The organism is Desulfuromonas sp. TF, assembly GCF_000472285.1.
In the GTDB taxonomy this organism is placed as follows: domain Bacteria; phylum Desulfobacterota; class Desulfuromonadia; order Desulfuromonadales; family ATBO01; genus ATBO01.
Genome location: NZ_KI421413.1, coordinates 382,435 through 497,777 on the forward strand (window position 1 = coordinate 382,435; position 115,343 = coordinate 497,777).

Sequence of the window (115,343 nt, forward strand, 5' to 3'; positions counted from 1 at the left end):
GGACGAAGAGGATGACATCGGCTTCCTCCACTGCCAGTTGGGACTGCTCCCGCATCTGGGTCAGCAGCCTCTCCTCGCTCACGGGCTCGAAGCCGCCGGTGTCGATCAGGGTGAAGGGAACGGCATAACGAGTCACCTCGGCGTAGTTGCGGTCGCGGGTGACGCCGGGAAAATCCTCGACGATAGCCTTGCGCTGCCCGAGAATACGGTTGAAAAGAGTCGATTTGCCGACATTGGGCCGGCCGACGATGGCGACGACTGGAATCATGATTATTTTCGCTATCTTTACGCTTAAAGGTTTTTATAATTTATAGTTTGTCGCTTACAGCTTACAGCTTATAGCTTGCAGCTTACAGCTTCAATCGTACCCGAACTCCTTGAGCAGACGTCCCGATTCGGTCCAGTTCTTTTCCACCTTGACGAAGATTTCCAGGAAAACCCGGCTGCCGAGAAAGCGCTCGATCTCCAGGCGGGCCGACTTGCCGATAGCGCGGATCATTGCCCCTCCTTTACCCAGGATGATGCTCTTGTGGGTGTCCCGCTCGACATGGATCACAGCGCTGATGACGACCAGATTCTTTTCCTCCTTCTCGACAAAACTCTCCACTGTAACCGCCACCCCATAGGGGACCTCCTCTCGGGTCTGCTTCAGGACCTGCTCGCGGATCATTTCGGCGGCGATGAAGCGCTCCGGCAGATCGGTGACCATCTCCTCGGGATAGTAGCGCGGGCCCTCCGGGAGAGAGTTGCGTATGGAGGCGAGCAGATCGTCGACCCCCTCGCCCGTCTGGGCGGAGAGGGGAAAGATCTCGCGGAAAGGGAATTTGCCGGCATAGGTTCCGATGAGGGGCAGGAGCTTCTCCCGGGGCACCATGTCGACCTTGTTGATGACCAGAAAGACCGGCGTTTCACTGCGGGAGAGGAGTTCCATAATAAATTCGTCTCCGCCTCCGGGGGGCGCCGTGGCCTCCACCAGCAGCAGAATGAGATCGACATCGGAACAGGCGGACAGCGCCTGGTCGACCATGTATTTGTTGAGCCGCCCCCGGGCCTTGTGAATCCCCGGAGTGTCGAGAAAAAGGATCTGCCCGTCCGGGAGGCTGTGGATGCCGAGAATCCGGTTGCGGGTCGTCTGGGGCTTGCCGGAGGTGATGGCGATCTTCTGCCCCAGAACCGTGTTGAGCAGGGTCGATTTCCCCACGTTCGGTCTCCCGACGATGGAGACGAAACCCGAACGGAAAGTGCTGTCGGTCTTATTCAATGGTTCTGTCCTTCATAACCGGATAAGTCGGTCAAGGTAAAGCACTGTCCCCCGAAAGCCATATGCTCCCTGGGGACAAGGCGGTTGGAAGAGATAATAAATTCTCCGAAGCGCTGTCGCAGATATTCGAGGTTGAACCGCCCATGGCCCCGTGCGTCGGAGAAGTCGGCCGGATGGACCTCTGCCCGCCTGGATCCGGTCGCCTCGCCTCCCCGCTCGAGCCCCCGCCGCCAAAGACGGGAGCGGATCAGTTGACCGAAGGCCGGATGCCAGGGGCCGGCCACCCAGGCCTGTCCTGTCTCCAGCTCAGGCGTCCCCTGCAATCCCAGGCGGATCACCGGTACGGTATTGTGACGGCAACGCCACAGCATCTCGGCGCACAAATCGACCGCCTCCTCCAGGCCAAGGGGTCGATAGTGGCCGGCATGAAAATCTTCCTCCAGCGCCGTTCCACGCAGGACCACCGTCGGATAGATGCGGAGAAAATCCGGCCGCAGGGCCAGAGCCTGCTCCAGCGAATCGAGGGCCTCCTCCCGGCTGCTGCCGGGAAGCCCCGGCATCAACTGCAACCCCACCGCCAATCCGGCGTTTCTGAGCCGGTCGACCGCCTCGCCGATCTCTCGAGCCCCGTGCCCGCGACCCGAACGACGCAGAACATCGGGCGAGAAGGACTGGCAGCCGATTTCCACGGTGCGCACACCCGACAGGCGGAGATGCTCCACGGCAGGCTGTGACAGGGCGTCGGGGCGTGTTGATATCCGGATACCGTCGACGCGCCCATTCCGGATGAAGGGGGCCGCGGCTCCAAGATAGGCCTGCTGGGCCTCTTCAGGCAGAAGCGTAAACGTCCCGCCGTAGAAAGCCACCTCTCCCCCTCCCGATTCCGGCAGAATATCTTCGAGGGTCCGGGCCACTTCCTCTGGGGCCGGCGCTTTCCCTTGGCCCGAGGTGCGCTGCTGCTGGCAGAAGCGGCAGCGATGAGGACAGCCGGCATGGGGTATGAAGAAGGGATAGAGACGCACGGATCAGTTTTCCAGCCTAGCCAGAGCCTCTTGGGCGGCCTCCTGCTCGGCAGCCTTTTTGGTCCTTCCCCTGCCGCATCCGATGGTTTCGCCCTCGGAGCAGACCTCGACGGTATAGACCCGCTGGTGGTCGGGACCCTCGGTCAGGGTCAGAGCATATGTGGGGGGTCGCCCCTGGCGGGCCTGCAGCAGTTCCTGCAGCCTGGTCTTGTAATCGATGCCGGCTTTGCGCCGTGCTGAACGTTCGATCTCGGCGATGCAGAGAGCTTCAATGATCCGGCGGGCGCTTTCGAAGCCTCCATCGCAGAAGACGGCGCCCAAAATCGCCTCCAGCGCATCGGCAACCAAGCTGTCTTTTTCCCGTCCACCGCTGCGGTCTTCGCCGCGGCCGAGTCTCAAGGAAGCACCCAGGCCGAGCTGTCGGCCGATTGCCGCAAGCCCCTTCTCGCTGACCACCTCGGCCCTGATCCGGGTCAGTTCACCCTCTGCAAGGTCGGGAAAGGCTCGAAAAAGGGCGTGGCTGACCACCAGGTCGAGAACGGCGTCCCCGAGGAACTCCAGACGTTCGTTGTGGGGAACATCCCGGCCTGGCTGCTCGTTGCTGAATGATTTATGCGTGAGGGATTCCCGAAGCAGGGCGGTATCGCTGAAGCGGTACCCGATTTTCTCTTCGAGAGCTTCCTCGCAGGTTCGTCGCGGCAAAAGGTTCTCCGTGCACGGACCCGCACCAGATGCGGGTCCGTTGAAAATTGTGGCTGATTATACAGTAATGGTCTGCTGTTATCAACGATTGCCGTGCCTGTTTCCAGCTTTTCCCTTGATTCTTCCCCTGTGCATTCCTATAATACGATGATTTACCTTAAAAGATTGGTGTATATGTCTCTTTTCATTACCTTCGAGGGGATCGAGGGGTGCGGCAAGACCACTCAGATTCGCCTGCTCGCCGAAAGTCTTCGGGCGCGGGGTCTACAGGTTCTCGCCACCAGGGAGCCGGGAGGCTGTCCCATCGCCGACGCCATAAGAAGCATTCTCCTGGATTCCGCAAACAGCCGCATGGCGCCCAGGACGGAGTTGCTCCTCTATGCCGCGGCCCGTGCTCAACATGTGTTCGAGGTCATTTCTCCGGCCCTGACGGAGGGCAAGGCGGTACTCTGCGACCGCTTTACCGACGCCACCGTCGCCTATCAGGGATACGGGCGCCGTCTCGACCGCGAGCTGATCGCACAGCTCAACCGACTGGCGGCAGAAGATGTCGTTCCGGATCTCACCCTTCTCCTCGATTTTCCCCCTGAAGAAGGGCTGCGCCGGGCATGTCTCCGAAATGAATCCCTGCCGGAGTTCAATGAAGACCGCTTCGAGCAGGAGTCCCTCGATTTTCACCGCCGAGTCCGCGCCGGATACCTTGAGGCGGCCGCCCGCGAAGAGCGCTTTCGTATCATCGATGCGCGGGGGACGGTGGCCGAAGTGGCTGCACGGGTCGAGATGACCGTGGCTGAATTTCTCCTTCAAAAGGAGCGGGCGTGACTTTCGCTCAGATCCTCGGACACGAACGGCAGAAGGACATTCTCAGAAGAGCCGTCGCCGCCAACCGCCTGGCCCATGCCTATCTCTTCGAAGGAGCCGAAGGAATCGGCAAGCGCCTCATGGCCCTCGCCCTGGTCCGTGCCGTGTTCTGCCTCGAGGGCAGCGGGTGCGGAAACTGCAGCGCCTGCCGGAAGGTGGATCACCACAATCATCCCGATCTTCACCTTCTGGAGGCCGAGGGCGCCTCGATCAAGATTGAACAGATCCGCGGGATTCAGAAAGAGCTCTCCTACCGTCCCCTGGAGGCGCCCAAAAAGGTCTGCCTCATCGACGGAGCGGAAAAAATGAACCCGGCGGCCGGCAACGCCCTGCTCAAGACGCTGGAAGAGCCGACGGGAGCCGCCCTTCTGATCCTCCTCACGCCGCGCCCCGAAGGAGTGCTCGGCACCATCCGCTCCCGCTGTCAGCGGCTTCCCTTCGCCCGCCTGCCGCGGGAGCAGCTCAAGAACGTTCTCCTCGCTCGTCTGGGTGTGGATGAAACCCAGGGGCATATCCTGGCCGCCCTCTCCGAGGGAAGCTTTAAAAAGGCTCTCGGAAAAGACCGGGAACTTTACCTGGATCGCCGGCGGGAGGTTTTGAAATCGCTCACCGCCCTGTCTTCCGGCAGCATCGTCCCCCTCTTCGAGCTGGCCCAGGAACTGGCGGAGGACAAAGAACGACTGCCGGAGATCCTGGAGATTTTCCAGGCATTCTACCGTGATCTGCTCCTGTTCCGGCACGGCCGTCCGGAATCGGAACTGGTGAATGTCGATCTCTTGGAAAAAATACACCGCATCGGAGCCAGGGAGACCGTCCCTTCCCTGCTGCGCAAACTCGATGCCGTCGCCGCCGGCCGTCGCCAGCTCGACCGGAACGTCAACCGCCAGTTGGCCATGGAAGTTCTCCTGATGCGGCTCGCCGCTTAGAAAACGGTTTATAAGGATAAGTTGAATGATTCGCATAGTTTCGATAAAATTCCGGGATGCCGGAAAGCAATACGATTTCAACGCCCAGAACCTGGAACTCAACCGCGGTACGGAAGTGATCGTGGAGACCGACAGGGGACGGGCTCTCGGAAAGGTGGTCGTGCCCCCCCGGGAGATCCCCCGCACGGATGCTCCGGAAGGTATTAAGAACATCATTCGAATCGCCTCAGACGAGGATAGGGCCTTGGCACGCACCAACGCCGCAAGGGAAAGCGAGGCCTTCCGCTTCTGTCAGCTACGCGTTCAGGAGCGGAAAATGGACATGAAGCTGGTCCGGGCCGAATACCTCTTCGACGGCTCAAAGATCATTTTCTATTTCACCGCCGACGGACGGGTCGATTTTCGCGAATTGGTCAAAGATCTGGCTCACCACTTCCATACCCGCATCGAGATGCGCCAGATCGGCGTACGGGACGAGGCCAAACTTACCGGAGGAATCGGCATCTGCGGCCGTGAATTGTGCTGCTGCACCTTTCTCACCGAGTTCACCCCCGTCTCGGTCAAGATGGCCAAGGAGCAGGGGCTGGCTCTGAACCCCAATAAGATCTCCGGCCAGTGCGGCCGGCTGCTGTGCTGCCTGAGTTACGAATTCGAGACCTATTGCTCCATGAAGAAATGCCTTCCCAAGTGCGGCCGCAAGGTCCAGGTGGAAGGGGGCGAAGGGGAAATCGTCGATCAGAACGTCCTCGCTCAGACCGTGACCGTCCGCCTCGGAGACGGGAAAAAGATGGAGGTCCCGGCCGACCAACTGGAAAACCGGCCTGCTCAGCCTGCCGAAGCTCCTTCACGGCAAAGATCTAAAAGCGACGAAGTCCCACCGCAAAGAGAGCGGCCGAAGCGCCGCCCCGCCCCCCCGGCGCCCGGACCCGTCTCCGAAAAACCCGTGGATCCCGCTCCGCCGGAACAGGGCGTGCCTGAGGGGGAATCGGCCGAACAGACGGAAGGCCGGAAGAGAAGCCGCCGTCGGCGTCGCCCGCGGCGGAAATGACATCAGGAGAGAACCGATGGACAAGCGTTTCTACATTACCACTCCCATTTACTACGTGAACGATGTCCCTCACATCGGCCATGCCTACACGACACTGGCCTGCGATGCGCTGGCCAGGTACAAGCGATCCCGCGGGTTCGACGTCTTCTTCCTGACCGGTACAGACGAGCACGGACAGAAGGTCGAGAAGGCAGCCCAATCCAAGGGGGAGACTCCTCTGGAGCTTGCCGATCGGGTGATGAAGCGCTTCCAGGCCCTGTGGGAGAAGCTCGACATCTCCCATACAGATTTTATCCGCACCTCCCAGGAGAGGCACATCAAGGGCGTCCAGCAGCTCTTCCGGATAATCCAGGCCAAGGGGGACATCTATCTCGGCGAATACGAGGACTGGTACTGCACGCCCTGCGAAACTTTCTGGACCGAGACACAGCTGATGGACGGCTGCTGCCCCGACTGCGGACGGCCGACGGACAAGCTCAAGGAAGAGTCCTACTTCTTCCGCATGAGCAAGTATCAGGAAGAGCTGATCCGCCATATCGAGGAGAACCCCGAATTCATCCAGCCGCGCAGCCGGCGCAACGAGATCCTCAATTTCGTCCGTGAAGGGCTGCGCGATCTCTCCATCTCCCGCACGTCCTTCTCCTGGGGGATTCCGGTGCCGGGGGACGAGAAACATGTCATCTACGTCTGGTTCGATGCTCTTACCAACTACATCACCGCCCTCGGATACCCCGAAGATCCGGAGGGGCAGTTCAAGACCTACTGGCCCGCCGACGCCCACGTCATCGGCAAGGACATCCTGCGCTTCCATACGGTTTACTGGCCGACGTTCCTGCTCGCGGCCGGCATCCCCCTGCCGAAAAAGGTCTTCGCCCATGGATGGTGGACCGTGGAGGGGCAGAAAATGAGCAAAAGCCTGCAGAACGTCGTCGAACCGAACATGCTCATCGACAAATACGGCGCCGATGCGATCCGCTACTTCCTCCTGCGGGAAGTCCCCTTCGGCCTCGACGGCGACTTCTCCCACTCAGCCCTGATCCATCGCATCAACTCGGATCTGGCCAACGATCTGGGCAACCTGGTGAGCCGTTCCACGGCCATGGTCCACAAGTATTTCGATGGAAATCTCCCCGCCCCCGGCGAAGACGAGGATATCGACCGCAGATTCATCGACCGATTCCCCGCCGCCGTCCGGACTGTCGACGTCCAGATGAACGAGCTGGCCTTCAACAAAGCCCTGCAGACGATCTGGGAACTGATCAGCGCCGCCAACAAGTACATCGACGAGACGGCTCCCTGGGCTCTGGCCAAAGACGAAGAGCGGCGGGAGAGACTGGGAACGGTCATGTACAACCTGATCGAGGCGGTGCGCCTGATCGCCCTGCTGATAGCCCCCTTCATGCCTGAAACAGCGGCCAGAACCATGGCCACCCTGGGCGGCGACCCCGAAGCTCTCGCCTTGGAGGGGAACGACGGATGGGGCGATCTGCATCCCGGAACGGCCATCGCCAAGGCCGCCCCCCTCTTCCCCCGGATCGAAGCGGAGTAAAATCAAGGAGAAAGGATCAAGGTTAAAGGTTAAAGAGAAACCTGAAGCTTCTGACCTTTAACCTTTTACCTTTAACCTTTTACCTATAAAGACTCATGCCATACCTTCCAAAACTCATCGACACCCACGCCCATCTCGACAACGGCCAGTTTGCCGCCGACATCGAGGAGGTCGTCACCCGCGCCCGCGAAAACGGCGTCAGCCACATGGTGACCGTCGGCTGCGACCTGGAGAGCTCAAGGCGCAGCATCGAGATCGCGAAAATCCATCCCGGGATCTACGCCTCTGTCGGCATCCATCCCCACGACGCCGGCCAGGCCACGGACGAAGGGCTGGACACCCTCAGAAGGCTTATAAAGGAAGAGGGAAAGATCGTCGCCGTCGGTGAGATCGGCCTCGACTTCTACCGCGACCGCTCGCCGCGAGACATCCAGCGCCTGGCTTTTCGCCGGCAGATCCGTCTGGCCCGGGAAGTCGGCCTGCCCGTCATCGTCCATGACCGGGAGGCGCACGACGAAGTCCTGCAGATCCTGCGCGAGGAGGAGGCCGCGGCGGTCGGCGGGGTTCTGCATTGTTTCAGCGGCGATACGGCCATGGCCCGCTCCTGCATCGAACTCGGTTTTCACATCTCCTTTCCCGGCACCATCACCTATCCGAAGAACGAAGCGGTCCGCGAGGTGGTTCGAAACATTCCCGTCGATCACATGCTGGTGGAGACCGACTGCCCCTACTTGGCGCCTCAGGGCCGCCGGGGCAAGCGCAACGAGCCCGCATTCGTGCGCCATACGGCCGAAATGATCGCCGAGGTCAAAGGGCTCACCGTCGAGGACGTGGCCCGCATCACCACCTTGAATGCCTACAACCTCTTCGGCATCGGCGAAGCAGACCAGACGACCAAAATCGCCTACCGGATCCGCAACTCCCTCTACCTCAACATTACCAACCGCTGCACCAACGCCTGCATCTTCTGCGCGAAATTCAAGGACTTCACCGTCAAGGGGCATCATTTGCGCCTAGAGCACGAGCCCACCATCGACGAGGTAAAAAAAGCGGTCGGTGACCCTACGAGGTACGAAGAAGTTGTTTTTTGCGGCTACGGCGAACCGCTGATCCGCCTCGATCTGGTGCGGGAGATCGCCGCCTGGCTCAAAGGGAAAGGGATAAAGGTGCGCATCAACACCGACGGCCAGGCCAACCTGGTCCATGGCCGCAACATCCTGCCGGAGCTCGAAGGGCTGGTGGACGCCGTCTCCGTCTCGCTGAACGCCCCGGACGCGGAGAACTACCAGCGGCTCTGCCGGTCGAAATTCGGCGAGAAGGGGTACGAGGAGGTCAAGGCGTTCCTTTCCGAGGCGAAAAAGCACATCCCCTCGGTCACCGCCACCGCGGTTGCGATCCCGGGGATCGATGTGGAAGCATGCCGCAGGGTTGCGCAGCAGTTGGGCGTGGAGTTTCGGGAGAGGGAGTACAATGAGGTGGGGTGATTTTTTAAAACCGATGACGGATGACGGATTAGGGCCTTTGCTGTCCTCTGTCCTCCGTCCTCTGTCGTCGCAGTTTATCGCCGACGATCCGGCTCACCGACGAATAGTGCAATCCTAGCCGGTCGGCAACTTCCTTCTGGCTGTATCCCCACCGCTCCACCGCCTCGATGATCCCGGCGTCCCGCTCTTTTCGGCTCCGCACGCCAGCGAATAGATCCTCGAGCGCCGGCCGTCCCGCCATCCGCTGTTGCCGCGGAATCTCGACGATCGCCTCCTTGCCTTCGAGAAGCGGCGCGAGCTCTTGGAGAAACCCTTCCCCGCCCAGGGCGATCTGCCCCTTCACTCTTTCGAAAGGATTCCCGGCCTCCATCCCGTCGCGGACGAAATTCCGAAATCGGCGAACCGCCTCTTTCCTCTCCTGCCCGAATTGTCCGAGGACCCAGTCGACGCTGAGACAGGAATGCGCCTCCTCAATTCCGCAGATACCCCGATAGCTGCTCCAAGGCCAGGCCTCCGGCATTTTAGTCGCCCCGGCCCGTACCGGATTCAGGAGGACATAGCGGATCACCTCCAGCAGATGGCTCTCCCTCTCGACCAGGACGGCCTTGTAACGCCCCTGGAAGAGGTGCCCGCTCTTGCCGTGTCGCCGGTTGTAGGCTTGGGTGTAGACTGCCCCCACCTGCCGCATCCCTCTTGAGAGATTGCCGTCGGGAGTTTCGATAACGAGGTGATAGTGGTTGTCCAACAGGCAGTAGGCGTGGCAGAACCAGTTGTGGCGGCGGACGGTGTGGGCGAGGATTCCGAGAAACCGGTCCCGGTCTTCTTCATTGGCGAAGATGTCCTGGCGGTGGTTGCCGCGGGAGGTGACGTGGTAGAGGGCGCCGGGGTATTCGATGCGCAGCGGTCGGGCCATTTTCGCCTCCCCTATCCCCAGTAGATGCCGGTGGGATCCCGGTCGATCTCCTGAAGGAGACGGTCGAAGTCCTTCACCGGGTCGATTTCCATGTCGGGATGCCATCGGGAATTGCGGTCGGAACAGTAGAGGGTCCATAGATTGTCGGCGGGGTCGTAGCGGAACTGTGCCACGGGAATCTCCACCCCTTTCTCTGGCATGCCGAAGGCGGGGCGGCTTTCAGAGAGGCTGACGGTGTTGCCTCGGAACTTAAAGGTGAGGCGGATTTCGTTGTGCAGGTGCGCGGGGATTTTTCTCTGGCAGTAGGCGGAGAGCTTCTTTTCGACGAGTTGTTTGACGAGAGGTGGGAGGGGCATGGGTTGGGTCCTTTCGGAAGGAATATCGTGAAAGGATAGAGAGAATAGGCAAAAAGTCAAGAATAAAGACTTGACCCCCTAGACGTCCGACCCCCTAGACGTCCTGACCCCCTAGACGTCCATCTCTTGCTTCCTCCCTTGAAATTTTGAGTTTCTGGTAGACTTGTCATTGCCTCATTCCGCCCTTCTGATCCCTCTCAATCCCTTCCCCTCCCGAGCCAACCGCACATGCCCCCCGTCATCCCTCCGATGAAACACAAACAGATTCCGGCTCGGCGCCCCACGACAACTCCACATAGATCTGGGTCTCCCGGTCTTGAAACTAGCAACCTATTGCTCGTGCTGGAAGTATGCTTAAGTCAGTTCATGGCGGACTATTTTTGCTCAAATCCACACCAAGAATCCCAGCAATTTTCCTTCTGAAAAAAATAGCAACCAAGGCCAACGCACTTGCAACCAATCCTCCCCAGAAATCTAGAATTGCCTTCCAGGTAGCCTCCCATATCTGAACCGAATAGAATTTGACGAGGGTCCACGAGTCGGCAACCTCGACCGAAACCTCAAGGTCAGTGGCCGATTTTGGGACGGGTGTCCCCTTGCAATCGTTACTAGAAAATAGCAACACGTCTGCCCCCACCCGCAGCGTACCGGTCTTTTGAGGATAAAAATTAAACCGAACCGTCACTCCAGTGGGATCAATCAGAACACATTTGCTCTCAGGAGGATCGAACTTAATATGTCGTGGGAAGGGCGTTACCATAGCGCTCTTGCCGGTCGCCGCAATCACTTTTTGGGTCTTGGCCATCTGGCTGGGCAAATCCGGTATTCGATCGGCGCTACCTATCCAAATTCTAAGTTCACCTGGGGAGCCAGGCAAGGTCAGTCGCGAGTCAGCCCCGAGGGCCAATCGGTAGCCTTCAAAAGGTCCCGGCTCTCGAGTTCCCAAAGAGGGAAAAGACGAACCCGCTGTTGATTCGGAGACGGATTGGCCTCCGGACCCACCTGACAAGATTAAAGCTGGCCCAGAGCCCGATTCAGCGAGACTGGCCGTCGGCATTGCCTCTTCCGCTCCACCAAAGGTGTAGGAGGAGGAATCAGTGGCTCCCGAACCAGCCACAAGTTCATCGGGTAGTGGGGCCGCAAAGACAGGAGCGGGCGAATTGACAGGCATCTCAATCGAAGCACTTCCACTTTCCGTTGGTTCAGCAACAGGAATCTCGCCAGAAAGCACCCCTGCCCAGGAGGCCTGACCTGCCCTAGTGAAAGCACCGTTTGCGGCGTAGCTTTTTGTACACCCCTGCAGATGAGGAAGCCCCAAAAGAGCAACCAGCAGGAATAGCCCCTTTTCCAAGTTCATGGCTAATTTCTTGACGTACATATCATGCCCTTGGCGATGGGGAGGAGCCCACCCTATTGCATGCCTGACTCACTTCTTGAGAAGAACCGTTCCTCTATCATTTATCGTCTCTCCAGCCGGCTTCACCTTCTTGAATCTCCGCCGCGACTGATCAGCACGATCAAACCTAAAGACATTCATGTCCACCTAACGCTTCAGGGTAATATCAACGTAAGTAGTCTGATTGGGCAGGATGATGTCCTCATAAGGAAGGACGAGGGGTCTTGCAGCGCCACATCACCAAAACACAAAAGCCACTCCCATCAGCACCCTGCTGACAAAAGCGGCTTCTTCCCTTCTTCCACTCCTCCAACCACACCCAACCCTCCCAGCAAATCCCGCCGGCCAACGGCAGACCAAACTTCGACGGGGGGAGTTAATGAAAAGAAAATACAATGAGTTTGGTTTTACGCTATTTCCCGTAGGGGTGTCAACATTTTTTGCCCAATAAACGAGAGACCGTATGACGGGAGGCAAAAAATGCGATGACGGAGGACAGACGACGGATGACAGAACATTCAAAAACGATGACAGAGGACCGATGACAGAGGACAGCAAAAACCCTTCAAGCTCTTTTCCTGAGGTTTCGCTGTCCTCAGTCCTCCGTCTTCCGTCCTCAGGAATTTGCCGTCCTCTGGCCTTTGGAGTATCGCCGGCAGAAAGGTTCGGGATTCTCCATCATACTCCCGAGCATGCGGCCGATATCCTTGCAAATTTCAAGGAGATGGGTGCATTGGTCCGCAGAGAGGTAAGAGCACTCGAAGGCGGTCTGGATCCAATGCTGGGTTTCTGCTTGTTCGCCGTCCGAATCGGAGAGCTTGCTGACGAAGTGAAGGGGGTAGCGGCGCTTCTGCCAGGCTTCGGCGATGTTGGCCCCGATCGACCGGGCCGAGCGGCGAACCTGGTCCGTCAGAGAATAGGTCTCCGCCTTGGGGAAGGTCTTGCTTATCTCGAAGATTTGTCTCTGCAACTCCAGGGCCCGCGCATAAACGCGCAGATCCCGAAAGCTCGCGATTTTCTCAGCCATGTCCCCCTCCGTCTTTTAAAAACGAGGACGGATGACCGGCGCTGTCCTCTGTCCTCTGTCCTCCGTCCTCTGTCCTCCGTCCTCTGTCCTCCGTCCTCGCTTTTGAACCTAAGGCTCCTTCCTCTCGATCCCCTCGATGCGCCCCAGGTGCTTCCTGTCGAAGGAGTATAGCCCCGTCAGTCCACGCCGCTCCATCACGGCGACGATGTAGCCGTCGATGAAGTCCACCCCCTTGGTTTCGTAGTGCGCCAGCGCCCGCTCGACCAGGGCTCCGCCGATGACCTCCAGTCCGGGGGTGGCGAGGATGGCGCGGACCAGGGGAGCGATATCAGCCGCCTTCAGCCCGTAGGCGGACTCCAGCACCCAGACCATCTCGGCCACCACCATCTCCGCCGTTACCAGACGCACCTTGCCGGCGGCGGCATCGGCAAGCAGCCGCTCCACCCTTTCGGCCTTTTCCGGATCGTCATTGGTCAGATAGCGAATGAAGAGGTTGGTGTCGATGAAACAGGCCGTCATTCCAGCTCCTCGCCCACCCGCCGGGCGACGGATGCCTTGGCTTTTTCCCGCTCCCCGGCAAAATCCCCCTTCCCTTTCGCCTTCACCGCCCCACGCAGGTCGCGCAGGGTTTTCACCGGCACCAGAATCACCCGATCCCCTTCCAGAACGAAGTCGACCTTGTCCTCGGTGCGGATGCCGAGTTTTTTCCGAATCTCCTGCGGAATGGTAACCTGACCCTTTGAAGTTACTTTGGCAAGCATATTCTTACTCCTCAACAAATTTCTTACTTTTGATTCTAGTTGGAAAGAGCCGAGAGTGCAAGCTTGATTTCTGGTTTACGTCGCGTTCGTTGCGTCGTCGCGTGAGACTGCTTTTTCTAGGTTGAACCGGCCTCCTTCCTCAGAATTCCTCTCACCTCTCACTGCTTCCTCCTCAAACGCACCAACCCGACCTTCCCCTCCTCCCCCTCGATCTCAATCTTCACAGGTAGGAACTTCCCGATCACCCAGGCGTTGGTAAGCAGGTGCCTGGTCACGCGAGCCGTGCGTAGCTCGGACGTTCCGGGCACCAGTGCAAGGGGAATGAGCATCTGGTCGGCGAGGTACTCGTCGACGGCGGCTCCGGAGGCCGAAAATCGCAGGAAGGCATCGACCGCCTCGTCGGCGACCCGCTCGGCCGGTTTCCCTCGTTCCCCCAGGGCGGCGTAGCCGCAGCGGGAAGCCTCGAAGTCGCCCTGGATCATGAGCATCGACCCCGGACTTGCCGCGCTCATTCTGAACTGCTCTACCTCGGTGGGCGCGCCGCAACCCTCCAGCCGCATCCGTGCCTGCCGGCTCTGCCGCCCGGCGATCGACTCGTCGAGATTGGCCACCGTCGAGAGAATCTTGATTCTCAACAGGCGACCGGAGTCTACCAGGCGCAATGGTTGGGCGGGAAGTCCGGGACGGATGACGGCACTCACCATGCCTCCACCCCGGGGATAAAAACCGGCCCGGGACATGCGGATCTCCGCCTTCACTCCCAGCCGCTGCAGGCAGGGAATCCAGACCCTCTCAAGGTAGTGATAGGACGGGCTCCAGGGAACGTGGGTGCCGCCGGTGACGGCGGCGTGCGATTCGCCGCCCGCGGCCGCTAGGGGAAGGATCACCGTCTGCAGCACGAGGGTGGCGGCCCCGGCGGTTCCGATGTCGAACCGGTATTCCCCCGGTTTCACGGGCCCCGGTTCGAAATCCAGGACCTGCGACCCCTGCCGGTCCCCCTCCACCCGCGCCCCGCTCACCGCAGCCGCGGCGCGCACCGCCTGCAGGTGCTGGGCCATCAACCCCGGCTTTTTCCGCCCCGCCCGGATGTTCCCGATCCGCACGGCCCTGCCGGTGAGCACGGCAAGGGTCAGCGCGCTGCGAAGCACCTGCCCACCCCCCTCCCCCCGCGATCCGTCGATCTCGATCATCCCTGCTTCCCCCTTCAGCCTCTTTCCTGTGCGACCACGAGTAGTCGCCCTATAGACAAATTTATCAACCACACTTAAGTATTTTGAATTTCGTTGCGTCGTTGCGTCGTCGCGTGAGTATGGTTTATTCGACGAAGCAACAGAGAAATTATTCCACACCTCTGGAGGGATGGAAAGAAGCTGCTAAACTGTCGATGATTCCGTGCCAGCACGGCAGATGCCGTCCTTCATTACCAGAAAAGGAGAATCCCATGAGATCATTTTCCTGGCTCGCCATCCTGCTGTCGACCCTGTTCGTCCTTGCCGCCTGTGAGAGAGAAAAACCGCAGGAAGTCCCGGCGCCCCCGACCGAAACCGCCCCCCCGCCGGCGACCGAAGAGATGAAAACGCCCGCCGAAAGCCCGCCGCCGGCGCCGGGAGAACCCGCACAGCCTCAGGCCGGGCAGCAGGAGGGTTACGTGACTCCACAGGAGGGGGAGCGCAGGGACATGCAGAACCTGGAAGTCGTCGACAAAAACATTTCCGAGGCGACCGGCCAGCCTTCGGCCATGGAAACACCCGTGCCGGATACGGGACCTGAAACGGCTGTCCTGGAGGCCAGTATGGGAAACATCACGTTTCCTCACAGGGCTCACGCCGAACGGGAGGGCTGCGCCGCCTGTCACGAACAGACTCCGCCACAAAAGATCGAACTCGATCAGGAAACGGGGCACAAGCTCTGCCGGGGGTGTCACCAGGAGCGTGGGGCGGGACCGACGAAATGTACGGATTGCCACAAGAAAGAATAGGTAGAGGAGAAAGTCGGATGATTAAGGGCGGGGCGAGGACTGCTGTCGCCTCGCTCTGTTCATCGATGGCGGCAAGGAGACGGAAGAGCTGGCCGAAAAAATAGACCGAGGGAAATATCCTCCGGTCTATTTTTTCTCATTTGTGCTTACCGTTTGCTACTGATCCACATCCCGTCCGAAATTGCGGAACTCATCAAGATTGCTGAACTCGCGCCAGGCGAGATACTGATTTGGGGCATTCACAAAGTCGTAGATATTCTCCAGAACCTCAAAATGCTTGTGCTCTTCCTCGGCAATTCGCAGCAGAAGAGCTTTCACATCCTTGTTCTCCTCCTTCGCAGCCGCATCCTCATAAAGGCGGAAGCTGTCCGCCTCGAGTTTCATGGCATGACGGTAACCGTCGATATCTCCGGAGACGGGGCCCAGAGCATTCTTTTTGCCGAGGAGTTCTTCGAAGACGTTTTTCGAATCATCAAGCACCGTCGTGTCCTCCATGGCCATGGTCGACGTCTGGCCTTTCATCGCCTGGAAAATCTCGTAGTGTTTCTGCTCGTCTTTGGCGAGCCGCCTGAAGATATTCTTGAGCCCTTCCATATTGCTTTCAGCGGCCATTTTCTCGTAAAGGGATTTTCCGTCCATTTCCATTTTCATGGCATAGTCGAATACGTTCATCGTTTCTCTCCTGTGGTCTGAGGGTTGGGTATTTTCGACGCGATGCGGATGAGGTTGTTTTGTAATACAGAATCCCAGACATTCAGGGATTTTCGGATGCCTTTCTACCGGTGCAACCCGTAGAAGAGGCAGCAGCTCATCACAATAAAAAGTGTCCGGAAGTGACGCTGATCCGGAACTTCGTACAACTTTACCTCGAAGAGGGAATCTGTCAAGATTGAATGAAAAAGGCGTCCGGGGAAGGACGCCTTAGGTTCGTGCGGGTGTGGGGCTGGAGTTACCCGGCCAGAATCTTCGCCTTGCGATCCTTGAGAGCGGCGGCGTGGCGGTCTTCTTCGCCTGCCAACCAGGTGAAGGCTTCCTTCCCTTCTTCGGTGCGGGCGTTGCGGGCGGCGGCATGGAAGTACTCGGCAAACCTCTCCTCGGCCTCAATGGCCAGATCAAGCGCCTGCAGGTCTGAATTCTCGGACTGAAGCACTTGAATGAGCCGCTCGGGAGAGGGGAAGATCTCGCGGTCGGAGAAACGGCGCAGATAAGGGAGAAACTCCTCTTCGTTGGCCCAGAAGGCTCCCTCCTCGTACTTGGGGACCAGCCTTTCCAGAGTTTTCAGGTGCTGAACTTCGTCCTGCGCGAGCCAGGTGAAAATCTCCTTGGCCAGGGGGCTTTTGGCCTTCTCCACCATGGCTGCATAGAACCGGTGGCCGTTCTTTTCCACTTCCATGGCCGCCCGGATGACTTCGAATCCACTGTAATCCTCAATACCTGTCATGAAACGCTCCTGATTGTAAGATAGGTCTATCTTCGTGGAAAACGGTCGAGCTTCGTCCGGAGTCCCGCTCAATCGACCCTCCGCCGTAAACTACTCAATTTCCCCTCACCTGTCAATCACCTGCCGAACAGACCCCTGATGGTATCTTCCAGCTGTTTCCCAGCCGGTTCAGGACTTTTCCCCCCTTCTTCTCCGGAAGGCGGAGCCAGCTTGTCGAAAATTTCCTTCTGCAGCTTCTTCTGGATTTCCTCCCGTGCCTTCTCCTGGACCTTCCCCTTGACCGCAGAGGTGTCCAGGACGAAGCGAGGCGCCCCGATGGTTCCGGTCACCTTCAGAGGGACCTGCCCCCATCCCTCGGCATCGGTCAGGAATCGGGAGACCTTTCCGCCGCTGTCGAGCCTGCCGGTAAGCTCGGGAGAGAGCGCCATGTCCAGCGCCACATTAAGTGAGCCGTCGAGCCCGACAGACCCGGTCGGCTCCATTCGCACATTGCTCCCTTTCAGATCGCTGTTCAGGCGCAGCCGTCCATCGTCGACCGTGAAGCTTCCGTCTGCCCGGCTGAACTGCAGCACCCTGAGTTCTTCCAGATTAAGGAAGTCGGCCAACCCCTGAACCAGTCCGGCGCCGGTGATTTTGCCGTCGGTGAGCAGCAGGGCGCCTTTTCCGGAGAGGTTTTTCTTGATGGCTTCGGGCAATGTTCCCCGGCCATTCACCTCGGTGGTGAGATTGAGGGTCCCGAATACCGTACCGCCGGCCTTTGGAAAGAGGGCGCTGATGAGAGGGTCGGTCTGGATCCCAGAGACTTCCACCCGCCCCGCATAGGCGAGCCCTTTTTTTGCCAGGTCGATTTTGCCGGTCTGATTGAACCCACCGCCGGCGGTCCGCCCCGTGAGCTTCTGGATGTCCAATACATTGTTCTCGAGACGGTAGCGCAACTCGAAATTTTCAATGGTCAATCCCTGATAGACGCCCCGGCCGACCAGCACTGAACCTTCGGCGGTGACCGGGATGTCGAAAGGACCGAGTTCGACGGGAGGGGTTGGCGGCGGCTCCTTGGCTTTTTCGTCTGCCTGCGCCGGAGGGGCGGTCGCTGCCGGGGCAGCGGCGGCCTGCAGCAGGGGATCGAGTAGAAACTCCTCTGAGGTGATATCGGTGCGAACGACAATCGGCTTACCGAACAGGTTTTTCGCCCGCAGGTTGATAGCGGCTACGTTTTGTCCGAGTTGCAGAAGGAGCTTTTCGGCCGTGAGGGAATCCCCGGCAAGGTTCAACACACCGGTGAGGGAGGGGCGCAGCCCGCCGGAACTGACCTCGATGGCGTTAAGATGCACTTCGCCGTCGCGCAGCAGCTTCATCGGCTCAGCAACAGGTCCAGCCAGATGGAGTTGTGCCTGGATCGTGCCTGCGGGATTCATATCGGCAAAGGGACGGACCAGGTCTTCGGGAGCGGCGCTGACGGCGGCATTGAGATCGAGATCTTCCAGGCGGGCAGTGATATCGATGGCGGGTTCGCCTGCGAAGTGTTCCACCCTCCCCGAGATGTGAAGGGGAATTCCATTCAGGGCAGCCTTCGTCTCCCTTATCTCGAGGCTGGACGCTTGCAGGTCAGCCGTGACCATGTAGTCAAGGGACAGATCGGCGTTGCGCAGGGGAGTGTCCTGCATGGCATCGAGAACCAGTTCTATCCCGTTGAGAGCAATGTGCCCCTTCGATTCAACCATCTCGCGCCCCCCTTCGGCGGTAAGATCGAGATTGAGCCGGAGGGAGCCGAGTTTTCCCGGGAGGTATTCCTGGAAGTAGGGGGTGAAGGCTGTCACGTCCAGATCCTGGAGCAGGACTTTGGCCCGCCCCTGCAGATCGTCGAGATCGGCTTCTCCTTCCACCTCCAGGGAGGCCTGGTTTAAACGGGCCTGCATCCGGAACGGGAAGGGTTTATCGAGGGAGATGTCCCTGGCATTGGCAAAGACCCCGGAGAGCCTGAAGCGATAAGGAGTATCAGCCTCCAGGGCATGGTCGTGAAAAATGACTTCACCTTCGGAGAGGACCACCTCGGATACCAACAGATCAACGGGCTCCTCCTCCGGCTCAGCCGCAGCCCCGCGGGGCTCCTTTTCCCCCTCCGGTCCCGAAAGATCGCTGAAATTGAAGGTTCCGTCAGCGAAGCGGACCACCCGGATCCGCGGAGTCTCCAGCAGAATCTCGTCGATGACCACCCGCATGAACAGCAGGGGCCAGAACTGATAGCTCAAAACCACCCGGTCGGCGGCGACGAAGGGCTCGTCCTCGCCCCCTTCCTTCCCGCCCCGTTCGTGCACGACCAGATTGTGGAGAACCACGCCGGAGAAGAGGCTTACTTCGATCTTGCCCAGCTCCACCTCTCGCTGCAGCTTTTCCTGCGCCAGGGGGAGGACCGTGTCACGAATCCGCTCAGGGGTGACCAGCAATTTGGCCAGAACCAGAACAGCGACGACCAGCACCACCAGAATGGCGGCCACTACCGCGACAATTTTTAAAGGCCTGTTCATGTTTACCCTCTTTCAAATCAGAGTTGTGTCTGCAGTCCGGGCATTCAAGGGATCCTTCACTCCGCCGAGATCGAGCACCGTCCGCCACTCCTGAGTGCTCACCGGCTGGACCGAAAGACGATTTCCCCTTTTAAGCACCCCCATCCCGGCCAGGAGAGGGTGAGCGCGCAACTCCTCGCGGGTCAAGGGATGCGGAAGGGGAAGGACGTACTGCACGTCCACCATGTACCAGATGGGATTGTCGTCGCTGGCTCGGGGATCGAAATGATCGGAGCGGGGATCGAGGGCGGTATGGTCGGGATACCCCTGGCGCACCACTCGGGCCACTCCTACGATGGCCGGCTCCCGGACGTTGCTGTGATAGAAAAGAACCCCGTCGCCGACCCTGATCTCGTCCCGCAACAGGTTTCGAGCTTGGAAGTTGCGCACCCCGTCCCAGTGCTCGATGCCGTCGGGACAACCGCCGAGATCATCGAATGAAAAACAGGTCGGTTCCGATTTCATCAGCCAGTAGCGTCGTTTTTCGCCGGTCAACGCCGATCCTCCAGAAAAAAATGCATCTTTGAAGAAATATTGACCTCAGTCAAGGCCGATGGGTGTACTCCGTCGTATCGTAGGCTCACTTTTGGAAGCAGATATTGATCATTATAGCTCATCTCACAGGAATTCGCCGCACATTGGAAGCGGCGGACCAAAAACCAAGGAGAAGTAAATGAAGAGATTATGGAAAATGTTGGGTCTTTCGTCAGCGAACACTCATTCCATCAACCCGACGCAAAAGGAGGAAAACATGTTCTGTTATCAATGTGAGCAGGTCGCAAACGGCGGCTGCACCAAAATCGGGGTCTGCGGCAAACAGCCGGATGTCGCCGCCCTGCAGGATCAGCTGATTTACGCGATGAAGGGAATCGCCTTCTGGGCCGACAAGGCTCGGGAGAAAGGCGCCACGGACCAGGCGATCGATCGCTTCATGCTCGACGGCCTTTTCGCCACCGTGACAAACGTCGACTTCGACGCCGAGGACGTGGCCAAGCTGGTCCGTCATGCCGCCGCCGCCCTCAATGATGCCAAGGCTCTCTTCGAGAAGGCCAACGGAGGCCCCTTCAACGGCGCCGTTCCCGAAGCGGCCAAACCTTTCAAAGCCGGCAGCACCGCCGAACTGGTCGCTCTCGGGCAGTTGCACGGGGTCAAGGACGACAGCATCGACCCGGACGTCAAGAGCGTTCAGGAGATCCTCATCTACGGTATCAAGGGGTACGCCGCCTACGCTCACCACGCCCTGGTGATCGGTCTGGAGAACGACGAGATCTATGCCCATACCCACAAGTTCCTCGCCGCCACCCTCGACAAGAACCTCGGCCTGATGGACTTCGTCGGTCTCGCCATGGAATGCGGCCGCATCAACCTGGTCACCATGGAGCTGCTCAACAAGGCGAACACCGACAGCTACGGCCATCCGGTTCCGACCCCCGTTCAGCTCGGCACCAAGGCCGGCAAGGCGATCCTCGTCTCCGGTCACGATCTGCGCATGCTGGAGGAACTCCTCAAGCAGACCGAGGGGACCGGAGTCAACGTCTACACCCACGGTGAGATGCTCCCCGCCCACGGCTACCCGGGACTGAAGAAATATGCCCACCTGGCCGGCAACTTCGGCGGCGCCTGGCAGGATCAGGCCAAGGAATTCGCCGACTTCCCCGGGGCCATCATCTTCAATACCAACTGCATCCAGCGCCCGGCCGATGTCTATAAGGACCGCCTCTTCACCTGGGGACTGGTTCAGTGGCCCGATGTCGCCCACGTCGAAGGGTGGGATTTCTCCGCCGTGATCAAGAAAGCCCAGGAACACGCCGGCTTCGCTGAAAACCCCGGCCAGGAGATTCTTACCGGCTTCGGCCACAACGCCGTCCTCGGCGTAGCCGACAAGGTCATCGATGCGGTCAAGGCCGGCCAGATCCGCCACTTCTTCCTCGTCGGCGGCTGCGACGGCGCCAAAAGCGGCCGCAACTATTACACCGAGTTTGCCGAAAAGGCTCCCAAGGACACCGTCATCCTCACCCTGGCCTGCGGCAAGTACCGCTTCAACAAGCTCGACTTCGGCGACATCGGCGGCATACCGCGCCTGCTCGACGTCGGCCAGTGCAACGACGCCTACAGCGCCATCCAGATCGCCGTGGCCCTGGCGGGCGCCTTCGAATGCGACGTCAACGATCTGCCCCTGTCCCTGGTTCTTTCCTGGTACGAGCAGAAAGCGGTGGCGATCCTGCTGACCCTGCTGCACCTGGGGATCAAGAACATCAAGATCGGCCCCTCGCTGCCGGCGTTCGTTACGCCCAACGTTCTCAACTTCCTGGTGGAGAACTTTAACATCGGACCCATCACCACTGCCGAAGAGGACCTCAAGCAGATCCTCGGCTAAAAACCAGATAACATAGCACACAACAAAGAGCGCGGGGAATTCCCCGCGCTCTTTCTTGTGGCATCGTATGCCTCACCAGTCACCAGTCACTCCGACCCGTTTAATCAATTGTTGACAGTATCCCTCTGTAAACGCTTATAATGGACCAATTTCCTCCCCTGGAGTTTCGAGCCATGTCTCTAAAGGTCGCCACCCATTTCGCTTCCGCCGAGCGAGCCGCTGCCGCCGACATTTCGCGCCAGGTCGACTACTTCTCCGAGCGAGGCCTGACCCGGTACCTCCTCGAGGCGGTACCGACCCATCTTGCCATCCTCAACGGGCAACGGCAGATCGTCTATGCCAACCGTTCGCTCATCGATCTGGTCGGGGAAGAAGAAATATTCCTCCACGGAAGGCGTCCCGGCGAGGTCCTGCGCTGCACCCATTCCGACGAAGGGCCTGGAGGCTGCGGAACGTCGAAGGCCTGTTCCACGTGCGGAGCCATCCTGGCCATCCTATCCAGTCTGACCGGCAAGCGGGAAGAGCGCGAATGCTGCCTGGTGCGCACGACCGACGGGCGGACCGAGGTGCTGAACCTCATGGTCTTCGCCACCCCCTTCGAATACCAGGGAGAAAGATTCACCGTCTTCGCCGTCAACGACATCAGCCATGAGAAGCGTCGCCGCACCCTGGAGCGCCTTTTCTTCCATGATGTCCTCAATATGGCGGGGGGGGTGCGGGGGTTTGCGGACCTGCTGCGCAGCGGAGAGCTGGTGGGGAGGGAAGAAGTCTTTCAGCGGATACACGATGCGGCGCAGCGCATCATCGAAGAGATCGAAGCCCAGAGGACCCTTGCCGCCGCCGAAAACGGAGAACTGCGCATTGAATCGGGCTCCGTCAGCTCCCGCATGCTTCTCGAGGAGACGGTGGCGTTTTATCGCCATCACAATGCGGCCGGGGGACGCACCATCCATATCGATGACGACTCCGAGGAGGTCTTCTTCGAAAGCGATCGCACCCTTCTAGGCAGGGTCCTGGGGAACATGATCAAGAACGCCCTCGAAGGCTCTCAAAAAGGGGAGACGGTTAGCGTCGGCTGCCGGCGGTCGCCGATAGGGGTTGAATTCCTGGTGCACAATGGCGCCGTCATTCCGAAAGAATCACAACACCAGATTTTCCGCCGGTCCTTCTCCACCAAAGGAAAGGATCGGGGGCTGGGAACCTACAGCATGAAGCTGCTCACCGAATATCTTCAGGGAGAAATATCCTTCACCAGCCAGGAAGAGAAAGGAACCCTCTTCGTCGCCCGTTATCCCCTGAAGCTGGCCTGAAGCCCCACCCCAGGCTCACCCTTCCTCCAACCGCCCCTCAAGACCGGTCGATGATGCGCCGGTCACTCCGACCTTTGCCATGGTTCCTTCCAGACCTTCCGGTCCTGTAAAAAAGACGGACAGGTAATTGCGGGAAAGCCCCTTGTACCTCCCTTCGACCTTCGTCCCCTCGACGACCACCTCCAGGCTGTGGCCGATGAAACCGGCGGCGAAGGCCCGGTTTTTCTCCTCCCCCACCCCACGGATGGTTGCGGCCCTCTCCTTGGCCACATCTCCCGGCACCTGGCCGGCCATTTTCGCGGCCGGCGTTCCCGGCCTGCGGCTGAAGGGGAAGACGTGCAGGTGGGTGGCGGGCAGATCCTCAATCAGGCGACAGGTTTCGGCGAACTCCTCTTCGGTTTCCCCGGGGAAACCGACAATCACGTCCAGACCGATGGCGGCGGCGGGGATGCGGCGGCGGATGCCTTCGGTGAGGGTGCGAAAAAAATCGGTGGTGTAGTGGCGATTCATGCGCCCGAGCACGGCGTCGCTGCCGGCCTGCAGGGGGATGTGAAAGTGCGGACAGAGCACGTCGGAAGCCGCGACCGCTTCCACCAGTTCTTCCGGAATCTCCGTCGGTTCAATGGAGCCGAGACGCAGTCGGGGGACGGTCGTTTCGTTTTCCAGCAGACGCGCCAGTTCCAGCAGGGAGGTGGGGGGGTGCAGGTCATGTCCGTAGCCGCCGATGTGGATGCCGGTGAGGACCACCTCGTGGTATCCGTTGACGCTCAGCCTCCGGACCTGCTCCAGAACCCGCCCGGGGGTGACGGAGCGGCTGGCCCCGCGGGCGTAGGGAATGATGCAGTAGGAGCAGAAGGCGTCGCAGCCGTTCTGGATCTGAACAAAAGCCCGGCTGCGCTCAGCGAAGGAGGTCAGTTCGAGTGGAACCGCTTCGGTGGAGAGGCGGATGTCGGAAACCCGAACGGAGTTCGCGGATTCCCCGTCCTCCTCGAGCAGGCGCAGGAAATCCTTCTTCTCCTCATTTCCCAGTACCAGGGAAACGCCGGGGATGGCGGCCAGGGAGGCGGGATCGACCTGGGCGTAGCAGCCGGTCACGGTGATGCGGCAGGCGGGGTTGACGCGCCGGGCGCGGCGTATGAGATTGCGCGACTGGGCGTCGGTGGCGGCGGTGACGGTGCAGGTATTGACGATCACCAGCTCGGCCCCCTCCTCAAAGGGGATCAGACGATAGCCGGCCTCGCGGAGGCGCTCCTCCATGGCGGCGGACTCGAACTGGTTGGTCTTGCAGCCTAAAGTGGCGATTGAAACGGTGCGATTATTTGAAGGGGAAGGCGTCATTGGTCCTTAGTCACTTGTCACTTGTCATTTGTTTACGCCTCACGCCTCACGCCTCACCGGTTTCATTCAATCCACCCGCCGCCCAGAACCCGGTCGCCGTCATAGAACACCGCCGCCTGGCCTGGAGTCACCCCCCGCTGCGGATCGTCGAAAAGAACCGTGCCCCGGCCGTCCGGCAGAGGAGTGATGAGAGCGGGAACCTCGCCGTGCCGGTAGCGGATGCGGCAGCGGGCGCGAAAAGGCTCAACAGGCTCTGCGACGATCCAGTTGGCGCCGTGCACGGTCAGCTCCCTCTTCGACAGATGCTCCTTTTCCCCGACCACCACCTGCCGCTTTTCGGCGTCGATGGCTACCACGAAGAGTGGGTGAGGCCAGGAGATGCCGAGGCCCCGCCGCTGGCCGACCGTGTAGCGATAGGTCCCCCGGTGTCTGCCCAGGATCTTTCCGGATACGTGGACGATATCGCCGTCCATCAGCCCGCGCCCTCTCTCCTCTTCCAGAAAACGCACATAGTCGCCGTCAGGGACGAAGCAGATGTCCTGACTTTCGGCTTTTTCCGCCACCCGCAGGTCCAGGCGGGCGGCATGGGAGCGGACCTCTTCCTTGGTCATTCCGCCCAGGGGAAAGCGCACCCGGGCCATCTGCTCCGGGGTCAGGGTGAATAGAAAGTAGCTCTGGTCCTTGGCCGGGTCGAGCCCCTTGCGCAGAGAGAGCCCATCGGGGCCCTCCTCGATGCGGGCGTAGTGACCGGTAACCAGGTAGTCGGCCTCGATCTCCCGGGCCTTGCGCAGGAGCAGCTCGAACTTGAGGACCTGATTGCACAGCACACAGGGGTTTGGGGTACGCCCGGTGAAATAGTCTTCGCAGAAGCGGTCGATGACTTCGCGCTGAAAATCCTTTTCGAAGTTGACCACGTAAAAGGGAATCTGGAGACTCTCCGCCACCCGGCGGGCATCGTAGACATCGTCGAGGGAACAGCAGGTCCCGAACGTCTCGCCGTGCTCGGCGGCAAAGCCGGAGTAATCCCAGATCTGCATGGTCATGCCGATGACCTCATGCCCCTGTTCCTTGAGCAGGGCCGCCGCCACCGACGAGTCCACCCCGCCGCTCATGGCGACGACGATGCGTTTTTTTGAATCAGTCATGAGTTATCGGTGATTGGTGATTGGTGATTGGCAACTGATGATTAGGGACAGGGAGCAGTGACGGAAAAAGGGAGGGCTCTGCGCAAAAGCCCTCCCTCGCAGGTACTCGAATCGTTTTGCTTTTACCGCTCACTGATCACCGTTCACGCCTTTTACTTGTTCTTTTCCTGGTAATTCTTGATCGCCTCGTGCAGAGCGTCGGCGGCCAGGTTTGAGCAGTGGAGCTTTGCCGGGGGAAGGCCGTCCAGGGCGTCGGCGACGGCGGCGTTGGTCAGCTCCATCGCCTCCTCAAGGGTTTTGCCGATGGCCATCTCGGTGACCATGGAGGAGGTGGCGATGGCCGCTCCGCAACCGAAGGTCTTGAACTTGATGTCCTTGATGACATTGTCCTCGACCTTGAGAAAAATCTTCATGATGTCACCGCAGGAGGCGTTGCCCACCTCGCCGACGCCGTCGGCGTTGTCGATTTCCCCGACGTTGCGGGGGTTACTGAAATGGTCCATCACCTTATCGGAATACATGGTCTTCTCCTGTTTAGAAAATAAGGCCGGGCTGTCCGCCCATGGCCGGCGTCATACCTTGCGAATGACCTGGCATTCCTCGCAGGTCATCGGCTCCTTGCGGTTATACAGCGGGCTCATCTCCCGAAGGCGCTGGACGATGGGCGGAAGGATCTCCAGAACATAGTCGACATCTTCCTCGGTATTGCCGGGGCCGAGGCTGAACCGGGTGCTGGAGTGGGCCAGAATCACATCGACGCACATCGCCCCCATGACATGGGAGGGTTCCAGGGAGCCGGAGGTGCAGGCCGATCCCGAGGAGGCGGCGATCCCCTTCATGTCGAAGTTGAGAAGCAGGGACTCCCCTTCGATGTAGGCAAAACTGATGTTGAGGGTATTGGGAAGACGTCTGTCCGGGTCGGGATGGCCGTTGAGCTTGACCTCGGGGATGCTGCTCATGATCCCCTTCTCGAGGCGGTTCCGAAGCTGCCGCAGCCGAGCCGACGTCTCGGCCATTTCGACTCCGGCCAGCTCGCAGGCGATCCCGAGGCCGGCGATTCCGGCCACGTTATGCGTGCCGGCGCGCCGGTTGCGCTCCTGGTGCCCGCCGTGAATCAGGGCGTTCATCTTCGTTCCCCGGCGGATATAAATTGCGCCGACCCCTTTGGGGGCGCCGATCTTGTGCCCCGACAGGACCAGCAGGTCGACCCCGGCCTTCTGCACGTCCACCGGAACCTTCCCGATCGCCTGAACGGCATCGGTATGGAAACGGATCTTGTACTTGCGGGCGATGGCGCCGATCTCCTCGATGGGGAAGAGGTTTCCGGTCTCGTTGTTTCCCCACATGACAGAGATGAGGATGGTCTGATCCGTGATGGCCTCTTCAAGATCCGCAAGATCGAGCATCCCGTCCCGGTCCACCGGCAGATAGGTGACCCGGAACCCCTGCTTCTCCAGATACTGACAGGTGTTGAGAACGGCCGGGTGCTCGACGCTGGTGGTGATGATGTGGTTCCCCTTGTCCCGAAGCGCTTCCGCCGTCCCCTTGATCGCCATGTTGTCCCCCTCGCTGCCGCAGGAGACAAAGACGATTTCGGCCGGTGAACAGTTTATCGACTTCGCCACCTGCTCCCGGGCCTTTTCCACGGCGCCGCTCACCGCCCGCCCCGCCCAGTGCACACTGGAGGGGTTGCCGAACTGCTCGCGAAAGAACGGGAGCATGGCCTCCAGCACCTCGGGGCGAACCGGTGTAGTGGCATTGTAATCCATGTAAATACGCTTCACAAAAACACCTCCATATATAATTCGAGCGAAGGGCTCGGATTTCCCGTCTCGTCCTAAACTCCTGAACCTGCTTTGGCTTTCGCCTCTTTCGTCAAATCCTCCAGGTTGATGGAGGAGAGAAACTGACGGATGCGCCCGCCGAGCCCCTGCCAGACGCTGTGCGTGACGCATTGATCGACACAGGAGCAGCGGCCGTCCTGATCCATGCAGGAGACCGGAACAAGGGTTTCCTCCACGCTGTCGATAATCTCGTCGACGCGGATCCGGTCGGCCGGTCGGGCCAGCACATACCCCCCTCCGGGACCGCGAACGCTGTCCACTATTTTCCCCCGCCGGAGCTTGACAAAAAGCTGCTCAAGATACGTGAGGGAGATGTCCTCCCGGGCGGCTATAGCCTTCAGGCTCATCGGCGCCCCATCGGCATAAAGATTGAGGCTCACCATGGCCCGCACCGCATACTGGGCTTTGGTTGAAAGTCGCATGGGTCAGGCATGCTCCGCTGAAGGCACCGGGGAAGTTTCGGAACGTATGGACGCCTGACGATCCTGCGCCTCGGCAAGTTCCTGAACTTTCCTCTCCAAGGCCCTGATCTGGTCGAAAAGACAGGAGATGGCCTTGGCCTCGGGGTCCGGGAGGCGCCCGTGTTCCAGGTCAGCCCTCTCCTCCGGCTTCTGTCCCTCAGTCATGACCACCCGCCCGGGCACCCCGACCACGGTAGAGTTGGGAGGGACCTCCTTGACGACCACGGAGTTGGACCCGATCTTGCTGTTGTCCCCCACCTTGAAAGGTCCGAGGATCTTGGCCCCGGACCCGATGACGACGTTATTACCGAGGGTGGGGTGTCGTTTCTCCTTGGCCCAGGAGGTGCCGCCCAGGGTGACCCCGTGGTAAAGGGTGCAGTTGTCGCCGATTTCAGCGGTTTCGCCAATGACGACTCCCATGCCGTGGTCGATGAAGAAACCGCGGCCGATCTTCGCCCCAGGGTGGATTTCAATCCCGGTAAAGAAGCGGCCCAGGTGTGAAACGAACCGGCCGAGAAAGTAAAAACCCCGCTGCCACAGGGAATGAGCCACCCGGTGGAACAGCATGGCGTGAAAACCAGGGTAGCAGAAGACGATCTCCAGAACATTGCGAACGGCCGGATCCCGTTCGAAAACCGCCTTAAAATCTTCCTTCAGGTGTTTAAACACGCCGACTCTCCTTTGATAAATTACATGCATCCCGATACGATTGTTGCGGATATGGATAACATACCTGAGCAAAACTGTCAATTATTTTGTCCGTAAAAAAGCCCATTTATCGTCGACGGGGATAGGCTTAATTTCAGGAATGGATGACTCATGGGAGGGAGAAACGATTTTCGGGATTAGACAATGACAGATGGAATCCCGTTCCCCTGCAGGAATCTCACGGCCCCCAAAGGCAGTCCCGGGGGCATTCTCCTGTATCGAACTTCAGGCAAAAACGGTCCTTTTTTCTTAAAATCACAAGGCCGTTTTTCAATGCAGGGTTGCCCTGAGCAGGAGTTCTTCCGCCCTGGGGATATCTTCTTCGGCCACATGGATCTGCGACGGACCGATCCCCTGCACCGGTTCATATCTGAGGAAATACTCTATCCCGTTTTCACTCAGGATAGCTTCCACGCGGTAAAGATCGGCTTCATCAACCGGATCGTAAAACAGCGCCATGACTCCACCTCCTATTCGGGTACACTCCAATTTTACCACAGCATTTTCAGACTTTTGCTGCACTGCACATATTTTAATGAGCGAGGCGGTCAGAGGAAAAGGCGGTAGACGGGGTTTCCGGATTCCTCCACGAAACGGTAGCCGAGCCGGTCCAGAAACTCCCGGAAGCCATCCTCCTCTTTGGGCGGTATTTCAAGGCCGATCAGGACACGCCCGTAATCCCCTCCCTGGCTGCGGTAATGGAAGAGAGAAATATTCCAGTTCTCTCCCATTGAGCCGAGGAACCGAACCAGGGCGCCGGATCGCTCGGGGAACCAGAAGCGGTAGAGCACCTCATGGCCGGCTTCGGGGGATCGGCCCCCGACCATATATCGGACGTGGGTCTTGGCCAGTTCGTTGTCGGTCAGATCGATATTGTCGAATCCGTGTTCACCGAGCAGTTGTCCGAAGGCATGGCGTTCTCCGGTGTTCCTGATCGAGATGCCAACGAAAATGTGGGCCCTCTCCCGGCCGGCCAGGCGGTAATTGAATTCGGTGATATTTCGATCCCCGAGGACGTCGGAGCAGAACCGGCGCAGCGAGCCCGGATTTTCGGGGATGGTGACGGCAAAGAGCGCCTCCTGCTTTTCGCCGATAAGCGTCCGCTCCGCAACGTAGCGCAGCCGCTCAAAATTCATGTTGGCCCCGGAGTTGACGGCCACCAGGGTCCGCCCCGAAACCTTGCGCTCCCGGACGTATTTTTTGAGCCCGGCGACCCCGAGGGCTCCGGCCGGTTCGACGATGGAGCGCGTATCCTGATAAATGCTGCGGATGGCGCTGCACAGCTCATCCGTATCGACCCGGATGATTTCATCGAGGTACCGTCGGCACAGATCGAAGGTCAGGTGCCCCACCTCCCGCACCGCGACTCCGTCGGCAAAAATGCCCACCGAATCGAGCCGGATACGGCGGCCGGCGGCCAGCGAACGGGCCATGGCATCGCTGTCGGCGGGTTCAACGCCGACGACCCGGATCTCCGGGCAGAGAGCCTTGAGATATCCGGCCACGCCGGCGGCGAGCCCGCCGCCGCCGACCGGAACGAAAACGGCATCCATCTGTCCGGCGCTCTGGCGCAGAAGCTCGTCGGCAACCGTCCCCTGCCCGGCGATCACCAGATCGTCGTCAAAGGGATGGATAAAGGTCATGCCGGTCGTCTCCACCATCTGCTGGCAGTGATCGGCGGCTTCCGAATAGTTGTCGCCGTGCAGTATGACCTCGGCCCCATATCCCTCGACCGCCCCGACCTTGATCTGGGGGGTGGTCAACGGCATGACGATGACCGACCGGATGCCGAGCTTGCGGGCGGAAAAGGCCACCCCCTGCGCGTGATTCCCGGCGGAGGCGGCGATGACGCCGCGGGCTCGCTCTTCTTCGGTGAGGTGGGCGATCTTGTTGTAGGCCCCCCGCAGCTTAAAGGAGAAGATCGGCTGCAGATCCTCACGCTTCAGCAGCACCCGGTTGTCGAGGGTCCGCGACAGGCCGGCCGCCTCTTCCAGCGGCGTCTCCGCCGCGGCCTCGTAGACGCGGGAGGTGAGGATGAGCTTGAGGAGTTTTTGCATGATTTCAGATCGTAAGAGGGTATTAAACCGGAATGCAGGTACTAAAAAGAGAGGATAAAGGAAAAAAGATCAGGGAAAAAGGAAAATCTGCTTTATGCCTTCGACTTTACCTTGATCCTTGCACCTATTGCCTTTCTCCTACGACCTTTCCAGAATCATCGCACAGGCCATCGCACCGGCGGCGCAGACGGAGATGAGCCCATAGCGGGCATCGCTGCGGGCCATCTCGTTCGCCAGAGTCGTCATGATCCGGGCGCCGGTGGCGGCGAAAGGATGACCGATGGCGACGGAGCTTCCCAGAGGGTTGAGCTTTTCGGAGTCGACGGTCCCGATCGCCTCCTCCTTCCACCCCTGCTCCCACGCCTTGAGGTTGAAGGCCACCTGGGCGCCGAAGGCTTCGTGCACCTCGACGATGTCCATGTCGGCGAGCGTCAGCCCCGTCTTCCGCAGCAGGCGCGGCACCGCCACCGCCGGCGCCATGAGCAGGCCGTCCCGGGGGTGGATGGCGGCAAACTCCGCCGCCCGGATGAAGGCCAGGGGTTCGTATCCCTCGGCCCTGGCCCGCTCTTCACTCATCAGGAGCACCGCGGCCGCGCCGTCCGTCAGGGGGCTGGCGTTGGCGGCGGTGATCGTCCCCTGCGCGGGATCGAAGACCGGCTTGAGTTTGGCCATCTTCTCCAGGGTTGTATCGCCGCGGACGATGGTGTCGTGGTCTACGCCGAGCACGGGATAGATCTCCGCCGTCAACCGTCCGTCGGCGGTGGCCGAGGCGGCCCGATGATGGCTGCGCAGCGCTATTTCGTCCTGTTCTGCCCGGCCGATCCTCCATTCCTTGGCGGTCAACTCGGCGTGCTCCCCCATGGTCAGACCGGTGGAGGGCTCCTTGAAGGAGAGGGGAACGGGTTTAAAATGACGGGGGCGCAGCCTCAGCAGGGTTCTGATCCTGTCGCCGGCAGTCTTTGCCGTACCCGCTTCCAGAAAGATCCGCGAAGCCTCGCGGCCGAAGAGGACCGGCACCGCCGACATCGACTCCACGCCGCCGGCCATTCCTATCTCGGCCCGTCCGGCGCGGATGAAGTCGGCGACGTCCACGGCGGCGTGCAGGCTGGTGATGCAGTTGTTGGAGACGAGGTACGCCTCGATGGAGGCGGGAAGATCGAGATCGAAGACGATCTCCCGGGCCAGATTGGAGGTGAAGGGATCGTGCAGCACCCGCCCCCACACCAGCAGGTCGATCATCTTGGGATCGAGCTCGAAACGCTCCAGCACCCCTTTGATGGCCTGGGAAGACAGCTTGAGCTGAGAAATGTCACGGAAGAAGGTTCCGGCCTTGACGAAAGGGGTGCGCATGCCGCCGACGACGGCGACTCTGTGGTTGTCGTTCATAAATCGGCTCCCGTTCGAATCTGCGGCAATGCGTCGCATGTCCCGTGTAACAGGTTAGAACTAATTATAAATATCGACAAATGTATACACCTTTTATATAATACCACGGCGCGGCGGTCCTTCCGCCGCGGCTATCCATATCATGACAAGGAGAGAAGACATGGCTACTCCGGAATTCACGTACCAGGACCCTTTTCCACTGGCAAAGGACACCACCAAGTACCGCAAGATCGACGGTTCCGAGAAATTCGTCAGCGTGGCGAATTTCGACGGAAAGGACGTCGTCAAGGTCGATCCCGAGGCCCTGACCGTGCTCGCCAATGCCGCCATGAAGGACGTCTCCTTCCTGTTGCGCCCCGAGCATAACGATCAGGTCGGCAAGATCCTGCGCGACCCCGAGGCATCGATGAACGACAAGGGCGTGGCCATGGCCTTTCTGCGCAACGCCGAGATCTCCGCCAACTTCGAGCTGCCGATCTGCCAGGACACCGGCACCGCCACCATCCTCGGCAAGAAGGGGCAGCAGGTCTGGACAGGCTCCAGGGACGAGGAATTCCTCTCCAAAGGGGTCTACAAGACCTATACCGAGGAAAACCTGCGCTACAGCCAGACCGTCGCGCTGGACATGTACAAGGAAAAGAACACCGGGACCAACCTGCCGGCTCAGATCGATCTCATGGCCACCGAGGGGGACGCCTACAAGTTCCTCTTCATCGCCAAGGGAGGCGGCTCGGCGAACAAGACCATGCTCTATCAGGAGACCAAGGCCCTTCTCACCCCTGAGAGGCTGGAAAAGTACCTGATCGAGAAGATGAAGTATCTCGGCACCGCCGCCTGCCCCCCGTATCACATCGCCTTTGTCATCGGCGGCACCAGCGCCGACGCCTGCATGAAGGCCGTCAAGCTCGCCACCGCCAAGGAGCTCGACGGGCTCCCCACCGAGGGGAACGAGCACGGCCGCGCCTTCCGCGACGTCGAGCTGGAAGGGAAGCTCCTCGAGGCGGCCCAGAAGCTCGGCATCGGCGCCCAGTTCGGCGGCAAGTACTTCGCCCACGACGTCCGCGTCATCCGCCTCCCCCGCCACGGCGCCTCCTGCCCCGTCGGTATGGCCGTCTCCTGCTCCGCCGACCGCAACATCAAGGCGAAGATCACCCGCGACGGACTCTTCGTCGAGGAGATGGACCGCAACCCCGGCCGCCTGATCCCCGAGCAGTACCGCGGCAAGCACAGCCACGGCACCAAGATCGATCTCAACCGCCCGATGAAGGAAGTGCTGGCCGACCTGACCAGGCTCGAAGTCGGCGCTCCGCTGCTTCTCAACGGCACCATCGTCGTCGGCCGCGACATCGCCCACGCCAAGTTCAAGGAGATCCTCGACAGCGGCAAACCGCTCCCCGACTACCTCAAGAACCATCCCATCTACTACGCCGGTCCCGCCAAGACCCCGCCCGGCAAAGCGTCCGGCTCCTTCGGCCCCACCACCGCCGGCCGCATGGACAGCTACGTCGACCTTCTGCAGGAAAACGGCGGCTCGCTGGTGATGATCGCCAAAGGGAACCGCTCCCAGCAGGTGACCGACGCCTGCAAGAAGCACGGCGGCTTCTATCTCGGCTCCATCGGCGGCCCGGCCGCGGTGCTGGCCGAGGAGAACATCAAGAAGGTCGAGTGCATCGACTTCCCCGAACTGGGGATGGAAGCGGTCTGGAAGATCGAGGTGGAGGACTTTCCGGCGTTCATCCTGGTGGATGACAAGGGGAACGATTTCTTCAAGAAGCTTGGGCTTTAAACAGATCGGATGATAGATGAAGCCCCCGGTTGCGGATGCGGCCGGGGGCTTTGCTTTAAGGAGGGGGTTTGTTTATGCCGACAATCAGTGTATTCTACGGAATCATTATCTATCTCTACTTCTTCGACAACCAGAAACATCGAATCCCCATTTCCACGCCCGCTATCAGGGGCAACAAGCTGCGGTTTCAATCCTTGACGGAGAGGTGTTAGAAGGGGAACTCCCTTCGGCAAAGATGAAACTGGTGCAAGCCTGGCAGGAAATCCATCGGGAAGACCTTATGGCGGATTGGGAATTGGCGGTCAACGGACAGACGCCGTTTCCGATCGAGCCGTTATGTTAGGAGGAAGCATGGAATCGGTTGTCCGTGTGGTGCCACGAGAAAACTACCAGTTGGAAATCGAATTCCGTACGGGTGAGGTGCGACTCTTCGACGTGCGTCCATATCTGGACAAGGGTGTTTTCAGCCAACTGAAGGATCAAGCACTTTTCGCTCGGGCATTTGTTGCATTCGACACGGTCTGCTGGCCAAACAATCTCGACATTGCGCCGGAAACTCTTTATGTAAAATCGGTGCCAATTTCAAGTGAGGTGCATGAAAAACCAGAAGAATATGGGGAGTGTCCCTAATTTATTATTCCGCCATCAGGGTCCGCAGGGGACTTTTACCCCTAAGTCATCCAGTCGCTACCACAACGACTGGAACAGCGCCAGGCATGGCGCTACGCTCACCGCGTCCACCACATTACAAAAGAAATCTAACCTTCCACCCCCTCAAAGCCTGCATCTTTCCTCCATCAAGCCCTCCATACTGAAAAATCTTTCATCGGACATCAGCGTGGCCTGATGAGTCCGGCGGAAAACCGCAGAGGATTGCCCGGCGCAGACCGGGGTGCATTACACCGCAGGGCATCAGCTCGGTGGTGGCGCGGCTGCGGCGCTGGTCACCCATCTGCTTCATCCCAGCCCCGCCGTGCACCAGCAGAACCGGCGGCCCGCTCTTTTCTCCACGTCGAGAACGCACCGCCACCTCCGAGAAGAAGGATTACTGCCTCAGCATATCGGCAACCTTGGTCAAAAATTATTTGATTGTCATTGAATTTTTCATCGCCAAACGGAAGCTAACCAGTAGTGCTAAAATAGGATCAGGAGGAGAAAGGAAGGACGAGATGAGGAAGCAGGAAGTCTATCAGGAAATCGAGCAGACGTTCGGGCTGGTGCCAAGCATGTTCAAGGAAGTGCCGGAGCCGATGCTCGAACACGAATGGAAGCTGTTCAGGCAGATCCAGCTGGATAAAGGACCAATCCCTCAAAAGTACCGCGAGCTGATCGGCCTGGCGATCTCCGGCGTGACGAAGTGCCGTTACTGCACCTTCTATCACACCGAGGTGGCCCGTCTCTTCGGCGCAACGGACGAGGAAATCGAGGCGGCCGCCCATTATGCCAAGTCGAGCGCCGGGTGGAGCGCCTACATCAACGGTCTGCAGGTCGACTATGAAACCTTCTGCAGCGAGGTGAAGCAGGCATGTGAGCATGTCCGCAGCAGCCAGAGGAGGGCCGGAAAGCAGGCAAGTGCTGAGACCCGCACGGGCCTTCACTGAGACTCTTTCAGGGAGTGGAGGAAATGAAAAGGGCGGCCGGATGGCTGCCCTTTTAGCTGGGAGATTGGTGAAGGCCGCGCACCGCGGTTGAAAGGCTCGCCTGCTGGCTTTATTCGTTTCAACCTTTTGCGGGCGATATCAGATGCACATCCCTTTGCGGAAATGGAATACTGATTCCGGCATCGGCCAGGGCTTTGTGAATACCCAGGTTCACTTGGTACAGAAGGGTGTAATACTGCTTGGTGGGGACCCAGTAGCGCAGCCCGATGTTGATGGCCGAATCGGCAAAAGCTTCAATCCCCACCTGGGGCGCCGGATCCTTGCAAATCTCCGCATATCCCTCCAGAACCCCCCGCAGGACCGAAATCGCACGTTCCGGATCGTCCTGGTAGGAAATGCCGACGCATGTTTCGATCACTTTGTTTTCAAAAGAATTCCGGAGAATTTCTCCTACGATGTGCTTATTGGGGATGGTCAGCACTTCGCCATCCTCGGTGGTCAGAATCGTGGCCGCCAGTCGTATTTCCTCGACGACACCGCTGACCTCCTGGACGGTGATGGTATTGCCCACGACAAAGGGTCGCGTGAGTATCAGCGTAAGTCCGGCCCCGTAATTTGACAGAGGTCCCTGAATCGCAAAACTGGCGCCAAACACCAGGGCGCCTAACGCGGCTATGAACGGAGCGATCGAGATACCAAACTTTCCGATGACCACGATAACGACGAACACCATGATAATCAGCTTGGTGCTGCTGGCGAAAAACCTGGACAGGGTTATGTCGATGCTGCGTTTTTCACAGAGACGCAAGACCAATCGAGCGAGCCAACCGGACAGCCTCACTCCGATGACCAGGATAATCAGCGCCCCGATGATCTGAAAGCTGTAATTGATGACAAACTCCGTCACTACGTCAATGATCTTCTGCAGGGTTTCTATTTCCTGGCCAAACAGATTCCCATCCTCAGGGTTCATGTATAACCTCCATTGCAGAAAACAACGCTTCCGTTCGCAGATTTTTATACCACCCCGCCCGGCGCAATACAAAACAATTACAGCCGCAGCCGTCTCTGCTGTACATTTTGCGGCAGCAGGGCTCGTAATTTAACGGAGGAATTACTCACCCCGGCCCGGGCAGAGCCCGGACAGCACCTTTGAAAGGATTTTCCGACCGGCATCCATCCTGCATCCTTCTCGAAGATTCACGTCCAACCACTCTCTTCGACAGGGTCGTGCCATGAGCGAAGTCGCTCCCCATCCCACCACTGCAAGCTCAGCCGCACCCCGCATCCTCGCCATCGCCGGCGGCAAGGGCGGCGTGGGCAAGTCGGTGATCGTTGCGAACCTGGCCCTCGCCCTGGCCCGCCGCGGCCGTCGCTGCACACTGATCGACCTCGATCTGGGCGGCGCCAACCTGCACACCCTGCTCGGAATGAACAACCCCGAACGCAGCCTGTCAGACTTGTTCCGGCGCAAAGTGGCCACCCTTCCGGAGGTGGTGGTCGACACCCCGTTCCCCAACCTCGGGTTGATCAGCGGCTCGCGGGCGCTGCTGGAGATGGCGAACCCCAAGCACGCCCTGAAACTGAAGGTGCTGCGCCAGATGTTCAGGCTCGAGGTCGATTATGTCCTGCTCGATCTCGGCGCCGGCTCCCACTTCAACGTTCTCGATTTTTTCCTGGCCGCCCATGAGCCCCTGCTGGTCGTGGCGCCGACCCCGCTTTCGGTGGAGAACGCCTATCATTTTCTCAAGGCGGTCTACCTCCGGAAGTTCAGGCAGGCGCTGCGGCAATTCTCCCGCAGCGAACGGATGGAGGCTGAATTGCGCGCCCGGGTTGCGCGAGGGCTCCGTTCGCCGCGGCATCTTATGGAGATCCTGGAGGAGATCGCGCCCGAGGCCCGTCAGGGGGTGACGGAGCGGATGCGGACCCTGAAGCCCGGGCTGGTGCTGAACCAGGTGAAGGAACGGGGGGAGTTGGAGGTCGGCCCCAAGATGAGTACCGTATGCCGCCACTATTTTGACCTCGACCTGGCCTACCGGGGAGCGATCCTCAATGACGACCTGGTCTACCGTGCGATGCAGAACAGGCAGCCCGTCTGCAATCTTTACCCGGAGAGCCCCTTCGCCTTGAGCATCAACGGAATAGCGGAGCAACTGCTCGATCGAAAGGAGGTGGAATATGTCTGACGGCGGGTTGATGGACGCTTATCACTGCCTGGGGTTGAAGCCGACCTCGGACCTATCGACGGTGGAAAAGGCCTATCGCCATATGAAGGCGCTCTACAGCGAAGAGACCCTGGCCACCTACGAGCTCTTTGAGGAGGACGAGCGCACCCGCCTGCTCGAAGAGGTGGAAAACGCCTTCAACCGGCTCAGCGCCGCCGCCGGGGAACTGCTTCGACTGCCGCAGGCCCCCCGCATCGTCTCCGAACCAATGCTGCCGCTGGACGATTCCACTCCTCCGGCGGCCTATCTGCGCCTGGCCCGAGAAAACCGTGGGATGACCCTGAAGGAGATCGCTCAACAGACCAAGATCGGCACCCGGTACCTGGCCATGATCGAGGAAGAAAGCTATGAATTGTTGCCTGCGCCGGTCTATCTGCGCGGCTTCGTCTTCGACTACGCCCGTACCGTGGGCGTACCCGCTCCCGAGGAGGTGGCCAGGCGCTATCTCGATCGTTGCCGGGAGACGCTCGCTGAGCAGGACTAAATGGACCCTCCCCTCCTCGCCAGCGCCTGCCGGATCTCCTCGACGCAGCTATAGGGGATCTTCAGGTTCCCCCTCGACCCGCCGATGACGATCTGCCCCCCCTCGTCCCCGTGGTAGTCGGAGCCGCCGGTGACGATAAGGCCGCGGCGGCGGGCCTGGGTGATGTACCAGTCGATGTCGTTGTTGTCGGCGCCGTTGTTGTACGCCTCCACGCCGTCGAGGCCCAGGGGGACGAAGGCGTCCAGAAGAGATTCGAAGACCTTGCGGTCGGAAGTGATGAAGGGAGGATGCGCCAGGACCGCCACGCCGCCGGCGCGATGAACCATGGCGATGGCCTCGTCGATGGGGAAGAAGCGTTTCTGGAGGTTGCAGGGGACCAGGTAGTTGCGGAAGGCCTCGTCCTTGTCGGACGCGTGTCCCTTTTCGATCAGGGCCTGGGCGATGTGCGGCCGCCCCACCGTTCCGCCCGCCCTGGCCAGAACCTCGGCGAAGTCGATGGGCTCCCGCCCTTCCTGCTCCAGCTTCTCGTTCACCCTGGCGACGATATGCTCGTTGCGGTTCTCGCGAAAATCCCGGAACTCCCTGAACGCTTTCTCCATCTCGCGGTCATGGTGGTCGAAGCCGTAGCCGAGCAGGTGGATGTCCTCGTACTCTCCCCACAGGACGGAGAGTTCTACCGCCGACAGGACCTCGACTCCCAGCTCCCTCCCCGCGGCCATCGCCTCGTCGATGCCGTCGAGGTTGTCGTGGTCGGCAAGAGCAACGGCGGAAAGCCCCGCCCGCGCAGCCATGCGCACCACTTCGGCCGGAGCGTGGGTCCCATCGGAGCAGGTGCTGTGCAGATGTAAATCGACGTATTTATTCATAAATCATCTTTCTCTTTATTTTTTCACCCGAAACCCCGCCCGCTCCCACGCTCCGGCATCCCCTGCCGGGCGCTGTGGGGTTTTTTCCCGGGGGGGCTTTTTCGTCCCCGCATTGGGATCGGCCTCCTTGATGGAGAGGGCGATGCGTTTGCGGGGCAGGTCGACCGAGAGGATCTTGACCTTGACGGTCTGTCCGGCCTGGACGACCTCGTTGGGGTCCTTGACGAAGCGGTCGGCCAGGTGGCTGATGTGGACCAGGCCGTCCTGATGGACGCCGATGTCGACGAAGGCGCCGAAGGCGGTGACGTTGGTCACCTTTCCCGGAAGGATCATCCCCTCCTGCAGATCGCTCATCTCCTGCACGTCCTCGCGGAAGGCGAAAGCCTCGAAGCGATCACGGGGGTCGCGGCCGGGCTTCTTCAGTTCCTCCATGATATCACGAAGGGTGGGCATGCCGACACGTTCGTCGACATAGCGTTTGAGGTCGAGACGCGCCGCCAGGGCCGGATCGCTCGCCAGCTGAGTCACGGCGACCCCGAGGTCCTTCGCCATCGTTTCGACCAGGGGATAATTCTCCGGATGGACGGCGGTGCTGTCGAGGGGGTTATCGCCGCCGCGGATGCGCAGGAAGCCCGCCGCCTGCTCGAAGGCCTTCGCCCCGAAGCGGGGGACCTTGAGCAGCCCCTTGCGCCCGGTGAAGGAGCCGTGCTCGTCTCGGTGACGGACGATGGACCGGGCCAGGGAGTCGCCGATCCCCGAAACGTAGGCGAGCAGGGCCCAGGAGGCGGTGTTGAGATCGACGCCGACGAAGTTGACGCACGACTCAACGGTGGCGTCGAGGGCCTTCTTGAGGGCGCTCTGGCTGACGTCGTGCTGATACTGACCGACCCCGATGCTCTTGGGATCGATCTTGACCAGCTCGGCCAAGGGATCCTGAAGGCGGCGGGCGATGGAGATGGCGCCGCGCACGGTCAGGTCGAGATCGGGAAACTCGTCGCGGGCGATCTCCGAGGCCGAATAGACGCTCGCTCCGGCCTCGTTGACCATCACCACCGGCAGGGAAAGTCCGGCTTCGCGCAAGGTATCGCGAGCGAACTGCTCCATCTCCCGGCCGGCGGTGCCGTTGCCGATAGCGACCATCTCCAGGCCCAGCGACCGGACCAGACGCAGCAGCTCCTGTTTCGCCGGGGCGACTTTGGACGCGCCGGTGTGGGGATAGATGGTGGCGTGTTCGAGGAACTTGCCGGTTTCGTCCACCGCCGCCAGCTTGGAGCCTGTGCGCAGGCCGGGATCGATCCCCAGCACCCTTCTGTTCCCCGCCGGCGGCGCCAGAAGAAGGTTCTTGAGGTTCTCGGCGAAGACGGCGATGGCCGCCTCGTCGGCCCGCTGCTTGGCCTCCAGGCGCAGCTCCACCTCGATGGAGGGGGCGATCAGGCGGCGGTAGGCATCCTCCGCCACCCCCTCCAGCAGGGAGCGGAAGATGCTCTCGCCGCGGATCAGGCGCCCCTTGAGCCCGAGGAGAATCTCCTCCACCGGCGCCTCGATGGCCAACCGCAGGACATCCTCCTTCTCGCCGCGGCGCATGGCCAGCATGCGGTGGGAGGGAATGTCGCGCAGCGGTTCGCTGAAGTCGTAGTACATCTCGAACTTGCTGACGCTTCCTTCCTTGTCGGGGGCGACCTTCGAGACGAAGAGCCCTTTCTCGCCGGTCAGCCGGCGCACCGCGGCCCGGGCGTCGGCGTCCTCGCTCAGCCGCTCGGCCAGGATGTACCCGGCCCCTTCCAGAGCGGCGGCCGCGTCGGGCACGTCCTTCTCCGCATCGACGAAGGGAGCGGCGGCCCCTTCGGGGGTTCCGGCCCTCAGCTCCTGGGATGCGACGAGGTCGGCCAGCGGCTCCAGCCCACGTTCCCTGGCGATGGTCGCCTTGGTCCTCCGCTTCGGCTTGTAGGGGAGATAGAGATCCTCCAGCTCGGTTTTCTGCCGGGTCGTCTCGATGCGGGCGCGCAGCTCGGCGGTGAGCTTCCCCTGCTCTTCGATCGACTTGAGGACGGTGACCTTGCGCTCCTCCAGTTCGGTGAAATAGGCCAGGCGCTCCTCGATAAGGCGCACCTGGACCTCGTCGAGCTCGCCGGTGCGCTCCTTGCGGTATCGGGCGATGAAGGGAACGGTCGCCCCCTCGTTGAACAGGTCTACGGTATTTTCGACTCCGGCGGGGGGCAGGCCGGTCTCTTCAACAAGGCAGGCCAGAATCCGGGCCGTTTGCTGATGGGTAAGCGTCATCCGATATTCCTCTTTGGCTTAAATTCTAAAAGGGATCGGATTCTAGCATGGGGGGAAGGTAAAAAAAAGATCCTTCGGGAGAGAAGACAAAAACTATTTACCCGAAAACTCCGGATGGACACTGATTGGTTTTCGGATTGGAAACGAGGAGTTTTTCGTCGTGGCAAGGAAATCAAGGGATTGCGCGGACGCGTACATGGTACGCCGCACAAGCAATCACGCAGATTGACGCCGCCACGGCGGAAAAGAACCGTTTCCGAACGAAAACTACTTGAGTGGCACGACCATGACCGCCCTATAAGATTTGCGCAGCAGCTTCTCCGCGACGCTGCCGAGGAAAGCGTATTTGAGCCGGCCCTTGCCGTGGCTGCCGATGACAATCAGGTCGGCGTCGATGCGGTCGGCGGCCTCGAGGATTCGCCCCACGGGACTGCCGTGGTGAATTTCGATTTCGCTGATCCGCTCGACATCCTCGGGGTGATCCGAAAGCTGTTCCTTGGCAAACGCATGGATGCGCTGGCGGATCTTGTCCTTGATCTCCTCCTTGTGTTCCAGTTCCAGGTCGGCAAGCCGATCTTCGCCCATGACGGTGGAGATGTAATTCAGCATGGCAGGCTCCACCTCGGGAAGAACGTGCAGAATGTACACCTCCGCCCGATAACTGCGCGCCAGACCGATGACATGGCTGAACGCATGGGCCGCGTTGGCGGAAAGGTCGGTGGCATAAAGGATCTTTTTGTACTTGGGAATCATGGATATTCTCCTCAGGCTTGCGCCACGGCGCTGGAGTTCTTCGCAATTCGCATCTTCTGCAGACCGAAGATGGCTCCATAAAGGGCCAGGCCGATCAGGTAACTCAGATAGTGATTCTCGATTCCGATAAACCCGGCGAAGAAACCGGGACGGAACATGATCAGCGCGACCACCAGCAGGAGAACCAATTCGTACCAACGGGTTCTGACGAGGAACCATCCCTGAGTAGCCGATCCGAAGGCGAACATGCCGATGCAGGTCATGATGAAGATATAGATGGCCAGAGGGAAGCTGTCGATGCCGATCAGGAGCATGTCTGTATTGAAGATGAACATGAAAGGGAGAACGGCCGTGCGGATGTCGTAGGCAAACCCCTGCAGGCCGGTTTTGATCGGATCGCTCTTGGCGATGGCCGCCGCGGCGTAGGCCGCCAGCCCGACGGGCGGTGTATCGTCGGCCAGGATGCCGAAATAGAAGACGAAGAGATGGGCGGCAATCAGGGGTACCTCGAAACCCTGCCATCCGGCGATGGTCACCAGAGCCGGGGCGGTCAGCGAAGCCATGACGATGTAGTTGGCGGTGGTCGGCAGGCCCATGCCGAGGATCAGGCAGGACACCGCCGTGATCAGAAGCATCAGGAAAAGGTTGCCCATGCTCAGGGTGTCGATGATGCTGGTGATCAGACCGCCCAGTCCCATGGTCACCACACCGACCACGATGCCGGCCGAGGCGGTGGCCACCGCTACGCTGACCATGTTGCGGGCGCCACCGACCATGCCGCCGATAATATCTAGGAATCCGCGCCTTATCCCTTCACCGGCAGTGATTCCCTTGCTCTTGCGGGTCGCCGCATGCTGAAAAAGCATAAGGACCGAAAGGACGCCGATCGAGCGGAAGGCCGCCAGATCCGGTGAATGGCGAGGAATGATCAGTTCGTAGAGGAGAATGAAGATCGGCAGCAGGTAATGCCATCCGCGCCTGAGAGTATAGAAGAAGGCTGGAAGATCGGCCTTGGGAATGCCCTTCATTCCCAGCTTGCCGGCTTCCAGGTGGGTCAGCCAGAACAGGGCCATATAGGAGGCAAAGGCCGGGATGGCCGCCGACTTGCAGACCTCGAGATAGGGGATATTGACGTATTCGGCGATGATGAAGGCCGCCGCACCCATGACCGGAGGCATGAGCTGACCGTTGGTCGATACCGCCACCTCGATGGCACCGGCCTTGTAGTCCGGGTACCCGACCTTTTTCATCATCGGAATGGTAAACGTCCCGGTGGTGACGACGTTGGCGATGCTGGAACCGGATACCAGTCCGGTCAGGCCGCTGGAAAGGACCGCCGCCTTGGCCGGACCACCCTTGTAACGTCCCAGCAGGCTCATGGCCATATCGATGAAAAACCGGCCCGCGCCGGCCCGATCGAGCATGGAGCCGAAAAGGACGAAGAGAAAGACGATCCTTGCCGAAACGTCGAGGGGGATTCCGTAGATCCCTTCGGTGGTCAGCGAGATCTGGCCGACGTAGCGGGACAGACTGACCCCCTTGAAGGCCAGGAAGTCCGGCATGTAGGGACCGAAGAAAGCATAAAGAGTGAATACTCCGGCAATCACCGGAAGCGCCGGACCGATTACCCGGCGAGCGGCGTCGAGGAGCAGCACCACCAGCATGACCCCGATCAGCAGGTCCAGCGTATTGGGCTGCCCCACCCGCGAGGCCAGCCCCTCGTATTCGATGGCGATATAGAGGGCCACCAGGGCGGCCACGATGGCCACCAGGTAGTCGGCAAAGGGAATCTTGCGTTTTTCCCCCAGCCAGCGAAGTCCCGGAAGATTCACATCGCGACGCAGTGTGGGATAGGAAAGAAAGACGATGAGCAGGGCAAACGCCAGGTGAATTGCCCGGATGATGGTTGAATCGAGAAGGAGCCAACTGGACAGGGAAAGCTGGAAGACTGACCAGCACAAGGCAATGGTGGGCACAATGAACCGGCTCGGTCCCGTGACCCGGCGCAGACCGAGTTCTTCCTCTTCCTTCATCCTCCTGGCCGTTTCGAGCCCCTCATCCCTGATAGCCTTCTCCTGTTCCGCCATTGCTTCACCCTGTCCTTTCCCCTGTCTTGAACGTCAACTGAGGGGGAATGTTTAATGCATCACTAAATCCTTCGAAACCCGGCGAGGGCATAAACAGATGCCCTCGCCTTTCTGCATCGATCGATTACTTCTTGATCAGCCCGGCTTCCCTGAAATACTTCTCCGCGCCGGGATGAAGGGGAGCCGAAAGGCCCTGCAGCATGTTTTCCCTGGTAAGAACATCCAGGGCGGGATGCAGCTTGCGCAGTTCGTCAATGTTTTCAAAGACTGTCTTGGTGATTTTGTAGATCACATCCTCAGAGACATCGGAAGAGGAGCAGATGGTTGCCTTGACGCCGAAGGTGGGGACGTTTTCGGTGTTGACCACGCCCGGATACTGATTCACGGGAATCTCCGCCGGAGCATAATAGGGCTGCTCGGCAGTGAGCTTCTGCACGAGATTTTCGGAAACCGGTACGAAGTTCACCTTTCGTGCGCCGGCTACCGCCTCCTTGACCGAGCCGTTGGGATGGCCGACTGTGTAGAAGAAGGCATCGATCCGGCCGTCCTGCAGCATCCCGGCGGCTTCGGCGGGCTTGATCCCCTCGATGCGGAGATCTTTTTCAGGGTCAATTCCGGCAGCCTGAAACAGATCGAGGGCGTTGACACGCTGGCCCGTGCCGGGGGCACCGATATTGACGACCTTCCCCTTCATGTCGGCCACATTTTTGATGTTGCTGTCGGCTGCCGCCAGGATGGTGACGGCTTCGGGATGGATGGCGAATACGGCGCGCAGCTTCTTCTGCGGTTTGCCTTCCCAGTCTCCCTGACCGTTATAGGCCTGGTACTGCAGGTCGGACTGAACGATCCCCAGCTCCAGGTCGCTGTTCATGAGGGAATTGACGTTAAACACCGAGCCGCCGGTCGACTCGACGGTCATGCGCAGGTTGTACTCCTTGCGTTTCTGGTTGACCAGCTTGCTGATGGCGCCGCCGGTGGGATAGTAAACGCCCGTGACACCGCCGGTTCCCATGGTCACGAAATCGACGGCAAAGGCATCTACGCCGCAGAAAGTAAAGAACACAAGGGCCAGGATCGGGATCGACAGTCTCTTCATAAAATATTCTCCTCGTTGGAATTGTCGGCACCAATGCCGCTTCATGGAAGGACGCGCTTTGAATTTCTGACAGTTGCAACTTGAGCAAGTGAAATGCCAAAAGTCCTGCAGACACATAAATCCTTGTAATTATACTCGAAAATCAACGTTTTTCGATTCACTGAAAAAGCCCGGAAAGGTATGACCAAGGTTATCGACCGAAAAGTGAAAGATAGAGGAAAGGCACCGTAAACGGGCACCTCGGGAGGCACATGACAAAGGTTATGAGCATAACCGTGGTTATGCCCTTTTTGAGGGGAGAAGCTTTGATATTGCGAATTATTCGCGGGAGTGCTTGAGCCGTTTGCTCAGGGCGGGTTGGGAAATCCCAAGGAGACGGGAGGCGGCGGTCTGGTTTCCGTCGGTCCTGCGCATGGCCTCGGCAATAAGCAGGTCGAGAGCCTCGGTCATGTACGGCAGCCGGGTAAGACCGGCGAAAGGATTTTCCCCTTCCTCCGTCGCAGCATTCTCTTGCGCCCCTTCGGTCCGTCCCATGGCCTTCAGAAAGGAGTTCATGGAGAGGATGCCGCCGGGATGGGTGCTGACGGCGTCGTAAACCATGGACCGCAACTCGCGGATGTTGCCGGGGAAATCGTAGGTCGCCAGCACCACCGGAAGCTGCCGGGGCGGGGTCGGTTTCTTCCTGCCCAGAGAGGCGGCGGCTTCCTCGAGAAAATGGTCGAACAGCAGGGGAATATCTTCCTTGCGTTGACGCAGAGGCGGAAGATGGACATGATGGCCCCGCAGGCGATAGTAAAGATCCCGACGAAAATGACCACCGGCTTCCCGATCCGCCAGGTCCTGGTGGGTAGCGACGACAATGCGCGCCCGCGACGTTTTGGGAATGTCGGAGCCGAGAGGGTAATACTCCCCCTCCTGCAGCAGGCGCAGCAGCTTGACCTGGGAGGCCGGGGACAGGTCGCCGATCTCATCAAGAAACAGGGTGCCGTCGGCAGCCCGCTCGACCATCCCGCCCCTTGCCGTCTCGGCCCCGGTGAAGGCCCCCCGGCTGTGTCCGAAGAGAGTGTCGGCAAAAACGCTGTCGTCGAGTCCGGCTGCGTTCATGGCCACCAGGGGCCCGGAGCGGCCGCTGAGCTCATGTGCCGCGCGGGCGATGAGCTCCTTGCCGGTTCCGCTTTCGCCGGTGATGAGTATAGGTTGACTGCTGCCGGCCACCGATTCGATGTACTTGAAAATGGCCTGCATGCCCCGGTCGTCCGTGACGATTCCGGCAAAGACCTCGGGGTGCTCCAGGGCATCGCTCAGAACCCTTCGGCGCAGGCTGCGGTTCTCGCGCTCAAGTTCCTGCAGCCGGATCGCCCTGCGCACGCCGTCGAGGATCCGGTCTTCCTCGGCGGTCTTGACGAAGTAGTCGAAGGCCCCCAGGCGCATGCAGCGCACGGCTGTTTCCACCTGATTCATTCCGCTGACGATGATCACCGCCACTTCGGGGTGCTTTTCCAGTATCTTCGGCAGCAGTTCCTCGCCGGAGAGGTGCGGCATGGTCAGATCGAGGAGCACCAGACCGATATCTCGGGCGGCGAGGATGTCGAGAACTTCCCGGCTGTCCCGGCAGAGCTGAAGGTTGCTGATGCCGCCCGGGCCTTCGAGGGTCATGCTCAAGCTGCGCAGCCAGGCCTGTTCGTCATCCACCAGCAGGACACCGAGGGAAGGATAAGGGTGCTGGTTCATGTGCTCCGCTCCTCAGTAAAAGCGGGCAGCCGCAGAATCGCGGTCATGCCGGCGCCGGGGGGCGAATCGAAGAGTAAGCTCCCCCCATGGTCCTTGACGATGCCGGCGGACACAGAGAGCCCAAGTCCGGTCCCCCCGGTGTCCCGTTTGGTGGTGAAGAAGGGATCGGTCAGATGCGGCAGGTGCTCGGCGGCGATCCCCTCCCCTTCATCTTTCACTTCGAGGACCACCTGTCCGCTCCCGGCATCGTGCCAGGTCCTTACGAAAATCCCCCGCTCCGTATCGGGCAGAGCCTGGCAGGCATTCAGAACCAGGTTGACAATCACCTGTTCGATCCGCTGCTGGCTCCCCTTGAACCGGGGCAGATTTTCCCCGAAAGCGACTTCGAAACGACTGGTGGCCTTGCGGATGGAATTATCCACCAGGCGCAGAGCGGCGGCCAATGACGTGTTTAGATGGACGGGAGTCATCAGATCCGCATCGTCGCGCCGGGCGAAATCCTTGAGATCGTCGACGATGTGCTTGATGCGCCTGGCGCCGTCCTGCATTTCGTCGAACATCTGGGGGATCTCCCGGCGCATGCGCGAGTATTTGAGCCATCCGAGGCGGAAATCGCCCTTCTTGCGGGAATGTTCCTCAAGAATCGGCTCGGCGGCCTCCCAGGCCTTTTGCAGGTGCGGCAGGTTTAGCAGAATGAGCCCGGTGGGATTGTTGATCTCGTGGGCCACCCCCGAAACCAGAATTCCGAGAGAAGTCATTTTATCGGCCTGGATCAGCTGCCGTTGGCGGACCTTGAGTTCATCCATGGCCCGCTTGCGTTCGGCGATCTCCGACTCCAGGGCGGCCGTGCGCGCGGCGACCTCCTTTTTCAAGGTCCGATTCCAGGTTACGGTCCCGCCCAGGACCAGCAGCAGAGGGACCACCACCATCGCGCCGTATCGCACCAGACGCACCCATGGCATCCGCTGCGGTTCGAGTACCCCCAGCCATTCACGGTAGATGGCCTGATATTCGCCGCTTTCCTTGAGGATCGACAGCCCCTCGTTGAAACGGGCCAACATCTCCCGGTTCCCCTTTTTCACCGCATAGCCGTATTCCTGAGCGAGCAGGGGACGAGGCACGGGTTGGATATTCGTCAGCCCCAGCTTCCTGATCAGGTACTGACCGGGAAGCTTGGCGACCAGAGCGCAGTCATGTCTTCCCGCGGCCAGCAGGCGCAGGGCGTCGGCCAGGGAATCGACCGTAACCAGCCGGGCATCGATGTTCTGCCGCAGCATGAAATCATGCATGATGCTGCCGCGCATGACGATCACCTGGCGGCCGGTCATCTGCTCGACCGCGGTAATCGGCGTCTCATCCTTGCGGTTCCAGATCGACTGGTGGACCACGGCGTGCGGAAGGGTGAAGTCGACCTGGGCAGTCCGCTCTTCCGAAGGAACCATCCCTTGGAGAATATCCACATTTCCGTCCATCAGCGCCCGACGCATCTCATTCCAGGAGCCAAGCCGGATATCCACCTCCATTCCCATGATCCTGGCGATGGCGCGGGTCAGCTCCACGTTGAAGCCGCTCGGCCGTCCTTCCTCATCGAGGAATTCATAGGGAGGGTAACTGTGGTCGCCCCCCACGATGACAGGCAATGATTCCGCCGGAGAATATGACTCGGCGCCGGCACGAGGTGCGGTGCATAGAATCAGAGCGGCAAGGGAAATCATCAGGACGCGAAAGGCGGTCACATCGAATACCTTAACAAAAGGAGGGAACCTGCATGTCAAACAGAGGAGAACCATAGAGATTTCCAGGCCCTACTGTAGGATACGATCCTTCGAATTGTCAACCGTGACGCCGTTGCACGCCTTGACCATCGACCCTAAAACGGTTAGATTAATAAAGTTGTCCCTGACCCGTAAATCCGGCTACGCGGCGATAGTGTCGTTTGCGAACTGATCCTGATGCGGAAAGAAAAACATCCATGACGCCCCTCCTCGAAGTCCGCAATCTGATGACCTATTTCTTTACGCCCGGCGGCCTGGTCAAAGCCATCCGGGGTCTGGAATTCACCATCGACCGGGGGGAGACGCTGGCACTGGTGGGAGAGTCGGGATGCGGCAAATCGATGACCGCCCTCTCCCTGCTGCGCCTGGTCCCCGATCCGGGCCGCATCGTGGAGGGGGAGATCGTCTTCAACGGCGAAGAACTGCGGCGCATGCCCGAGGAGGAGATGCGCCGCATCCGCGGCAACCAGATCTCGATGATCTTCCAGGAACCGATGACCTCCCTCAACCCGGTGCTTCGGATCGGGGAGCAGATCGCCGAAGTCGTGCGGCTGCACAAGGGTCTCGATCCGAAGGAGGCCATGGAGGCCGCCGTCGACCTGCTGCGGCAGGTGGGGATTCCCGCGGCGGAGCAGCGGGTCAGGGAATACCCGCACCAGCTCTCGGGAGGGATGCGACAGCGGGTGGTTATCGCGATGGCCCTGGCCTGCGACCCGAAACTGCTCATTGCCGATGAGCCGACGACGGCCCTGGACGTGACCATTCAGGCCCAGATCATGGACCTGCTCAGGGCGCTCAAGGACGAGCGGCGAATGGCGATGCTGCTGATCACGCACGATCTGGGGGTAGTTGCCGAATCCGCGGACCGGGTGGCGATCATGAACGCCGGACTGATCATGGAGTACGCCCCGGTCAAGACCATCTTCTCCGATCCGCGGCATCCCTATACCCGCGGCCTCCTCGGATGCATCCCCCGGCTGGGGGAAAAACGGAAGAGGCTGGCTCCCATCGGTGGCGGGGCGGCGGCCGGAGCGGAGCTTCCTCCGGGCAGCACCTATCTGGATACCTGCCCCGAACCTTTCGCCCCCCGGCAGAACCAGGTGCCGCCGCTGCTGGAGACGGAGCCAGGCCATTTCGTCCGCCGCTGGAACGTTTAAAAGAAGCTGCAAGCTTTAAGCTTTAAGCTGTAAGCTGAAAACTGAAAACTGCAAGCCGCCAATCACCAGTAACCACTGGAATAGATAATGGAAAACCTGCTGGAAGTACGCGATCTGCGCAAATCCTTTACCGTGGCTCCCGGATTCCGGGGGGGGGCCCGCCGCGAATTGAAGGCGGTGGACGGAGTCTCTTTTGCTCTGAGGCGGGGGGAAACCCTTGGGCTGGTGGGTGAGTCGGGCTGCGGCAAGTCGACCACCGGCAAACTCATCCTGCGCCTTCTGGAAGCGGACAGCGGCCAGATTATCTTCCAGGGGCAGGACATCCTGCAACTGTCGCAACGCCGCATGCGTCCCTTGCGGCGTCAGATGCAGATGGTCTTCCAGGATCCCTACTCCTCCCTCAATCCCCGCATGCGGGTGGGGGAGATCGTCGGAGAACCTCTTAAGATTCACGGCCTTGCCCGGGGCGCGGCCATCCGCGAGGAAGTCCTGAGGCTGCTCAAGACCGTCGGTCTTACCGAGGCTCACTACGACCGCTATCCCCACGAGTTCTCCGGCGGCCAGCGCCAGCGCGTCGGCATTGCCCGCGCCCTGGCTCTGAAGCCGAGCCTCATTATCGCCGACGAACCGGTCTCCGCCCTCGATCTCTCGATCCAGGCCCAGGTGGTGAACCTTCTGCAGGACATCCAGCAGGAATTCGGACTCACCTATCTCTTCATCGCCCACGACCTTTCGGTCATCGAACACATCAGCGACAGGGTGGCGGTCATGTATCTCGGACGGATCGTCGAGCTGGCCGACGCGACGGAGCTCTACCGGGAGCCGCGCCATCCCTATACCGAAGCCCTGCTCAATGCCGTTCCCGTCCCGGACCCCAGCCTTCCCCGGGTCTCCGAACCCCTCAAGGGAGAAGTCCCCTCCCCCCTCAATCCCCCTCCGGGCTGCCATTTCCACCCACGCTGCCCCTATGCCCGGGAGATCTGCAACAGCGTCGATCCGCCGCTCGAAGACAAGGGGGGCGAACATTTCGCCGCCTGCCACTTCAGCGAGGAAGTCGGCCGCTTCCGCAGGTTCTGACCGCCATCGCCCTCAAAGAAACGTATACCAGCGTTCTCCACATTTCCGTTGACAAGGGCGTGCCACGAGTGACACAATCACGCCGTTTCTAAATCCTATTCATCCGCAGATTGCGCAGATTACCGCCGATCTATAAACATGAAGCTTTTTCTGCGTTAATCTGCGTCATCTGCGGATATATTTCCCCCCAGGAGCGATCATGGGTCCTATCAAGACCGTCAAAGAGCGCTGCCGCAAATGTTATTCCTGCGTCCGAAACTGCCCGGTCAAGGCGATAAAGGTCAAGGAAAACTGGGCGGAGATCATCGATGAGCGCTGCATCGGCTGCGGCAAGTGCGTCAGGGTCTGCTCCCAGCAGGCGAAGGTGATCACCGACTGCATCGAAAACACCCGGCGCCTGCTGGCGGGCCGGGAAGAAGTCGTTGCCGTGCTGGGCTGCTCCTTTCCCGCTTTCTTCAACGATATACGCCCCGGACAGCTGGTAACCGGACTCAAGCGCCTCGGCTTCTGCGAAGTCCATGAGGGTGCCAGCGGGGTCGAACTCATCGCCGGGGAATATTCCCGCAGGATCGATCAAACCTCCGCAGCGCCCCTGATCGCCACCCACTGTCCGACGGTCGTCGATCTGATCGAACGGCACTATCCGCAACTGCTCAAAAACCTCATGGACGTGGTCTCGCCGATGGTGGCCATCGGTCGGCTGATCAAGAGTCGTCGTGGGAAAAAGACCCGTGTAATCTATATCAGCTCCTGCATCGCCGGGAAATTCGAAATCGAGGCCGAACCGGTGGAAGGTGCCATTGACGTGGTTCTGACCTACCGTGAGCTGAGCCAGATGCTCAGGGAGAATACACTCGACCTGACGCGCCTGCCTGATTCTCCCTTTGACGGGGTGCCGCCGCTTGGAGGGCGGCTCTTTCCCATTTCCGGCGGTCCTTTTCAGGCGTTCGGAGTGCGCAACGACTTTGTCGAACCCGAATCGATCACCACCGAGGGAGAGGAGAATGCCCTGGAGATCATCCGGGACCTGGCGGCGGGACGGATTACTCCCCGCATCGTCGACATCCGTTTCTGCAACGGCGGCTGCATCGGCGGCCCCGGGAAAAACAACCGTCTCACCTCCTTTTCCAAACGCAACCTTATCCTGGATTATTACAAGAATCAGCAGATCCCCTATGCCACCGCCCCGCATTACCGGGATGCGATCCCCGTTCCGAACCTGAAACGTCGCTTCGCCAACAAGCATCAGCGGCTGGAGCCGCCCAGCGGAGAGAGCATCCGCCAGATTCTCCAGGCGACCAACAAGTTCGTGGAGCGGGATGAGCTCAATTGCGACGCCTGCGGCTATCCGACCTGCAGGGAATACGCCGTAGCCATTTACCAGGGTCTGGCCGAGGCGGAAATGTGCCTCCCCTATTCCCTCAAACGTCTTGAAGAAGATCGTTTCAATCTGGCTCAGAAGTATGAGCTGGCCCAGCGCGCTCTCGACCAGGAGTTCGGCAACTCCGCCATCATAGGCCGGGACGGCCGGACCCTGGAGGTGCTCAATCTGATCCGGCAGGTCGGTCCCACCCCCACGACGGTCCTCATCCGGGGTGAAAGCGGCACCGGGAAGGAACTCACTGCGCGCGCCATTCACCTGCAGAGCCACCGCGCCGACAAGCCCCTGGTGACCGTCAACTGCACGACCCTGAGCGACAGCCTGCTGGAGAGCGAACTCTTCGGGCACAAGAAAGGCGCCTTTACCGGCGCAATCGCCGACAAGAAGGGGCTCTTCGAAGCGGCTGGCGGCGGCACGATCTTTCTCGACGAGATCGGCGACATCACTCCCAAGGTTCAGGCGGAATTGCTGCGGGTGCTCGACAGCGGAGAAATCCGCCCGGTAGGCGGAAACTCCTCCATCCGGGTGGATGTCCGCCTCATCGCCGCCACCAACAAGAACCTTGAAGCCGGGGTGAAGGACGGCTGGTTCCGGGAAGACCTTTTCTATCGACTCAACGTCTTCACCATCACCCTCCCCCCCCTGCGCAACCGGATGGAATCGCTCAAGGACCTTGTCGAGCTCTTTGTCGACCGGGCCAGCAAGAGGGTTAACAAATCGATCATGGGAATCGAAGACCGCGCCATCCATGCGATGCAGCAGTACCAGTGGCCAGGCAACATCCGCGAGCTTCAGAATATTATCGAGCGGGCGGCGGTCCTGACACAGGACCGGATCATCCGCCTGGAGAACCTTCCGGTCATCTTTGCCGAACTGGCGTTGCAGGAGTCCGCCGGGACTGCCGGGGCAAGCGGAAACGATTTCCAGAGCCAGCGGGATAAACATCTGAGTCAGGTAGAGAAGTCCCTGCTGAAGCGCTTTCTCAGGGAATCCGGTGGCAATGTTTCCGAAGCGGCGAGACAGGCCAAGGTGCCCCGGCGCACCTTTTATCGGCTGCTGACCCGCTACGGCATCAAGGGGGGTGATTTCCAGAACGAAATCCTCTCGATCGAAAAGTGAGCCATCTGAGGCACACTGAGTTCCTTTCGATGTGTCTCTACTGGCACAGCACCAAAAGACCGGCATGGCTGGCCTGACCGGTTTTTCCCTCGGACAAGAACCAGCCCCCATGCCATTTCTGGCACACTTCTGTCGATGCGCTCCCTCCTTCTGTTTTCGCGTGAGCGATACCTGTCTCCAACTTTTGCTGCCGCCTCCGCTGTTTTTCTAATGTTTCCCACTCAGTGACCACGAACTGAAATTTTGGCACGCTCGTTGCTTCATTAAAATCCCATGTTGGGGAAAACAGCCGTTCCAACTCAAAGCGGAATCCTGCCCCCTTTGCGCCGTTCCGGGATCTCTCTCCCCCGGGCGGCGTTTTTTTAACCGCATCGACCTTCGTTAATCAACGAACTTCTTATTGCTTGATCAGATTGCTGGCTGTACAAGTATTGTTACTGTTCCGTGATATATTCTATCGGTCTGTTTTTACATTGCGCTTATAGCGTCGTTGCGTGAGATTGTAATTTTATTTTATGGCCAAACCGGAGCCGTTTCGCTATTATGAGGTGATTTTTAGCCCCCCACGCGAGCCGGAAATCCGTCATGACCCCAAGATCCAGAGAACAGCTCGGCATCACCACCCTCGAGGATATCAGCGCCCTCATCCTTCAGTCGCACGATCTGGATGAGACTCTGGACAATATCGTGGATCTGGTCGCCAGACGGATGCGCACCGAAGTGTGCTCCATCTATCTTCTGGAGGAGGACCAGGAGACGCTGCGGCTGCGCGCCACAAAAGGCCTCTCCCGCAAGGCTGTCGGTAAGGTTACACTGCGCATCGGCGAAGGCCTCACCGGCCTGGCGGTGGAAGAGCGGCGCGTCGTGTCCATCCAGGAACCGCAGAGCCATCCACGCTACCGCTACTTCAAAGAAACCCGAGAAGAGCGTTTTCACTCCTTCCTCGGCATCCCCCTGCTCGACCGCAAAAAACCCCTTGGAGTCATCGTCATTCAGACCAAGGAAACCCGGCAGTTCGGGGCCGAGGAGATCAGCGCCCTTTCGACAATCGCCTTCCAGATTGCATCCATCGTCATAAATGCCCGCCTCCTCGATTCCATCCGGCAAAAAGAGGAAGAGAGCAACCGATTCGCCCGGGAGTTGGAGAAAACCAGACAGAGCCTGATCGACCGTCGGCAACCATCGACCGGCACCCGGGAGATGGTCCTGCGCGGCACCGTCGCCTATCCCGGTCTGGTCTCCGGTCCGGCGCACGTCCTGGATGAGCGCCTCGGGTTCGCCGATATCCTCCAGGAGGGGATGGTTCACATAGAGGAGGAACTGGAGCGCCTGGAACAGGCCTTGGAGAAAACCCGGATTCAGACTCTCTTTCTGGAAAAAAGGGTGGCCGAGCGATTGACTCAGGAAGATGCCGCCATCTTCCACACGCACCTTATGATCCTGGAAGACCGCAGTTTTCTGGACAAGCTGCGGCGAGAAATCGAGGACGGCCACAGTGCTCCGTATGCTCTGGAGAAGATCGTCGGCGGGTACATCGAGGCCTTCCAGAAGATGGAAGATCCTTATCTTCGGGAACGGGCTGCGGATATGGAAGACATCGGGCGGCGTCTGTTTGCGAACCTGACGGGTCGTGAGAACCAGGTGCTGCTTCTCAAGTCCCCCGGCATTCTGGTGGCCCGCACGATTCTGCCGTCAGATATGGCGGCCCTCGACCATGAACAGCTCCGCGGCATCGTCACAGAGGCCGGGGAGAAGAACTCCCATGCTGTCATCATGGCCAAATCGCTGGGCATCCCTGCCCTGGTCGGAGTCCGCGGAGCCCTCAAGGGCATCACTCCCGAAGAAAAGATCATTCTGGACGCCAATTCAGGCTACCTGTACGTCAACCCTCCACCGCATGTCGTCGAAGAATACCGCCGCCTGGAGGAGGACTGCAGCCGGGAGCTGCACCGCCTCGAGGAGTTCCGCGACCTCCCCGCCGAGACCAGCGACGGTAAACGGATCACGCTGCGGGCCAACGTCGGACTGGTGAGCGATGTCAATGTGGCTCTGCGCAACGGCGCCGAAGGGGTGGGACTCTATCGCACCGAGTTCCCCTACATGGCCCGAGGCGACTTTCCCGACCGCGACGATCAGTACCAGCTCTACCGCAAGGTGATCGAAGGCTTCGGCGGACAACCGGTGGCTATCCGCACCCTGGACATCGGCGGCGACAAGGCCCTTCCCTACTTCAGCCCGCCCCCGGAGGAAAACCCCTTCATGGGTTGGCGTTCCGTCAGGGTGTCCCTGGATAACCGGGACATCTTCCGCACCCAGATCGAGGCCATCCTCATGGCCGGCCTGCACGGCAAGGTCAAGCTCCTCTTTCCGATGATCTCCGGACTCGATGAGCTTCGCTCGTGCCTGGAAGTCGTCGGCGAGGCCCGGGAGACTCTCCGCAGCGAGGGGATCCCCTTCACCGACGAGATCCCCATCGGGGTCATGATCGAGGTCCCCGCCGCCGTGCGCCTTGCGCCGAAGCTGGCCCTCATGGTCGACTTCTTCGCCCTGGGGACCAACGACCTGATCCAGTACATGCTCGCCGCGGATCGCAACAATCCGCTGGTGAACAAATATTACGACCCGCTGCACCCGGCCGTCCTCCAGGCGCTGGCTGAGGTCATTGAAGTGGCCCGGAAACAGGGGAAGGGGCTCAGCCTGTGCGGCGAGATGGCTTCGGACCCGCTGAATTTCCTGCTTCTGGTAGGAATGGGAATCACCGAGTTTTCCATGCCCGCCCCATTCATCCCCCGCACCAAGGCCATGCTGCGTGACATCCCCTCCGCTGTCGCGCGCCGGGCCGCCCGCGAGGTGCTGACCATGGGCGACAGCGCCCAGATCCGGACCTACCTTGTAAAGGTTCTCGGCGGGATTGAATCCTCCCGCTGAACCATCTTTTCACCCCTTAACCAACCATGTCCATAACATTCCCGTTCCCGATGATCATACCTCGCATCCCCTCATGACTTCCTGCCTTTGACTCCAGGCAAGTCAGATCCTCAGCCCAAAGAAACGACCCTGGGTCATTTGTCCATACGCGGCACCACTACAATTCCGGAGTCGGTCACCGTGTACCCGTTGTCTCGGTCCGCCTTCAGGTCGTAGCCAATCTCCGCGTCGTCCGGAATGACCACATTCTTGTCGATGATCGCTTTGCGGATCTTGACATGCCGGCCGACGGTGACGTTTTCGAAGAGGATGGAGTCTTCGACCAGGCTGTAGCTGTTGATCTTGCAGCGCGGTCCGAGGATAGAGCGTCGGACCGTGCTTCCGCTGGTGATGCAGCCTGCGCAGACGTAGGAGTCGATGTTCTGCCCGCGGCGGGTGTCCTCGTCAAAAACTGTCTTGGCGGGCGGGAGGTTTCCCTGGTTGGTCAGGATGGGCCACTTGTAGTTGTAGAGATTCAACTGCGGCGAGATATTGACGAGGTCCATATTCGCTTCATAATAAGAGTCGAGAGTCCCTACATCCCGCCAGTAGCCTCGCTCCTCTGTTTTCATCCCGGGGATCGTATTATCGTTGAAATTGTAGGCAAAGACCCGGTCCCCCTTATCCAGCATCATCGGGATCACATGCTTGCCGAAATCCAGATCCGCATGATGTTTTTTCCCCTCCTGCAGCACTTCAATCAGTTTCCGGGTGGGAAAGATATAGTTGCCCATGGAGGCGAAGCACGTGTCGCGCCCCGGAATCCGTTCCGGGACCGCAGGTTTTTCATCAAATCCGATGATTCGGGAATCTTCGTCCACCGAAAAAACCCCGAATCGGATCGCTTCCTCCACCGGCACCTCCAGGGCGGCAATGGTGATGTCAGCCCGGTTCATCCTGTGGTAATTGATCATCTGGGTCACGTCCATTTTGTAGATGTGGTCGCCGCCGAAGACAGCCACGTAATCCGCATCGGTCGATTCGACAAAGCGCAGATATTGCAGGATTGCATCGGCCGTCCCTTTGAACCACTCCTCGCTTTCGCTGCTGGTTTCAGGAGAAATGTCCACGTAGAACTCGCCCAGCCCCGTCCACTTGCCCCAGGATTCCCGGATGTGCTTGTTCAGCGAGTAGGCCCGGTACTGGGTGAGAATATAAACCTTTTTGATGCCGGAGTTAAAAAGGTTGGAGAGGACGAAGTCGATGATCTTGTATTTCCCTCCAAAAGCAAGGCCGGGCTTGGCCCTGCGCCGGGTCAATGGACCGAGTCGTTCCCCCTTGCCTCCTGCCAGAACCATAGCGATGGTATTTCTACCCACGTTGTCAACCGGATACATAGGCGTTTCTCCCTGTTAATTTGCTTATAATTGACCCTTGTCGACCTAATTTGGAAGCCGAATTTTTCAGAAATTCGTAAAGCTGACAGTCTCTAGATTTTGACAAAACCTGAATTAAAAGCAAGCAGGGGTCAAATGCGGTACAAAATAAAACAGGAATCTGTGATTAGAGTTCTTATAAGCACGGCAAAGTTAAGAAAGAAAATAAAATGGCCGCCCGAAATAAATCGAGTGGCCATTTTTCAAACGAAACAGGAGTTCACGGAGAGGGATCACGGGATTCCAGCCACCTGCGAAGTGAGCGTTTCCAGGTTTCAGTTTCATTCGGCATGGGGCTGGTGTTCCCTCAGCAGCCTCAAGTAGTCCTCTTCGGTGTCGATATCCAGGTGAATTGCGGGATCTGCAACGGGCACCTTGAGGATGCGTTCGGCATACTCCAGGAACAGGGGACGGGCACCGCAGTCTTCGCTGAGCTCCGCAATGCGGGCAAAAGTCTCTCGGGCGAACAGGACCGGGTTGCCCCGACGGCCTTCAAAGACGGGGAGAACGATGGGGCTGCGTGAGGTTTCGTAGGCAGCGATGATCCGGTCGATGATCTCCGGGGTAATGAGGGGCTGGTCGCCAAGGAGGAAAAGGGCGGCCGCACTCTCTTTCCGGAGCATTCGCAGGCCGGCCTTGAGCGATGTGCTCTGACCCCGGTTGTAACGGGGGTTGCGCACGACGGTCACCGCCCGGTTTTTCAGCAGGGGTTCGAGCACCTCGGCCTCATGGCCGAGAACCACGATGACCCGTTGCAGTCGGGAGGCGAGGGCATTGTCGACCACGCATTCAAGGATGGTCTGGCCCCGGAATAGAAGAAGCTGCTTGGTCCTTCCCATACGGGAGCTTGCGCCTGCCGCCAGGACGATCCCGGCCACCTGCGGGGCGCGGCTCACGATCCCACCGCCAGGGGGTGCACGGCGTGAACGCGGATGCCGCCCAGGGCCTGACCGACGATCAGGGCCTCGGCGATGGGACTTGGGCTTCGGCGAAGCAGTTCGGCGATCCGTGCGCCTCCTTCTATCCGTCCGGGGGTGTCGGCCTTGTTGAGAAAGATGAAACGTCGGGCCCGGGACGGGGACCCTTTGAAGGCCCCCCTGGAATGGGCGAAGAGGGCGGCCAGGGCGGCCGCGGTTACGGTTTCCCCCTCGGCGAGCTCCATCAACTCTGCGGCGAGTGCGGAGCGGAAGACCAGATCCTCGTTCAAAGGGCTGCCGAGGACTTCGAGACCCGCTACGGCAACCAGAACTGTGGTGCAAGCTGGGATGACAGGTTCATGCTCGGCGGGAGCCTTGAGAGGGCGCCGGGCTGATCCGTCCGCCTCCACCAGGATCCAGTCGAAAAGATCCGATTCCTCGAAACGGCTGATCGCCTCGGGGTCGAAACCCTTGAGCTTGCCGCCATCAGACAGGAGCGCCGCCGCGGCGGTCACGTGCCGGACGGCGGAATCGCACAATTCGAGCTGGCGCAGGACTTCCCGGGGCTCGGCACTGACGAGGACCGTTGGAGACTGGTCGGGCGTGGGGACGAAAATCTTGGTCGTGGTCGTGGTCAGGACCCGTCGTCCCGATCGGGCGAGCTGCCGGGCCAGATGGAACATCAGACTCGTCTTGCCCCCTCCGCCGACAAAGCTCACCACCCCCCGCGCTCTAAGATCCAGTATCTCTTCAAAAAGTATCATGGGTGCCTCTGCTCGGATTTTCTAAACTCCAGACACTTACCGCAGAGAACGCGGAGTGCGCGGAGAAAAACTATCGAATCAAAAGGTTTCCTCCGCGATCTCTGCGACCTCGGCGGTGATAAAAGATTTTTTACGATTTCGTCAATATTGACACGCAGGCAAAGTCGCCTATAAATATAGGATATTTTATGGTGATTTTCATCATCTCTTTACATGAGAGGAGAGTTTATGAAAGATCTTCACGAGGTGTTCACCAGCTTCAAGGCAGATTTTCCGGAGGTCTACGCCGGACACGAGAATCTGGGCATCGAAATCCATGAAAAAACCGGACCGCTTCCGGAAAAGGTTCGCTGGTTGTTGAAGGTGGCCATTTCGGGGGCGAGCCGCCACCTGTCGGCCCTTGAGACGCATATCACCAAGGCGAGAGAGGCAGGGGCGACAGACGATGAAATCAAACAGACGCTGCTCCTGCTTATGCAGACCACCGGGTTCCCGAACTTCATGGAATCCTATCGAATTTTCAAGAAAATGGAGGGGGAGGCAAAGTGAGGCGGGGTGGTTAAGATAACGGTAGTGATAGGGCTTACGCGTTGTAAACGGATAGCATCGCCTCGAGCACGGCCCCGCCCAGCGCCCGGGCTTTCTCTGAGACGGTGTCGCAGTACCCCGCTTCCCCCCGCGGGTCGATATCCCCGATCTTGAGCCCAGTGGCGACACTGGAGCCGGGCCTGATGAGACCGCGCAGGATACCGTCGATAGTTGCGGTCACCTCGGCCGTACCGACCATTCCGATGACATCCCCCTTGCGGATCGGGTCGCCGATCTCTTTGCCGGTGGTGAAGATGCCGCTGCGGGCGCGCACCACCCCTCTCCCCCTGTAGCCGCCGATATTGCCGGGGATGCCGGTATCCGCCTCGGCCGTGCCGGCGGTGATCAACCGGCCGAGATCGTGCCCCCGGTTGGTCTCGACCACTACGTGACAGTCTCTGCCCGCCGTGAAGCCGGGGCCGAGCGCAACCACCATCGGCGCGTCGGTTATGGAGATCCCCAGGTTGCGTTTGGCCAGGGTGGCATCCACGAGCAGATCCGGACGGTAGAGGCCGATGCTCTCTCCTTCAGGGTCCACCGCCACGGCGATTTTCCCCCCGGCCCAGGCCTGCTTCACCTCCGACTCTCCGGAAACCCGCACCGCTTCGATCCCCTCCACGGTCACGCTCTTCTCATGAATCGTCTCGCAGAAGGAGACCCTCCGCCTGATGGCCAGAGGGGAAGGGATTTCAAGCATGAGTATCCGCCGGAAGTTGGCGCGGTAAAGGCTGCAGGCCACGCCCGTGGCCATCTCGCCGCCTCCCCTGATGAGAATCAGGCGCTCCTTCAGCGCTTTATCCATGTCATTCGCGCCCGTGGTAGGTGGCCAGAAGCTGGCTGGCGATGCTGATGGCGATCTCCTGCGGGGAGTCGCCGCCGTTGTCGTGGCCGATGGGGCAGCGCACCCTGGAGAGGTCGAAGCCGTTCTCCGTCAGATTTTTCTGGATTCTGCCCCATTTGCCCTTGCTCCCGATCATTCCGACGTAGCGGGTGGGATGTGGGAGAACCTCCTCGAGAATCTGCTGGTCGACCGCGCCGTTGAAGGTGACGATTGTGACGAACGACTGTTTGTCGCACCAGTTGGCTTTCTGGATGAAGTCGCTGTAGTGGCACTGGTGGCGGATCGTGCTGCGGGGAATCTCCGGGGCGTTGATCCACTCGTCGCGCTCGTCGATCAGATGGGTGCGGAAGGGGGTCCCTTCGAGCACCCGGCACAGGGCCTGCCCGATGTGGCCGGCGCCGAACAGGTAGAGGGTGGGATTGTAGTTGACGACTTCCATATACATCTCCATCGTTCCGCCGCAGGCGGGGAATTCACCCATCTGCTTCAGGGGGACCTCCATGGTGGTGGAGTGCGCCTCCTCCAGACAGGTCCTGGCCTCTTCGAGGGCGTACTGCTCCACCGATCCCCCGCCGATCGTCCCGTAAAATTTTCCGTCGGGCAGGACGATCATCTTGGCGCCCTGCTTGCGTGGGGTCGACCCGGCGCTCCTGGTGACCGTCACAAGGACGGCCAGCTGCCCCTGGCGGCGCAATTCGTCAAGTTTCCCGATCCAGTCCCACATGCCTTACCCCCTTGATCCGTTGCCGGTCGGCTGTTACGCCCCTCCGGAAGCGTCCTTCTTTTCCTCGGCCTCTTCCCGCTCGCGCTTCTCTTTCAGCGCCCGCCAGACCTTCTCGTAGGTGAGCGGCAGGCTGTTCACCCGGACCCCCATGGCATCGAAGATGGCGTTGGAGAACATCCCCAGAGTCGGGTTGGTGGACCCCTCCCCGATCTCCTTGACCCCCCAGGGAGCGCCCGGTTCACGACTGTCCACCACTTCCGAGTGAACGGGCGGCATGTCCATGGCGGTGAGCACGCGGTAATTCGCAAGCTCGGCGTTCTTGATCCTCCCCTTGTCGTCGAAGAGGACCTCTTCCCAGACCGACTCTCCCATCCCCATATAGAGCGCGCCGTGCACCTGGCCGTGCAGCAGGCGGGGATTGATCACCTTGCCACAGTCGTGCACATCCCAGATGCCGACCACCGAGATTTCGCCGGTCTCCTCGTCGATCGCCACCTCACCCACCTGGGCGCCGAAGCTGTAAGCCGGCGAGGTCCCCACGGCGGCCCCCTTGAACTTGCCCCCCAGCCTGGGCGGGGTATAGGACCCCTTGCCGAGGAGCGGGCCCTTGAGGACGAAATGTCTGCGCGCCACCTCTTCAAAGGTGAGGGTCTTGTCGCTCCGGGATTTGGAGAAGACCACTCCGTCCTCACAATCCAGATCATCGATCGGCAGGGAGAACATGGTTGAAGCCATCTCAAGGAGCTGCTTCTTGATCTCTTCGCCGGCCTGCTTGACGGCGGCGCCCGACATATAGGTCTGGCGGCTGGCGTAGGCCCCGAGGTCAAGGGGGGTGATCTCGGTGTCGGCGGCAACGATCTTCATCTGCTCGTAGCGGTACCCCATCGCCTCGGCCGCCATCTGGCAGAGGATCGTGTCCGAACCCTGGCCAAGGTCCACCGAGCCGGAATAGAGGGTGGCCGCCGTCCCGTCTTCGTGGACCTTGATGAAGGCCGCGGCGTGCGGGAGATCGGTACGGTAAATGGGATAGCCCGCGCCGGTGACGAAACTGCCGGTGGCGACTCCTATCCCCCGTCCGTGAGGAAGATTTTTCTTCTTCTCGTCCCACCCGGAGATTTCCCGTGCCCGCTCCAGACACTCACGCATCTTGCAGGAATTGACCCGGAAATCGTTGGGCGTAACCGTATCGGGACGGCGGGCGTTGACGAGGCGGATGTCCATGGGGTCGATCCCAAGATCCGCGGCGACGTTATCCAGGTGGCTCTCGAAGGCGTACTTGGGCTGGGGCGCTCCGTGGCCTCGCTGGGCGCCGCAGGCCGGCAGGTTGGTGTAGACCCGATACATGTCGAACTTGAAGTTGTCGAACTCGTAGGTCATCGGCAGAAGCGCCCCGGCATAGTAGGCCGTGGCGATCCCCAGGCTGGTGTAGGCTCCGCCGTCCATCATGAAGTTGGCGTGGGCGGCGAGGATCTTGCCGTTCTTGTCGACCCCGGTGGTGATTTCCATGTACTGGGCGTGTCGCCCCCGGTTGTGGGCGAACATCTCGGCCCGATCATAGAACATGCGCACAGGCCGGCTGGTGATCCGGGCCAGCACCGCCCCGGCGAACTCCAGTCCCGTCGGCTCGAGCTTGCCCCCGAAGCCGCCGCCCAGATAGGGCTTGATGATGCGCACGTCGCCCATGGGCAGATCGAACTGGCGGGAGATGTAGTACTGGAAGTAGTGGGGGGACTGGGTGCTCGAGTAGATGGTGAGCTTGCTCCCATCCCACATGGAAATGGCCGAGTGGGGCTCGATGGGTGACTGGTAGGTTCGCTGGCCGATAAAGACATCGGTGCGCACGTGATGGGCCTCGGCGAAAGCCTTCTCCACGTCGCCGAATTCCTGATGGATCTCGGTGTTGATGTTGCGCTCGTACTCCTCATGAACCAGAGGCTGCCCCTCGTCCATGGCAGTGCGGAAGTCGAGGACCGCCGGCAGCTCTTCGTACTCCACCTTGATGAGCTTGAGAGCCTTGTAGCAGGTCTCCTCGTCGAGACAGGCCACCGCGGCGACCTTGTCGCCGACGAACCGCACCTTGTCGATGCAGAAGATATTCTCGTCCCAGCGGGCCGGGCTCAGGCCGTACTTCTTATCCGGTACGTCCTTGTGCGTGATCACGGCCTTGACCCCCGGGAGCTTCTCCGCCTCGGAGGTGTCGATGGAGAGAATCCGGGCGTGGGCGTGGGGGCTGGTCAAAATCTTGCCGAAGAGCATGTTGGGGAACTTCAGGTCCCCTGTATACTTCGCTGCCCCGGTGACCTTCTCCGGCCCGTCGATGCGCGGAACGCTGCGGCCGATAACTTTGTGATTGTCGCTCATCGTGGATTCTCCTTAGTGCTCGGCAGGAGCCAGGCGCCCCTGAGAGGCGGCCAGGACGGCCTCGACAATGTGGACGTACCCGGTGCAGCGGCAGAGGTTGCCGGCGATGGCCTCGCGCACCTCCGGTTCGGTGGGATGAGGATTGTTGGTCAGAAGGGCCTTGGCCGAAAGGACCATCCCCGGGGTGCAGTACCCGCACTGTACGGCGGCGTGGTTGATCATCGACTGCTGAATGGCGTCGAGTTCGTTATTGGCGGCCACCCCCTCGATGGTGGTGATTTCCCTGCCGTCGGCCTCTACCGCCAGCACCAGGCAGGAGTCGACGGGCTTGCCGTCAAGGAGCACGGTGCAGGAGCCGCAATCGCCGAGCTCGCACCCCTTCTTGGTCCCGGTGAGATCGAGCTGATCGCGTAAAACGTTGGTCAGGATGGCGTTGCCCTTGACCAGCACGGTGTGCGCATCGCCGTTGACGTTGAGGGTGATCAGGTACCGCTTCACCCCGTCCTTGCCAGTTATCACTTGAGACATCATTTACCTCCTCACACGTGTCCTTCGTCGACGGCCTTGCGCAGGGTGCGCCTGGTGAGCACCTCCACCAGATTTCTCCGGTACTCGGCCGAACCGCGGATGCTGTCCCGGGGGCGGCTCGCCGCGGCGGCGAGCTCACCGGCTTTGGCCAGGGCCTCGTCGCTGATCTTGCGGCCCCGCAGGTAGTCCTCGGCCTCCCGGGCCCGCATCACCGTCGGCGCGGCGGAGGCCAGCACGATCCGGGCGTCCAGCAGCGTGTCGTTCTCAACGGTGACCGCGGCGGCGACTCCGACCACCGCCAGCGCTCCGCTGCGGCGCAGGCCGAACTTGATGTAGGTGCTGCCGGTGGTGTCCTGATCGGGAATGGTTATCTCCGTGAGGATCTCCCCCCGCTCAAGCACGGTCTGGGCCGATCCGCAGAAAAATTCTTCCAGAGGCATGCTCCGTTCGCCGCTCGCGGAGACCAGTTTTATGGTGGCCTGAAGCGCGATCAGGATGGGAGGCAGGTCCGCCGAAGGGACCCCGTTGACGATGTTGCCTCCCACGGTGCCGAGATTGCAGATCTGGTTCGACGCCATTGTATGAGCCGCCATCGGGATCGAAAGATAGCGCTCCTGCAGCAGTGCGGAGGTGTAGAGGCTGCCATGGGTGGCCAGTCCGCCGATGACGACGCCGCGGCCCGTCTCATAGCGGATCTCCCGCAGCTCATCCAGATGTTTCAACGAGACCAGGTGATCCGGGGCCAGCTTGCCCACCTTCATCTTGTGGAGGACATCCGTTCCCCCGGCCAGCACCGCGGCCTTTTCCCCGAACTCGGCGAGAAGGGTGCAGGCCTCGGCCACAGACCCCGGGGCATGATACTCAAAATCCGGCAGATACATCGGTCATCTCCCTTGGCTGAAGTAAGAGATCTTTATCTAGCATACGATATATTTTCCCACAAAAAGAAAAATCAATCATAATTGTGAATGTCACGCAGAAAACGCTTGAAGAGCACCTTCTCCTCCAGGGAGAACTTGTTGAGCAGTTCGTTATTCGTGGAACCGATGGTCGTTGCCAGTTCGGCTGTCGCCTCCCGGGCTTTTTCGGTCAGGAACACCCGAGCCACCCGGGCGTCCTCCGAATCGACCTCCCGCCGGACCCAGCCTGCGTTGACCATCCGATCCAGAACACCTGCCAGCGTGGCCGTATCCAGAACGAGCCGCCGGCCGATCTCCCCCACCGAAAGCCCCTCCTCTTCCCAAAGGGATTCCACCAGAAGGCACTGTACGGGAGTCAGGCCAAAAGTCTTGAGCTGCCCCTTCAGAAACCCCTGGGCCTGCTGATGGGCCTTGGCGATCAAAAAAACAATATTGTCTCGAAAACTGATCATATGTCGTTACCTCGCATACAAGGTAATATAGCGGACAACGTGTGTCAAGCTATATAATTTTTTACCCATCACCACTCTTCACCCCGCGACACTCTGATCCAGCCGGACGGTCTGCTCCTGCAGCAGAATCATGGCAGCCAGCAGTGGGCGGGGGTCGAGGATGCAAGAACGGCCCAGAGCGGCTTTTCATCCGCATCGGATATCCGGTACCAGCTGTCTTCCCCCTTGAGGAGGGAATTGCCTTCGACCTTGTATTTGAGGAAGCGGTAGAAGTTCATGAATGCGAAGTCTAGACTGCCTGAAGATCCTTAGGATATCTGGGACTGGGTTGTAGGACAAATTATCGGACGGGTTGTAAAGCAATCTCTTAGGGATCCGATAATTTGTGATTTATTGAACAAACTTATCCTGCAGGCTTTAGAACTTCGGTTGTAAACGACAAATGCAAGAATCTTGTTACCGGGCATTCGTCATTGGTGGAAGGCAGTAGTCATTTGAGTCAAAGTTGATAACCGTACAATTTTATTCTGGCAGGGTATATCTTTTGTCGATAGCTTCGCAAATGAGGCGCCGGCTGTCCCAAGATGAAAGGTCTTTTCTCATCTCAGTTATTCGGGCCTCCCCCGCAAGACTTTCATCCTTGATCACCTCCCGGAACCATCGGGAGTAATCCCCCCGTTGGAGGTGGTAAAGCCAGGTCTCCTCGTCGACCCCCTCGGCGAGTTGGGAAAAAATGAACAGGTTCTGTGCTTTCAGGTTTTGCTTTCCATAAGGACCGCGGAAGTAAAAACTGTTGTACCTGACATCTCCCTCCGCGTACTTTCGGTGATGCCGAATCCGTTCGGCCTGGCCACGAATAACTTGCATTGGAAAAGGGTCCTGCCCACCCTGAACGAACCAGCAAACCACATCACCCTCTCCCGAGAGGAGGGAGTCAATTTCCACGGGTGGTTTTTTGAGCGCTTCTGTGAACAGCTTCAGGGTGACGTTCGCCGATGGGCCAACGGCGAGAACCACATCAACAAGGGCGAGGGTGAGAGGTGCCAGATGGGCAGGGTTCATCGTGATGAGCATGGTCTCTCCTAGCCGTTGCGGCAGGCCACGGGCGGCGTGTCCCCATGTCGACGGCAACAGATGGTGAGCCTCATCCACAACAATCCAATGTGGCCGGCCCGTATGGATGCGCATGGCCTGGAGATTGGGCAATAGTTCGGCGAAATAGTGGGGGCGGTCTGATAGCTTGACACCTAGCAGATTGACATTGACGTGGACATCAGGGTCTCGCAGGATGGCTAACACCTCCTCCACGCTGGGCGCATGTCGCTGGTCTCCGATGGTGACGACGTTTTGCAGACTGGTATAGTCCCCTTCGGGATCGAGGATACATACTTGATAGAATTGTTCTGCCAGGCGTTCGATAAACCCGGACGAGAGTGTGGTCTTACCGCTTCCGGAGGGACCAGCAACCAAGATATTTCGACCATACGGGGGTAACCATACCATGGTTCCATCCAAGCGAGTTCCCAGGGCGATGTGATGATGGGCCAGCTTTGTATCAATGGGTTCCAGATCGTTGGTGATAAGTTCATCAATGAGTTCGGAGATGCCTTCACCGGTCTCCCCGTCCGTCACAAAGGCAGCAATGGCCTTGATGGAGTCAATTGCGTTGGCGACGGCTACTGCGCATTCCGATAAGCGGAGAAAGGAATGATCGTTTTCCGCATCCCCGACGCCGACAACCTCATGAGGAGACATGCCCAGAAGACGAAGTGCATACTTCACCCCGCTCGCTTTGTTTACGCCGGAAGGGAGAACCATCACCGCCCCCCTGTTGAAAATCACCTGCAGTTCCAGGCCGAACTTTTGAATCGTCTCCATAACCGTCTCCACATGAGGCACATGGGTAGCGACTATCACTTTACCCACCTCAAGTGGACATACGCCTCGGTTCTGCAAAGCGACAATGAAATGCTCCGGAGGCGGTTCAGCCAGGAGGATGCTCTCGCGTGTTTTCGGTTCGTAAAGAACGGCTCCGTTTTCTGCGACCACATAATCGAAACAGTCGATGCAACCGCAGACGGTAAGGAGGTCATCGATCCGACGTCCCGTCACCAGAAGGACTCGTCGACCGGAGTCCCTCAGTTCCCTGAGCTTCGCTACCACCGAATCCGTCACCCGACCGTCTTTTGCCAGGGTGTTGTCGTAATCTGTAACCAGGGCAAGATAACGCATTGATGAATGCTCCTCAGCGGACTAGAATTTATAGGGTACACAGTATCATTGCTGTTGTTTTTTTAAAGTTGGCGGCGAGACAGCATCCGATGGTTTTCATTAATGGATGGCCAATCCATCGCCAGTTGAAAAGGCGGGATGAGGGTCCCGGACACGAGCCCTTGTCCCACTGAGGAGGTCGCGGTGGAAGATTTATATCAGAAAATCGTCCAGGGATTCTCTGCGACAAGTGGCGAAGAATTTCTCTACTTGTTGTGCGAGCTTTTCGCCAAAGCCTTGGATATCGATTCAGTCTTACTGGGTGAGGTGGCTGAAGACTCACCGGAACGAATTAAAATCATCGCCGCATACCCAAAGGAAATGGCGACAGAAATACAAGAGGTTCCGTGCTCAGAAACGGTATGGGGGAAAGTTCTCGAAAAGGGGGTCTGTCGGTATCCTGAAAAGGTGCGTCAGGAATTTCCCCAAGATCCACTGTTGGCGAGACTAGAGGCGGAGAGCCTCCTTGGTGTGCCTCTTTTAGATTCGGGCGGGAAAACCCTGGGGTTTATGGCGGTCATAGGCCGACTGCCGATAAGAACAATGAATCGGATGGAAATGGTGCTGTCCGTATTCTCGGTGCGGGCCGCGACGGAGATCGAACGCCGTCGGGTAACCGAGGCGCTCCGAATAAGCGAGGAACGCTTTCAGGTAATCGCCAACTACACCTTCGACTGGGAATACTGGCTGGCTCCGGATGGACGCCTGCTCTGGACCAATCCTTCCGTACTGCGGATCACCGGGTACTCCCCAGAGGAATGCCTAAATATGCCTGACTTCCCGCGAACTCTGATCCATGAAGAAGACCGGGAAACTGACGCCAAGGGTTGTCTTCAAAGCTTTTCGAAGCGAACTTCTGATAATAATATACATTTTCGCATTTGTAAAAAAAACGGTTCAGTGTTGTGGGTAGCCGCTTCCTGGCAGCCGATTTTCAACGTAGAAAAAGAATACCTCGGCATCCGCGCCAGTATCCGGGATATCAGCAAACGCAAAGAGGCCGTGGAAAAGCTCGAAGCGACAAATCGGGAATTGGATGCGTTCGTCTACACGGTGTCCCACGATTTGCGCACACCACTGACCCCCATCATCGGGTTCTCGGAATTTCTCCGAGAGAACTACCGGGAACAGTTGGATGACAAAGGTTTGGACATTTTGGTTGAGATAGAAAAGCAGGCAAGACGGATGCTTGCTCTGATGGAGGATCTCTTGGACCTAGCTAGGATTGGACGAATCGAGCGATCAGCGGAACCGATTGACGCCTTTGAGGTGTTGAATGATGTTTTGTTCGACCTGGGAAGCTTAATCGCTAGTTCTGGGCATTCAGTAAAGAAAGAGGAATTGCCCGCCACACACGTTCCGAAGTCACTCCTCTACCAGGTCTTCGAAAACCTGATTGGAAACGCGCTGCGATATGCTGGCCCGATGGGCGGGCCCATCGAAGTGGGAGGGGAGCGCCAGGGACGACGGGTGCGCTATTTCGTTCGCGATCACGGCCGGGGAATTCCGCCGGCAGAGCGCGATCGTATCTTTGAAGCCTTTTTCCGTGGAGACTCCGGAAAAAAATCGATGGGCACCGGGATTGGGCTTGCCACAGTCCAGAAGATCGCTCGTCTCTACGGGGGAGAGGCTTGGATGGAAGAGACACCAGGCGGGGGTTGCACGTTCTGGTTTGAAACAATGGTCGATGCTTCGGAAGTGCTATAACTAGAAGCGTTTGAGATTTCCAATTTATTCGTCTTGAAAATTTTGTACCCTTCTGATATGGTTCTTTACCATGAAGCCGAATACTGTCCGGAAAATTGAACTGATCCTGGTAAATACCCCCTTAGCACACTGCAGGCCGGCAGTGGGCACTTCGGGGCGCGTGCTATTATCGTGATATAGAGTTCATTTTACCCCAAGACCCGTTTCGCCAGGCCACAGACTTTTCCAGTCTGTGGCCTTTTTATTTGTGTCTCCAAGGAGTACGTAATGTTCGCATCATCTGCTTCAGAACAGGGGCTTCTGCCAATGTTGGTGGTTCCTTTTCTGGTTTTTTTTGCACGCATCCTCGATGTCAGCATCGGCACCCTGCGCATCACCTTCGTCTCCCGGGGATTGAAGTATCTGGCGGCTCCGTTAGGTTTCGTCGAATCGTTCATCTGGGTCTTGGCCATCGCTCAAGTCATGCAGCATTTGACAAACTGGGGGACCTATTTCGCCTTCGCCCTTGGTTTCAGTGCCGGCAATTATGTAGGACTTCTATTGGAAGAGCGCCTTGCAGTGGGCAACCTCATCATTCAAACCATTACCTGCGGCGAAGCACCAGCGCTGACAAAGGCACTTTGGAATGCAGGTTTTGGCGTCACCAGTGTTGAAGCTAAGGGAGAAACCGGGCCGGTTAAGGTTATTCTCACTATTGTCAAAAGACGCGACTTAGACATGGTTATCCATTTGATCAAACAATTTCATCCCGACGCTTTTTATACCATAGAGGACATCAGATTTTTCAAAGAGACAGTACGTATTCATCCTCAGCATGAGAGAAAACAGGTTTCCAGTTGTTTTTGTCAATCTGTCAATAAGATGAAATCGGAACGGATCGTTTAATCAAATTCTATTTCTGAGCTCGGCCATCACCGACAAACTCGTGTGGCGTGTCATCCCACTTTTGAACACGTCGAACACATGCATTAAGACTTCATTTATCTCAAACATGGAGAAATTATCATGAAAGAAAGAACGATTTACATCACTGAGCCAGATTTCGAAAAACTTGAAGGACTTCTCGATGGTATGAAAAAGACTGGTTTTCGTGACCGGGACGATTTAACCAGTCTTGAGGAAGAACTTGATAAATCCAAAGTCGTCGCCCAACGGGAGGTACCGCCCGATGTAGTCACCATCAACTCTCGGGTCAGATTCCGAGACTTGGACTCCGATCAGGAGATGATTGTGACCTTGGTTTTCCCCAACAATGCGAACTTTTCCGAAGGCCGAATTTCAGTGACCTCGCAAATCGGGACGGCGTTGCTCGGTTATGCCGTGGGGGACATCATTGAATGGAAGGTTCGTGCTGGCACCAAAACCATCCAAATCGAGGAGATTATTTACCAGCCTGAAGCGGCCGGCGATTATCACTTGTAGGTAAAAAACCATAGATTTTTTTCTGTGGCTTTGGAGGCGAATCAATGCTTCGTTTTTTAGTCAATCCCTTAGAGGATATGAAGGACTCGCATATGAAAAATCATAGAGCTCGATTTGCCTGTCGCAACGAGGTGGCTATTGATGTAGGCACGGCGTTTATTCGCTTGGCCACAACAAAATTCGGAGTCGTGGTCATTCCAACGATGTTGATGTCCGAACCTCCCCTGCAACATGGAGTGGTGGCTAATCCACAAAAACTAACCGAAATCGTTCGACCCTATCTGAACAGGGTCAGAAAATTGGGCCTTCTCAGACCCCGAGTCATTGTCGGTTCCCCCACTGATGCTGCGGAGGAAGAACGGGAGACGCTCATGGCAGCCTTGTTCGCTGCAGATGCCGCCAGTGTGGAAATTGTCTCCGAACCTTTCGCGGCTGCCATCGGTATCGGAATGGATTTTTCCAGCCCTTACACACAGTTGATTGTGGATGTGGGAGATGCGTGACTGATTGTGCTGTTATCCGCGGAGGCGAAATCCTTGACTCACACGCTTCCAGGATTGGCTGCGGCACCCTGCTGCATCAGGGAGGTTTCGGTATCGGCCGGTGGATCAGCAGTTATTACGTAAAAAGGGCAAAAGAGGGTACAGTTAAAACATCCTGGGAACCTTTTGGCTCCTTGGCGCATCTAAGTAGTGAAGACGAAGAAAGGGGAATTGGATATGGCCGTGGCAGAGAGGATTGGTGCACCATCGGGCGAGGAGATTTCTGACCAAGATGTCGTAGACCGCGTCCGCAACGGGGACGGCGCCAGCTTCGAGTTGATCATGCGTCGGCATAACCGGCGCCTCTACCGCATCGCCCGGGGGATTCTGCGCAACGAGGCCGAGGCCGAAGACGCCGTCCAGGAGGCCTACGTGAGGGCCTATGAGAAACTGGATCGATTTAAGGGGGATGGCTATTTTTCCGCCTGGTTGGCCAAAATCACCGTCAACGAGGCGCTGGGGCGCCTGCGGGGGGCAGCTTCCGCAAAAAACAGCCTTTCGCTGGACGACCCGGAACAAGCAAATGAGGTGAATTCCATGGCGGAACTGACCTTTTCCGGACCCAACCCGGAACAGAGCGTTGCGCGGGGAGAATTCCGCCGGTTGCTGGAATCAGCCATCGATGACCTTCCTGAATCCTACCGGTTGGTTTTCATTCTGCGCGGGCTGGAAGAGATGACCGTGGCGGAGACCGCCGATTGTCTGGAAGTGGAACCGGCCACTGTCAAGACGCGCTACCACCGGGCGCGGAAAATACTGCAACAGAGCCTTGCCGGCCTGGTGGAGGCGACGGCCGGCGAAGCCTTCCCCTTCGCCGGGGAGCGCTGCGACCGGATCGTCGCCGGAGTCCTCCGGCGGCTCGGCATCCGTGGCCAGCAATGAGCCCAGGTCCATAATACGGGCGAAGCGTCTGGCCACGGCAAACATCGAGAAAGGAGAGTACCTCATGAAAAAGCTGCTAACGATTGGCGTCGTTCTCCTGGCCCTTGCCACTCCGGCCTGGGCGGCGAGCAGCAAAGCGCCACCGGATGCATCGTATAAAAAAGTCAGCGACCTGGTTGCCCTTCCGGAATTCCTGCCGGGGATGGGTACCCTCTACGTACAGCCCGCGACCCTGCCGGTCGGCCCGTTTCTCGCTTATGACCGGGACGGGACGCTGGTTGCCACCATCTACATGGTTCCCATGGAAAATATGCAGCAGCATAAGGCATTCTCCGGCCTGGCGGTAGGCAACGAAACGGTCAAGAAGGTGGATTTGACCTTTAACGCCGGCCATCCCGGGGTGGAGGTTCCCCATTACCATGTCACCATCTGGCACGTCAGCCCCGAAACGGCAAAGGTGAAGTAGCCATGATCAGCCGAAGAGGACTTCTGCAGGCCGGCGGCCTCTGGCTGGCCGGCCTGGCCGTCGGGCGAATTGGCTGGAGCGCCGAAGAAGGTGAGGTGATCGAGATCCTCATGCGCAGCGATCCGGCGGGTTCCCATGTCGTCTTCGACCCCATCGGCCTGCTGGTCCGCCCGGGCCAGCGGGTCAGATGGGTGAACGATGGGAACAACGTGCACACCGTCACCGCCTATCATCCGGCCAATGCTCAACATCCCCTGCGCATCCCCGCAGCCGCCTCCCCATGGGACTCCGGTTATCTGGTGAACCCCGGCGACAGCTTTGAAGTGCAGTTAACGATCGAAGGGATTCACGATTATTACTGCACACCCCATGAGGCTGCCGGCATGGTAGGCCGGATTGTCGTTTCCAGGTCAAACGGGGGTCATTTACCCGCCTTTGAACCCTATCCGGATGACCACGGGAATCCGCAGTGGAGAAAAGTCCCCGAGGCGGCCTTACGGAATTTCCCCACGGTCGAAACGATCCTGAAAAAGGGAAGGGTCAACATGGCCAAAACGTCTTAAAAATCGTTCCACACTGTGTTAACCGAAATTATCGGAGAAACCCCGGCCTTTCTTACAAATCCTGCATTGCGAAAAAGGCCCTTCGATCTGGTGAGCAAATTCGGTGATCACAGGTGGTCAACTTTCGGTTTCTAAATGTTGTCTTCAGGCGTTATTCCCTCTATTCCATAAATCGATGCCCATCCGGTAAATTAAAAGACCAAAAGGCCATGCGTGCCAAGCGAGGTCAAAAATATCGATCGGTCTTTTCAGGTTGCCATCCATCAACAAGCTGACCTTCTCGACCAGGTGTGGCTGCGGGTAAAACGGAGCCAATCCAAGCAGCAGTGCCAAAGGGATAAGTATCTGATAGCTGAGTAGATGCTTCATGCGGCGACACCGTAACCACTCCAGACCTCCGCACATAAAAAGCAACCCCTGAGGACAATCCCCAGGGGCGCATCAGCAGGGCCTGTGTTTTACCACAGGTGTCTGCGGGGAGAACAAAAAGACCTGCCGGAAGGGGATGGCAGGTTCTTGTACCCCCGCAGTCAAACTATTGATAGCGAAGTTGTGAAAATTCGTCAATAAAAGAATTCAAGCCTGAAAGTGCAAGTTCCTTATTTCTTTGGTTTCCACGCCGGGGACAGTCTGAAGGGAGCGGTTCCAAAATCCTGACCTGCGAAAAAGGACCACTTCATCCCATGGATGAAAATGGCACCTTTTCGTGTCTGAAAAGTCCCATTACCGAGACTGCGGGGAAAGTGTTCCGGCACCGGTGATATTTCGGACGAAGAAAAAACCACGTAGAATCTTGTGGAGGAAAAATAATTCACGAGTTCAAAAAGAAGTTCCTTGCGGCGCGAAATGCTACACCACAACTTTGAGGAGGACTTGCAAGTCACCATCAGACTTTCCGCCATTGCCCTTACCTTCTCGAATCGTCAATGATGGTGGCAGCCATGAACCCCTGTTTCTGTGGCAGATTAGGATACCTAACGAGCCCTACACCTATACGCCGGTCATGATCGATATGGCTGCACGCCACATCCGAAAGTTCTATCCGGTCGATGTTCAGGGGCATAAACTGCTGGAGATGGCCACCGATCGGCTGGGCCTTTCGGCCCGAAGCTACTCACGCATCCTCAAATGGCCAGAACGATTGCCGATCTGATTGGATATGAGCAGATCAGGCAAGAGCATCTGGCCGAGGCGATTCAGTATCGGAGTCTGGATCGGAAGACGGAGTGAACCGCTGAGTCTTCTTTATCTCTCTGTCCAGGGGGGGGCCAAATGGACCGTTGTCTTCGCCCATTTAAATGGATAAACAAGCTCCTGCTTACCGTCGATCCATTGATTGGCCGTGCTCACGAAGGTGGCAACACCGTCGGCATGGTATTTTACCGGGCCCATGACGGTTTCAAACCTTTTATTCACCACCGCTTCACGCACTTTTTCACCATCCAAGGTTCCGGCCTTCTCGATAGCCTGCCACAGAATCTGCGCCAGGGCATAGGTGCAACCTACAGAAACGGAAGATTCTCCGAACTCTTTCCTATACCGTTCACCAAGGTCCTTTGCTCCAGGGAGGGGAAAATCCATGGACCAGAATCCATCACAGAGGATGTACTGGGCATCCTTTCCGAGTTCTTTCCAGAAGTTTCCAGCCCAAGAGCCTTTCCATCCATGCAAGTAGCCGACGTTTAGACCATTTTGTTTCATTTGGCGAATAAAGGCTATGCTGTCTTCTTCAGAAGAGAAAAAGAGGATTGCATCAACCCCCAGGGCTTTGGCTTTCATTATTTGTACGGAGTAATCATTTGCCCCCACTGGCAAAACTTCGAAAAACGCGAAGCTATAGCCATATCGTTGGGAAACTGCTCGAAAAAGATCGGCAAATAGGCGCCCATCATAAGTATCTTCCATATAGACCGCTGGCTTTTTAGGCCTTTGATTCTCGGGCATACTGTTCCACAATTGAAAAGGAACTGAGACGCTTTGCTCGATATCGAAGAAAAATAACGTGGACCATTTAAACTCATAAGGCACCCAAGTTGGTATAAAAGCTATTGATGCATGATAATACTTTTTGTGCTGCTCTGCCGAAATACAAGCTGGGATGACACTCTCATTCCCACTAAATCCACTAAGAAGCATATCCACATTGTTAAATTTGATCAGACGCTCTACGATTCGTACAACATTGTCCGTATTCGATTTATCATCCTCGATAATTAGCCTGACAGGCAGTTTCTTTCCGTATTCCTTTACAAAAATTCCGCCCAAAGCGTTGATGTCCTTGACCGCCTCCTGATACGCCCATCGTTGCTCCCGACCCGCCCCGGAACGTTCGCCGGTCAGTGGCAGGTGAGTACCTATAACGATTTCGCTCCTCGGACTTGCTTGGACCGGCAGCTCGTAAAAAACTCCCATACAAATGGTTATGATCACCATCCCCAAACGGAATTGATCTGCAAAAATAATCAAGGAGTCCCCCTTCAGCCTGCATAATCCTATTCGGCATGATTCGACAGCTCTGACAATACTCGTTCTATCTGCCAAAGGTCACCCCATCTTGAGAACATTCGTTCAGCGATTCGCCACCGAGTCCCTTGGAAGACATGACATCTAACCAATCTTGAGGACCACGGAGGCAGCGGTGTCGCCAGCGGCACAGCCGGCGAAAAGGAGATACCCGCCGCCCTTCAAGGCCACTTCCTCAATCCCCTCCATCATCAGCCGTGCCCCGGTAGGCGCTTGGGGATGGCCATAGATGAGTGAGCAGCCATAGTTGTTCATAGCATTGAGATCCAGTCCCAACTGCCGGGACATTGCGATGTCGTTGGCGGCAAAGGGGCTGTGGGTCTTGACCACGGCGAGATCGTCCGTCCGGATGCCGGCGTTCTCCAGAGCCATCTTGGCCGAGGGGCCGACGGCGGAAGCCATATGTGCCTTTTTGGTGCGGGCGTAGCCGTAGGAGACGATGCGCACCTCGATGCCCGGGTCGGCACTTAGCTCCCGGGCCCGCTCGCGGGTGGTGACCGAGATGCCGCTATTTCCGTCGGCGGGGAAGGTCTGGGCGCCGAAGGTGTGCACGCCTTCGGGCAGAACCGGCTTGAGGCCGGCCAGCCCCTCGGCGGTGGTGGAGGTAACCCCCTCGTCAGCCTCGACGGATATGCTCTTCTTCTTTGAGACCTGCACCTCGACGGGGAACATGTAGCGCTTCTGGAACTCACGATCGTTTGCCAGGGCGCCCTGGTACTGTTCGTAGCGCCGAAGGGTCAGGGCGTCGCACTCCTGCCGAGTGATGCCGAACTCCCGGCTGACGTTCTCGGCGGTCCGGATCATGGATTCGCCCGCCCAGGGGTCTTTCTGGACGTTGTCCATGAACCAGTCCTCGGCGACCGGCTTGCCGCCGGGGCCGGCGGGGTTGGGCCAGACGGCGTGGGGGCCGTTGGAGCAGCGGTCGGCGAGCAGACACCAGCTGTTGGAGAACATGCCGGTCTCCACCCCCATGGCCGCTTGGTAGAGGGTCAAGGCGGCGGTGGAGCAGGCCTGTGTGAGCAGCACCCCGGGCGAGTTCTCCGCCCCCAGCATCGCCGCGGCCCAGGGACCGCCGTAGAACCAGCTCTTCTGGTAAACGGTGCTGCCCAGAAGGACGTAGTCGATGGCCTTCGGCTCCCACCCCTTGCTCTCTAAAAAGCGCTTGGAGGTGGCGGCTCCCAACTCGATCGCGTTCTCGTTGGCAAGGCTCCCCTGCCAGCGCACAAACGGGGTGCTGTAGTACCCCCGGTACGGAATGTAGGCTTTTGTTAACATTGGTGGTTCTCCCCTTCTATTCAGAATTTATTGTTGCCGGTTACAGTAGGACAAGGCCCCGTTACCAGGCGGTCATGCCGCCATCCACGACAATCTCCGTGCCGGTCACCCAACTCGACAGGTCGGATGCCAGAAACAAAGCGGCATTCGCGATATCCACGGGGACCCCAATGCGGCCGATCGGATAGCCGGCCAGCATTTGCTGTAACGCATTGTCACGATCCGGGAAGACGCCGAGTTTTACGAAATCGTCCACCAGTTTGTTTCCCATATCGGTTTCCACCAGTCCGGGATAGATGGAATTTACCCGGATGCCATACCCGAGACGGCCGCATTCTACTGCCGCCGATTTGCTGAAAAGCCGCACGGCCCCTTTTGAGGCCGTATAGACCCCCAAGCCCGGAGTGCCGATCAAGCCCGAAACGGATGAGAGATTGATGATGCTCCCCCCCTTTCCGGCGGCCCCTCCTGGTCGCATGCCCCGAATGGCGTGCTTGTGTCCTAGGATCATCCCCGTGACGTTGATGGAGATTAGCTTCTGGATGTCGGCGAGTTCGACATCGGCGATCATACAGGTCTGCTCGATGGCGGCGTTGTTGACGAGGATGTCGAGGCCGCCGAATTTCTCAATGGTGAGGGCCAGGGCAGCGGTCCAGCCCGGCTCTTCGGCGGCGTCATGATGGATGAAAATCGCTGAGCCGCCCTGTTCGCGAATCCGTTCTGCCGTCGCCTCCCCCCGCTCCACCTGTACATCCCCGATCGCAACGTTAGCACCCTGCTCCGCAAAGATCTGAGCTATCGAAGCGCCGATCCCAACCGCGCCACCCGATACATAGGCTACTTTGCCCGACAGATCGATACTCATAAATTCACTCCTTATGACAAGCCCGTTTAGAGACAAAACCAATTGCGATCTCGATATCTACTTCAGATCTTCCAGATCGACGCCAGATTTTCCCGGCGAGAGAATGTTGTTCGGATCAAACACCCTCTTCAAATCGTGACAAACGTCTCGAAAGTGCCCCAACTTCCGCATCAGGTGATCGCCCATATCGATGCTGCTCCGATAGGGGAGATAGCCCACATCGCAATACCGATCATACATTTCCCGCACACATTGGTCGGCGCGACCACGCTCCTCAAGGTCATTGCGATCGAACAGGAGCCAGATAATGTGGTGCAGGTCGCGGCCAGTTCCCAGAATCAGTTCCGCTGCGTAGTGGAATCCATACTTGCTATAGGTTTCCTCGGCGATGCGAATCTGCCGCTGGACATGTTCGTTGGTTACGGGGGCCACCGGCGATATCCATTCCGCCCCGACCTTCCCCACCCAGCCGGACATGTCGAATTCGGCAAGGGGTTCCCCCCTCATCGCTTTCTCTCGGGCCCGCCAATAGGGGCTGGCCGCCTGCTCTGCCGCGTCGAGGAAGCGGCATTTGGGAATCGCCCTCGTGAGCGCCTCTTCGACTATTTTCCGATACGTCCGGACCGTCTCCGGCGGGCCGTAGAGGGCGCCGGCGAAGTTCCATTCCCCGAGGCTGTAATCCTTTTTCAACCCTTTGAGCACTTCCGAATCATAGTCGAACCGCCTCCCCACCCGGGGTAGAATGTTTTTGCTCTCGCCCCAGCAGGCCGTAAGGCCCAGCGCTTTCCGGACATGGGTCACACAGGCGCCGTTGGGAATCACCATATTGAGCTTGAGCGGTCGCAACACTTCCACCGCCCGGTACACTGCGTCCGGCTCCTCCATGACCACCGCCAGCGGTTCGTATGCCGGGGGCTTCGGCATCAGCCAGAAACCCGCCTTGGTCACAATGCCGAAATTGGACGATGTAAAGAGTCCGTCCAGGTAGGGCCCATAGCCCCACTTGAAAATCTGCCATGTTTTCGTCCCGGGCAGCGCCCCCGTCCCGGTGCGCAACACCTGCCCGTTGGCCAGGACAACCTCCATCCCGCAACTGAACAGAAACTTCTCCCCCAGCGGCGTGTAGCCCGCTCCCCGTTCGGTGATGTTACCCAGATACGAGGCATCGGGGCTGGCGCTCGGCACATCCATCCAGAGAGGAATGTTGTTGTCCTGCAGGTACTGGTAGAGCTGCCTGAAGGTTACGCCGGGCTCCACAAGCGCATAACCGAGATCAACGTTCACCTCCAGAATCCGATTCATGCGCTTCAGTTCCAGTATCACCATACCTGGCTTGGTCGCACACGCCAGGCCATAGCCATGGTTCTGGCCACAGCTCAATGTCCAGATCGGGACCCTGTACTCATTGACGATTTTCAGGATGGCCTGTATCTCTTCGACACTCGCCGGTCTGACGACGGCAGCCGGCAAGATATTACCGGAGGCAATCATGTTGAGCGCATATTTCTTGAGCACCTTCGGAGAGGTGAGAATATATTCGCCCCCCACTACCTCCTCGATATTTTTCAATGCCTGGTCTATCGGTTCCATAACTTTCCGCCTTGATAGTTAAACTTGAAAATGGTCATCATCCTGTCTTTGAGGCCTGATGGGTTCCGGGATCAAATCTGCACACTGTTTATCTGTACAAGCGGCTGAATGTTTGTGTAGTTGGGAATGTCCGCCATAAACGCCTCCGCATGAGGTGCGAATGCCTCCTGAAATACTTCCAGTGAATCAAACAGCAGATGACCCAGAGCAACAAAGGAAGGAGAGGAGCCGGGCTCCGGTCCGCCTAACCCCTTCTTTACGGCGATACCTTTGCATGCCGCCCCCAGTTTTTCACGGACCATGGGAATGTGGCGGTTGCTGTAATAATCCATGTCGAACCGGCTTCCCTCACTTTTCGGGTAAAGAATCATTACTTCAATCATCTCTCTTCTCCTATTCCGAACGGGATTCGCATGCACTGTCGCCGACTTTTTTCACCAGCGTAGAAGGGATCCTTACGGAAGCTTTTAGGGGCATGAGGAAGTAGGCCAAAGCGGGCATCAGGATGAGTGCGCCAAGCATATTCCAGACAAACATGAATCCCAGCAGCAGGCCCATATCGGCCTGGAATTTGATGGGAGAGAAGGCCCAGGTGCAGACGGCCGCTCCCAGGGTGATGGCCGTCAGGACAACCATCTTTCCCGTGCCGAGCAGCGCATTGTAATAGGCCTCCGAGAGGGTCATACCCTCGCGCCTTCGAGCCAGCAACACGCTCATGACATACAGGGCGTAATCGACGCCAATGCCGACCCCCAGGGCGATAACCGGCAGCGTGGCCACCTTCACCCCGATGCCGAGAAACACCATCAGGGCCTGGCACAATACGGAGGTCAACATGAGTGGCAAGATGGCGCAGACGACGGCGATAACGGAGCGAAAAGCGATATAGGAGAGCACGATCACCGCGATGTAGACCAGCACCAGCATCTGCGTGTTGGCCCGCTCAACGACGATATTGGTGGCCGCCTCGATACCTGCATTGCCCGCTGCGGACATGAAGCGGAGAGAGTCCGAGTTGTTCTCCCTGGCGAAGCCCTCCACGGCCTGCACCACGCTCTCTAGCGTCTTGGCCTTGTGGTCGGTCAGGTAGGCATAGACGGTCAAAAGGTCGCAGGGCTGGTTGAACAGGTCACGCGGCGCACGGGTGATGATGGCGTTGAGCAGATTCTGGTTGGGCGGAATGCCGTACCATTTGAAACTGCCCTCGTTCATTCCGGCGGCGGAGACCTTGCTCAGAGCTGCCAGAGAGGTAGTCGAGACCACCCCCGGAAGCTGCTGAAGCCGCCACTCGAGCTCATCGACCTTGATCAGGTTCTCGTACTGACCACAGGCGTACTGGTCGGTCTTGACCATAACCACATACATATCACTGCTGGCCGAATAGTTCTCGACCATGAAGGCATTGTCGCGATTGTAGCGCGAGTCGGGCCAAAGCTCCGGGGCGCCGGGGTCCAGGTCGCCGATTTTCACCTGGGTGCTGACCATAAATCCGAGCACCCCGAGCACTGCGGCCACCAGCACTGCGGTATGGGCCCAGCCGGGCTTGGCAAATAGGTTCAGGAACCGCCACATGGGGTGCTGCGCGTGTTGCGCATCGGCGCTGTCCCTGAGCGCCGCTTCATGGCTGCGCTGAGTAGCCTTCTTCCCCACCCCGATGTAGGAGAGAAGAATCGGCAGCAGGACCAGGTTGGTAAAGATCAGCAGGGTCACGCCCACACTTGCGATCAAAGCCAAATCTTGGATGACTTTTATTGCAATTACCATCAGCACGGCAAAGCCGATGGCATCGGTCAAAAGGGCGGTTATTCCTGTCAGAAAGAGCTTGCGGAAGGTATAACGTGCAGACACTACCCGGTGTGCCCCCCGGCCGATCTCCTGCATGATGCCGTTCATCATCTGTGCACCATGGCTCATGCCGATGGCGAAGACCAGGAAGGGAACGAGGATCGAATAAGGATCCAGCTGATACCCAAATAAGGGCAACAATCCCAACAGCCATACCACCGCGATGAACGAGCAGATGACCACCAAAATCGTGGAACGCACGCAGCGCGTATACCAATAGAGGACCGCGGAACAGATAAGAATCGTCAGGCCAAAGAACAGCAACATCTGCTCCAGCCCGGCAATCAGATCACCGACTACCTTGGCAAATCCTGTAATGTGAATCGTGATGGTGTCAGTTTCATACTTCTCGCGCAACGACTCAATCTGCTGTGAAAAAACGTGATAATCCAACGGTTCTCCGGTCTGCGGGTCCCGGTCGATCAGCGGCACAAGAATCACACTGGATCTGTAATCGGCGGCAATCAGCTGGCCGATTTCGCCAGAGCGTTCCACATTGAGCCGCACCTGATCGATGCTCTCGGATGAGCCATCGTAATCGTCGGGTATGACCGGCCCTCCATCGAAGCCGTCCTCGGTGACACCGATCCAACGTGTCGCCGGGGTCCAGATAGACTTCATATAAGGCCGTTCAACGCCTTTGAGCAGAAAGATTTCGTCATTCAATCGCCGGACAACATCCAAATACTCCTTGGTAAAGATGTTTCCCTCGGGGGTCGTTTCGACCGCAATCCGAAGATTGTTGCCAAGTCCGGCCAACTGATCCTTGTATTCCAGGAAGTTGGCGATGTAGGGATGCTTGGTGGGTATCATCTTCTCGAAGGCGGCATTAAGTGTCTGCCCGAGCGCGAAATAACCCAGCACAATTGTCACCACCAGACATAGTGAGATGACAAGCAATCGGTTTTTAAACAGCAACCGTTCGAGAAAATTGCCTGAGTTTCTGTCAAAATCCGAGATGTCACTAATCACCGGATACTCTGCCATAGGAGATGACTTTTTCTTTTTCATTTAAGAGTTCCCACTGTTGTTTTGCAGCTCAATCCGCGTGGTTCCCCGAATGCCGCTAGTGATAAGGGCTCCATCGGCGCTCTGGAGCACATCTGTAAATAACGAGGCGTTCTCGACCGAAACAGGGTTGAAATGTTTCCCATCATCCGTGCTGCGCAGCACGGCCCCGGTCTCGTTCACAAGAACCAAATCTCCGTTGCCCAGGCGCGTGCCGGCCGTCAGTGTGACTGGCTGAGGCATGTCGACCCAATGCCAGCTCTCGCCGCGATCGCTCGAGCGCAACACGTGGCCACGAAGTCCGAAGAGAAGAAGGTCTCCATTGAGGCTGCTCTGCATTCCGAAGAAGCTGCCCTTGTAGGGGGTCTCGATTTTCTCGAACTGCTCCCAGTCGTCGCTGGCGCGGAAAACGATGCCCTGCTCTCCCACCACATAGACATCCCGGCCCACAATGCAGATGTCATACAGGTGCAGCCCCATAGGGTTTGGCACATTGCCCATCAACGAGCGCCAGCTTTTTCCTCCGTCCTCGGTGGCGAAAATCAGTCCATAGGCCCCCACGATGAGCCCTCGGCGGCTGTCGAAAAAATGTACCGACAAGAAGGGTTTGTCCGGTCCGCTATTGACCAGCCACTGGGCATTGCGCACGCGACGTTCATTTTGGCGACTCTCGGCGTTATCGGCATGCTTAGCTGCCTCCAGTTCGATGGCTGCCGCTTGGGTCCCATCGAGGAGCTTTTTCCAGGTGCGGCCGCCATCATCGCTGTTCAACACTACCCCGCCGTGGCCGACGGCCCACCCTTTTTCAGGTGTGGCGAAAAAGACGGTGGTCAATGTTACGCTGACCGGCACCTGGGCCTGGTGCCAAGTCAAACCGTGATCATCCGAAGTCAGTGCAAAACCCCGCTCACCAACCGCTACCAACCGATCGCCGGCTTGCGCCAGAGATAAAAGCACCGACTTTCCTGCACGCGGGCTTATGTCCGCCGGCTTTGCCAACAGGCTCTCCGCCCAGAGCTGCGAGGATGCGAGAAGCAGCCCCAGCAGGACGAGGAGGAAAACGATCTTCTCTAGCTTTCTGTACATTTAGGGCCTCTTTCAAAAGAGTTGGAGCAATCTTGGTGTCCCTCACCTTCTTACTAGCCTGGACAAGTCAGCTGAAGGCTCCTCGGCAGTCGAAACTGCCAAGAAGCCTTCACATTGGTCGGATCAGCGCATGCTATCGGCGGCCACGGCCTCTCCTGTATAAAAATCTGCCGGCTTGCGTTTCACTACCCGATATGTCTCATCCATGAGCCCCTGTACGGTAGAGGCCGTATTAGCCTGCAGGTTAAAGACGATAACCGGCTTTACCACCATCGCCGGAATCTTTGGCACCACAAACGGAGTCATCTGAGAGGTTCGCCACAAAGTTCCATTTGCATCGTACCCATCCATCAAAACCATGATCCAGCTATCTTCGTCAAAATAGAGGCGACGTTTGGGCACCGCATGGCGTTTGCTTTCGGCTATGTTGCCTTCCACGACCCAGACGCGGTGCATCTCCCAGCGCATTTTATCGGGATTGAAGTGACGCTCTGCATAGCCCTCATCGACACTGGAGGTAACCAACTCGTTATTGTTATAAGGAATGTACATCTCCTGTTTTCCGACAATTTTCCAGTCGTAACGATCCGGTGCACCAAAATATCCCTGCACTTCATCAAAGTAGTTGGCGCCCGAAGCGACAAAATCCGGTGTATCGTATCCGACGGTCGGCGCACGCCGGACGCGGCGCTGACCTACCAGATACTGCCAGGCTTGGCGGTACTGCTTCGGGTCGATGCTGTCGTGGATAACCAGCGACTCACCTACCTTGAAGGCAGGCGCAGTGGTGCTGAACCGCTGGAGGAAATACTTCCCGTTCCATTCTTTCGCGGAACCTTCCTTATAGTAATAAGGAAAATCCCAAAAGTTGTCGTTACGCGTCGCAAGCGTACGGGTTCCATCGGCGGTAATAAGGAGGTTTTTGAATCCGTACTCGATGGCTTCAGCCTCAATACGCAAAAGGTAGTTCCAGACGATCTCCTTCCCGGATTTAGGAATTGGAAACGGGATGCCGCCGTAGCAACCCTCCATGGAGTTGCCATTGTCGGTCGGTTTGCAGTCGGTGGCGTTTTTTAAGGTATTTTCATATACATACTGGGGCGCCGCCGAGGTGCGATGCGTGGGATAGACGTCGATGCGGAAGGTGTCAGGGTATTTTTGGAATAAAGCCTGAGTCCCGGGCGTGAGCTTGTCGGCATATTCTGCCATATTAGCAGCCGTGATCTTGATAAGCGGTTTCTCGTCAGAGAACAGCTTTACGGGAACGTCTCCCTTGGTCTTTCCCGGAACCGAGGTGATTCCGCCATCCCATTCCGGGATGGTTCCCTCCTGGTTGCCGGCACGCTCACCGCCTAGCGGTGTCAATTTAGTCTTCAGCAATGCCGCTTCTTCAGCGGGGACGGCACCGTAACCATGCTGACCACCCATGAACAGAGTGACTGCCAATGCAGCTAAGAGTATCTTTTTCATTATTTTTTCTCCTTTAACAGTTAGAAGGTGCGCTGAACAGAAAACGAGATAAAATCCCTGTCCCTGTGAAACTGGTCATAGGACAAGGCCCCCGTGGGATCGACCACCCCACTTGCGTCGCCGAAGTAGTGAGTATAATTGAGCCCTGCCTGCCAGATCTTGCGGAAATCCGCCTTCACTCCGAGACTGACATCGCCGCCGTGTTCAGGCGGCATGGCGCCCGCGCCCAGCACGGAAGAACGCCCCTCGATTCCATAGCCGACCCCAATCGGCACCTGAATGTCGGTGCCCGGCATGACTTGAAAGTATTCGGGCTGGAAGATAAAGCGCACCGCCGTGGCCGAGCGGGTTGCATTGGGATCGAGTTGGTCCGCGTTTTTCTCGATATGGTCGCGATAATTCATCGCCAACTCGCCTATAAAGGATGCTCCATCCCAGAGGGGACTTGCGGCCAGAACCGAAATGGCGGACACGTTGAGATGCCAGGTTTCTCCCACCGGATAAAGCGGATTGTGGCGTCCATCGCCGTTGCCAGCAAAATCAAGCACCACATTGCCAGTTGCCAGCAAGGGAGTGTTTCTGCGATAAGAGAGTTCCGCCGCTATGTTCGTTTCGCCGACCAGGGTGCTCACACTGAAACCGTAGGTCTCGATATCCTGGGCATAGACCAGGGCATAACTGCTTTGCCCGACGAGAGGCTCGACAGGTCGGAAATAGAATTGCGGAGTCTTGTCGTGATGGCGTGTGGCATAGAAGCCGTACTCCGCGTCTCCGTGACGAATTTTAAGCTGCACACCACCTTGCCCCGAATTTCGCCCCTCGATGTCGTCCCCGCGCAGAAGCACCAAGGGCGCCGGTCCGCCAGTGAATATGTCGGGAAAGAAAACCACCTCACCGCCTTCGTCTGCAAAATCGGCAAAACTGAAGTAGCTGCCCGCGCCCGGCAAGCGCGCTCTCTCCCATTCAAACTGGTAATAAGCGCCCAGTGAAACTTTGGAGCTGAGCTGCAAATTGGCGGAAATTTGCTCCACAGGACGCAAAATCTCCTTGAATTGAGAGTTCGGCACCGAGAGCAACTTAATGATGTCGGGGGTCGCCTGCGCGGCGGCCACACCATTCGCCCCGAAAAACAAAGTCTCTCCATAAAGCTGGGCAAACTGGCCGACCTTCATGCTCAAGCGCTTGTTCAGGGGCCTGAAGCTGCCGAAGACAAAGTAATCGAGCATCTCCGCCTTTCTTCCATGCAGCTTTTCGGTATCCTTAGTGAACTCATCGTTGTCGACCGAAAGCGCGTTGGGAATAACAAGATCGCTGTCGGTTTCGTCATTGTAAACAAAGTCATACCAAGCAGCAGCACTCAATCTTAAGCCGTATTTACGTTTATATTTCAGGTCAAATTCGCTTAACAAATCAAAGCGATTAGATATCAGTCCACGATCGAAGTTGTGATCTCCTGCGTCGATATTTGGGTTATAATTTGTAGCCGAGACATCTTCGTCCAATTTACGTACTCGTGCTGCGACACTGTATTTGATAGTATTATTGAATCTTGCTGTGATGTCGCTGTTACCAAAATCAATCTCAGTTGCATGTGAATAAATTGGAACACATAAAGTCAAAGTTAAGACAATCAATGCTATTTTTACCAATCCCTTATTTACACGAAACTCCTCCATTTGCTTGTCTCCCTTCAAATTAATTCGATTTTGCCTCTCCTGCTCATTGTGCTCCCTCAACCCCTGCTGCATGTGATGCCCTCCCTGCTTCCCGTGCCCAAATTTTCTAAACCTTGGAAAATACCTGTTGCCAGCAAACTCTTTCATTTCAGCTTGAGCACAGCACTTTGACCTTCTCCTTTCTCAAATTCGTGAAAATTATCGGCTTCCGCTCAAACCGTTAAATCCATTGCCCCTTTTTCAGAGTTCGCATATAGCTTCAAAACCTCATCTACTCCATCCAGGTGCAAATGGGGCCGTCTCTTCTCCGGCAAGTGCATGAATGCTTCGATGGTCGCAAGGCCTGAATTGACCGCAATTGCCAGAGAGCCTCCACTGTGCGCCATGGGAACCTCCATCTCAGGATCGTCTCCGACTATCGCCAAATCCTTCAATTTCACTTCCAGGCGACGACCGGCATGGCGCAAAGCATGAAGAGAGGGCTTGCCGACTGTCATAACGCGACAGCCGGTCATATCCTTGATCATTGCCGACATGGCGCGAGAGGGGGCAATGCCTCTGCCATCTGCAGTCGCAAAAAATCGGGTCTGCGAGACGCTGAACATCTTGGCACCGTCCCAAATCGCGTGGCAGGCCGCCTCCAGCTCGCACATGGTGAATTCGGGATGCCATCCTGCCAGAACTGCATCGACCTGCGCCCTGCCTTTGGGCGGTACGAGTTCAAGGCCGACTTCCTGAAGAGGGAGTTTCAGCCCGTCACCACCAAGCGCCATGACCCGCCTGTAACCTCGACGGAGGAAAAGGTCGGCTGCACAACTTGCCGGCGTCAATATGGAGTTGTCCTGGAGGTCAAATCCGACTGTTCGCAGCGCGGCAATGTACTGTTCCGGCGTGCGTGCAGTGCCATTCGTGAACAACACAAAAGGCAATCTTCGGCCTCCCAAAAAACGGATGAGCTCAATCGCCCCGGGAAGGGGATGGAAACCGTGATTGTTCCGGTTTCCCAGAACCAATGTCCCATCCACGTCAATTACGAATCCCTGTATTTCTTGCAGGCGCTGAAGGGGAAACTTCCCTGAATATGGATTTGCAAGTGCATCAAACATCTTTTCTCCCTTTGCATCTGCTACCATCAAGAGTTCCACAGACTTCCTAATGATTCTGTGGCTGACTGAACCAGAATGCTTGCAAATCAAACATTGCTAACACTGTGCCAAAAGTAATTTATCTGTTATTTTGAGTACTTATATTAACTTTTTACTAAGCAGACCAGAAGGCAAAGCACTTTTTAGAACATTGGTTTACAAAGTTGCACTGAGCCATCGATGCAGGTACGCAATTTATGTCTTTGATTTTTCAAGTTTTTTATGGATTTGAGCAGGGGACGATCGAATGTGAGAGAATGCCAACAGGGAAGGCGTTTTATATATTTTCTACAGGATATCAGCCACTTTTACGTGGTCGCTATCTAAGCTGCCTGCACGTGCTACAAATAGTAATAGCTGCATTTAGATTTGTTACGAATAAACACAGTTGTTTTTCGTGAACGGTATTATCTTCACCCATGGAATAGCTGAGGGAAGTGTCCCGACGGATTAGATTTCTGTGGGTCTGCAAAGAACCTTCGCCCTCCCCGTTTTGGGGAGGGCGAAAGTTGAAGAGATATAGACCAGGAATCGGAGGAAGAAGATGATGATGTGTAATTCAAGAGGTTTACAGTTTAAATGACTGGATGCTCAACGTCTTTAAATATCAACCCCATCCATAGAGTGTAACGACGCAGGCTCCTCCCAAACCCAAATTATGCTGTAGCGCAAAACGGACTCCATCCACCTGCCGTTGTCCGGCCTCTCCCCGCAACTGGGTGACCAATTCGGTGCACTGGGCAAGTCCCGTCGCGCCCAGCGGATGCCCCTTGGACATCAGCCCCCCGGAAGGATTGATGACGTATTTTCCGCCGTATGTATTGTCGCCATTGTTGATCAACCCCTCAGCTTCGCCTTCTGCACACAGCCCTAGCCCCTCGTAGGTGATGACCTCGTTGGAGGTGAAGCAGTCATGCAACTCCACCACCTTGATCTCTTTCGGACCGATGCCTGCCCACTCATAGACCTGCCGGGCGGCACTGCGCGTCATCTCCGCACCCGTCAGGCTGATCGGGTCCTGACCACTCGCCTCCCCATCGGTCTGCATCGCCTGCGCAAGGATGCTAACGGCGCGTGTCGCACCATACTTTCTGGCGAAGGCTTCGCTGCAGACAATTGCCGCTGCAGCTCCGCACGATGGAGGACAGCATTCCAGACGGGTGAGGCAGGGAGCATAGACACTTGGGGAAAGCAGGACTTCCTCTATTGTCAGGGGCTTATTGAACAACGCATATGGATTGTTCTTCGCATGCTTGCGAGTCTTGACCGCCACCTTCGCGAATATATCGGAATTGGCCCCCGTCTTTTCGATATAGGCCTTAGCAGCCGACCCGAACAGGCGAATTGCATTTGTCGCAGGAGCGGCGTCAGGGACAAGCACCTCCAACCGGTCCTCCAAATCCCGCAAAGGCGACGTCCGGTCATTCCAGACAGGATCTAGAGGACCGGGCCGCATCTCCTCGAAACCGACCGCCAAAGCGCAATCGATCATCCCTGATAGAATGGCCTGCCGCGCAAGCATCAACGCGGACGATCCGGACGAGCAATTATTGTTGACGTTGATGACAGGTATACCCGTCATGCCGACGCGGTACAGGGCGGCTTGTCCGCAAGCGCTGTCTCCGAAGACGTAACCGGCAAAAGCCTGCTGAACATCGCCGTAGGAAATGTCGGCATCGGCCAATGCAGCTTTCACCGCTTTTCCGGCCATGACTTCGTATGGCTCGTGCGCACCGGGCTTGGCGAATTTGACCATGCCGACACCGATTACCTTGACGGTTGAACTCACCAAAAACTCCTATCGAGAGGTGTCCGACTTACCGAAGAGACGGAGGGCCGAGGATATCAGCGGGACAGATAGCCACCGTCTACGGCATAATAGTTGCCCGTGATGAAGCTCGCCCTGTCGCTGCTGAGCCACGCCGCCAAATTGGCGACCTCCTCGGTCTCACCCATTCTGCCCAAGGCATGCATTGATTCAAGCTGACTTCTGACGTCTTTGGGAAGGTTGTTGACCAAAGTGGTCTTGATAAAGGCCGGACCGACCGAATTGCAGCGGATTCCCTTGGAACCGTATTCGAGGGCAACATTCTTGGTCAAACCAACGACGCCGTGTTTGGCGGCGACATAGGGGGAAATCTCTTCTAGGCCCACTTGACCCAGAATCGATGCGATGTTGACAATCGAGCCGCCGCCATTATTTAGCATTGCAGGGATCTGCGCCCGGACACCATAGAAAACTCCAGTCAGATTGATGTCGATTACCTGCTGCCATGTCTCAGGGGTATGCTCTGCGGTAAGTCGAAATTCTCCACTGATGCCGGCATTGTTGCAAGCAATATCAAGACGTCCGAACTCCTCGCAGGCAGCAGCGACAACAGCCTCATGGTTCTCGGGATGGGTTACATCAAGGTGTCTATAGATAGCCTGCCCTCCGGCATCATTGATCATTTCGACGGTTTTCTTTCCTTCTTCGTCGTTACAATCAGTCACAATCACCTTAGCCCCCTCTTTCGCAAAGACGATGGCAATTGTGCGACCGATGCCGGCTGCACCCCCAGTAACAAGCGCGACCTTGTCTTTGATCAGCATGACGAGCTCCTTTCCCCTTCGATAGATTTATAAAAGTGACACTAGAACGTCTGTGCCTTCAAATTTCACTTCGCTGTTGCGATTTTATGTTCCCTGAATACAGACGAACGAACTCATCCACCGCAGCCCGGGCGAACTCCGGCGTATAGAGATGCAGGTCCACCTCCTGAATCGCCTCCTTGTTGTGCAACTTCTCCCGGAGGCGGTTGACGAATGCGGCATTTGCCTCAGGATCGTAGAGAGGCTTTCCCTCCTGGTCGATGGACGACCAGCCCTTGCGCGGAATCAGGAAGCTGAATGGGCCCCTGGACTGATTGAGCCGCTCGGCAATCACCTCGGCGGCCTGACGCAATTCTTCTGCGCTGGTGCGCACCTGGATGCGGAAGGAGTCCTGAACGAATTGCGCTCGGCCCTTCCTTTCGGCCAATTTGTCCGGCCGCCCGCCGTAACTTAGAAAATCCAGACCGCAAGGCGCCAGCACCGCCGGAACGCCCTTGCGCACAGCAGCCATCAGGCGCTCGGAGCCGGGATTGCGGTTTCCGTCGAACAGGTTCTCGGTAATGCCTCCGGTACAGAGGTCGATAACCCCTTGGAAGAGACCGTCGTCGATCATGTCATCCATGGCCTTGTCCCCCTTGCCCTGAGCATGACAGACCACCGGGACAAATCCGGCATCCTCCAGGAACCGGACCGAGGCCTGTGCCGTAACCTCGGCAAAACCGAAGGCCGAAATTGCAATCACCGGCCGATCGAAGGTGAAGTCCGGACCCTGGGTCATCTCGACCATGCCGCAGATGGCCCCCACGGCATTGATGATCTGGGCCTTGAGCAACGGGTTCATTTTCACCACATCAAGCACGGTGTGGTGCATGGTGATGTCGTGGGTACCGATGCACTTTTCGGTGTAACGCGGTAAAGAAGCAATCGGCGTAGCCATCAGCTTGGGCATGCCGAACGGCAGTTGCTGCATGACGCCGGTTGAAACAAGACTCGAGGTTGCGCCGCCAATGCCGATGACACCATGCACCTTGCCTTGATTGAGGAGATCAGTGACGATCGCCGCCGCCCCATTGATCTGGTTGTTTGTCGCAGCTTCTCGGTTGGTGCGGTAATACTCACGCACTGTTTCGATGGGCAGCCCTCCCCTTGAAGCCACCTCCTCGCATCGGATATCCCCCGGAACCGGCGGCGGCTCTTCCATGCTGAAATCGAGCAGGATGGGATTGTGCCCGCGCCCCCGGATCAGATCCCGGACGAAGAGGATGTCTTCCCCCCGCGTATCGAGATTGCAAATAACCACGATTCCTTTCTTCATATCACTTTTCTCCATGCCCCTGCTCCTTGGTGACTGGGACTTCTCGGCCTGCAGAACGGTCTTAGAATTCAAACGTTTTCCTCCGCTCCGGGGCAAAACTGTCGATCGAGGCGTTGCCGTGCTCCAGATAGAAGATCTTGAAATCGGGATTCTCAGGAGTCTGATAAATATCCTTGAGCATGGGTGTGGTTAGAAAGCATCGCTCCTTGCGACTGATATCCTCGTCGAAACGGATCTCCCCACCGATTCTCAGCCAGCGCATATCCTCGGTGGCCTTTGTGTATTCGACCAGGGGCTTTGCAAGGAGCTGCCTGTAGACGTCCTTGGTCCGGGAGGTGCAAAAATAGAAACGTCCGTTCTCCTCGAACATGAATGCAAAGGGCCTGACGCGCGGCCTTCCCTCTTCTATGGTGGCCAGGCTGCCAAAACCCGGCTCCGTGAGCATCTCGATGACTTCCTTCATGGGTGGCCTCCTTGTCGATATCATCTGATTGGCGCCAGATTCAGGCGCTACGAAGTTCCAGCCGAAAATCGTCCTTTTCTATCACGATGTCGGAACCTTCGGGACACTCCTGCATCCCCTCGAGCAGCTTAAGAAGCGGCCTGAGATCCGGGTTATAATGGCGCTTGGCCGGCCCGGCGGCGATCATCGCGTTCACCTCCTCGGCCGGCATGGTCGCCCGCAGGAGGAACTCCTCGTCTGAGATGTTCGCAGGAAATCGCTTGCGCAGCTCGGAGAGGGGGGGGGACGGCGGTTCGGCCATGATCTCCTTGGCCCGTGGTTTGGAGAGAATTCGATCCTTAACCTCCGGATCGATCGGGGCGATGGGGCGGCCGAAGATACCCAGAACATAGCGGATCACCTGGTCGGAGACGTTGACGTAGCGTTCCTTGCCGATCACGTTATACAGGGCTTGGGAACAGACCATCTGGGGAAAGGGCGTTACCATGATGGGATACCCCAGCTCCGCTCGCACCTGGATGGCCTCGGTCATTACCTCTTCGAATCGGTGTTCGAGATGGATTTCGGCGAGCTGTCTCCGTGTCGTGGACATGACGCCGCCAGCCACCTGATGACGCAGAAACGAGGCATCGTACTCCTGGGCCACCCCGGCCGGAAGCCCTTCCGCCTTGGCCAGCCGGGTAAAATAGTCGGAGACCCGTCCAAGCGCTCCGTCGTCGATCCTAACCGTATGCCCCATCTCACGCAGATTGACCAGCAGACGATGGACGTTGGGGAGCGATGAGCCGCTGCCCAGCGGCCCACAGGCCACATGGAGAACTTCCACACCAAGCTCTGCGGCTGCCAGATAGCTGAGGGATGGAAGACCAATCGTACAGTGGGAGTGAAGCTCCAGCGGCTTGCCGCCCAGGTTCCCAACTATCGCCGGGACCAGTGTGCGAGCCCGCTCGGCAGTGAGAAGGCCTGAAGGATCCTTGATGTAGGCGCGATCGATATCCGGACAGCCGGCAATCCGTGCAGCTAGACCGCCATAGAAGTCATCATCATGCATCTCGCTGATAGTGTAGGTCAGCGCAACGATGACTTCTGCAGCACCTGCCTTGCGACACATACGCGCCGTTTCGAGAATCGCATCGACATCCAACATCGGTTCGAGCACAACGATGCGTGAAATACCGTTAGCGACAAATCGGTCGTAAACCAGTTGCATGAAATCGGGCGACTGCCGCTCCCAAGAGAAGAACCGCAGTCCTGTTCCGATGACTTGCAATGGTGTATTCGGCATCGCCGCGCGTGCCAGGCGTATACGCTCCCAGGGGTCTTCCTTGAAGGTGCGTACCCCCATACCCATGCTGGTGCTCGACGTAAAGTCAATGGCGTGAAACCCCACCCGGTCGACCACGGGAGCAATCTGAAGAACCTGCGCGGTATTCAGGCCCACCGCCCCCCACAGGCTCTGGTTGCCATCGCGCATGGATACATCGACAAGTTGTATTTCAGCCATTGAAGCCTCCTGCCTCTCGCTTTTTCTCTAGAAACCCCGGGAAGTAGGCCGTAGTGACCCCACCGGCCATAAAGGCGCTTTGATTCATCAGCTCTAAATGCATCGGCAAATTAGTCGTAACTCCTCCTATTTCACATCTGGAGAGGGCTCGACTCATATTCTCGATCGCTGCGGAACGGTCTTCGCCGTGCACGATCATTTTGGCGATCATGGAGTCGTAAAATGGGGGAATTTGTGCCCCTTCCTGCATGTGCGTGTCGACCCGGATTCCTTGACCTGCAGGGAATATGGCGGTCTTGACCTCACCCGGACTCGGGCAGAAGTTCCTCGTCCAATCTTCTGCATTGATCCGACATTCGATGGCATGGCCTTGGAACCTGACCTCCTCCTGAGTCAGCCGTAGCGGGCGTCCTTCGGCGACAACAATCTGCTCAGCGACCAGATCGAGACCGCAGATGGCCTCGGTGACCGGGTGCTCGACCTGAATACGGGCGTTCATTTCGAGGAAGTAGAAGGTGTCGCGCTCGCAATCAACCAGAAATTCCACCGTACCCAGACCCCTGTATTTCAGATGCCTGGCGAAGGCGACAGCCGCCCGATGCATCTCCTCCCGCAGGCTGTCACGCAGATTAGGCGCCGGGGCCTCTTCGACGAGCTTCTGATACCGTCGCTGGACCGAGCAGTCGCGAGTGCCCAAATGGATAATATTCTCACCGTCGCCGAGCACCTGCACCTCAACGTGGCGCCCCGCTGCGACAAATCGCTCCAGATAGACTCGGGGATCGCCGAACGCCGCCTGCGCCTCGGCGATGGCCATATCAATTGTCTCCAGCAGTTTGCCGGGCTCGTGGACCTGCTTCATTCCCCGACCGCCGCCGCCACCGACCGCCTTGATCAACAGGGGCCATCCGATCTGTTCCGCCAGCGCGAGAACTTCATCCATATTGCCAACTTCGCCGCCAGGCACCACCGGCAGACCGGCCTCCATTGCATTGCTGCGAGCCTTAAGCTTATCCCCGACCGCATCGAGTTGCTCCACAGTAGGTCCGATAAAGACGATTTCAGCCTCGCCACACGCCTTAGCCAGTTGCTGGTTTTCCGAGAGGAAACCATACCCGGGGTGAATGGCGTCCGCCTTTGCCGCTTCCGCGGCAGCAATCACAGCAGATATGTTGAGGTAGCTCTCGGAGGACCTGGCCGGTCCGATGCAGATCGTATAGTCCGCCATACGCGCAGCCAATGAGTCGAGATCGGCCTCCGAGGCCGCCAGCACTGTTTCAATCCCGAGACGCTGACAACTGCGCACAATGCGTACCGCAATTTCGCCGCGGTTTGCGATGAGAATGCGTCTCAGAATCATAAGGCCTCCGGCTGAACACGCATCAGGACGGTTTCATTATGGGCAAGCTGGGCATCTTCCAGGCAGATCTCGAGAACCTTGCCGCACACCCCGGCATGTACCGAATTCATCAATTTCATCGTTTCGACAATCGCGACCACGGTTTCCTTCTCCACCCGGCTACCGACCTCGACAAAGGGCGGCGCACCCGGTTTCGGAGAGCGGTAGAATGTTCCGACCATCGGTGTTCGAATTTCGAACAGACCGTCCTCGGCAGCATTCGCTGCCTTCGGTGCGGCACAGGCGGCCGACGCAGTCTTTGGACCACCTACAGGCGGCAAAAGGTTCGGTGCGGACAGCTCCTTGCTCGACTGCACCCATTCGCTGCCCTTGCGACGCAACGTTAAGCTGAATCGTTCGGTCTGTAGGTGCATTTCGTTGAAGGAGGAGGATTTGAGCAGCTGCAATATGTCCTGCACGTCCTTGTGATCAATTTTCATGAGCAAAAACCCCCTATCTGCGTGATATTCAAATCTGTGCGAGCGGCTTTTTCAAGCCCTTGATGATGGAAAACAAGCACCTGTTCGACAATGGCGTCGGCAAATGACTCATCGTTGATGTGGTGCGGGAACTCTTTGACGGGCACCCCGGTGGGCATTACCTTTTTCAGGTGCTCGGCAAATACCGGCGGCAGTGAGGGATCATGCAGATGCCCCTGTTCGCTGTCGTGAGCGGAGAAACCGAGCATCGGAACGAAGAAGGAGACAGGCCCCTTTGCCTCCTGGATGAGTCCTGCCATGTGCTCGGCCAGGCGCCTGAACTCCTCGCCCTCCGCGCGCACTGCCGTCAAGGCCGCGTTGTGAATGTGGTAGCGTTTACCTGGAAAACGCGCTCGGGCATCTTCAATCGGACCTGCGACCATGAAATCTACGTTGCCCGGCGCAAAGATCGTGGGAACCCCTTTGGCGAGAGCCGCCTTGCATCGGTCGGGGCCGGCGCTGCAGAGCCCTTCATTAAGAAAATCATTGACCTCGACCAGAGACAGGTCCACCACGACCGACACATTCTGTTCTTTGACCATTTCATCCATGACCATCCCGCCGGTACCCAGCGTGTGGAAGACCATGACTTCAAACCCTTTCTGCTCCAGGGAACTGCGGACCCGGACACTGCAACGGTCTGTCGTCCCCAACGTGGAGATCGCGACCAGCGGTTTCTCGGAAACGACAGTGCTTTTATACCCATGGGCCATGCCCGCCACCGCCAGGGCACCGTTGCGAAACACGCTGCGAGTGACCCTGTTCAAGCCCGAAATGTCGCAGACGGAGTTGACCATGACGATGTCCTTGGTGCCGACAAATCCCTTCGTCATGCCGGAGGCCATGGTTGAGACCATCACTTTGGGCAGGCCGACAGGAAAACTTCGCATGACGGCCGTGCCGAGCGTTGTCCCCATGGAACCTCCCACGCCTATGATGCCGTTCAGCCCAACCCTCTGGTGCAGCTCTTGGGCGCACTTGATGGCGCCCTCTACCATCACCGCCTGGCACTTGCCCTCGTGATTGAGGGCCCGGATCTCAGGCAAAGTGCTCCCGGCGGCTTCCGCCACCTGCTCGGGGGTGATGGCGGCCCCCCCTTCGATGGTTCTGCGGATGCTGGGGTCCATCAGATATACGTCGACTCCCCTCTCCTCGAGACACTCTCGGACGAAGTCGGCCTCCGCCTTCTTGGTGTCAAGCGTCATGATCAGCAACACTTTCGGTTTGATTACCATTGTTCTTCCTCTCCCTTTTCACGATTGGTCCGTATCGCCATTAGGTAGTGAGCAGAGTCCAAGGAAACGAATCGGTTCAGGACCAATGCTCCATGGACGGCACGTTTTACGTACTTACGGCTTGCTAACATTGTGCCAAAATGAATTTTTGTTGTTAAATCGATATATTAGCTAAATAATCCACATGCCCACAAAAGCGTGGATGTCACATTTGGAAACGTTGGTTTATCTAGAAAGGGAAGGCTGGAAAGAGAGAATGGTCGCATAACCTTCTAAAATAGCTGAAAACTTCTTCTTATGTCCGGCGAGGCAGAGGACGCGAACACCTCTGAGCGAGACTCAAAAGAGCTCCTCTTTCTGACTACGGCTCACAGGAATGGCCGCTCACAGTCTGCTTGCTACAAATCGTGATAGCGATAAAGCACGTGTTACGAAAATACGCAAAGGACACGCAAATGGCCTTCTCATGAAGGCGACAATCAAAATTTTTTATAGAACACGATCAATCGAAGGAATAAGGGAGGCCCTAAGGATTGCCGGAAGGAAATTCACTGTTAAGAGAGGAACGCTCACCAAGCAGGATTAGCCGAAACAGCTTTTCCGGCGTCTTGGAGTTTATCCATTGACCTCTCCATCTCGCATATCTTGGATCAATGGGCCCGCGCGCCAACCATTCAAACATTGATTACGATTTTTCCCATATGGGCGCCACTTGCCAGATAATCATACCCCTCCCTGGCCTCCTCGAAGGAGAAGGTTCGTCCGACAAAAGGCCGGAGTTCCGCCTGGGATATCGCCCTGTTCATTGCCTCGAACTGGTCTCTGGAACCGACGTATATACCTTGGAGACGGATACCACGACTAATGATGGGACGAGGATCGACCTGCCCGCCCCCTGCTACCACACCGATGACTGCAATGAATCCCCCCACGCGTACGGCCTTTATCGACCGCTCCAACGTACCGCCCCCGCCGACTTCCACGACGATGTCAACCCCATGTCCTCCGGTCGCCTTCAGGACTTCCTCGTCCCAATCGGGGGTTCTGCGGTAGTTGATTAAAGTATCCGCGCCCAACTCTCTCGCACGCTTCAGCTTATCGTCGCTGCTCGATGCGACAATGACATGCGCTCCATGCATTTTGGCAAACTGCAGCGCAAACAGGCTAACCCCGCCGGTGCCAAGCAATAAAACGGTTTCACCGGCACGTATGCGTCCCGACTCCGCCACGGCGCTCCAGGCCGTGACTCCCGCGCAGGGGAGGGTCGCCGCCTCTTCGAAAGTGAGATGACGTGGCGTGTGGATGATGCCGCGCTCCGGAAGAACTACATACTCGGCCAACATGCCGTCCACAGACCCGCCCAGAGCCTTTGCCGTTGCCTCTCGAGAAATCGCGCCTGAGCTCCAATTCTGAAAGAACGTACCGGCGACACGATCTCCGATCTGGAAGCGGCTCACGTCTGGACCGACGGCGACGACCTCGCCGGCGCCATCGGAAAGGGGGATCACTGATGACTTTAATCCTGCCGGATATCGATCGGCGGCGACAAGCAGATCGCGGAAATTCAGGGAAGTGGCGTGAACCCTGATCTTGACTTCTCCATGGCCCACTTCGGGCTCAGGTCGTACAGTGGTCAATTCCAGGCCGGCGGGGCCAATCGCTTCCTTGATTTCATAGGCTTTCATGGGGGTCCTCCATGGCTGAACCGCAGACCCATCCTGTCCGGAGGGCATATCAACTAGAGTCGATTTTTTTCTGGTGAAAAAGAGAATCTCACACGGGTTCTAACGAAAACCTCCACATCTATTGCGACCCTTGCGCCGAAACCAGAGGACTGTCCATTTGCCGTTCTTGCAATTGGTCTAGGATTATCAGTTCCGGTTCGGTACATGCCTGGACATCCTGAGTGCTTACTCCTGGAGCGACCTCGATCAGCACAAGTCCATTTTTAGTCACGTCCATAACGGCGAGATCTGTGATAATGCGGTTTACAACGCCTTTGCCAGTCAAGGGAAGAGAGCATCTGTTCAAAATCTTGGGGGCTCCATGCTTGCTGACGTGATCCATGACCACGACAATGCGTTTCGCACCGTATACCAGGTCCATCGCACCGCCCATGCCTTTAACCATCACTCCAGGTATCATGAAATTGGCAAGGTCGCCGTTGGCGGCAGCTTCCATGCCTCCAAGTATGGCCAGGTCAATATGCCCGCCGCGGATCATGGCGAACGACTCGGCGCTACTGAACAGGACGGCGCCAGGCGCCATGGTGGTGTACTGCTTGCCGGCATTGACCAGATCAATATCCTCCTCCCCCTCTTTGGCTGGTGGGCCCATCCCGAGCAGTCCGTTTTCAGACTGGAAAAACACCTGTTTCCCTTCCGGCAGGTACTTGGTAACCAGCGTGGGGATGCCTATCCCAAGGTTCACGTAATAGCCGTCTTCAATCTCCAGCGAAGCGCGCTGGGCAATCTGTTCTCTAGTCCAAGGCATATTTATTCCTCCAAATTAGTGTTCAAAATTGTAGTTGATCTATTCCATGCCCGGATTGGCTGAACTCGATAAGGCGTTGGACATAGATGCTGGGCGTGTGGATCTGCTCCGGAATAAGATCTCCGATTCCCACCAGCTCCTCAACTTCCGCGATGGTTGTGATACCGGCGGCGGCCATCATCGGATTGAAATTCATCCCGGTCCGCCGGTAGATGAGATTTCCGAGGCGGTCTCCCTTGTAGGCCTTGATCAAGGCGAATTCAGCTCGCAAACCGGTTTCGAGGAGGTACTCCTTCCCGTCGAAAATGCGGGTTTCTCTTCCTTCGGCAATAATGGTCCCTGCGCCGGCCCGGGTATAAAAGGCAGGGATTCCGGCTCCGCCCGCCCTGACCCGTTCGGCGATCGTTCCCTGAGGTACAAGTTCGACTTCCACCTCCCCGGCCAAAAACTGCCGTTCGAATTCGGGATGCCCCCCCAGATATGAACAAACGACCTTCCTGATCTGCCTGTTCTTCAGCAGAATGCCGAGTCCAAACCCCTCTTCGCCGCAGTTATTGGAGATGATAGTAAGATCCTTCACCCCTTTGTCCTTCAACGCCTGAATGAGGTTGCACGGTGTTCCGACCGGTCCAAACCCTCCCACCAACAAGGTAGCGCCGTCGTTAATTCCTTCCACGGCTTCTTCAACGGATGTGTAGACACTCATTTACCTGCCTCCGGTTTTTAATGTGTTGTAGGTCGAGTCTCCTCCGGCTCAGAACCGGCTGCCAACTCGCCCTCCTTGCCAACTCCCGCAGAATGTCAGATCGGCAGGCAGCGCTTCCCTTCCTGGAACTTTGCTGAAGCCGAAATGGGAGCCCAATCTGGTGGAAATGATTTCTCCTGCCGCCTTCAGGGCTGGGAGCAGATGGTTCTCGCAATGTTCATTGGAAAAGCGGAACTCCGGGCCCACGACACAGAGGCTGCCGGGAACTTTGCCTTGAGCATTGAAAAGCGGTACGGCCAGGCAGGCCGTTCCTGCTCCGATGCACTCCGAGTCGAGGCCCGCTCCCTCCTTCCGAATGGCGACCAATTCGTCCTGCAGGGAAGAAGGAGTATCTTCTTCAGCTCTCCCCGTCAGGTCCGTTCCGAAAGCCAGAAGAACCTTTCCGGCCACGGTTTTGGTCAGCGGGTAAGCGTTCCCTACAAAGGAGACAGTGCCGACCACCTGGGTCGTATCGACCATATCCAGCATCAGAACCTCTCGGTTGCGGGGGACAGCCAGGTAGACGGCTTCATCACAGGCGCGCGCCAGGCGCTCCATGACCGGCTTGGCCTTTGTCAACAACCCCATGCGCGAAAGGATTTTCTGCCCCGTCACGTAGGCGGCAAGCCCCAGCCGGTATCTGCCAGTGCGTTCTGCCTTCTCGATATATCCCCTCTCCTCAAAGGTGGCCAACAATCGAAAGACGTAGGATTTATCTATCTCCAGCATCTCACTCAGCCTGGTGATGCGCACCTCCCCATCGATTTCCCCAAACGCTTCCAGAATGGTCAGGGCATTTTCTACCGCCTGGATGGAATAGGACCTTTTGTCTCTGTTCAGCAACGATGACTCCTTATAACTAACTGTTTGAACGCCTGGAGTTGACCATGTCCGACCAAAAGTGCGGCTTTAATCCAGCTCCTCAATGATTCCGATTCCTCTTCGACCCGCTCGTTAACGGAATCGAGAGGGTGACCGTAGTTCCAGCACCCGGGGTACTCTTTATGGAGAGGTCTCCTCCGTGCGCCTCGACTAGGGCATTGGCGAAGGGGAGCCCCAGGCCAAGACCCGCGGCCGCTGTTGACGAGGCGTCGACGCGGAAAAACGGCTGGAAGATCTTTTTCAAATCCTGCGGTGACATCCCGATACCATCATCCTCCACGGCAATGAGAGAGCGACCGCCTGAGCACTCTCCCCGCACGCGGACCACACGGTCCGGGGCAAATTTGAGGGCATTTGCAAGAAGAGCCGTCAGAGCCCTCCCCAGTTTTTTCCGATCGATCCAAATGCTCGTCCCGCCTTCTACCAGATGAACCTCTATCCGTTGCTTATCGGTGGTACCTGGCAATGCGGCCAGCGCCTCCTCCACCAGGGTTTCGATGCTACAGGCCTCCCTGTTCAAACACACCCCTATGCCGGAGCGACTGTGGGCAAGAATCAGAAGCGCATCGACTATGTCCATCAGATCCCTGGCTTTCTCGTAGATAATTTCCAGAAACTCCCTTTGCCTCTCTGCAGCTATGCCGCCATAATTCTCGGGGTTCATCAATAGTTCGGAAAAGCCCAGAATCGAAGTCAGAGGAGTGCACAGTTCGTGAGAGGCCGTACTGATGAATTCCCTCTTCAATCGCTCCAGGTCGTCCGGATGGGTTAGCTCTTTTGATATGGAGGAAATCTGGCGCCGCTTGAGTTCCTTAGCTGGAATGTGATGGATAACTTTTGCGATGTGAGCCGCCATAAGCGCACCTCCTTACCTCTATGATTGCTCCCACGGCCAGTAAAGAGACCAGTTCGGTCCGCGGAAGAATTCTCCTATCACGATCAGGATGATCATGGTGACGACGAAAAGTGAAAACAAGAGGATGCCCGCTTTCCGATTTCCGGAAAACCAGACGCCAGTCCCTGTCGGGTTCCTGTCCAGGTACGGCAGAAATAGCAGAGACAATACAATAACCGCGGGGATCAGGATTCCGCCCAGGAAAGCCGAGTAGCTCACCAGTTCCTGAATTCCCACGAAATACCAGGGCGCCTTGGCCGGATTGGTCGAATGCAAAGGGTTGGCGGGCTCTTCGAGGGGGGCATCGAACACCAGGGAGACCGCAAGAATCACGATGCAGACGATCAAGAAGAGCAGGAGCTCACGCACTATCAGGTGCGGCCAGGTATGCACCGTTTCTTCCGGCCCTTTTTCAACTTGGAGGGACTCCCCTTCTACAATCGCCATAAGAGAATAGGTCTTGTCGGGATCCTTCGGGTATATTTCCACTTTTTCTACTGTTGCCATTGCTCGAAACCTCCTCGGCCCTTTTTGCTTAATCTCAGTCTTTCAACGGCCGTGAAAGGCCTCCGTCCTTGCGAATCCGCCAGAAATGCACCCCCACCAGTACCGCCGTAAATAGAGGCAGGATCGCAATGTGAAGCACATAAAATCGCGTGAGCGCCATCTGGCCGACCTCGTTCCCTCCCAGCAGCAGGAACCGAAGATCGTCCCCAAGCCAGGGGACATAGGCGGCGATATTGGTTCCCACTGTAACGGCCCAAAAGGCCAGCTGATCCCAGGGAAGAAGGTATCCGGTAAAACTTAGAAATAGCGTCAGAAGAAGCAGGCATACCCCGATCACCCAGTTGAAATCCCTGGGGGGCTTGTAGGAGCCGGTGTAGAAGACGCGGCACAGGTGCAGAAAGACAAAGATCACCATGGCATGGGCCGACCATCGGTGGGCATTGCGCAGCACCATCCCGTAAGAGATGACAAACTCGAGATCCTTCATGCTACGGTAGGCACTTTCCATGGAAGGGATGTAATAGAACATCAGCAATGTCCCAGAAATCACCAGAATCAGGAAAAGATAGAAGGAAATCAGGCCCAGTCCGAAGGTATACCCAGGTCGAAGGGTGTTGACGTGAACCCTCACCGGGTGAAGATGCAGGAAGAAGTTTCCGTAGACTGCTGCGGCCCTTTCCTGATCAGGAGTCCCTCCCCCTCGACGAAGGACGGATTCTTTTATGCTTCCGGGCAAATGCTTGATGGACTCTTTGAGGCTGTATCTCATGATCAATCTCCGTCATACTCAAAGCGTTACTGGTCAACTCTGCTCCCATTTCTCTTCATAGTGGAACTCCGCCATGGAGATGGCTTGCCCCGGACATCGGCGCGCACACATCCCGCAACGAACGCATCGGCTCTCATCCTTGATGATCGCCGTCATCCCTTTGCCGGGAGGCGACCTCTTCTCCACGGCCCGGACCAGATCTTCGATATCCTTTTCTTTATGGATATCCGCCATGCGGGTAAGCTTAAGGGCGCCTTGAACGCAGGTATCCACACAGGTTCCACAAAGAAGACAGCGGGAGCGGTCGAATACGGTCTGTATGTTGCACCGCCTGCATCGGGCAGCCTGAAGGCGCGCCTGCTCTGACTCAAAAGCCAGAGTGATCTCCTCCCCGGTCTGGATCCTTTTGCCGGCATCTCTCTTGGGTGGGTTCACCGCCTCGATGGTCTCGCAACGGAGATTGTCAAAGTCAGGCGCCAGCGCCCTCATGTATCCTTTTTTCCTCACACGCAAGGGTTTGCCGCTGAGATAACCGTGGATGGACCGGGCCGCCTTCTGGCCGTCGGCGATGGCATCCGTCACGTTCCTAGCAAACCGCCACCGGACATCCCCTCCGGCAAAAACGCCCGGCAGCTTTGTGGACATGTCGTCTGCGGCACAGATCATCCCTGACGGCGTTATCTCCAGTCCGTCCATTCCGGACAAGGACGGGAGAGTCGAAGACTGACCCACGGCCAATATCACCGAGTCGGCTTCCAAAAAGGTCCTGCTGTCCTGGACAAAGGTGGGATTGAACCTTCCCTCTTCATCGAACACCGATTTCACGCCCAGAAACTCGACGCCGGTCACACGCCCCTTCTGTCCCACTATCCTCTGAGGGCCAAGTGAGGGATAAAACGCGATCCCTTCTTCCTGCGCATCCTCTTTCTCGGATAAACTCGCCGGCATCGTGTCCCACGATTCCAAACAGGAGATCATCACCCGCTCAACTCCTTGACGTACTGCATGCTGGGCACAGTCTATAGCCACCCCTCCGCCGCCTATGACCAGACAGGTCTTTCCCAATGAGATGTTCTGATGCTCCCGCACATAATCGATGCCGTTGTATGCTCCCTTCAACTCGGCCCCTTCCAGGTCCAGAATCATGGGATTCTGAAGACCGATGGTGATGAAGACCGACTCGTAGCCTTGCTCACGAAGATCGGCAAGAGTTCTTTCCGTTCCGATGGGGCTGTTTACCCTTATCTCTACCCCGATGCTCTTTATGGCCTCGATTTCTTGACGGACGATGTCTTTCGGTAATCGGAACCCCGGGATGCCGGTCTGCAACTGCCCTCCAGGCAGCGGCGCCGCCTCGAAAACCGTCACCCGATAGCCGAGCAGGGCAAGATCGTGAGCGGCCGATAATCCCGCCGGACCGGAACCCACGATGGCCACGCGGGCTGAAGTCCCCTGGGATCTCCCCCCTTCTTCCTTGCCCTTACGGGACCTCTCCGAAAGGGCAAAGATGTGGTTACCCGTCCGATCACTCAGCCACCTGTCCCGCTGGGAGAGCTCATCCAGCCTCTTCGCGACCGCAAGGGGTGAAGCCACGCCGTGCCGGTCACATACAAATCGCTTCAGGGACCGGATGCCCACCGGAGCTTCCACCTCCATCTTTCTGCAGGCCTTCTCGCAGGGTGCGGTACAGACCCTGCTGCAAACAGAAACAAGAGGGTTTGTTTGTCTGGCAATAAGGTAGCCCTTCTCATCATCTCCATCGGCTATGGCTTTAATGTACCTCTTGGTGTCGGTCCCAAGCGGACAGGCGCTTTGGCATGGCGTCAAAGCCTGATAGTCCTCGAGTCTCATGACCCTTACCCGATATTTGCCGTCTTCCTTGTCCATGAATCTTCCTCTGTCATACCGTTGATACCGCTCAGACTCGCTGCCGCTCCTCCAACTGCGCGGCCATGCCACCTATTGCCCTATCACTTGCTAACACTGTGCCATTTATTTTTTGTCTTTATTTCCGACAGCTTGAAACATGGCACTACACCTTAAACCGAAATGCGGCGTAACATAAATAAACAACGTTATACAATCCAGGGTTCCCGAAAAAAGGAGAGGAGTCATCGACAGAACCTGTGGCCCCAGCCTAAAAAGAACTGTTATATCATTTGCTTATAAATGAGAAAAAGGGAAGGAGAAGAGTCTATGTTACTATTCGTGATGCTTGGCACGATTGGCTGTTACTGTTTTACACAGAAATCGGGAATGAAAAGGTCTAAGACGCCAAACCGGATTTTTCGAGGATAGATGGCAGGAAAAGGCATGTTGAATCATAAAACTTTGTTTGATAAAATCCGACAGATGAAAAATATGCCGGAGCCAAATAACGGCCGGTCTTGAAGAGGAAATTTGAGCATCATGAATATTGCATGGCGAAATCGATTGGCAATAGTTTTCGTGAGCATGATAATGACCAGCGCCCTGCCTTCCCTGGCAAAGGATAGGAGTGAAATCATAATTGGCACCCACCTTCCTTTGACAGGTGAGCTTTCTGGAGCAGGCAGGGAACAGAAGTGGTCTTATGAGGAAGCGGTAAAGGATGTTAACGCTTCGGGTGGCATCTTTATAAAGGAATTCGGAAAAAATCTACAGGTCAGGCTCATTATCGTGGATGATGAATCGAATCCAGCGAAGGCTTCCCGAGCAGTAGAGAGACTGATAGATTTCCACAAAGTTGACATGCTCCTGAGCGGTTTTGGCGGGATTCATGGTGTCATCCCTGCGTGTATAACTGCAGAGAAATACAAAAAATATTATCATGCTTCCATTTCCTTGGTGCCAGACTGGCTTAAGCACAAGTTTCAATGGTCCACACTGTTTTTCTTCGACCTTGAGCAAAGCGTCTCCGTTCCTTTCCAGTTATGGAACAGTATGCCGAGGGATAACCGCCCGAAAAAACCCGCGGTATTAACGGAAAACACCCCCGATGGACGACTCTTTGCCGACCTTTTTCAGACCGTTTCGAAAACGTATGGCTATCGTTTAATTTTTTCCGAGACTCTGCGCTCTGGAACTAATGATCATTCGGTACAAATACAAAAGTCCAAAACCTTGGGGGTTGATGCGATCCTCTTTTTCTCTTCTGAAAAAGACAGCATAAGCTTTATTCGCCAAATGAAACAAAATGACCTTAACGTGGCCTACTTCCATGGGTGGAAAGGAGCCTGGGCTGGAAATTTCTGGAATGAACTCGGGAAGGACGCCCAATTCATTCTTTGTGACGGGTTTTGGTCAATGGACTTCCCCTTCCCGGGGGCTAGGGATTTGGGTGAACGCTACCTGAGGCACTTCGGAGAAACTTCGGTTTCGGTCGGGTGTACCTATGCCCTAGCTCAAATCCTGTGGCAGGCCATCGAAAAAGCCGGAACTCTGGACGGAAAAAAGGTGCGTGACGCCGTTCTAGGCAGCAGGTTTGAAACCGTTATGGGTCCTGTAAAATACCAGAGCAATGGAGTTGCCATTTTCGTGAACACAGCCAATCAGTGGATCGACGGCAAGCAAGAGTTGGTTTACCCGTTCAAATGGGCGAAAAAACCGGTCATATCGGCCCCGCCATGGGATGAACGATTGTAGAATATTGTGCGCTTCGGCCGTGAATCCGAAAACACCCCATCTCCCTCCATGAATTTTGGTAACACTTTGCCTTACCAACGCCACCAACGGTAACACAGAACTCCTGTCCGCGTATAACTTCCCGACATTTAATGCCTTTCGGACCAGTTCGATATTTCCCGACATTCCTTTCTCTCTAAACCTCCCATCTCCACCTACCCACTAAATCCTCAATAAATTTGGATACTTGAATATCAATACCCTTGCTATTTCTTTTATCTATTTATTCGAACTTTGTTTTAAACAGAATATCAGTTTGAACACTCAAGCCCCTATATTAATAATACAAATTATTGATTTTACAGCATTATTTTAAATGGCACATTGTTTGCTTTTTGGTAAATCGAGACATACTGGCTCTCCGAAAGCCAGAGAAAACCATCAAAAACATCAAGAAATCAGCAGCAGAAAAATTGGGACGAAAGGAGTTAACCATGCTTCATGCAACGCTTCTTGAAGCAGCAAGATGCAAAGCGAAACCCAGAGTGGATGAAGACCGCAGAGGGTTTGTCAATCTGGCCGCGACGATTCTGGTTCTCGGAATCGGAGGGGCTGTGACACAGATCGGCCGTTTCCTGAAGCCCAATGTTCTTTATGAACCTTCCAAAGTCTTCAAAATTGGCGCTCTGAGCAGGTTCCCAATCGGAAGCCGAACTGTAATAGGTGGCAGGGGAATAGAAATCGTGCGGGAGAAGGATGGCATTCACGCCATCTCTCTCGTCTGTACACACCTGGGCTGCCTGGTTAAACCCGTGAACAACAATCCCGATGTCGGGTACACATGCCCCTGCCACGGATCCCACTTTACGCTCAAGGGTGATGTCCTAGGGGGACCGGCACCAAAAAACCTTCCCTGGTACGAAATCTATATGGATCACATGGGGAGTCTCGTGGTCGATACTTCCAAGGAGAACCAAAGAAGGACCAAGCTCGTTGCCTAGGACTAAAGGCAATTGTTCCTGCTTCCCTCATGTCCTTTGTCGACAGGCGGCATCCGAACCGAAGTAGTGCATCGGGAGATAGTCGCCATGGGAAACCTGGACGGTGCCTGATCCCCTTTTGTGAACCTGAGGATCTTAATATGCGAACTTCGGAGAATAAGCGGATGGAAAGAGCAGTTTTGCGAAAGCTTACATCACTCTGCATCATCAGCGGACTGGTCTGTTTGATCCTGCTGGGTATAACGGCGATCCGCGACGGAAAACGGGAGTGGAAAGATTATCAGCAGGAGTACAGGAGACTGCTACTGGGAAAGATCAGCCGCGATATCAACCCGGTGCTCTACGAGAGAGTTTCGGGCATGAAGCCGGAGATCAAGCAGATCGTCGTGAATGAATTCGGCGCCGTCGACCGCTGTCCAACCTGCCACCTTGGGATCGAAGATACGCTATTCACCACGGCGAAGCAACCGCACACCACCCACCCGGACCCGGAGCTGCTGGCAAAGCACCCCGTTGAGAAGTTCGGCTGCACCATCTGTCATGGCGGCCAGGGGGCGGCCACAACCTACGACGGAGCCTCCCACCAGACCATCGCCCACTGGCCGGATCCGATGGTGGAGAAGCGTTTCATGCAGTCCCGTTGCGGCTACTGCCACAAGGACTACGAGGCAATCGGGGCCGACGATCTGGCCTTGGGACAGAAGCTCTTTGAAGACCTTTATTGTGCCGGTTGCCACAAGGTCGATGCGGGTGACGGATCCATGGCTCCCGAGCTATCCGCCTTCGCCGATAAGGATACCGGGCACTTCGACTTTACTCATATCGACGGTGACCGCTCGCGGCAGAACTGGGCACTTGAACACTTCCTGAGCCCTTCACGGGTAACACCGGGCTCCGTGATGCGCAGCTACGCTATGAACGGCCATCAGGTCGAAGCCCTGACGACTTATGTCCTGAGCCTTACGGAAAGGGTTTTTGTGAGGTCGTATTATCCCAAGGAGGACCTCGTTGTCGCGAAGAAGGACATTATTATCCAAGAGCGGGAGAAGGATTTCTCCCCGTAGGTTTTCACCAAGGAATTTTCCCGGGAAACATTTCTCATAAGGGAGTTGACGAATGAAAATGGGAATCTTGAGCATTCTGGCCACCATGCTCTTCTCAGCGCTCCTGTTCTGCAGCGGAGCCCAGGCCAATGAGCCGCCGAACATGCCCTACGTCTTCGAGGCAAACTGTTTCCTGTGTCACAGGGAACCTGAGCAAACCGGGCCGAGCAGCATTTTCGACATGCGGTCGAAGACTGGGAATCCCCTGCACGAACAGTATATCCGCAACAACGTGCGATTCGGAATAAGCGCGATGCCTGCTTTCAGGATATCGGAAGTAAGCCCGAAGGCGTTGGATGATATTGTCAACTATCTGAAAACCGTTGCTACATACCGCAAGGAGCATCCTGACTACAAACCAATGCCGGGGCCAGAAGGAGGGATCGAGAAATGATAGACAGGAGCAAAAGAGATTTTTTCAAAAATTGTCTCATGGCCGGGGCGGTGGTGGCGACCTCAGGAACCGCGGTGCGCCCCCGGAATGCAGACGCCTGCCCTCATAAAACGATCAAGGGCATCTGCCTGTACGTTCCCAACCTGGGAAAGGCGAGCGAATTTGTGGAATTGATGAACAGAAACGCTCCTGGGGACTGGACGGTTCATCCCCTGACGGGTTCATTGACCGACTGCTACTTCAAAACCAGAAGCCTTTACGAAGAGGCCAAAGGCAAGGCCAACACCTTCGTCGGTGTTGTTGATCCGGGGAGCTTAGCCCTCATCCATGCGGCGATAGTCGACAGCGGCGGCAGCTTCCACTACATCACCTACGAAGAACGGAACCGGGTGACCTTTTCCGCGCAGATTTAACTAAACAGCCGGGATTTTAGCCACGCAGGTTCATCGGCCAAGTATGTCATCAAGGTGCTCAGTCAAACCTAAGGGGTTGGTTAACGTTGCGAAAAATAACAATTGAGGAGGTAAGATAGATGAGTCGTTTCGTTGCACTTCCTGTGGGCGTGACAGAAGAGACCTTCGCAAAGGCCATCAAGGAGTACCGCGCCCTTCTCGGCGAGGAGCGGGTGCGCACCGATCCCAGCTCGTTGCAGTCCTATACGAAAATCATGTACCCGGAAAGCGAAGAGCAGCATGTCCCTTCCGCGGCGATGCTGCCAAGAACGGTCGAAGAAATCCAAGCTGTCGTGGCCATAGCCAACAAGTACAAAACCCCTCTCTGGACGGTAAGCACCGGGAAGAACTTTGGCTACGGGTCCTCGGCTCCGGCGACCCGGGGCCAGATCGTGCTCGACCTCAAGACCATGAACAAAATCATCCACATTGATGCGGAGCTGGGATACTGCCTGGTGGAGCCGGGGGTCACCTACTACGATCTCAATAAATACTTTGAAAAGCACAAGATGAATCTGATGATCTCCGTTCCGTCCCCCTCGGCGATCGTCGGTCCCGTCGGCAACATCTGCGACCGCGGGGCCGGCTACACCCCTTATGGTGATCACTTTCTCTTCTCCTGCGGAATGGAAGTCGTCTTAGCCAACGGAGATGTGATTCGCACCGGCATGGGAGGGATCCCTGATTCGAGCAGCTGGCATGCCTTTAAATGGGGATATGGCCCATATGTCGATGGTCTGTTCACCCAGTCCAACTACGGGATTGTCACCAAGATGGGCGTCTGGCTCATGAAGACGCCGCCCCCGGGCGGGTACAAGCCCTTTCTGATGAAATTTTCGAAGCATGAGATGCTTCCCGAGATCATCAAAACCATCATGCCGCTTCGTTTGAGTCAGATCATTCCCAATGCGTGCGTCGTGGTGAATCCTCTCTTGGAAGCGGCCTGCTACTGCAACTATGAGAGGACCGGCAAGCTGACGAGCAAGGAGACGTTCTACAAGGGAACGGGGATTCTTCCTCCCAAGGTCATCGAGGAGATCAGGCGTGAGCTGGATATCGGCGCCTGGAGTTTTTACGCCGCCCTTTACGGAACTCCGGAACAGGTAGCGCTGAACTGGAAGTACGTCACAGGGGCGTTTAAGGGCAAATTCGGCGGCGATGTGGTCATCGTTACAGAGGAAGAAGCCGGGGACGATATCAACTTCGAGTTCCGCCGTCAGATGATGAAGGGAGGGTGTTCCCTTCAGGAATTCACCTATTACAACTGGCGCGGGGGCGGCGGCTCCACGTGGTTCGCTCCGGTGGCAGCCGCCAGACCGTCGGAAAGCATGAATCAGGTGGAGCTAGCGACGAAAGTTCTCAATGAGCACGGATTCGACTACCTTGCCGAATACATCGTCGGTTGGCGCGAAATGCACCACATCATCGACCTTCTCTACGATCGGAACGACCCGGAGGAATTGAAACGGGCTTACGCGTGTTATGACGAGCTTCTGAGCGTTTTCAAAAAGAACGGTTATGGAACTTACCGGACCAACCCGGCCTTCATGGAGAAGACGGCGGACACCTTCGGACCGGAAATGCGAAAAATACACCGCTCTCTCAAACAGGCCTTGGATCCAAATAATATTCTGGCTCCCGGTAAGTCGGGCATCAACCTGAACGCCTGAGGGTGACGCTTGTGCGGGCTAGAACCAGGTATGGGAGAAACACCTTTGGAGCTGTCAAGCCCATTTGTTTGGCTTGTCCTGATGGCGGCACAGCCGGATAGTTAATACGTCCGAACATGTTGAGGAGGTTTAAAAGATGAGTCGTTTCGTTGCTCTTCCCAAAGGAGTGAGCGAAGAAAATTTCGCCAAAGCCATTCAAGACTATCGTGCCCAGCTTGGCGAAAACCGGGTGCTCACGGACGCCGCCTCTCTTCAGCCCTACGTGAAGGAGGTTCTGCCCGACAAATTGGAGAGGCAAATGCCCTCGGCGGTCGTGACGCCCTCATCGGTCCAGGACATACAGGCGGTGGTGCGCATAGCCAACAACTATAAAACGCCCCTTTGGACAGTATGCAATGGAGAGAATGAGGGCTATGGCGGAAGTGCTCCAGCGACACGGGGCCAGATCGTGCTTGACTTGAGGCACATGAACAAGATCCTCCACGTCGATGAAGAGCTGGGCTATTGCTTGCTGGAGCCTGGGGTGACCTATGGCGATTTGCAAAATCATCTCAAAACTCACGATAGCCACCTCTGGCTCGATTCCCCCGCTTCTTCGGCCTCGGTGAGTGTCGTTGGCAATACGCTGGATCGGGGATGTGGCTATACGCCGTACCATGATCACTTTTTCTTTTCCTGTGGCATGGAAGTCGTGTTGGGCGACGGCACCTTGCTTCGAACCGGGATGGGCGGAGTCCCCAATTCAACGAGCTGGCAAGTCTTCAAGTGGGGGTATGGCCCGTATGTCGACGGAATTTTCACTCAGGGCAACAACGGCATCGTGACCAAACTCGGTGCATGGTTGATGGGCGCGCCTCCTGCGGGAGGGTATAAACCCTTTTGTCTCCGACTCCCCAAGACCGAGATGCTCGAAAAGCTCATGGGCCCCTTGGTGCTTCTGCGTCAAACGCATATCATTCCAAATGCCTGCGCCCTTGTGAACGCAGGGTGGGAGTCAAACGATCGCACGGCGCATAATGCAGGTGCCAAGGGACCAGGGGGCGTCGGCGCCTGGAACCTCTACGGTGCCGTTTATGGGACCCCCGAACAGGTTGAGCTGAATTGGGGATACGTCACCGGAACCTTCAAGGCGCTCTTTGGAGACCAGGCTCAGATTATAACCGAGCAAGAGGCGAAGGATGATCCTGTCTTTCAGCACCGCAAACAGTTGATGCAGGGGCGGACGCAATCTCAGCGGTACAAAGGCGGCGTCATGCAGTTTTCTGCTATAGCCCCCGCCGTCGCTTCCGAGTGCCGCCAGCAGGTGCGTGTTGCAGAAGAGGTTCTGCGCAAACACCAGTTCGATTACCTTTCAGAGTTCATTGTCGGGTGGCGGGATGCCCGTCACGTGATCGAGCTTCGGTTTGACCCTGCGAAATCTGAGCAGCACAGGCGCGCCCACCAATGCTATGGAGAGCTGTTGGAGCGCTTCAGCAAGCAGGGATGGGGGGTCGACCGTGCCAACACGGCGTTCATGGACAAGGTTGCCGATACCTATGGACCTGCGATGAAAAGGTTCAATCACGCTATAAAAAAGGCGCTCGATCCAAACAATATCCTGGCGCCGGGCAAATCCGGGATCAGCCTGGGCGCGTAAAATGTAAAGGACGCAGCGCTAAGAAAACATTGCTCAAGGGGCGGCAGCCGATGAGGTCGCCAGGCATGTTAACCGCAGGATGATGCTGTCATTCGGACACACAGTGTCTATCGACTACATACCAAAGGAGTGCTCTCTTATGTATTCAAAGGCAAGATGGCTGATTCTGTTTTCGGCCGCCGTGGCAATCATGTCCCTTTACATCAACATGATCGTTTTCGCTCCCATCCTCGGTAACATTGCCGGTTCCCTGGATGTCGACATGGGCACGGCGACCAATCTGATGATGGGCTTCGTGCTTTCGGTGGCCTGCGTTCTTATCTGGGGCGGGGTCGTCTGCGACAAGTTCGGCATCACTGCGGCGTTTATCCTCGGTCTGCTGTGCACCACCATTCCCGCAACGCTGATGCCGCTATTGGGTCAAAGCTTCAGTGCGGTCTTTGTAGCCCGTTTGATCCAGGGTGCTTCGGTCGGATTCATCTTCGCCACCATCGGACCCATCCTGGCCCTGTGGTTCCCGCCTAAGGAGCAGGGTCTAGCCGCCGGAGTTCTGTTCGGCTCCATCTCCCTGGGATCGACTATCGGCGTCGTCGCCTCTCCCGTTCTGCTCGAAGTACTGGGAAGTTGGGAAATAACGGTCGCGGTGATGTCGATTCCGGGATGGGCCGGGATCGTTATGGCCTATCTCTTCACCCGCCAGACCCCCTCGCCGGAGGTCATCGAGACGCTGCAGGCGGGCACGGCATCCGGGAAGAACGACCTTACCGTCAAGCAGGCCCTCGCCCTGCCCAAGACCGTCATTGTGACGGCAGTGATCGTCTGTAACGCCTGGGCCATGTACTGCATGTACAACCTGGTGCCCCCGTTCCTGGCGGCACCGGCGCCGATGGGGGTCGGCCTGCCCCCGGTCAGCGCCGGCAACCTTTCCCTGGCCTTGACCTCGGTCGGGATCATTGCTCCCTTCGTCGGCGGCATCTTCTTCGACAGGATTGTCAAGGGGAACCCCAAACCCGCCGTCATCATTGGTTTTGCCCTCACCGGGCTATTCACCTATGTTATTTCCTTGCCATCGATATTCGGTAATATGCCAGCCTTAATTGTATGCCTGATGCTTGCAGGATGGGGAATCCCCTTTATGGGTTCTTCGCTCAGTGCTTTTATTGCGACGAGTTACCCTCCCGACATGGTGGGCAGGATGATGGGATTCTGTTTCGGCGTCGGAACTCTCGGTGGGGCATTGGGCCTCTATCTAGGCGGCCGTTCGATCGGCTCCACCGGAAATTTTGTTATTGCCATGACGATGATTTCGGGGGCCGCGCTCGTCGGCATCATTCTGATGCTTCCACTTAAAGGAAAACAGACGGCTAAGATTCCTGCTGAGGCTGAAATTTCACGGATATCCTGATTTTTCATCGATGGAAAGCAGCGCTTTTTAGAGCCGCAATATGCTCGGTGATTTTCAACCTTGTGTAAGGAGGTACCGCGTACGTGCCCAATCAAAATATCCGGACCCTTCGGAAATTTGAAAACCTGTCTTACGTCCCTTGATGTTTCCGGTAGACTGGGGCAAGCGGTTTGGCTTACCATTTAAAATTGTAGGCAAATGGACTCGGCCCCAGCCACAGGTATTCTCACAGGATAACTATAGATGTCGTTTTTTTTCGATTCATTAGAAAAGAAAATAGCTCAAAGTGGGACAATTCTGCCATTCACCCTAAAAATTCTTATTCTCTTTCCTCTTTTCTCGATCTTTATTCTCACATTCGAAATTTATGCAGCGGCGAATTCGCGAAGCTTGAGAGTCATTGATTCTTCTACTGAGCCTATCACCCTTCATCCCCATCGTTCATTCGATCAATATTCTGATGTGATTATCAGCCAAGTTTACGAAGGGCTTATCGATTATGATTCTGATGGCAGGCTCGTGCCGCGGCTCGCCGTCCGGTGGGAGAAGCTGTCCCCCACCCGGTACCGTTTCTGGCTCCGGAAGGGAGTTCGCTTCCATAACGGCGAGCCCTTCGACGCCCGGGCTGTCCGCTTCAGTGTGGAACGGCAGATTCACCGAATGCCGCCAGCCGCCAACTCCGTCGTGTTCGATC

The 115,343-nt window shown here is 57.5% G+C and carries 106 protein-coding genes and 2 pseudogenes (1 of these 108 running past the window's edge); 36 read left to right on the plus strand and 72 right to left on the minus strand.

The window, feature by feature from the left end:
• The 4 genes from DTF_RS27045 to rnc form a co-directional block, all read right to left on the minus strand.
• Positions 1–268, minus strand: a 268-nt coding sequence (locus DTF_RS27045; protein ID WP_035055612.1) for a GTPase, incomplete at its 3' end; no start/stop codon positions are given.
• Positions 269–358: 90 nt separating this feature from the next.
• The gene (gene era, locus DTF_RS0104370; protein ID WP_027714328.1) at positions 359–1,261 is read right to left on the minus strand and encodes a GTPase Era; all 903 of its coding nucleotides are present in this window, start codon (positions 1,259–1,261) and stop codon (positions 359–361) included.
• Positions 1,258–2,283, minus strand: coding sequence for an elongator complex protein 3 (locus tag DTF_RS21860; protein ID WP_051360892.1), 1,026 nt, complete (start codon positions 2,281–2,283; stop codon positions 1,258–1,260). Before DTF_RS21860 ends, era begins: the two co-directional genes overlap by 4 nt.
• A 3-nt stretch (positions 2,284–2,286) precedes the next feature.
• A complete protein-coding gene (rnc, locus tag DTF_RS0104380; RefSeq protein WP_027714329.1) occupies positions 2,287–2,985 on the minus strand; it encodes a ribonuclease III in 699 nt (232 codons plus the stop codon).
• Positions 2,986–3,159: 174 nt separating this feature from the next.
• Between rnc and tmk the strand changes: the two genes are divergently transcribed.
• The 5 genes from tmk to DTF_RS0104405 all read left to right on the plus strand — a co-directional run bounded on the left by tmk (position 3,160) and on the right by DTF_RS0104405 (position 8,853).
• Complete coding sequence (tmk, locus tag DTF_RS0104385) at positions 3,160–3,807, plus strand: dTMP kinase (protein WP_027714330.1); 648 nt, start codon at positions 3,160–3,162, stop codon at positions 3,805–3,807.
• Positions 3,804–4,772, plus strand: coding sequence for a DNA polymerase III subunit delta' (gene holB / locus DTF_RS0104390; RefSeq protein WP_027714331.1), 969 nt, complete (start codon positions 3,804–3,806; stop codon positions 4,770–4,772). Before tmk ends, holB begins: the two co-directional genes overlap by 4 nt.
• A gap of 25 nt (positions 4,773–4,797) precedes the next feature.
• The gene (locus tag DTF_RS0104395; protein WP_027714332.1) at positions 4,798–5,820 is read left to right on the plus strand and encodes a stage 0 sporulation family protein; all 1,023 of its coding nucleotides are present in this window, start codon (positions 4,798–4,800) and stop codon (positions 5,818–5,820) included.
• 16 nt (positions 5,821–5,836) lie between these two features.
• Positions 5,837–7,369 (plus strand): methionine--tRNA ligase, encoded by a 1,533-nt coding sequence (metG, locus tag DTF_RS0104400; protein WP_027714333.1) that lies wholly within the window; start codon positions 5,837–5,839, stop codon positions 7,367–7,369.
• A 95-nt stretch (positions 7,370–7,464) separates the two neighbouring features.
• Positions 7,465–8,853: a TatD family hydrolase gene (locus DTF_RS0104405; protein ID WP_027714334.1), complete on the plus strand. Its 1,389-nt coding sequence runs from the start codon at positions 7,465–7,467 to the stop codon at positions 8,851–8,853.
• A 28-nt stretch (positions 8,854–8,881) separates the two neighbouring features.
• On the opposite strand, the gene DTF_RS0104410 is transcribed toward DTF_RS0104405, so the two are convergent.
• The 7 genes from DTF_RS0104410 to rtcA form a co-directional block, all read right to left on the minus strand.
• Positions 8,882–9,766: a transposase gene (locus DTF_RS0104410; RefSeq protein WP_027714335.1), complete on the minus strand. Its 885-nt coding sequence runs from the start codon at positions 9,764–9,766 to the stop codon at positions 8,882–8,884.
• 11 nt (positions 9,767–9,777) lie between these two features.
• Complete coding sequence (locus tag DTF_RS21865; RefSeq protein WP_035055615.1) at positions 9,778–10,122, minus strand: DUF3024 domain-containing protein; 345 nt, start codon at positions 10,120–10,122, stop codon at positions 9,778–9,780.
• 364 nt (positions 10,123–10,486) lie between these two features.
• Entirely contained in the window at positions 10,487–11,500 is a 1,014-nt protein-coding gene (locus DTF_RS26390) for a hypothetical protein (RefSeq protein ID WP_155890712.1), read from the minus strand.
• Between the two features lie 634 nt (positions 11,501–12,134).
• On the minus strand, positions 12,135–12,545 hold the full coding sequence (locus DTF_RS21870) for a four helix bundle protein (protein ID WP_051360894.1): 411 nt from the start codon (positions 12,543–12,545) through the stop codon (positions 12,135–12,137).
• A gap of 108 nt (positions 12,546–12,653) precedes the next feature.
• A complete protein-coding gene (locus DTF_RS0104430) occupies positions 12,654–13,064 on the minus strand; it encodes a PIN domain-containing protein (protein WP_035055617.1) in 411 nt (136 codons plus the stop codon).
• Positions 13,061–13,306 (minus strand): AbrB/MazE/SpoVT family DNA-binding domain-containing protein, encoded by a 246-nt coding sequence (locus tag DTF_RS0104435; RefSeq protein WP_027714338.1) that lies wholly within the window; start codon positions 13,304–13,306, stop codon positions 13,061–13,063. Before DTF_RS0104435 ends, DTF_RS0104430 begins: the two co-directional genes overlap by 4 nt.
• Before the next feature lie 158 nt (positions 13,307–13,464).
• A complete protein-coding gene (gene rtcA / locus DTF_RS0104440) occupies positions 13,465–14,496 on the minus strand; it encodes an RNA 3'-terminal phosphate cyclase (protein ID WP_027714339.1) in 1,032 nt (343 codons plus the stop codon).
• A 251-nt stretch (positions 14,497–14,747) separates the two neighbouring features.
• On the opposite strand from rtcA, the gene DTF_RS25180 reads away from it, so the two are divergent.
• Complete coding sequence (locus DTF_RS25180) at positions 14,748–15,284, plus strand: cytochrome c3 family protein (protein WP_051360896.1); 537 nt, start codon at positions 14,748–14,750, stop codon at positions 15,282–15,284.
• Positions 15,285–15,440: 156 nt separating this feature from the next.
• Here DTF_RS25180 and DTF_RS0104450 read toward each other — a convergent pair whose 3' ends face one another.
• The 4 genes from DTF_RS0104450 to DTF_RS0104465 all read right to left on the minus strand — a co-directional run bounded on the left by DTF_RS0104450 (position 15,441) and on the right by DTF_RS0104465 (position 19,754).
• Positions 15,441–15,956 carry a ferritin family protein gene (locus DTF_RS0104450; protein ID WP_027714341.1) on the minus strand — a complete coding sequence of 172 codons (516 nt, stop codon included), beginning with the start codon at positions 15,954–15,956 and terminating at the stop codon, positions 15,441–15,443.
• A 277-nt stretch (positions 15,957–16,233) separates the two neighbouring features.
• The gene (locus DTF_RS25185; protein WP_027714342.1) at positions 16,234–16,725 is read right to left on the minus strand and encodes a ferritin family protein; all 492 of its coding nucleotides are present in this window, start codon (positions 16,723–16,725) and stop codon (positions 16,234–16,236) included.
• A gap of 116 nt (positions 16,726–16,841) precedes the next feature.
• Entirely contained in the window at positions 16,842–19,250 is a 2,409-nt protein-coding gene (locus DTF_RS0104460) for an AsmA family protein (protein ID WP_027714343.1), read from the minus strand.
• A 12-nt stretch (positions 19,251–19,262) separates the two neighbouring features.
• The gene (locus DTF_RS0104465; protein WP_035055787.1) at positions 19,263–19,754 is read right to left on the minus strand and encodes an EVE domain-containing protein; all 492 of its coding nucleotides are present in this window, start codon (positions 19,752–19,754) and stop codon (positions 19,263–19,265) included.
• A gap of 286 nt (positions 19,755–20,040) precedes the next feature.
• On the opposite strand from DTF_RS0104465, the gene hcp reads away from it, so the two are divergent.
• Positions 20,041–21,666 carry a hydroxylamine reductase gene (hcp, locus tag DTF_RS0104470; protein WP_027714345.1) on the plus strand — a complete coding sequence of 542 codons (1,626 nt, stop codon included), beginning with the start codon at positions 20,041–20,043 and terminating at the stop codon, positions 21,664–21,666.
• Between the two features lie 173 nt (positions 21,667–21,839).
• Positions 21,840–22,976: a sensor histidine kinase KdpD gene (locus DTF_RS0104475; protein WP_027714346.1), complete on the plus strand. Its 1,137-nt coding sequence runs from the start codon at positions 21,840–21,842 to the stop codon at positions 22,974–22,976.
• A 15-nt stretch (positions 22,977–22,991) separates the two neighbouring features.
• On the opposite strand, the gene mtaB is transcribed toward DTF_RS0104475, so the two are convergent.
• From mtaB to DTF_RS0104520, 9 genes are all read right to left on the minus strand, one after another.
• On the minus strand, positions 22,992–24,314 hold the full coding sequence (gene mtaB / locus DTF_RS0104480; RefSeq protein ID WP_027714347.1) for a tRNA (N(6)-L-threonylcarbamoyladenosine(37)-C(2))-methylthiotransferase MtaB: 1,323 nt from the start codon (positions 24,312–24,314) through the stop codon (positions 22,992–22,994).
• 62 nt (positions 24,315–24,376) lie between these two features.
• Positions 24,377–25,459: a tRNA 2-thiouridine(34) synthase MnmA gene (gene mnmA / locus DTF_RS0104485; protein WP_027714348.1), complete on the minus strand. Its 1,083-nt coding sequence runs from the start codon at positions 25,457–25,459 to the stop codon at positions 24,377–24,379.
• A gap of 152 nt (positions 25,460–25,611) precedes the next feature.
• Positions 25,612–25,980 (minus strand): Fe-S cluster assembly scaffold protein NifU, encoded by a 369-nt coding sequence (gene nifU, locus DTF_RS0104490; RefSeq protein ID WP_027714349.1) that lies wholly within the window; start codon positions 25,978–25,980, stop codon positions 25,612–25,614.
• A gap of 51 nt (positions 25,981–26,031) precedes the next feature.
• On the minus strand, positions 26,032–27,243 hold the full coding sequence (gene nifS / locus DTF_RS0104495) for a cysteine desulfurase NifS (protein WP_027714350.1): 1,212 nt from the start codon (positions 27,241–27,243) through the stop codon (positions 26,032–26,034).
• A 53-nt stretch (positions 27,244–27,296) separates the two neighbouring features.
• On the minus strand, positions 27,297–27,725 hold the full coding sequence (locus tag DTF_RS0104500; RefSeq protein WP_027714351.1) for an Rrf2 family transcriptional regulator: 429 nt from the start codon (positions 27,723–27,725) through the stop codon (positions 27,297–27,299).
• Positions 27,726–27,728: 3 nt separating this feature from the next.
• Entirely contained in the window at positions 27,729–28,463 is a 735-nt protein-coding gene (gene cysE, locus DTF_RS21880) for a serine O-acetyltransferase (RefSeq protein WP_081702803.1), read from the minus strand.
• Between the two features lie 279 nt (positions 28,464–28,742).
• On the minus strand, positions 28,743–28,931 hold the full coding sequence (locus DTF_RS0104510; RefSeq protein WP_027714352.1) for a putative signal transducing protein: 189 nt from the start codon (positions 28,929–28,931) through the stop codon (positions 28,743–28,745).
• Positions 28,932–29,020: 89 nt separating this feature from the next.
• On the minus strand, positions 29,021–30,529 hold the full coding sequence (gene ilvA / locus DTF_RS0104515; protein WP_027714353.1) for a threonine ammonia-lyase, biosynthetic: 1,509 nt from the start codon (positions 30,527–30,529) through the stop codon (positions 29,021–29,023).
• A 138-nt stretch (positions 30,530–30,667) separates the two neighbouring features.
• Complete coding sequence (locus DTF_RS0104520) at positions 30,668–31,915, minus strand: acetyl-CoA C-acyltransferase (protein WP_027714354.1); 1,248 nt, start codon at positions 31,913–31,915, stop codon at positions 30,668–30,670.
• Positions 31,916–32,075: 160 nt separating this feature from the next.
• On the opposite strand from DTF_RS0104520, the gene DTF_RS0104525 reads away from it, so the two are divergent.
• The 3 genes and pseudogenes from DTF_RS0104525 (at position 32,076) to DTF_RS21890 (ending at position 34,331) form a co-directional block, all read left to right on the plus strand.
• The gene (locus tag DTF_RS0104525; protein WP_027714355.1) at positions 32,076–33,701 is read left to right on the plus strand and encodes a fumarate hydratase; all 1,626 of its coding nucleotides are present in this window, start codon (positions 32,076–32,078) and stop codon (positions 33,699–33,701) included.
• A gap of 74 nt (positions 33,702–33,775) precedes the next feature.
• Positions 33,776–34,044: pseudogene (locus DTF_RS21885) on the plus strand (DUF4160 domain-containing protein).
• Positions 34,045–34,052: 8 nt separating this feature from the next.
• Entirely contained in the window at positions 34,053–34,331 is a 279-nt protein-coding gene (locus tag DTF_RS21890; protein ID WP_035055623.1) for a DUF2442 domain-containing protein, read from the plus strand.
• 193 nt (positions 34,332–34,524) lie between these two features.
• Here the strand turns inward: DTF_RS21890 and DTF_RS26395 are convergent, their stop codons facing one another.
• Positions 34,525–34,725 (minus strand): hypothetical protein, encoded by a 201-nt coding sequence (locus DTF_RS26395; RefSeq protein WP_155890714.1) that lies wholly within the window; start codon positions 34,723–34,725, stop codon positions 34,525–34,527.
• 145 nt (positions 34,726–34,870) lie between these two features.
• Between DTF_RS26395 and DTF_RS21895 the strand changes: the two genes are divergently transcribed.
• Positions 34,871–35,302, plus strand: a complete 432-nt coding sequence (locus DTF_RS21895; RefSeq protein ID WP_051360900.1) for a carboxymuconolactone decarboxylase family protein — start codon at positions 34,871–34,873, stop codon at positions 35,300–35,302.
• Positions 35,303–35,420: 118 nt separating this feature from the next.
• Here the strand turns inward: DTF_RS21895 and DTF_RS0104545 are convergent, their stop codons facing one another.
• Positions 35,421–36,275: a mechanosensitive ion channel family protein gene (locus DTF_RS0104545; protein WP_027714356.1), complete on the minus strand. Its 855-nt coding sequence runs from the start codon at positions 36,273–36,275 to the stop codon at positions 35,421–35,423.
• 262 nt (positions 36,276–36,537) lie between these two features.
• Between DTF_RS0104545 and DTF_RS21900 the strand changes: the two genes are divergently transcribed.
• Positions 36,538–37,488, plus strand: coding sequence for a P-loop NTPase (locus DTF_RS21900; protein WP_035055625.1), 951 nt, complete (start codon positions 36,538–36,540; stop codon positions 37,486–37,488).
• Positions 37,481–38,011 (plus strand): RodZ family helix-turn-helix domain-containing protein, encoded by a 531-nt coding sequence (locus DTF_RS25190; protein WP_027714357.1) that lies wholly within the window; start codon positions 37,481–37,483, stop codon positions 38,009–38,011. The genes DTF_RS21900 and DTF_RS25190 overlap by 8 nt, the downstream gene beginning before the upstream one ends.
• Here DTF_RS25190 and DTF_RS0104560 read toward each other — a convergent pair.
• The 7 genes from DTF_RS0104560 to DTF_RS21910 all read right to left on the minus strand — a co-directional run bounded on the left by DTF_RS0104560 (position 38,008) and on the right by DTF_RS21910 (position 48,560).
• A complete protein-coding gene (locus DTF_RS0104560) occupies positions 38,008–38,877 on the minus strand; it encodes a PHP domain-containing protein (protein ID WP_027714358.1) in 870 nt (289 codons plus the stop codon). The genes DTF_RS25190 and DTF_RS0104560 overlap by 4 nt on opposite strands.
• Positions 38,878–38,892: 15 nt before the next feature.
• A complete protein-coding gene (locus DTF_RS0104565; RefSeq protein WP_027714359.1) occupies positions 38,893–41,157 on the minus strand; it encodes a Tex family protein in 2,265 nt (754 codons plus the stop codon).
• A 267-nt stretch (positions 41,158–41,424) separates the two neighbouring features.
• A complete protein-coding gene (locus DTF_RS0104570) occupies positions 41,425–41,910 on the minus strand; it encodes a universal stress protein (protein ID WP_027714360.1) in 486 nt (161 codons plus the stop codon).
• A gap of 11 nt (positions 41,911–41,921) precedes the next feature.
• On the minus strand, positions 41,922–43,997 hold the full coding sequence (locus DTF_RS0104575; protein WP_027714361.1) for a TRAP transporter permease: 2,076 nt from the start codon (positions 43,995–43,997) through the stop codon (positions 41,922–41,924).
• 124 nt (positions 43,998–44,121) lie between these two features.
• Complete coding sequence (locus tag DTF_RS0104580) at positions 44,122–45,093, minus strand: TAXI family TRAP transporter solute-binding subunit (protein ID WP_027714362.1); 972 nt, start codon at positions 45,091–45,093, stop codon at positions 44,122–44,124.
• 318 nt (positions 45,094–45,411) lie between these two features.
• A complete protein-coding gene (locus DTF_RS0104585; RefSeq protein ID WP_027714363.1) occupies positions 45,412–46,824 on the minus strand; it encodes a sigma-54 dependent transcriptional regulator in 1,413 nt (470 codons plus the stop codon).
• Positions 46,821–48,560, minus strand: coding sequence for a transporter substrate-binding domain-containing protein (locus DTF_RS21910; protein WP_226989158.1), 1,740 nt, complete (start codon positions 48,558–48,560; stop codon positions 46,821–46,823). Before DTF_RS21910 ends, DTF_RS0104585 begins: the two co-directional genes overlap by 4 nt.
• Positions 48,561–48,796: 236 nt before the next feature.
• On the opposite strand from DTF_RS21910, the gene DTF_RS21915 reads away from it, so the two are divergent.
• The 3 genes from DTF_RS21915 to DTF_RS0104605 all read left to right on the plus strand — a co-directional run bounded on the left by DTF_RS21915 (position 48,797) and on the right by DTF_RS0104605 (position 53,333).
• The gene (locus DTF_RS21915; RefSeq protein ID WP_035055628.1) at positions 48,797–49,756 is read left to right on the plus strand and encodes an ABC transporter ATP-binding protein; all 960 of its coding nucleotides are present in this window, start codon (positions 48,797–48,799) and stop codon (positions 49,754–49,756) included.
• Between the two features lie 87 nt (positions 49,757–49,843).
• Positions 49,844–50,833 carry an ABC transporter ATP-binding protein gene (locus DTF_RS0104600; RefSeq protein WP_035055630.1) on the plus strand — a complete coding sequence of 330 codons (990 nt, stop codon included), beginning with the start codon at positions 49,844–49,846 and terminating at the stop codon, positions 50,831–50,833.
• A 199-nt stretch (positions 50,834–51,032) separates the two neighbouring features.
• A complete protein-coding gene (locus DTF_RS0104605) occupies positions 51,033–53,333 on the plus strand; it encodes a sigma 54-interacting transcriptional regulator (protein ID WP_027714365.1) in 2,301 nt (766 codons plus the stop codon).
• 37 nt (positions 53,334–53,370) lie between these two features.
• On the opposite strand, the gene DTF_RS26400 is transcribed toward DTF_RS0104605, so the two are convergent.
• The gene (locus DTF_RS26400; protein ID WP_155890718.1) at positions 53,371–53,631 is read right to left on the minus strand and encodes a hypothetical protein; all 261 of its coding nucleotides are present in this window, start codon (positions 53,629–53,631) and stop codon (positions 53,371–53,373) included.
• Between the two features lie 287 nt (positions 53,632–53,918).
• Here DTF_RS26400 and ptsP point away from each other — a divergent pair, with 287 nt between their 5' ends.
• Positions 53,919–56,261 (plus strand): phosphoenolpyruvate--protein phosphotransferase, encoded by a 2,343-nt coding sequence (gene ptsP, locus DTF_RS0104610; RefSeq protein WP_027714366.1) that lies wholly within the window; start codon positions 53,919–53,921, stop codon positions 56,259–56,261.
• A 134-nt stretch (positions 56,262–56,395) separates the two neighbouring features.
• Here ptsP and glgC read toward each other — a convergent pair whose 3' ends face one another.
• From glgC to yqeC, 3 genes are all read right to left on the minus strand, one after another.
• Positions 56,396–57,637, minus strand: coding sequence for a glucose-1-phosphate adenylyltransferase (gene glgC / locus DTF_RS0104615; protein ID WP_027714367.1), 1,242 nt, complete (start codon positions 57,635–57,637; stop codon positions 56,396–56,398).
• 320 nt (positions 57,638–57,957) lie between these two features.
• Complete coding sequence (gene mocA, locus DTF_RS0104620; protein ID WP_035055633.1) at positions 57,958–58,572, minus strand: molybdenum cofactor cytidylyltransferase; 615 nt, start codon at positions 58,570–58,572, stop codon at positions 57,958–57,960.
• Positions 58,569–59,357, minus strand: a complete 789-nt coding sequence (yqeC, locus tag DTF_RS0104625; RefSeq protein ID WP_027714368.1) for a selenium cofactor biosynthesis protein YqeC — start codon at positions 59,355–59,357, stop codon at positions 58,569–58,571. The genes mocA and yqeC overlap by 4 nt, the downstream gene beginning before the upstream one ends.
• 228 nt (positions 59,358–59,585) lie before the next feature.
• On the opposite strand from yqeC, the gene DTF_RS21920 reads away from it, so the two are divergent.
• On the plus strand, positions 59,586–59,906 hold the full coding sequence (locus DTF_RS21920) for a carboxymuconolactone decarboxylase family protein (RefSeq protein ID WP_051360902.1): 321 nt from the start codon (positions 59,586–59,588) through the stop codon (positions 59,904–59,906).
• A gap of 34 nt (positions 59,907–59,940) precedes the next feature.
• Here the strand turns inward: DTF_RS21920 and yqeB are convergent, their stop codons facing one another.
• The 8 genes from yqeB to DTF_RS0104670 form a co-directional block, all read right to left on the minus strand.
• Positions 59,941–60,747: a selenium-dependent molybdenum cofactor biosynthesis protein YqeB gene (yqeB, locus tag DTF_RS0104635; protein ID WP_027714369.1), complete on the minus strand. Its 807-nt coding sequence runs from the start codon at positions 60,745–60,747 to the stop codon at positions 59,941–59,943.
• Position 60,748: 1 nt separating this feature from the next.
• Positions 60,749–61,510, minus strand: a complete 762-nt coding sequence (locus DTF_RS0104640; RefSeq protein WP_027714370.1) for an XdhC family protein — start codon at positions 61,508–61,510, stop codon at positions 60,749–60,751.
• 33 nt (positions 61,511–61,543) lie between these two features.
• On the minus strand, positions 61,544–63,871 hold the full coding sequence (hcrA, locus tag DTF_RS0104645) for a 4-hydroxybenzoyl-CoA reductase subunit alpha (RefSeq protein WP_027714371.1): 2,328 nt from the start codon (positions 63,869–63,871) through the stop codon (positions 61,544–61,546).
• Between the two features lie 12 nt (positions 63,872–63,883).
• A complete protein-coding gene (locus DTF_RS0104650) occupies positions 63,884–64,399 on the minus strand; it encodes a (2Fe-2S)-binding protein (protein WP_035055635.1) in 516 nt (171 codons plus the stop codon).
• 11 nt (positions 64,400–64,410) lie between these two features.
• A complete protein-coding gene (locus DTF_RS0104655) occupies positions 64,411–65,280 on the minus strand; it encodes a xanthine dehydrogenase family protein subunit M (RefSeq protein WP_027714373.1) in 870 nt (289 codons plus the stop codon).
• A 71-nt stretch (positions 65,281–65,351) separates the two neighbouring features.
• The gene (locus tag DTF_RS0104660) at positions 65,352–65,771 is read right to left on the minus strand and encodes a MarR family winged helix-turn-helix transcriptional regulator (RefSeq protein ID WP_027714374.1); all 420 of its coding nucleotides are present in this window, start codon (positions 65,769–65,771) and stop codon (positions 65,352–65,354) included.
• 128 nt (positions 65,772–65,899) lie between these two features.
• On the minus strand, positions 65,900–66,049 hold the full coding sequence (locus DTF_RS26405; protein WP_155890719.1) for a hypothetical protein: 150 nt from the start codon (positions 66,047–66,049) through the stop codon (positions 65,900–65,902).
• Between the two features lie 244 nt (positions 66,050–66,293).
• Positions 66,294–68,003 (minus strand): HAD hydrolase family protein, encoded by a 1,710-nt coding sequence (locus tag DTF_RS0104670; RefSeq protein ID WP_027714375.1) that lies wholly within the window; start codon positions 68,001–68,003, stop codon positions 66,294–66,296.
• A gap of 183 nt (positions 68,004–68,186) precedes the next feature.
• Here DTF_RS0104670 and DTF_RS0104675 point away from each other — a divergent pair, with 183 nt between their 5' ends.
• The 7 genes from DTF_RS0104675 (at position 68,187) to DTF_RS0104710 (ending at position 73,624) form a co-directional block, all read left to right on the plus strand.
• A complete protein-coding gene (locus DTF_RS0104675; protein WP_162148592.1) occupies positions 68,187–69,749 on the plus strand; it encodes an ATP-binding protein in 1,563 nt (520 codons plus the stop codon).
• Between the two features lie 267 nt (positions 69,750–70,016).
• Entirely contained in the window at positions 70,017–70,634 is a 618-nt protein-coding gene (locus DTF_RS21925) for a DUF2179 domain-containing protein (RefSeq protein WP_081702794.1), read from the plus strand.
• Between the two features lie 120 nt (positions 70,635–70,754).
• Entirely contained in the window at positions 70,755–71,171 is a 417-nt protein-coding gene (rnk, locus tag DTF_RS0104690; RefSeq protein ID WP_027714377.1) for a nucleoside diphosphate kinase regulator, read from the plus strand.
• Between the two features lie 44 nt (positions 71,172–71,215).
• Entirely contained in the window at positions 71,216–71,674 is a 459-nt protein-coding gene (locus DTF_RS21930) for a rod shape-determining protein (protein WP_027714378.1), read from the plus strand.
• Between the two features lie 216 nt (positions 71,675–71,890).
• Positions 71,891–72,595 (plus strand): RNA polymerase sigma factor, encoded by a 705-nt coding sequence (locus tag DTF_RS0104700; RefSeq protein ID WP_027714379.1) that lies wholly within the window; start codon positions 71,891–71,893, stop codon positions 72,593–72,595.
• Positions 72,596–72,659: 64 nt separating this feature from the next.
• Positions 72,660–73,061 (plus strand): hypothetical protein, encoded by a 402-nt coding sequence (locus DTF_RS0104705; protein WP_027714380.1) that lies wholly within the window; start codon positions 72,660–72,662, stop codon positions 73,059–73,061.
• A 2-nt stretch (positions 73,062–73,063) separates the two neighbouring features.
• A complete protein-coding gene (locus tag DTF_RS0104710) occupies positions 73,064–73,624 on the plus strand; it encodes a plastocyanin/azurin family copper-binding protein (protein ID WP_027714381.1) in 561 nt (186 codons plus the stop codon).
• A gap of 144 nt (positions 73,625–73,768) precedes the next feature.
• Here the strand turns inward: DTF_RS0104710 and DTF_RS0104715 are convergent, their stop codons facing one another.
• On the minus strand, positions 73,769–73,993 hold the full coding sequence (locus DTF_RS0104715; protein WP_027714382.1) for a hypothetical protein: 225 nt from the start codon (positions 73,991–73,993) through the stop codon (positions 73,769–73,771).
• 643 nt (positions 73,994–74,636) lie between these two features.
• On the opposite strand from DTF_RS0104715, the pseudogene DTF_RS25965 reads away from it, so the two are divergent.
• Positions 74,637–74,854: pseudogene (locus DTF_RS25965) on the plus strand (GTP-binding protein EngB); the annotation flags it as partial.
• Between the two features lie 15 nt (positions 74,855–74,869).
• Here DTF_RS25965 and DTF_RS0104730 read toward each other — a convergent pair.
• The 26 genes from DTF_RS0104730 to DTF_RS0104855 all read right to left on the minus strand — a co-directional run bounded on the left by DTF_RS0104730 (position 74,870) and on the right by DTF_RS0104855 (position 105,272).
• Positions 74,870–76,090, minus strand: coding sequence for an amino acid ABC transporter substrate-binding protein (locus tag DTF_RS0104730; protein ID WP_027714384.1), 1,221 nt, complete (start codon positions 76,088–76,090; stop codon positions 74,870–74,872).
• A 141-nt stretch (positions 76,091–76,231) separates the two neighbouring features.
• A complete protein-coding gene (locus DTF_RS0104735; protein WP_027714385.1) occupies positions 76,232–77,422 on the minus strand; it encodes a thiolase family protein in 1,191 nt (396 codons plus the stop codon).
• A gap of 61 nt (positions 77,423–77,483) precedes the next feature.
• On the minus strand, positions 77,484–78,287 hold the full coding sequence (locus DTF_RS0104740; protein WP_027714386.1) for an SDR family NAD(P)-dependent oxidoreductase: 804 nt from the start codon (positions 78,285–78,287) through the stop codon (positions 77,484–77,486).
• A gap of 57 nt (positions 78,288–78,344) precedes the next feature.
• Positions 78,345–79,877 carry an FAD-binding oxidoreductase gene (locus DTF_RS21940; RefSeq protein ID WP_051360904.1) on the minus strand — a complete coding sequence of 511 codons (1,533 nt, stop codon included), beginning with the start codon at positions 79,875–79,877 and terminating at the stop codon, positions 78,345–78,347.
• A gap of 71 nt (positions 79,878–79,948) precedes the next feature.
• Positions 79,949–80,260, minus strand: coding sequence for an EthD family reductase (locus DTF_RS0104750; protein WP_027714387.1), 312 nt, complete (start codon positions 80,258–80,260; stop codon positions 79,949–79,951).
• A 10-nt stretch (positions 80,261–80,270) separates the two neighbouring features.
• A complete protein-coding gene (locus DTF_RS21945) occupies positions 80,271–82,733 on the minus strand; it encodes an RND family transporter (RefSeq protein WP_051360906.1) in 2,463 nt (820 codons plus the stop codon).
• Positions 82,734–83,816, minus strand: a complete 1,083-nt coding sequence (locus DTF_RS21950; protein ID WP_226989159.1) for a YCF48-related protein — start codon at positions 83,814–83,816, stop codon at positions 82,734–82,736.
• 123 nt (positions 83,817–83,939) lie between these two features.
• Complete coding sequence (locus tag DTF_RS0104765; protein ID WP_051360908.1) at positions 83,940–85,286, minus strand: DUF1329 domain-containing protein; 1,347 nt, start codon at positions 85,284–85,286, stop codon at positions 83,940–83,942.
• Between the two features lie 20 nt (positions 85,287–85,306).
• Complete coding sequence (locus tag DTF_RS0104770) at positions 85,307–87,034, minus strand: DUF1302 domain-containing protein (RefSeq protein ID WP_226989161.1); 1,728 nt, start codon at positions 87,032–87,034, stop codon at positions 85,307–85,309.
• Between the two features lie 140 nt (positions 87,035–87,174).
• Positions 87,175–88,107, minus strand: coding sequence for an HAD-IIA family hydrolase (locus DTF_RS0104775; RefSeq protein WP_226989163.1), 933 nt, complete (start codon positions 88,105–88,107; stop codon positions 87,175–87,177).
• 607 nt (positions 88,108–88,714) lie between these two features.
• Entirely contained in the window at positions 88,715–89,896 is a 1,182-nt protein-coding gene (locus tag DTF_RS0104780; protein ID WP_027714391.1) for a lipid-transfer protein, read from the minus strand.
• 56 nt (positions 89,897–89,952) lie between these two features.
• Positions 89,953–90,699: an SDR family NAD(P)-dependent oxidoreductase gene (locus tag DTF_RS0104785; protein ID WP_193352679.1), complete on the minus strand. Its 747-nt coding sequence runs from the start codon at positions 90,697–90,699 to the stop codon at positions 89,953–89,955.
• A gap of 58 nt (positions 90,700–90,757) precedes the next feature.
• The gene (locus tag DTF_RS0104790; protein WP_027714393.1) at positions 90,758–92,029 is read right to left on the minus strand and encodes a Tm-1-like ATP-binding domain-containing protein; all 1,272 of its coding nucleotides are present in this window, start codon (positions 92,027–92,029) and stop codon (positions 90,758–90,760) included.
• Positions 92,030–92,075: 46 nt separating this feature from the next.
• Entirely contained in the window at positions 92,076–92,477 is a 402-nt protein-coding gene (locus tag DTF_RS0104795; protein WP_027714394.1) for a pyridoxamine 5'-phosphate oxidase family protein, read from the minus strand.
• 40 nt (positions 92,478–92,517) lie between these two features.
• Entirely contained in the window at positions 92,518–93,981 is a 1,464-nt protein-coding gene (locus DTF_RS0104800) for an acetyl-CoA carboxylase (protein WP_027714395.1), read from the minus strand.
• The gene (locus DTF_RS0104805; protein ID WP_027714396.1) at positions 93,974–95,341 is read right to left on the minus strand and encodes an acetyl/propionyl/methylcrotonyl-CoA carboxylase subunit alpha; all 1,368 of its coding nucleotides are present in this window, start codon (positions 95,339–95,341) and stop codon (positions 93,974–93,976) included. The genes DTF_RS0104800 and DTF_RS0104805 overlap by 8 nt, the downstream gene beginning before the upstream one ends.
• Positions 95,338–95,820 (minus strand): acetyl-CoA carboxylase biotin carboxyl carrier protein, encoded by a 483-nt coding sequence (gene accB / locus DTF_RS0104810; protein ID WP_027714397.1) that lies wholly within the window; start codon positions 95,818–95,820, stop codon positions 95,338–95,340. Before accB ends, DTF_RS0104805 begins: the two co-directional genes overlap by 4 nt.
• Entirely contained in the window at positions 95,817–97,094 is a 1,278-nt protein-coding gene (locus tag DTF_RS21955; protein WP_051360910.1) for a Tm-1-like ATP-binding domain-containing protein, read from the minus strand. Before DTF_RS21955 ends, accB begins: the two co-directional genes overlap by 4 nt.
• A 674-nt stretch (positions 97,095–97,768) precedes the next feature.
• The gene (locus DTF_RS0104820) at positions 97,769–98,779 is read right to left on the minus strand and encodes an NAD(P)-dependent alcohol dehydrogenase (RefSeq protein WP_027714398.1); all 1,011 of its coding nucleotides are present in this window, start codon (positions 98,777–98,779) and stop codon (positions 97,769–97,771) included.
• Positions 98,780–98,897: 118 nt separating this feature from the next.
• A complete protein-coding gene (locus DTF_RS21960; RefSeq protein WP_051360912.1) occupies positions 98,898–99,587 on the minus strand; it encodes a 3-oxoacid CoA-transferase subunit B in 690 nt (229 codons plus the stop codon).
• 22 nt (positions 99,588–99,609) lie between these two features.
• Complete coding sequence (locus tag DTF_RS0104830) at positions 99,610–100,293, minus strand: CoA transferase subunit A (protein ID WP_027714399.1); 684 nt, start codon at positions 100,291–100,293, stop codon at positions 99,610–99,612.
• Positions 100,294–100,341: 48 nt separating this feature from the next.
• Complete coding sequence (locus DTF_RS0104835; protein WP_027714400.1) at positions 100,342–101,175, minus strand: IclR family transcriptional regulator; 834 nt, start codon at positions 101,173–101,175, stop codon at positions 100,342–100,344.
• Between the two features lie 79 nt (positions 101,176–101,254).
• Positions 101,255–102,070, minus strand: coding sequence for a sensor histidine kinase KdpD (locus tag DTF_RS0104840; protein WP_027714401.1), 816 nt, complete (start codon positions 102,068–102,070; stop codon positions 101,255–101,257).
• A gap of 18 nt (positions 102,071–102,088) precedes the next feature.
• Positions 102,089–102,616 (minus strand): menaquinol oxidoreductase, encoded by a 528-nt coding sequence (locus tag DTF_RS0104845; protein ID WP_027714402.1) that lies wholly within the window; start codon positions 102,614–102,616, stop codon positions 102,089–102,091.
• 34 nt (positions 102,617–102,650) lie between these two features.
• On the minus strand, positions 102,651–103,385 hold the full coding sequence (locus DTF_RS0104850) for a cytochrome b N-terminal domain-containing protein (RefSeq protein ID WP_027714403.1): 735 nt from the start codon (positions 103,383–103,385) through the stop codon (positions 102,651–102,653).
• Positions 103,386–103,418: 33 nt separating this feature from the next.
• Positions 103,419–105,272: an FAD-dependent oxidoreductase gene (locus tag DTF_RS0104855; RefSeq protein WP_027714404.1), complete on the minus strand. Its 1,854-nt coding sequence runs from the start codon at positions 105,270–105,272 to the stop codon at positions 103,419–103,421.
• 522 nt (positions 105,273–105,794) lie between these two features.
• On the opposite strand from DTF_RS0104855, the gene DTF_RS0104860 reads away from it, so the two are divergent.
• The 9 genes from DTF_RS0104860 to DTF_RS0104900 all read left to right on the plus strand — a co-directional run.
• Complete coding sequence (locus DTF_RS0104860) at positions 105,795–107,009, plus strand: amino acid ABC transporter substrate-binding protein (protein ID WP_027714405.1); 1,215 nt, start codon at positions 105,795–105,797, stop codon at positions 107,007–107,009.
• Between the two features lie 473 nt (positions 107,010–107,482).
• A complete protein-coding gene (locus DTF_RS21965; protein ID WP_051360913.1) occupies positions 107,483–107,989 on the plus strand; it encodes a ubiquinol-cytochrome c reductase iron-sulfur subunit in 507 nt (168 codons plus the stop codon).
• 164 nt (positions 107,990–108,153) lie between these two features.
• Complete coding sequence (locus DTF_RS21970) at positions 108,154–109,053, plus strand: cytochrome c (RefSeq protein WP_035055820.1); 900 nt, start codon at positions 108,154–108,156, stop codon at positions 109,051–109,053.
• Positions 109,054–109,105: 52 nt separating this feature from the next.
• Complete coding sequence (locus tag DTF_RS0104875) at positions 109,106–109,486, plus strand: cytochrome c (RefSeq protein WP_027714406.1); 381 nt, start codon at positions 109,106–109,108, stop codon at positions 109,484–109,486.
• Positions 109,483–109,899: a hypothetical protein gene (locus tag DTF_RS0104880; protein ID WP_027714407.1), complete on the plus strand. Its 417-nt coding sequence runs from the start codon at positions 109,483–109,485 to the stop codon at positions 109,897–109,899. The genes DTF_RS0104875 and DTF_RS0104880 overlap by 4 nt, the downstream gene beginning before the upstream one ends.
• Positions 109,900–110,018: 119 nt before the next feature.
• Entirely contained in the window at positions 110,019–111,608 is a 1,590-nt protein-coding gene (locus DTF_RS0104885) for an FAD-binding oxidoreductase (protein WP_027714408.1), read from the plus strand.
• 136 nt (positions 111,609–111,744) lie between these two features.
• Complete coding sequence (locus DTF_RS0104890) at positions 111,745–113,244, plus strand: FAD-binding oxidoreductase (RefSeq protein WP_027714409.1); 1,500 nt, start codon at positions 111,745–111,747, stop codon at positions 113,242–113,244.
• A 139-nt stretch (positions 113,245–113,383) separates the two neighbouring features.
• Complete coding sequence (locus tag DTF_RS0104895; protein ID WP_027714410.1) at positions 113,384–114,649, plus strand: nitrate/nitrite transporter; 1,266 nt, start codon at positions 113,384–113,386, stop codon at positions 114,647–114,649.
• Positions 114,650–114,892: 243 nt separating this feature from the next.
• Positions 114,893–115,343, plus strand: partial view of an ABC transporter substrate-binding protein gene (locus tag DTF_RS0104900; RefSeq protein ID WP_027714411.1) — the beginning only. Its footprint extends 1,193 nt past the window's final position; only the first 451 of its 1,644 coding nucleotides appear in the window; it begins with the start codon at positions 114,893–114,895; its stop codon lies beyond the right edge, outside the window.

Bases quoted from the DNA above. Each gene is read 5' to 3' on its own strand.
- tmk (WP_027714330.1), top strand. From the start codon at position 3,160: ATGTCTCTTTTCATTACCTTCGAGGGGATCGAGGGGTGCGGCAAGACC.
- DTF_RS0104395 (WP_027714332.1), top strand. From the start codon at position 4,798: ATGATTCGCATAGTTTCGATAAAATTCCGGGATGCCGGAAAGCAATAC.
- metG (WP_027714333.1), top strand. From the start codon at position 5,837: ATGGACAAGCGTTTCTACATTACCACTCCCATTTACTACGTGAACGAT.
- DTF_RS0104405 (WP_027714334.1), top strand. From the start codon at position 7,465: ATGCCATACCTTCCAAAACTCATCGACACCCACGCCCATCTCGACAAC.
- DTF_RS0104410 (WP_027714335.1), bottom strand. From the start codon at position 9,766: ATGGCCCGACCGCTGCGCATCGAATACCCCGGCGCCCTCTACCACGTC.
- DTF_RS21865 (WP_035055615.1), bottom strand. From the start codon at position 10,122: ATGCCCCTCCCACCTCTCGTCAAACAACTCGTCGAAAAGAAGCTCTCC.
- DTF_RS26390 (WP_155890712.1), bottom strand. From the start codon at position 11,500: ATGTACGTCAAGAAATTAGCCATGAACTTGGAAAAGGGGCTATTCCTG.
- DTF_RS21870 (WP_051360894.1), bottom strand. From the start codon at position 12,545: ATGGCTGAGAAAATCGCGAGCTTTCGGGATCTGCGCGTTTATGCGCGG.
- DTF_RS0104430 (WP_035055617.1), bottom strand. From the start codon at position 13,064: ATGACGGCCTGTTTCATCGACACCAACCTCTTCATTCGCTATCTGACC.
- DTF_RS0104435 (WP_027714338.1), bottom strand. From the start codon at position 13,306: ATGCTTGCCAAAGTAACTTCAAAGGGTCAGGTTACCATTCCGCAGGAG.
- rtcA (WP_027714339.1), bottom strand. From the start codon at position 14,496: ATGATCGAGATCGACGGATCGCGGGGGGAGGGGGGTGGGCAGGTGCTT.
- DTF_RS25180 (WP_051360896.1), top strand. From the start codon at position 14,748: ATGAGATCATTTTCCTGGCTCGCCATCCTGCTGTCGACCCTGTTCGTC.
- DTF_RS0104450 (WP_027714341.1), bottom strand. From the start codon at position 15,956: ATGAACGTATTCGACTATGCCATGAAAATGGAAATGGACGGAAAATCC.
- DTF_RS25185 (WP_027714342.1), bottom strand. From the start codon at position 16,725: ATGACAGGTATTGAGGATTACAGTGGATTCGAAGTCATCCGGGCGGCC.
- DTF_RS0104460 (WP_027714343.1), bottom strand. From the start codon at position 19,250: ATGAACAGGCCTTTAAAAATTGTCGCGGTAGTGGCCGCCATTCTGGTG.
- DTF_RS0104465 (WP_035055787.1), bottom strand. From the start codon at position 19,754: ATGAAATCGGAACCGACCTGTTTTTCATTCGATGATCTCGGCGGTTGT.
- hcp (WP_027714345.1), top strand. From the start codon at position 20,041: ATGTTCTGTTATCAATGTGAGCAGGTCGCAAACGGCGGCTGCACCAAA.
- DTF_RS0104475 (WP_027714346.1), top strand. From the start codon at position 21,840: ATGTCTCTAAAGGTCGCCACCCATTTCGCTTCCGCCGAGCGAGCCGCT.
- mtaB (WP_027714347.1), bottom strand. From the start codon at position 24,314: ATGACGCCTTCCCCTTCAAATAATCGCACCGTTTCAATCGCCACTTTA.
- mnmA (WP_027714348.1), bottom strand. From the start codon at position 25,459: ATGACTGATTCAAAAAAACGCATCGTCGTCGCCATGAGCGGCGGGGTG.
- nifU (WP_027714349.1), bottom strand. From the start codon at position 25,980: ATGTATTCCGATAAGGTGATGGACCATTTCAGTAACCCCCGCAACGTC.
- DTF_RS0104500 (WP_027714351.1), bottom strand. From the start codon at position 27,725: ATGCGACTTTCAACCAAAGCCCAGTATGCGGTGCGGGCCATGGTGAGC.
- cysE (WP_081702803.1), bottom strand. From the start codon at position 28,463: ATGCATGTAATTTATCAAAGGAGAGTCGGCGTGTTTAAACACCTGAAG.
- DTF_RS0104510 (WP_027714352.1), bottom strand. From the start codon at position 28,931: ATGGCGCTGTTTTACGATCCGGTTGATGAAGCCGATCTTTACCGCGTG.
- ilvA (WP_027714353.1), bottom strand. From the start codon at position 30,529: ATGCAAAAACTCCTCAAGCTCATCCTCACCTCCCGCGTCTACGAGGCC.
- DTF_RS0104520 (WP_027714354.1), bottom strand. From the start codon at position 31,915: ATGAACGACAACCACAGAGTCGCCGTCGTCGGCGGCATGCGCACCCCT.
- DTF_RS0104525 (WP_027714355.1), top strand. From the start codon at position 32,076: ATGGCTACTCCGGAATTCACGTACCAGGACCCTTTTCCACTGGCAAAG.
- DTF_RS21890 (WP_035055623.1), top strand. From the start codon at position 34,053: ATGGAATCGGTTGTCCGTGTGGTGCCACGAGAAAACTACCAGTTGGAA.
- DTF_RS21895 (WP_051360900.1), top strand. From the start codon at position 34,871: ATGAGGAAGCAGGAAGTCTATCAGGAAATCGAGCAGACGTTCGGGCTG.
- DTF_RS0104545 (WP_027714356.1), bottom strand. From the start codon at position 36,275: ATGAACCCTGAGGATGGGAATCTGTTTGGCCAGGAAATAGAAACCCTG.
- DTF_RS21900 (WP_035055625.1), top strand. From the start codon at position 36,538: ATGAGCGAAGTCGCTCCCCATCCCACCACTGCAAGCTCAGCCGCACCC.
- DTF_RS25190 (WP_027714357.1), top strand. From the start codon at position 37,481: ATGTCTGACGGCGGGTTGATGGACGCTTATCACTGCCTGGGGTTGAAG.
- DTF_RS0104560 (WP_027714358.1), bottom strand. From the start codon at position 38,877: ATGAATAAATACGTCGATTTACATCTGCACAGCACCTGCTCCGATGGG.
- DTF_RS0104565 (WP_027714359.1), bottom strand. From the start codon at position 41,157: ATGACGCTTACCCATCAGCAAACGGCCCGGATTCTGGCCTGCCTTGTT.
- DTF_RS0104570 (WP_027714360.1), bottom strand. From the start codon at position 41,910: ATGATTCCCAAGTACAAAAAGATCCTTTATGCCACCGACCTTTCCGCC.
- DTF_RS0104575 (WP_027714361.1), bottom strand. From the start codon at position 43,997: ATGGCGGAACAGGAGAAGGCTATCAGGGATGAGGGGCTCGAAACGGCC.
- DTF_RS0104580 (WP_027714362.1), bottom strand. From the start codon at position 45,093: ATGAAGAGACTGTCGATCCCGATCCTGGCCCTTGTGTTCTTTACTTTC.
- DTF_RS0104585 (WP_027714363.1), bottom strand. From the start codon at position 46,824: ATGAACCAGCACCCTTATCCTTCCCTCGGTGTCCTGCTGGTGGATGAC.
- DTF_RS21915 (WP_035055628.1), top strand. From the start codon at position 48,797: ATGACGCCCCTCCTCGAAGTCCGCAATCTGATGACCTATTTCTTTACG.
- DTF_RS0104600 (WP_035055630.1), top strand. From the start codon at position 49,844: ATGGAAAACCTGCTGGAAGTACGCGATCTGCGCAAATCCTTTACCGTG.
- DTF_RS0104605 (WP_027714365.1), top strand. From the start codon at position 51,033: ATGGGTCCTATCAAGACCGTCAAAGAGCGCTGCCGCAAATGTTATTCC.
- ptsP (WP_027714366.1), top strand. From the start codon at position 53,919: ATGACCCCAAGATCCAGAGAACAGCTCGGCATCACCACCCTCGAGGAT.
- glgC (WP_027714367.1), bottom strand. From the start codon at position 57,637: ATGTATCCGGTTGACAACGTGGGTAGAAATACCATCGCTATGGTTCTG.
- yqeC (WP_027714368.1), bottom strand. From the start codon at position 59,357: ATGATACTTTTTGAAGAGATACTGGATCTTAGAGCGCGGGGGGTGGTG.
- DTF_RS21920 (WP_051360902.1), top strand. From the start codon at position 59,586: ATGAAAGATCTTCACGAGGTGTTCACCAGCTTCAAGGCAGATTTTCCG.
- yqeB (WP_027714369.1), bottom strand. From the start codon at position 60,747: ATGGATAAAGCGCTGAAGGAGCGCCTGATTCTCATCAGGGGAGGCGGC.
- DTF_RS0104640 (WP_027714370.1), bottom strand. From the start codon at position 61,510: ATGTGGGACTGGATCGGGAAACTTGACGAATTGCGCCGCCAGGGGCAG.
- hcrA (WP_027714371.1), bottom strand. From the start codon at position 63,871: ATGAGCGACAATCACAAAGTTATCGGCCGCAGCGTTCCGCGCATCGAC.
- DTF_RS0104650 (WP_035055635.1), bottom strand. From the start codon at position 64,399: ATGTCTCAAGTGATAACTGGCAAGGACGGGGTGAAGCGGTACCTGATC.
- DTF_RS0104655 (WP_027714373.1), bottom strand. From the start codon at position 65,280: ATGTATCTGCCGGATTTTGAGTATCATGCCCCGGGGTCTGTGGCCGAG.
- DTF_RS0104660 (WP_027714374.1), bottom strand. From the start codon at position 65,771: ATGATCAGTTTTCGAGACAATATTGTTTTTTTGATCGCCAAGGCCCAT.
- DTF_RS26405 (WP_155890719.1), bottom strand. From the start codon at position 66,049: ATGAACTTCTACCGCTTCCTCAAATACAAGGTCGAAGGCAATTCCCTC.
- DTF_RS0104670 (WP_027714375.1), bottom strand. From the start codon at position 68,003: ATGCGTTATCTTGCCCTGGTTACAGATTACGACAACACCCTGGCAAAA.
- DTF_RS21925 (WP_081702794.1), top strand. From the start codon at position 70,017: ATGTTCGCATCATCTGCTTCAGAACAGGGGCTTCTGCCAATGTTGGTG.
- rnk (WP_027714377.1), top strand. From the start codon at position 70,755: ATGAAAGAAAGAACGATTTACATCACTGAGCCAGATTTCGAAAAACTT.
- DTF_RS21930 (WP_027714378.1), top strand. From the start codon at position 71,216: ATGCTTCGTTTTTTAGTCAATCCCTTAGAGGATATGAAGGACTCGCAT.
- DTF_RS0104700 (WP_027714379.1), top strand. From the start codon at position 71,891: ATGGCCGTGGCAGAGAGGATTGGTGCACCATCGGGCGAGGAGATTTCT.
- DTF_RS0104705 (WP_027714380.1), top strand. From the start codon at position 72,660: ATGAAAAAGCTGCTAACGATTGGCGTCGTTCTCCTGGCCCTTGCCACT.
- DTF_RS0104710 (WP_027714381.1), top strand. From the start codon at position 73,064: ATGATCAGCCGAAGAGGACTTCTGCAGGCCGGCGGCCTCTGGCTGGCC.
- DTF_RS0104715 (WP_027714382.1), bottom strand. From the start codon at position 73,993: ATGAAGCATCTACTCAGCTATCAGATACTTATCCCTTTGGCACTGCTG.
- DTF_RS0104735 (WP_027714385.1), bottom strand. From the start codon at position 77,422: ATGTTAACAAAAGCCTACATTCCGTACCGGGGGTACTACAGCACCCCG.
- DTF_RS0104740 (WP_027714386.1), bottom strand. From the start codon at position 78,287: ATGAGTATCGATCTGTCGGGCAAAGTAGCCTATGTATCGGGTGGCGCG.
- DTF_RS21940 (WP_051360904.1), bottom strand. From the start codon at position 79,877: ATGGAACCGATAGACCAGGCATTGAAAAATATCGAGGAGGTAGTGGGG.
- DTF_RS0104750 (WP_027714387.1), bottom strand. From the start codon at position 80,260: ATGATTGAAGTAATGATTCTTTACCCGAAAAGTGAGGGAAGCCGGTTC.
- DTF_RS21945 (WP_051360906.1), bottom strand. From the start codon at position 82,733: ATGAAAAAGAAAAAGTCATCTCCTATGGCAGAGTATCCGGTGATTAGT.
- DTF_RS21950 (WP_226989159.1), bottom strand. From the start codon at position 83,816: ATGTACAGAAAGCTAGAGAAGATCGTTTTCCTCCTCGTCCTGCTGGGG.
- DTF_RS0104765 (WP_051360908.1), bottom strand. From the start codon at position 85,286: ATGAAAAAGATACTCTTAGCTGCATTGGCAGTCACTCTGTTCATGGGT.
- DTF_RS0104770 (WP_226989161.1), bottom strand. From the start codon at position 87,034: ATGCAGCAGGGGTTGAGGGAGCACAATGAGCAGGAGAGGCAAAATCGA.
- DTF_RS0104785 (WP_193352679.1), bottom strand. From the start codon at position 90,699: ATGCTGATCAAAGACAAGGTCGCGCTTGTTACTGGGGGTGCAGCCGGC.
- DTF_RS0104790 (WP_027714393.1), bottom strand. From the start codon at position 92,029: ATGGAGAAAAGTGATATGAAGAAAGGAATCGTGGTTATTTGCAATCTC.
- DTF_RS0104795 (WP_027714394.1), bottom strand. From the start codon at position 92,477: ATGAAGGAAGTCATCGAGATGCTCACGGAGCCGGGTTTTGGCAGCCTG.
- DTF_RS0104800 (WP_027714395.1), bottom strand. From the start codon at position 93,981: ATGGCTGAAATACAACTTGTCGATGTATCCATGCGCGATGGCAACCAG.
- DTF_RS0104805 (WP_027714396.1), bottom strand. From the start codon at position 95,341: ATGATTCTGAGACGCATTCTCATCGCAAACCGCGGCGAAATTGCGGTA.
- accB (WP_027714397.1), bottom strand. From the start codon at position 95,820: ATGAAAATTGATCACAAGGACGTGCAGGACATATTGCAGCTGCTCAAA.
- DTF_RS21955 (WP_051360910.1), bottom strand. From the start codon at position 97,094: ATGGTAATCAAACCGAAAGTGTTGCTGATCATGACGCTTGACACCAAG.
- DTF_RS0104820 (WP_027714398.1), bottom strand. From the start codon at position 98,779: ATGAAAGCCTATGAAATCAAGGAAGCGATTGGCCCCGCCGGCCTGGAA.
- DTF_RS21960 (WP_051360912.1), bottom strand. From the start codon at position 99,587: ATGCCTTGGACTAGAGAACAGATTGCCCAGCGCGCTTCGCTGGAGATT.
- DTF_RS0104830 (WP_027714399.1), bottom strand. From the start codon at position 100,293: ATGAGTGTCTACACATCCGTTGAAGAAGCCGTGGAAGGAATTAACGAC.
- DTF_RS0104840 (WP_027714401.1), bottom strand. From the start codon at position 102,070: ATGGCGGCTCACATCGCAAAAGTTATCCATCACATTCCAGCTAAGGAA.
- DTF_RS0104845 (WP_027714402.1), bottom strand. From the start codon at position 102,616: ATGGCAACAGTAGAAAAAGTGGAAATATACCCGAAGGATCCCGACAAG.
- DTF_RS0104850 (WP_027714403.1), bottom strand. From the start codon at position 103,385: ATGAGATACAGCCTCAAAGAGTCCATCAAGCATTTGCCCGGAAGCATA.
- DTF_RS0104855 (WP_027714404.1), bottom strand. From the start codon at position 105,272: ATGGACAAGGAAGACGGCAAATATCGGGTAAGGGTCATGAGACTCGAG.
- DTF_RS0104860 (WP_027714405.1), top strand. From the start codon at position 105,795: ATGAATATTGCATGGCGAAATCGATTGGCAATAGTTTTCGTGAGCATG.
- DTF_RS21965 (WP_051360913.1), top strand. From the start codon at position 107,483: ATGCTTCATGCAACGCTTCTTGAAGCAGCAAGATGCAAAGCGAAACCC.
- DTF_RS21970 (WP_035055820.1), top strand. From the start codon at position 108,154: ATGGAAAGAGCAGTTTTGCGAAAGCTTACATCACTCTGCATCATCAGC.
- DTF_RS0104875 (WP_027714406.1), top strand. From the start codon at position 109,106: ATGAAAATGGGAATCTTGAGCATTCTGGCCACCATGCTCTTCTCAGCG.
- DTF_RS0104880 (WP_027714407.1), top strand. From the start codon at position 109,483: ATGATAGACAGGAGCAAAAGAGATTTTTTCAAAAATTGTCTCATGGCC.
- DTF_RS0104885 (WP_027714408.1), top strand. From the start codon at position 110,019: ATGAGTCGTTTCGTTGCACTTCCTGTGGGCGTGACAGAAGAGACCTTC.
- DTF_RS0104890 (WP_027714409.1), top strand. From the start codon at position 111,745: ATGAGTCGTTTCGTTGCTCTTCCCAAAGGAGTGAGCGAAGAAAATTTC.
- DTF_RS0104895 (WP_027714410.1), top strand. From the start codon at position 113,384: ATGTATTCAAAGGCAAGATGGCTGATTCTGTTTTCGGCCGCCGTGGCA.